Origin of the sequence: Agrobacterium sp. O3.4 (assembly GCF_041414895.1) — a bacterium.
Lineage (GTDB): Bacteria > Pseudomonadota > Alphaproteobacteria > Rhizobiales > Rhizobiaceae > Agrobacterium > Agrobacterium cucumeris.
Genome location: NZ_JALPZP010000005.1, coordinates 57,672 through 173,014 on the forward strand (window position 1 = coordinate 57,672; position 115,343 = coordinate 173,014).

Sequence of the window (115,343 nt, forward strand, 5' to 3'; positions counted from 1 at the left end):
ATCAAGGGCGTATTGCACGGCATCGCGGCCGTGCTGCCGGAAATGACGTCGCGCGGTTCCGGCCACATCATCAATATCGCTTCCATCGGGGCGCTGTCGGTGGTGCCAACCGCGGCCGTCTACTGCGCCACGAAATTTGCCGTCCGGGCGATTTCGGACGGGTTGCGGCAGGAACGGCCGGATCTGCGCGTCACCTGCATTCATCCCGGTGTGGTGGAAAGCGAACTGGCGGAAACGATCACCGATCCGGCAGCAGCCGAGGCCATGAAAACCTACCGCGCCATTGCGCTGAAGCCCGATGCCATCGGCCGCGCGGTGCGTTTCGCCATCGAACAGCCTGATGACGTCGATCTGAACGAGATCGTTGTTCGCCCAACGGCTGCCGCCTGAGGAGGAAAACAGATGAAAAACATGACAATACCCGTTGCCGCTGCCATCGCCATGCTGACGGGGAGCGAAACCAGCGCCGGCTCCACGCCCCCGCAAGCTCACCCCTATATCGGCATGTGGGTGACAGGTGACGGCCATATCCGTCAGGAGCTTTTGGCCAATGGGCGTTATGATGAAGCCCGCGGCAACCGCAAAAGCGCCTATCAGGGCCGTTACGTCGTGACCGGCAATCACATCGATTACCGGGACGATACCGGCTTTACAGCAGATGGAACGTTCATTGATGATGTCCTCCACCATGGCGGCATGATCTTTTACCGGGAGCGGTGAAACAGGATTGCAATGATGGATCGCGCCCGCCCGCGATCCATCACCGGCAGAGACCTGCGACATCACAGTATCTTTTGACAGCTGTTCGCGGTGTTTGAGATCGTTCTCGATACACATGGGAAAAACGATTTCGCTGGCCACTTTCCGTAGACATTGCATGCGACGGAGCATCGACATACCGTCGGCCGGCCTGCGCAGTCGGTAAGGAGGATGCGGTGAAAACAGATTGGAACGTGGTCAGGGACCTGATGAATGCCGCAATCAATGCCTGCGAGCGCATAGAGGCGTCAGGATATGGTGAGGCCGACCGCGATGCGGTGATCGATATCGCAGGCCAAGAGGTCAGCGTCCAGGATTTGCTTGTGAGTGCATGGACTTACCCTGAGAAGCTACGTTATCAGATTATACGCGAACGCCACGATGCGGGTGACGATCTGCCCTATGTGCCAGAAACCGCGCGCATTCTGCTGGCCATGTCTCAAGCTGCGGCTGAACTCGTGAACGCAGGTGACGTCACGCCCGCCGAAGAAAATATTCGCAAAATGATCGCCTGGTTCGATAGACATTTGGCGTCGGGTATCGAAGCGGCAACGGCCAATCGCAAAAAGGCATGACCACGGCCTTTTAACAGGACTGGATTTTCCTTCATCCCAGCGTTCAGCGCGTGCTCGCGGGCGGGCCATTTCGCCGCATCCCTGCCCGGTCCTGTTCAATCCGCCGGGGTGGCCAGAACCTCTCCTTGCCTGTTCTGCACGAGGCTTGCGGGCGGTGCCGGCTGAGGATCAGCATCGGGCAGAGGTGGGGTGAGCAGCCATGCGGCTGGGTAATCTTTCCGAAGGTGCCGGGAATTATAGCGAACATGGGTTCCGGCCGCATGGCGGCGCGTGCCGAGCATCGCCTCCTTTGACAGGACCGCGCTTTTGATTTCGTAGAGTTTTCGTTCGTCATCAAGGGCAATCGTCGCATCGGAGAGATCGAAATTATCGACGTGAATGGCCTGACCCTGCGGCGTGCCGAGAACCCATCTGTCGGAATCGACGAAGCCGTCGATATAGACATTGCCGGTAGAGGCGTACAGGGAGGTGCCCATCGGCAGCGTGATGCCATCAACGACATTGCCATCGGCAAGAATGCATCTGCTGAAGGCGGATATGCCGCCATCGGGCCGCAGATCAAACTCCACCGGCCGGGTCGCGTCGCAACGCCAGCCGCTCTGGGTGGTTACGCCATTGCCGGTTATCCGCATGTTGTCGGGGGTGAAGCCAATGGTTTCGTAGTTGTCGTTGGTTTTTATCGCGATATAGCGGGCGATTTCGACGGCATCGATATCTGCAACGCGCACGGGATGCGGAAACACCGCGCGGCTGAAGGCATCCCTGTTATTGGCAATGGCCAGTTCGAGTTTCGTGCCTTCGGGCATATCGATCTGGCCAAGCCGGGTTGGTTCAAGCAGTTGCGGCCGGTAGTTTGCCGTCCTATCCCGGTCATAGGCCCGCATCTCGAGACAAAAACCAGCGATCTGCAACAGGGTGAAAACCGCGATGGCGGTCACCAGCCCGTAGGGCAAGATCACCGGGCGCTTCCGCCGGCCGCTCGCATATCGAATGAGCAGCCCCAGCGTCCAGACGGCCCAGACAAAGGTCGTGGCAAGAAGGAAGGCGACAAGAAGCACCGCTTCGACGGACGGGAGTGCGACAGGGATCATGCGAATAATGGCCTTGGGCGGATCGTTTCCGATCCCGGGATATCCCGGAGCTTTAGCGCATAAGAGGTGTTTTCTTCAACTCGCAGATTGCGATCTCTGCCAGCCGCCGGCGCTCATGCGTTATCCCTGCGAGACCAGGCCGCGCCATATGACGGCCGCATGGTCAGCGCCACGTACCGGACATCAGCCGCCGAGGACGAAACGGGAAAATGCCAGGGAGTTGCGGGCGTCCTCGTCCATTCTGGCGACATCAGCGCCGTTGCTCAGATCACGCCACACCTTGATATCAGAACCGATGGTGCCACCGGTCTTGACGAAGGGCTCCATGACGACGGCACCGGTGTAATTGATATCGCGAAGAGCGAGACCGATTTCCTGCCAGGGCATCCTGCCTTTGCCTGGAACACGGCGATTGCTCTCGCCGGTGTGGAAGTGACCCAGCAGCGGGCCGGCCGTGCGGATGGCTTCGCCGAAACTGTCTTCCTCGATGTTCATGTGGAAGGTATCCAGCATGACCTTCACATTGTTCTTCCCGACATCCTTGACGAAGGCGACGCCTTCGGCCGCCGTGTTGAGCACGTGGTTTTCAAAGCGGTTGAGGACTTCGATACACAGGTTGATGCCGAGATCATTGGCGAAATCGGCAATGCCGTGAATACCCTCGACTCCACGCGCGTAATCACCCGGCTTGTCGACCGGCTGCGAATAATCGATCGGCCAGTAGGAATGCAATGCGCCGCCGATGGTGCGGATGTCGAGCTTGGCGACATTGGTGAGCGTCCTCTCAAAAAAAGCCTTGCCCGCTGCGCGCACGGCCGCATTTTCCGACGACAGGTTCTTTGATTTCGACGGGCCGATGCCGGCAGTGAGGATGATGCCGTTATCCTTCGCGCTCTGCTTGATCGCGGCGAGTTCGGCGTCGCTGTATTCGTTGATATGGTGGGCGGCGACTTCGATGATATCGAAACCGAGTTTGGCGACCTTTTCGATATAGGGGCCGAACTTGGCGCTCCACTCATGTTCCCAGTAAGAATAATAGATGCCGTGTTTCATGGGGATTTCTTTCGCTTCTGTTTCACTTGGTTGGGATGTGGCGCACGCGGTCGTTCAGGGCGTCTCAGGAGGCGGCCCCGCTTCCCGGATTGCCGATGCGAAGATCGGGTTCGGTGCTCGTCGAGATGATGAAACGGCCGTTCGGAAGATCGTTCTCCTCGACCTTCCGGTTGATCTCGTCCTCGGCAAGGCCGAAGCCCAGCCAGCGGTTTCTCAGCCGCGCGCGCAGATCGTCCTCGCCGACATCGACGAAAACCGTCAGATCGAAGATCGGCTTGAGGCGGTTCCACGGCGACTGGCCGGCGAGGAGATAATTGCCTTCACAGACGATGATATCGACGGATTGCGGGATCAGCCGGCCGCCGGCGCGGGCAATTTCAATTGACCGGTCAAAGACTGGAACGGCGATGACATCATCCTCATTGGCCTTGAGGCGCTCGAGCATGTGCCGCAACCCGTGGGCATCGAACGTATCGATGGCGCCCTTGAACGGTCGCCGGTTCATCTCTTCGAGCACGGCATCGTCATAGTGATAACCATCCATCGGGAAAAGCGCGGCGGGCTCGCCTCCGCCGGCGTTCAACACATCCACCACACCTTCGGCAATGGTCGATTTTCCCGATCCCGGGGCACCGGCAATCGCGATCATCACACGCCGGCCTTTTGCCCTTTCCAGACGCTGGAGGGCCAAGCCCGCAATCTCACGGGCATTATCGTCAATTGTGCTCAAGGTGTTCCTCGCCCCGATAATGATTGCGGTCAGAAAATCCGGTACTGGCTTGCCTTGTCGCGCAGGAAGGCCAGCCCCTTGTCGAGGACCTCGTCTGCGCCTGACGCGACCGGCCGCCAGGTGGAAATCGCACCCGCCATCTCCTGCGGCATCGCGGCGAAACTCTCGAGCGTCAGCACGCCCTTGAAGCCAATGGCCGCGAGTGCGGCGTACACCGCGTCCCAGGCAACGTTGCCGAAGCCCGGAGTGCCGCGGTCGCTTTCCGACATATGCATGTATTTCAGATGGTTACGGGCAGCGATGATGCCACTGGCGATGCCCTTCTCTTCCATGTTCATGTGGAAGGTATCGAGATGGACAAAGATATTGTCGGCACCGATACGCTCAACCAGCGCCACGGCCTGCTCGGCTGAGTTGACCAGATGGTTTTCGTAGCGGTTGACAGCCTCGATACCGAATTGCAGGCCAAGCGTCTTCGCGTGGCCGGCAGCCTGAGATAGTGCGCGTGTCAGATTGTCGTATTCAGCCTGTGTCGGCGGGAAACCCGTACGCTCGCTGGTGCCGCCATAGGTGACGCCCGTCAGCGCTTCCGCGCCCATTTCGGATGCCTTGTCCAGCGCGGCCTTCAGATACGCGATGGCTGCGTCCGGGCGGACGGACGCCCAGGCAGGTTCCGGCAGAACCAGCGAGCAGACAGCCCGCAGACCGTATTTCTCCAGCAGGGCGCGGGTATGCGCCGTATCGACGGATGGGAGATCGACAAGCGGAATCTCGATGAAATCCTGCCCATAATCCGCAGCACCGGCAATGGCCCGCCTGGCGCTTTCATGATCCCAGTTGAGGGACCACATCATTGCGTGAACACCAAAGCCTTGCACGTCATACCTTCTTTCTGAGAGATGCGAAGTAACCTGAAAACAGGCCGCGCGCCGCCATGACGACAATCATCAGCACACCCCACAGCGCCGTTGCCAGATGCTGGTTGGCGCCGAGAAGGTTGAGCCCGGATGAAAGGAGCTGCAGCACGATCAGCGCGACGAAGACGGGCAGCACACGGCCGAAGCCGCCGAATGGATTGATGCCGCCGAGAAACGCCGCCAGTACCGTGATCAGCAGGTAGGATTCACCGTGTCCCACACGCACCGAGTTGAAGCGGGCAAGCATGATGATGCCGGCGACGGCACACATGAGACCCGAGAGCGTGTAGACGAGTACCTGGATCTTGCGGGTGTTGAGACCGGAATAACGCGCCGCCTCGATATTGGAGCCGATCATCAGCAGACCGAAACCGAGCTTCGTGCGGGTGAGGAGCACGTGCCACAGCCCGACGCAGGCGATAAAGATCAGCAGCGGGATGGGCAGCCCGAAAAGCGTGCCGTGACCAAGCGGCGCCATATAGGCCGGAAAACCGGAAACATCGCCGCCACGCGTCAGGAACTCCCCGAGCCCGCGCAGGAAAATCATCATCGACAGGGTGACGAGGATCGGGTGCGCGCGGGTATAGGCAATCGCCGCGCCGGTCATGGCGCCGGCAGCACCACCGGTGGCGAGGGCGGCAAGGCAGGCGAGCAGGAAGGCGCTCGGCGGTGCGTCCACGCCGCCATGGGCCTGCAGCACCCAGGCTGCCGCCAGCCCCGACAGATTGGCGGCGAAGGTGACGGAAAGATTGATCCCGCCGGTCAGCAGCGGCAGCAGCATCGCCAGTGTCAAAAGACCGAGTTCGGGCAGCTGGAAGGCGACCGAACCGAATGTGGCGAGCGACAGGAAATTATCCGCCAGCGTCCCGAAGATGAGCATGACCGCGACAAAGGCAATCACCGGTCCGGCCATGTCGGCACCGAAAATCGCGTTGAATTTCCGAACGAAGCTGCTCATCGCTGCGCACTCCCCTTTTTAGCGGAGGTCCGCAAGGCTGCCGGCAGCAGCTTGTCGAACCGGGTGGAGGACAGCGTGATTGCAATGAGAATGATGGCGCCGACGATCATCTTGAATGCAAAGGGAGAGACGCCCATCAGGTTGAGGCCGTTCTGGGTGATGGACACCATCAACACACCAAGCACGCAGCCGATGACCGAACCCTTGCCGCCGCCAAGCCGCGCGCCGCCAAGCACGGTGGCAGCAAGAACATCCAGCTCGCGGCCATAAAGCGCGTTGGGCACGACCTCCTGCGCGTAATGCGCCTGCATGAGCCCGGCAATGCCCGCCATCAGGCCGAGCCAGCCGAAGGAAATATAATGCATGGCGCCGATATTGATGCCGAAGCGGCGTGCGCCTTCCGGATTGTCACCGAAAGCATAAAGTTTGCGGCCGACCGTGGTGCGGGAAATCATGAACCAGGTGGCGAAGCAGCAGAGGATCATGACCACGACCGGCAATGTCAGCTCGACCCAGGAACCATCCGGCATCTCGCGCTCATAAAACACCACGCGGGTCGAAAGCCATTCCGGCAGATCGTAGATCGACACGCCCTTGGTGAAGAACATCAACAGCCCGAAGAAGATGTTGAAAGTGGAAATGGTCGCGACGATGGAAATGATGTTGAGCCGCCAGACGAGGAAGGCGTTGACGAAACCGAGACCAAGGCCGACGGCGCCGGCAATGATGAAACCCTCCGCCCAGTTGCCGCCGCCGAGCGCATTGAGCGCCAGCACCGTGACATATTGCACGACGGAAGCGGCAACCGCGAAGGAGATGTCGATACCGCCCGAAATCAGCACGACAAGCAGGCCGACCGCAAAGATGATGTTGACCGCCGAGACATTCAGCACATCGAAGGCATTGGAGATGGTGAGGAAACGGTCGGTTGCAAAGGACAGGCCCGTGCAGAGCAGCACCATGACCACAAGCAGCGTGAATTCGGTCGTATGTCCGAGGATGAGCCTACGCATAGATGGCGGACTCCAGTTCGGTAAGCGACACATGTCGCGGATCATGGGTGGCGTGGAACCGGCCTTCGACCATGTGAATGACCCTGTCGGTGTTGAAATAGACTTCTGGGGCTTCGTCGGAGATCACGATGATCGAGAGACCCTCTGCGGCGAGCTTGCGGACAATTTCGAAGATGCCGGCGCGGGCGCCGACATCGACCCCCACGGTCGGCGCGTCGAGGATGAGGATTTTCGGGCCGATGGCCAGCCACTTGGCAATCGCCACGCGCTGCTGGTTGCCGCCCGAAAGCGTACGGATCGGGTCTTCCGGCAGGCCGATCTTGACGCCGAGCGCTGAAATCCAGCGGGAAACCACATCCGCCTTTTTCGATGGCGAGATAAGGCCGCCCGTCAGCAACCGGTCAAGCGAGGCCATGACGAGATTGTCGGCAATCGACTGGGGCTGATTGAGACCAAGCGCCAGCCGGTCTTCGGAAAGATAGGCAACGCCGGCCCGGATCGCATCCCGGTTGGAATGGAAATTCACCTTCTTCCCGTCGATCAGGATTTCACCCGATTGCGGCCGATGCATGCCGAAAAGGGTCAAGGCCAGTTCGGTGCGTCCGGCTCCCAGCAGGCCAGTAATCCCCAGCGTTTCGCCCTGCCGCAGATCGAAAGACACATCTTCAAACTCACCGGCGCGCGTCAGCCCGCGCACGGAGAGAACAACGGGCTTGTCATTGTGATCAGCGGCAATGACGGCGCTGTCGAAGTTGCGGCCGGTCATCAGTTCGGTCACGCGTGACTGGGTCATGCCTTCAACCGGGAAGACCCCGACAAGCGACCCATCGCGCAAAACGGTTATGCGATCTGAAATCTCAAGCACTTCCGCAAGGCGGTGCGAGACGAACACAACCGCAACGCCGGAGGCTGAGAGGTTGCGGACGATGTCGATCAGGTAGTCCGTTTCCGATTGCGTCAGCGACGCGGTGGGCTCGTCCATGAAAACGAGGCGGGCTTCCCCGACCAGTGCACGGGCAATCGCCACGATCTGGCGCTGGGCAATGGGCAGTTCCTTGAGCGGCTTGTCGAGATCGATCTCGACACCGAGCCGGGCCAAAGCCTTCTCGGCCGCTTTTGCGATCGCGCCTTTGTCGACCAGCCCGTATCTGCCGTTCACCGCGTACTGAAAGCCGATATTTTCCGCCACCGACATTTCATCAAACAGCGCCAGATCCTGCCAGATCACCTGAATGCCAAGCGCTTGCGCAAGCGTCGGGGTCATCGCGGCTATCGGCTTGCCGTCGAAATACAGTTCAGCATCATTTTCGGGCGTATAAACGCCTGTTATGACCTTGATCAGCGTGCTTTTGCCACAGCCGTTTTCGCCGGCCAGGCAATGCACTTCACCGGGATTGACCTCGAAAGAAACGCCTTTCAGGGCGCGCACGCCGCCAAAGGTGACTTTGACATTCTTGAGGGACAGGAGCGGTTCTGCGCTCATGATAGCGTATCTCTCCTTTCGCCGCGAAAGCATCGCAGACGTGGCGCTCGGCATGTTTCTTGGGATGGGCGTCGCGCGAGCATTCCATCTCGCGCGACGCCTGCGGCTCCGGGGAGGATCAGAGGCCCATGGAAACGAGCTTGTCGATGCTTTCCTTGTCGATCTTCAAAAGCTGATCGACGACGATGGTGTTACCCTCGGGATTGATGGTGCCGAGACCTTCGATATTGTCGCCGGCCTTGGGCGTTTCGCCCTTGGCGATACGGTCGGCGAGCGTGATGAAGACCTCACCGGCCTGTTTCGGGTTCCACATGAAGCCGCCTGTCAGCGCGCCCGATTTGATCAGCTTGGCGCCCTGCCCCGGCGAAAACGGGCCGATGACGAAGACCTTGCCATCCTTGCGCCGCTCTTCGACGGCACGCCCGGCACCGATCGGTCCCTGCGAACCGAAGGCAAGGAAACCGCTCAGATCGGCATTGGCGGACATCAGATCGAGCGCCGTCGACCGGCTCTTGTCGAGATCTTCGGCGACGCCGTAGCGATCGCCGACGAGCTTCATGTCCGGATAATTGGCCTTGATATAGGCGATGGCGGCATCGGCCCAGGCATTGTGAAGCGGCACGGTGAGCGAACCGACGAAGACGGCATAAGAACCCTTGCCGCCCATCTTTTCCGCCAGAAGCTTGCCATGCGCTTCACCAAAACCCTTGGCGGAAGCCAGTTCAAAATCCCAGTCGGCGCCGAGCTGCTTGGGCGATTCATGGGTGATGACCTTGATGCCGGCGGCCTGGGCCTTCTTCAGCACCGGCTCAAGCACCTTCGCATCATTCGGCACGACCCCGATAAAATCGACCTTCTGGGCGATCAGGTCTTCGATGGCACGAACCTGCAGCGCCGGGTCGGCGCTGGTCGGGCCAACCATGAAACCATCAACGCCGAGCTTCTTGCTCTGTTCCTTGATGCCGGCCTCCATGGCGTTGAACCACGGAATACCGCCGATCTTGACGACGACGCCAACCTTCGGCCCTTCGGCGAAGGCCGCGGATGAGAGCAGCGCAAGCGACAGGCCGAGCGCCGCAGCAATAATTTTCTTCATGATGTTCCTCCTCAAAAAATCGGCAAACGAAATCCGCCGCAGCCAGTTTTTCCCTGCCGCGCTTCAAATCTCTCATCTCGCTTATTCGAGACTCTCCCTTGCCACTCCCATAGCAACCATACTGCACAATCGATATTGCTAAACTGCACAATCGATGGTGCAATAACCATATCATGAAGCTCCCTTCCGTCAAGGGGATGCGTGCTCTAATAATCGGAATCAGCTGGGGAGATCGAAGTGACAGGCATAAGTTCCAAGAAAGCCACCATTTATGACTTGTCGCTCTTGTCTGGCGCGTCAGCCTCGACAGTGAGCGCAGTGTTGAATGGATCGTGGCGCAAACGGCGGATTTCGGAGGAAACCGCAGACAAGATTCTCTCGCTCGCCAAGGCACAGCGCTACACCACCAATCTGCAGGCCCGTGGCCTCAGGAGCTCAAAATCCGGTCTCGTCGGGCTCCTGGTGCCGGTTTATGACAACCGGTTCTTTTCATCGATGGCGCAGACCTTCGAGGGGCAGGCACGCAAACGCGGCCTGTCGCCGATGGTGGTCTCCGGGCGGCGCGACCCCGAGGAGGAACGTCGCACCGTCGAGACGCTGATCGCCTATTCGATTGATGCCCTGTTCATCGCCGGCGTCACCGATCCTGATGGCGTACACCAGGTCTGCGCCCGCGCAGCCCTTCCGCACGTCAATATCGACCTGCCCGGCAAATTTGCGTCGTCCGTCATTTCCAACAACCGGCACGGCGCGGAAATCCTGACATCGGCAATCCTTGCCCATGCGGCAAAGGGTGGGTCGCTCGGCCCTGACGACGTCATCCTGTTCGGTGGTCATGACGACCACGCCAGCCGCGAGCGAATTGACGGCTTTCATGCCGCTAAAGCCGATTATTTCGGCGTGCAGAGTGGTGACGATATCGAGATCACCGGCTATTCGCCGCGTATGACGGAACTGGCATTCGAACGCTTCTTCGAGCGCAGAGGCCGTCTTCCCCGCTGTTTCTTCGTCAATTCATCGATCAACTTCGAAGGGTTGCTTCGTTTCATGGGGCGTCATGACGGGGAAGCATTCGGCGACATCGTCGTCGGCTGTTTTGACTACGACCCCTTCGCGTCATTTCTTCCCTTTCCCGTTTACATGATCAAACCCGATATTGCGCAAATGCTCGAAAAAGGGTTCGAACTGCTGGAAGAGAACCGCGCAGAGCCCGAAGTCACCATTATCGAACCGCAGCTCATTCCCCCGCGCACCGCCCTTGAAGGGCCGCTTGATGATATCTGGGATCCGGTCGCGGTACGCCGCATAGCAAGGTGAAACACTCCGCTCCATCGGCGGAGGTTTACTCCGGGGAAGCGCCAATCTTCGCTTGACCTCAACCGCGCTTGACATCGTATCGATTTGCATGAGGCCCACCATTGCAATGGAATGACAATGATCGAGAAACTCCTGAAGATGCTGGAAGACGGTAAAGATGCTCCTCTCCTGCGCTTTTCACTGGCGAAGGCCCAGATGGCCGCGCGGCAATTCGACGATGCGGCGCAACATCTGCGCGAGGCGGTTCACCAGGACCCCGATTACTCGGCCGCCTGGGCTGCACTTGGCGAATGCCTTATGCATCTCGCAGACGACGACGGTGCCGTTGCCGTGTGGACTGAAGGCAGCGCGGTCGCCATGAAAAAAGGAGACATCCAGGCGAAACGGCAGATGGATGTCCGGCTTCGGCGTGCGCAATCACGGCGCCTCACGGCCGCCCAAGGGTAAGCCGCCGGTCGATGCCAATCTCGCCGAGAAACGCTTCATCATGGCTGACAACCAGGAGCGCGCCGTCATAGGCCCGCAGGCCGGCCTCCACGGCCGCGATGGAATCGATATCCAGATGGTTTGTCGGTTCATCGAGGATCAGCAGTTGCGGCGGCTGCGGGCCACAAAGAACGCAGGCGAGACCCGCGCGCAGCATCTGGCCACCCGAAAGCGTCCCTACGATCTGCAAGGCGGCATCGGCACGAAACATGAAGCGGGCAAGCGCTGCCCTGCAGGCGTTCTCCCCGGCCTGCGGGTTGAGGTGAAGGAAATTGTCGCGGATCGACAGCTTCGGATCCAGCAGGCTGACCTGCTGGTCCAGAAAGACGGACGTCACACCGAGGTGGACCGTTCCTGACAATGGCTGCAGTTCCTTCCTGATCACGGAAAGCAGCGTCGTTTTTCCCGATCCGTTCGGGCCTGTCACGGCCACGCGCTGCGGGCCGGTGATTTCGAAGGACAGATCGGCAAATACGGGCTGTTTTCCCGAATAGCCCGCGGTCAGGTTTTGCAGGCTCAGCACGGTCCTGGTCTTGTGTAACCCACTGGGTGGCAGGGTGACAGTAAGGTCCTGAAGGACTTCGATCCGCTGGCGCGCCGTCTGCAAATCCTCGGTCGCTTCGGCTTTCAGGCGACTGGCGAGATTGGCATTGTCGCCGCTGGTCTTTTCGGCTCGTCTTTTCATGCCGCCGGCGGCAATGCGGGGCATATCCCCCTTTGCCGCTTTGGCGGCGCCCTTTGCGTCACGCCTTGCCTTGCGTTCCAGTGCTTCCTGCGACCGACGTTTTACCTCGGCAAGGCGCTTCCCGGCGCTGGCGAGATCCTGTTCGGCGGCGGCCAGTTCCAGTGCCTTTTGCGCGCGGTAATGGCTCCAGTTGCCGCCATAACGGGTTGCGCCCAACGTCGTCATTTCGACGATCGCATCAAATGTATCGAGAAGTTCCCGATCATGGCTGACGACAATCGCTCCGCCACGCCAACCCGCCAGAAAATCGGCGACGAACAGACGACCGTCACGGTCGAGATTGTTGGTCGGTTCGTCGAGGATCAGGAAGTCCGGGGCGGCATGGATTTGGGCTGCAAGTGCCGCCCGTGTGCGCTGCCCGCCGGACAGTGCCGAAAGCAGCGTTGAAGGCGAAGCGTCCAACCCGACCGCAGCCAGCGCATCGGCAATTTTTTCCTCCAGCATCCAGTCAACGTCGCCAAGCTCTTCGAGTGTGGCCAGCCCCGCCTGGGCGCTGGAAAGAACCTTGAGCGCCTCACGCGCATTGAAGAGATCCGCGACGGTCTCCCCGGGCATGACCTGCACGATTTGCCTGAGAACGCCGATCCTGCCGGAGACGGAGACCGTGCCGGCGGACGGCGACAATTCACCGGCAATCAGCTTCAGAAGCGTGGTCTTGCCGACGCCGTTGCGCCCGACCAGCCCGGCCCGTTCGGGACCGAAGCGAAGATTGATGTTGGAAAAGAGCGGATGACCGTCAGGCGTGGACCATGAGAGGTCTGAAAGGGTGATGGAACAAGGCATGGATATGGTTTCCCCTGATGACAAGGCGTTGCGGCTTTGTGATCGGGTTGAAATCCATGGTTCACCATCCTGTTGGTATTGCGGAGAGAACGCCATTAATGGAAAAAAGCGGCGCGTTCGTGGCACTGGTTAGAAGTTGCGGATGAAACGCCGGAGGATGAACTCCGGCGTCTCGTTGTTTCAGGCTACCAGGCCCTTGGTCAGTTCCAGCGCCTGCCGCTCGAACAGCCGGCGGTAGATGCCGTCATTGAGGCGGATAAGCGCCTGATGGTCGCCTTCTTCGACAATCTTGCCCCTGTCGAACACCAGCAGCCGGTCCAGCGCCCTGACGGTGGAGAGCCGGTGCGCGATGACCAGCGTCGTGCGGCCAACCATCAGCCGTTCCATGGCCTGCTGGATCTGCACTTCGCTTTCGCTGTCGAGGCTCGAGGTCGCCTCGTCAAGGATCAGCACTGGCGCATCAGCAAGGAATGCACGGGCAATGGCGACGCGCTGGCGTTCCCCACCCGAGAGCTTGACGCCACGTTCGCCGACCATGGTTTCATATCCTTTTGGAAGGGACATGATGAACTCATGGGCACTGGCCTGTTTTGCCGCCTGCTCGATTTCACGCCGCGAGGCACCCGGACGGCCATAGGCGATGTTTTCCGCCAGCGTGCGGTGGAACAGGATGGGTTCCTGCTGCACGATGGCGATCTGGCCGCGCAGGCTCGATTGCGTCACACCGGCGATATTCTGCCCGTCGATACGAATTGCACCCGACCTGATGTCGTAAAGGCGCTGGATGAGCTTGACGAAGGTTGTCTTGCCCGAACCGGAATGGCCGACCAGCCCCACACGTTCGCCCGGCTTGATGGTGACCGAGAAGTCATCATAAAGCGGGGTGGGATGCGCGCCATATTGGAACGTGACGTGATCGAAGACGATCTCGCCCTTGCCGATATCAAGCCGCGCGGCATCCGGCCTGTCTTCGACGCCAAGCGGCATCTTGTCCAGCAGCACCAACTCTTCCATGTCGTTGACGGCGCGTTGCAGGTTGCGGATATCCTGCCCCACATCACGCAGGTAACCCTGCAGCACGAAGAACATGGCGAGCACGAAGGTTATATCACCAGGCGTCGCCAGCCCCTGTCGCCACATGATGAGGCCGGTGCCGAGAATGCCGGCCTGCATGGACACCATCATGAAGCTCTGAATGGTACCATTCAGCGTGCCGCGCCGCCATGTTCTGCGCGTGCGGTTATCCCATTTCACCAGCACTTGACCCAGCCGCGTTTCCTCACGCGTCTCGGCACCAAAGGCCTTGACGACCGAGTTGCAGCTGATGGCATCCGCCAGCGCGCCGCCAAGCCTTGTATCCCAGGCATTGGCAAGCCGCGCCGCAGGCGACACATAACCCATGGAAAGAGCCACGGTGACACCGACATAGATCAGTGAGCCGAGGCCGACGATGAGGCCCATGACCGGCCAGTAGCTGCCGAGCACGATGGTGGCGCCGACCAGCATCACCAGCGACGGCAGAAGGGCTATGAGCAGCAGGTCGTTCAGCGAATCCAGCGCCCACATGCCGCGCGTGATCTTGCGCACCGTAGAGCCGGCAAAGCTGTTGGCATGCCAGTCCGTGGAGAAACGCTGCACCTTGTGGAAGCCGTTATTGGTGACGTCAGCCATGGTTTTCAGCGTGAGCCTGATGATGCCGTTAAAGATGAACCAGCGCAGGACCACGCTGGTGAGACCAAGCGACACCACGACGACGAAGGCGTGCAGCGCCTTGTCCGCCCCGTTGCCGCCGGCAATGGCATCAACGATCTGACCGGAAAAAACCGGCACCATGACTTCAGCCAGCGTGCTGGCAATGACCAGCACGATGATGAAACCCACCAGTGCCGGCCGGTGGCTCCAGTGGTGAAAAACAAAGCCGAGCACATGACGATAGGCATCGGCGCGGAAATCGAGCTTCTTGCGAGACATTTTAACCAGCACGGCGCCAGAAAATCGGCAACCGGTCCTCAAAACGGAAGTTGGATGGCACAGCCCGGACGGGAGACGAAATGATCCCGTCAGATCAATCGGGCCATGAAGGAAAATAAACCGCATGTCGGGCGCGCGCAGGGCGGGCCGCGAATGGATATGACCTAGTGTCGGGTCATTCCCTGCGGGAGGATTTCGGTGAATGCTGGTGTCATGCAACGCCTCCCTTTGTTTGATCTGACGCGGTGATACGTTTTGTAGCTGAGTGATTTGAGCTTGCCAAGCCGATTTTTGCAACCTTGTGGCAAGTGATGCGGAAACGACACATTGGCCAATGCGACAGGCTCGTCTCAGGCCGAGCCATGATGGCAGCCTCGGCTATGGGTATTCAGCAGCAGGTGATACTGCGCGCCCCAGAACGGCGCGCGCAGCACGGTATCAACGGACCGGGGTTATCGTTCCCGATCAGTCCATCTGGACATTTGCATCCTTGACCACCGGTTCCCACTTGGCGATTTCGGCGGCAACGTGGCTTTTCAGCTCATCGGGTGACGACGCGACGATCTTGGCGCTGAACTCCGCCATGCGCGCGGCCACGTTCGGATCGGCAAGCGCTTTCTTGGCGGCGGCATTCAGCTTGTCGATCGCTTCGGCCGGCGTGCCTGCCGGCGCAAAGAGCGCATTCCAGGTATAGGTTTCATAACCCGGCACGGTCTCGGCAATGGTCGGCAGGTCCGGGAAGGATGAGGCGCGCTCGGCCGTGGTTACGCCAAGTGCCCGCAACGTGCCGGACTTGATGTGGCCTGATGACGACGGCAGATTGTCGAACATGATCGAAATCTGGTTGCCAAGCAGATCGTTGAGCGCAGGACCAGCCCCCTTATAGGGAACATGCTGCATGCTGACACCAGCCATGCTCTTGAACAACTCGCCCGAGAGATGCAGCGGCGTGCCATTGCCGGAAGAGGCATAGGCATATTTGTCCGGCTCTGCCTTGAGAAGCGCAATCAGTTCCGCAACGCTGTTGACGTTGAGCTTCGGATTGACGACCAGCACATTCGGCACCACCACCAGCAAGGACACCGGGGCGAAATCCTTTTCCGGATCGTAAGGCTTTGTTTTGAGGATAAGCGGGTTGAGCGCATGGGTCGCAACCGTGCCCATCAGGATCGTATAGCCGTCTGGCTCGGCCCGCGCGACACGGTCGGCACCGAGATTGCCACCGGCACCGGCAACATTTTCAACGACGATCTGATGGCCAAGCTCATCGCCCATCTTCTGCGCGATGACGCGCGCCACCACATCGGTGGAGCCCCCCGCCGCGAAAGGCACGACCAGCGTAATGGTCCGATCGGGAAAACCCTCGGCACTCGCCGTCATTCCCAGCATGCAAAAAGAAGCTGCCGTAGCGGCAAGCTTCAACACCATACGCCGTTTCGAAAACCCGTAATTCATGAACCCTCCTTTAACATGGCCTCCCCGCCATGTCGGCATAGTAGCTCAAAAGCCCTCGAGAGCAAGCCATGGCCGCTGCTGCAGCAAAAGTGGTTCGGGGGGGATCGCCGTGCACCGTTTTTGCGGGCGGATCACAACTAAAAAGGCCCTCCCGGTTAAGGAAGGGCCTTATCTTGTTACCAGCGATAATAATCGCGACGGTCACGCCATTCACGGTGTTCCCGCCAGTCGCGACGGTCGCGCCGTTCCCGCCATTCTCTGCGGGCCTGACGTTCGCGCCATTCGCGGCGACCTTCCCAGCGGTCGCGCCTGTCCCAGCCACGCTCGTAACGCGGTGGACCATTCGGACGGCAATATCCGCGCGGCGACAGATGAAAGCCGCGTCCGCAGGCATAGTCGACGGTCTGAACATTGGATGTCGCGGGTACCGATGGCTGACCCACGGGCATGGCGTTCGCGCCGGTGCCGAACAGGGCGCTGAGAATCATTCCTGCGCCAAAAATCATCTTACGCATGTCATCTCCCTCCTTATGGGATGGAGGGATTTAGCGCTCCGGCGGGTGAACTGCGGCTGAATGAATCTGGGTGTTTTCGTGGCAGGAAATCGCACTTCATGGCGAGGATGAGGCCACGCAGCCTGATGCATGGTTGCAGCCGCGTGGTTTTGGCCCTAGGTCTCAAGGCGACGGGGAGACAGCGATTGGACATCGATCAGGACGAAAAGCACGATCCGAAGCCAGCGGGCAGACGCCCGATCTGGCCATGGCTGCTGCTGGGGCTTTTCACGCTGCTCGGCATTCACCTCTATATGGAGGTGAATGCCGCGATCGACGATCTCGCCCGCACCTGGAGCGACCTCGTGCAGCTATTCTGGTGGATCGTGCCCGATCCGCAGGACTGACGCCCGTCAGGACTGGATCAGCGCAATGCCGCGGTTCTTAAATCCGAGGGTGACATCGCTTTGCGGCGGCAGGCTGGTCTCGACCGCATGGTCGACGATGAAGAGCGTGCCGATATCGGTCTCGACTTCATATTCGACATGACCACCGAGATAGGCGCTGTGCAGCACCCGGCCGGCAACCCCTTGCCCGCCCGGCTGGCCGATGGCAATCGAACCCGGACGCACGGCAAGCTTGGCCGGACCGGGCCGGGCATTGCGCGCCGAAACGCGATGATCGATACCGCCGACGCGAATCAGTGCATCTGGCCCCTCAATGCTGATCACCTCGCAGCCGACGACATTCGCCTCGCCCATGAAATCGGCGATGAAGGCGGAGGCCGGGGCCTCGTAAAGATCGCGCGGTGCACCCGACTGGGCGATCTCGCCATCCTTCATCACGATGATCCGGTCGGAAACCGCCAGCGCCTCATCCTGATCATGCGTCACATAAACGGCGGTAAAACCGAGCCGCTGCTGCAATTCGCGAATTTCGGTACGCACCCGGCGGCGAAGGCGAGCATCGAGATTGGAGAGCGGCTCGTCCAGCAGCAGCACCTGCGGTTCCAGCACCAAAGCGCGGGCGACCGCCACGCGCTGCTGCTGGCCGCCGGAAAGTTCGGCGGGCAGGCGGTGGCCCATGCCGGCGAGGCCCACGAGCTTCAGCCCCTCTTCCGCCTTTTCCCGTGCTTCCGCCTTGCGCAATCCCGAGGATTGCAGGCCGTAGGCGACATTATCGAGCGCCGTCATGTGGGGGAAAAGCGCATAGGACTGGAAGACCATCGAGACATCGCGCTCATTGGCAGGCAGCATGGTCACATCCTTGTCACCGATGAGGATGCGGCCGGAGGTCGGATGTTCGAGACCCGCCAGCATGCGCAGCGTCGTCGTCTTGCCGCAACCGGAGGGGCCAAGCAGGGTTACCAGCGTACCGGGCTCGATGGTGAGCGACAGGTCGGGAATGGCGGTGAAGGCGCCGAAGGTCTTGCGGACATTCTGAAAGGTGACGGAGCCGGGTTTTACGGAAATCATGCGGTTTTCTCCTGGGCAAGAGGAACGGAGGAAGCGGATGGCAGGCCGGCGACGCGGTTTTCGCGCCGCAAGCGTCGCTCACCAACGATGAGCTGGAAGCCGGTAATGACGGTGATCATCACCACGATCAGCATCGAGGAATAGGCGATCGCCACACCATATTCGCCGTTTTCGACAAGGCCGACGATATAGGACGTCGCCATGTTGTACTGGGCGCTGACAAGGAAGATGACGGCGCTGATGGAGGTGATGGCGCGCACGAAGGAATAGACCAGTGCGGCCGTGATCGCGGGTCTCAAGAGCGGCAGGATGACCTTGCGGATGGTGCGGAAACTATTGGCCCGCAGCGTCAGCGAGGCCTCGTCAAGGCTCTTGTCGAGCTGGCTCATCGCCGCGATGCCGCCGCGCACGCCGACCGGCATGTTGCGGAAGACGAAGCAGGCGATGAGGATGAGTGCCGAACCGGTCATTTCCACCGGCGGCAGGTTGAAGGCCATGATGTAGCTGACGCCAATAACCGTGCCGGGAATGGCAAAGCTCATCATCAGCGCAAATTCGAAGAGGTTCCGCCCGGCAAATTTCTGCCGCACGATGATGTAGGCGGTCAGCAGGCCAACGGCAGCGGTGAGCGGCGCCGAAACCAGCGCGATCTCCATCGTCGTCCAGAACGAATTCCAGGCAACGCCCGTCCAGGCAATCGAGCCGTTCGAGAAGCTGACGGAAAAGGCGCGGATGTAGTGATCGAAGGTCAGGGAATTATCGAGACCCCAGGTCTTCACGAAACCGCCTACAAGGATCATGCCATAAACGACGATGGTGAAGACCATCCACGGCACGACAATGGCGTGAACACCGATGGACAGGCCGCGCGGCAGGGCAATATGCGCGCCGCTGTCGCCCTTGCCGGTCACCGTGGCGAAATTCTTGCCTGCCAGCCAGAAGCGCTGGGCAAGGAAGGCCGAAAGCGTGAAGCACAGGAGGATGATCGCCAGAACCGCGGCGCGGGAGGGATCATTTTGGGAGCCGACGACGGCAAAGAAGATTTCCGTCGACAGCACGCCATGGGTGCCGCCAAGCACCAGCGGATTGCCGAAATCCGCCATGCTTTCAATGAAGCCGATCAGGAAGGCATTGGCGAGACCGGGCTTCATCAGCGGCAACGACACTCGCCAGAAGGTGCGCCAGCGGTCGGCACGCAAAGTCTGCGAGGCTTCTTCCATCGACGGGCTGACACCTTCAACCACGCCGATCAGCACCAGAAACGAGATGGGCGTGAAGGAAAGAACCTGCGCGATCCAGATACCGGTCATGCCATAAAGCCAGCGACCCGGCTCGATGCCGAAGAGATAGGAAAGCCATTCGGTAACGACACCGGCGCGGCCGAACAGCAGCGTCAGCGCAAGGCCGATGACAAAAGGCGGCGTGATGATCGGCAGAACGGTGAGAAGCCGCAGGCCTTTCTTGAAAGGAAAGCGGGTGCGGGTGGCGATCAGCGCGAAGCCAAGACCGAGCACGGTGGAGCCGAAGGCGGTCATCAGGGCGAGAAACAATGTGCGCCAGGCAACGCCGCAACGCTCTTCACCCGTGACGCAGCCAAGGCTCCAGATACCGGGATCCTTGATATTGCGGATAAAGCCATCGGCATTGAAGGAGCCGTCGAAATCCTGAACGGAGGCGATCAACATGCTGCCGATCGGATAAAAGACAAAAACCGCAACGAGGAAGACCAGAACGGAAATGGCGCCGACGACAAAGGCGTCGCCTTTCATAACGCCACGTTCGGCAAGTCCGAAGGCAAAAAGAAGCACGAAGACGAACGACATGACGACGGCACCCGCCCCCATCGACGCCTGACCATCAGCAAGCATGCCGAAGAGGTTTTCACTCACCGTCCAGGTCCAGCCGGTAAAGCCGATCGCCAGCCCCTGCAAGGCAAGGAAAACCAGACCGGCAGCACCGATAAAGGCAAGCAACCCGCCCCGGCGCATCGGATCGCGCATCGGCCGGACAAGGCATGCGGCGAGGAAGAAAAGAACGATGCCGACAAGCCATGGTTTTCCATAGGACAGTATCTGCAGCACGCCTGGCGCATTGCTGGCGGTGGAGAAAAATCCGGACAGCCAGCGGAAGCTGAAAAAGCCGCCTTCGATGCGATACCAGGGGAGAAGAATGAGGGCAAAAGCCCCGAGCGCCAGGACGATGTCCAGCCTGCGATTGCCACGTGTCATGGCCGACCTCGCTTATTTCATGCCGATGAAAGAGTGGCGGACATCCCGGCTTTAAAAGCCGGGATGCCTGTCGCCGGAGTTAAGATCAGTTGGCGACCGCACCAACCTCACGGTCCCAGCGCTCCAGAAGCGCCTTGCGCTTGGCCGGGTCGCCATAGGTCTTGAAGTCGTAGTCGATGAGCTTGATGTCCTCGAACTTCGGTGCTTCCTTCGGCACTTCCGCCGTCTTGTTGGAGGGAAGCTGGAAGGACTTGGCGTCCTTCATGCGCGACTGCACTTCCGGCTTCAGCGCCCAGTCGTACCAGGTCTTGGCATTGTCGAGGTTGCGTGCGCCCTTGATGATCGACATGGAGCCGATCTCGTAACCCGTGCCTTCGCAGGGCGCGATCGACTTGACGGGGAAGCCTTCCGCCGTCTGAGCCACCGCATCATGCATGAAGACGATGCCGAGCGCCGTCTCGCCACGCGCCGCCGCCTTGACCGGTGCGGAACCCGACTTGGTATATTGCGAGATGTTGACGTTGAGCTTCTTCAGATAGTCGATCGCCTGATCTTCGCCCATGATCTGTGCGAGCGAGGCAAGCGCGGTATAGGCGGTGCCGGAAGAGTTCGGATTGGCGATCTGGATTTCGCCCTTCAGTTCCGGCGCCAGCAGGTCGGCCCAGCACTTCGGCTCCTTGTAACCCTTCGACTTGAAGATTTCCGTATTGTAGCCCCAGCCCAGCGCACCGGCATAAACGCCGACAGTCCTGTAACCGGTGCTTTCAGCCTGTTTCACGGCCCAGTCCTGCAACTGGTCGAGCATCGGCGACTTGTATTCCAGCGTCAGGTTTTCCGAGGCCGCCTGCATATGCGGATCGCCGGTGCCGGCCCACCAGATATCGGTCTTCGGATTACGGGCTTCCGCGCGCACCTTGGCATAGGTTTCGCCAGAAGACAGGCGCACCATATTGACCTTGATGTCGTGCGACTTTTCAAAATCGCCCTTCATCTGTTCGCAGATCACGACATCGGCCGAGCAGATGAGGTTCAGTTCGCCCGCCGCCTGCGCGGAAACGGCGCTCAGTGCCGTGCCGGCAAAAAGCAGGGTGGAAAGTATCGTCAGTCGCATGGTTATCCTCCTGTAGCTTGCGTCTGAATTCCTGGGCACGCGCGGACATGGCGCTGCCGGTCGCGGCGCCCTGCGGCGCGCACGCTGTCTTTTGGGATGTCGGTTTTCTGGCCCTTACTGGGTCTGGCTCGGGTGGATTTCACTGTCGAAGCGGCTCAATAACCGACTTCGCTCTTCAGGTTGGCCAAAAGTGGCAAAATCGTAATCCACCATCTTGATCATCGATATATCGGGTGCGGTCAGCGGCAATGTCGCCCGGGCATTGGAAGGCACCTGGTTCTGGCCGGCTGCGGCCCCGGTCGCCTGCCCTTCCGGGCTCAACGCAAATTCAACGAAATCCTGCGCAAGGGCCGTATTGCGGTTGCCCTTGACGATGCTGACCGCGCCGATCTCGTAACCGGTGCCTTCACAGGGGGCGACGATAACAAGCGGAAATCCTTCGATCTTCTGGGTCACCGCGTCATGCATGAAGGAAATCCCGATCAGCACCTCGCCCCGCGCCGCCGCCTTGACGGGCGCTGCACCCACCTTGGTATAACCCACGACATTCTGGTTCAGTTTCGTCATGAAACCGAAGGCCTCCTCCTCGCCAAACAGCTGGACCAGCGTGGCGAGCATGGTGAAGGCGGTGCCGGAATAGTTCGGATTGCCGGTCAGGATATGGCCGCGATAAATATCCTTGGCCAGATCCTTCCAGCAGGTGGGAGCCGGCAGATTGTTTCTGGCGAGCAGTTCAGAATTATAGGCAAAGCCCAGCGCCCCGGCATAAATGCCGGCGGACCTTGATCCAGACATCGCATAAAAATTCTGCGCCCAGGGCAAGAGATCCTGCGGATGCAGCGGCTGATATTCGTCCAGCAGCCCTTCCGAGCCGGCCTGCAGATGGGTATCACCGGTGCCGCCCCACCAGACGTCGACTGTCGGGTGGGAGCGTTCGGCACGAATCTGGTCGAGAATTTCGCCTGTGCTCCTGCGAACCATCGAAATCTCAAGGCCGCTTTTTGCCTCGAAAGCCCGCTGCATGGCCACGCACCAGGCCTCGTCGACGCCGCACAGGACGTTCAACTTCGGCTCGGCCATGCCATGCCCTGCGCCGCACAGCCATAAAGCCATGCTCGCCGCAAGTGCGGTCAATCGTTTCACTTAAAGCCTCCCTGCCTGGAACCTCCCCGTTCCAGTCTCCACCAACAGCATGTCACATTCGGCCCGTACCGCAATCGAAGAATGGTTACCAATCTTTCACCGCACCGCCGAACAAGATTACAGATATTACAATTATGACAGGCGAGATAACCAGCGAGCCTTTGAAGATCGCCGCAGCCGCGCCTATGATGACGGCGGGAGGAAGATGCAGTGCTTAATCAGAAGGTTCGCATTCTGATCGTCGAGGACGATCCTGATATGGCCGAGCTTATCTCGGACCTCGTCGAGGCCGAGGGCTGGCTGCCCACCTGCGCCCGCTCCGCCGAGGAAGCGGACGAGATACTGGCGCGGGACCGGATGCAGCTGGTGCTCGTTGACCATAACCTGCCCGGCACATCCGGCCGCACCTTCGCCCAGCGGCTGCGCGGCAAGGTCGATAGTGATATCGGCATCGTCATGGTCACGGCCGCCGGCAGCGCCGCCGACCGGGTTCTCGGTCTGGAAACCGCCGCCGACGATTATGTCGTCAAACCCTTCGAACCCATCGAACTGACGGCGCGGATCAAGGCCGTGTTGCGCCGGACGATCCCCTCGCTGAAACAGGAGAAGGACAGCGAGCGTGATCATGGCCGCACGGCGCTTCGCCTCGGTGACTGGGCGATCGATCTCGATGCCCGCCGGGCCGTCTGCCTCGCGGATCGCAGCCGCACGCTGACCAGCGCCGAATTCGCGCTGCTGGAAATTCTCGCCGAAACGCCCAACCAGCCCGTCAGCCGCTCGCAGATCCTCGACCGGCTGGGTTCGGAAAGCGACCGCTATATCGACCGCAATGTCGATGTGCTGGTGCTGCGGCTCAGGCGCAAGATCGAGATAAACCCCGATCTGCCGCGCCATATCAAGACCCGGCGCGGCAAGGGATATGTGCTCCACACCGATGAGGGCGAGCTTTCCCCGTGATCAGCCGTTCCTTCCTTTCCTCGATTGCCTTTCGGCTACCCTTTGCGATCGTCTTTACCTGCGTCCTCGTCTTCAGCCTGTCGGCCATCGCCATCTATGGCCTGCAGCGCGCCCGCGATGAGATGGCGGCCTATGGCTTGCAGGCCTTTTCCAGTCTCGCCAAGGCATCGCTGGTCTCGCGGCAGGTCTCCGATCTCGTCTCCAGTGCACCTTTCCTGATGAATGCCGCCTCGCCCTATCGCGTTTCCAGCGAAAGCCGCTCCGTCGTCCAGCAGGTCGACATGCTGCTGGAAATGACCGGGCCGGACAGCGGTGAGCGGATCACCCGCGGCTTTGCCAGCGAACGCATCGTCGAACTGCTCCAGATCATCCGGGAACAGACGCTCGATCTTGCGAAGGATGCCGATGCCGCGCAGGCGCACAAGGCGGAAGCGGCGGCGGCACTGGGCGAAATCGCCACCGGTCAGGGCATCCTCGACCCGGAGCTGCGCCGGCGCATGAACGGCATCGTGCAGGCCGCATCCGCATCCGACAGTCTTTTCCAGCTGGGCGAACTGCGCCGCCGTTATGTCGCAGAAACCACGGCCCGCCAGCAGGGTTACCCCGGCGAGCGGCTGCCTTTGGCCGAAATGCAGCCCTATGAACGGGTCTTTGCAGCCCAGAGCCGTTATCTCCTCGAAATGTTCGCCATCCGCGCCTCGGTATCGCGGCTTCACACCGTGTCGCGCGATCTTTCCCATGTCACGGAAACCCAGGGCGATGCGGTTGCCCGCAGCCTGAACGAAGACCTGATCTCCACCTCCGATGCGCTCAGTCGCCTGCTGGTCATCGTGGCCGTCGCCTCCCTTCTGGTTCTGGTGGTGGCGATCCTCTCCATCCGCTCGGTGATGCGGGTGTCACGCGGGATCGCGGCGCTCTCCAACGGCATGAATGCGCTTGCCAAAGGCGAAAAGGATGTCGGCCCGCCCTCCTATAGCGGCTCGGAAACGGAGCTGATCCGCCTGCTCGATGCATTCCGCGCCTTTCATGACAGCGTCGACCGCGTCTCGCGCCTCAGGCGCACGGCGGAAGCGGCGGCCCGCACAATCCGCTCCACCTTCCGCAACATGAATGAGGGCATAGCGCTGTTTGATGCAACCGGCCGGCCGATCACCATGAACCGCCGCATCATCGAACTGGTTGGGCGCTCCGGCTCGTCGCGAAAACTGCCGATCCGTCGGTTTGTCGAGCCGGTCCCGGAAATCGATCCCATGCTGCTGCCCTTCGAGAGCGAAAAGGGCGAATTGATGGAGCGCGCCGTCGTGCGCCACCGCACCACGGATGAGCGGGTGATCGAAGTATCGATGTCGCGCCAGCCGGATGGCGGCATCGTGTTGCTTGCCCGCGATGTCACAGCACTCGACCGGCAGGAGGCGGAAGCCGTAAAGGCCCAGCGTCTGGACGGCATCATGCGCATGACCCATCAGTTGAGCCATGAGGTGGGCAACATGATCGGCATCATCACCGGCAGCCTTGGCCTGCTGGAGCGCGAGGCGGGTTTCAACGACCGCCAGAACCGCCACATCGCCCGCATCCGCAAGGCAGCGGATCGCGGCCGGTCTCTCGCCAGCAGCATGTTGACCATCGGCAGCCAGCAGCCGATCCATCCAAGCTCAATCAATGTCGCCAACCTGCTGCGCGGCATGGCCGATATTCTCGAGATCGCGGTCGGCCCCAAATGCCGGATCGCGCTTGATCTCGATGACGGTCTTCCCACAATCCCGCTCGACCCGGCACTCTTCGAGCAATCCATCCTCAATCTCTGCCTCAATGCGGCGGCTGCCATGCCTGATGGCGGTCTGATCTCGATCGAGGCGGCCTGCGAAAAGGATGCACTGGTGATATCAGTCACCGACGAAGGCATCGGCATGACGCCAGAGGCGGTGGACAAGGCGTTCGAGCCCTATTTCACCACCCGCGGGGACCATGGCGGCGCGGGCCTTGGCCTTGCCATGGTCTATGGCTTCGTGCGCCAGAGCGGCGGCGAGGCTCATATCAGTTCCAAGCCGGGTGAAGGGGCGAAGGTGCAGCTGACATTTCCGGCAGGCACCGGGCTGGCGCAAAGGTCGGCCTGAAGCGGCTTCCGCGCCCGGCCAGGCGGCCGGTCAATCCTTCGCGCCGGCGGCCTCCAGCAGTGCAACGATTTCCGTCAGCCCTCTTTCGCGGGCATGGGCAAGCGCCGTCCTTCCATCAAAATCCTTCACCGCAACGTCAGCGCCACCGGCAAGAAGCGACCGGACGATCCGCTGCGATACCGCGCCGCCATCTCTCAGGATTGTGACTTCAAGCAGGGCCGTCCAGCCGAGCCGGTTGACGTGATCGACATCCACACCCGCTGCCAGCAGCATATCTACGGCTTCCGGATGTCCCTTTTCGGCAGCCGGGATGAGCGCCGTACCGCCAAAGCGGTTGGTACTTTTAAGATCAGCACCGTTTTTGAGGATCATTTGCAGGATTTCTATCCTGCCCTGCGCCCCCGCCACCAGAAACGGGCTGTCCTCGATATTGTCGCGGGCATCGACATCGGCACCGGCCTCGAGAAGCAGGCGTGCCGCCGGCACGTCGTTCTGCCAAACCGCCACCAGCAGCGGCGTCTGGCCCTGCGCGTTCCGCTCTTCGGTGGCGCCACTGTTTTTCAGCAGTTGTTCAAGCCGCGCGTGATCCTTCGCCGTTACCGCTTCCAGAACGGCAGCCTGAGCATTTGCGCCAAGGGTCATCATCAGCACTCCACATAAAACCAGTCGTCGCATCACCACCTCGAAAGAATGCCGGCACCGGTAGTGCGGGCAGCACCATTATTCCAGACGACCCGCATTCGCTTCAAGACCCGCTTTTTGCCGCCTCAGGCCACCTGCACGAAATGGCCGGGTGAAACGGTCCTGTAAGTCCGCTCCGGCGTTTCATAACCCATTGCCCGTATCGGGCTTTTCAACTCGTCATTGGAAACGCTGCGTCTTATACCGCGCCGCGCCGGATCGGGCACCGGCACCGCCGCCATCAGCTTTTTCGTATAGGCATGTTGCGGATTGTCGAAAACGGCGGCACGCGGACCGATTTCGACGATCTCGCCGAGATACATCACCGCCACGCGGTGACTGACGCGTTCCACCACCGCCATGTCATGGCTGATGAACAGGAAGGCGAGGTTGAGGCTCTGCTGCAGGTCGAGCAACAGGTTGCAGACCTGCGCCTTGATCGAGACATCGAGCGCCGAGACGCTTTCATCCGCAACAATGACCTTGGGATCAAGCGCAAGCGCCCGGGCAATGGCGATGCGCTGGCGCTGGCCGCCGGAAAATTCATGCGGGTAGCGGCCGGCCATATCGGCCGACAGGCCAACCTTTTCCAGGAGATCGGCGGTTTTTTCCTTCGCCTGTTTCGTGGTTCCTAGCCTGTGCTTGATGAACGGTTCGGAAATCGCCGTGCCCACCGTCATGCGCGGGTTGAGCGAGGAAAATGGATCCTGAAAGATCATCTGGACGGATTTGCGCATGTTGCGCAGGCCGGTGGTATCAAGCCGCATCACATCGTAGCCATCGAGCGATACATCGCCGGACGACGGCTCCACGAGGCGCATGATCGAGCGGCCGGTGGTGGACTTTCCGCAGCCGGATTCACCGACCAGCGCCAGCGTCTCGCCTTGGAACAGATCGAAGGAGACGTTTTCGACGGCATGAACCGCACCCGTCTGCCGCGCCAGCAGGCCGGAGCGGATGGGGAAACGCGTTACAAGGTTCTTGACCGACAGGACCGGCGTCTGCCCACTCGCCACGGTCTCGGCCACCTCCTGAGGCTCGGTTGAAAGACCGGTTTTCATGTCGAGCACCGGAAAACGCGTCGGCCATTGCCGGTCGCGCATCGAGCCGAGCTTCGGCACCGCCGAAAGCAGCGCCCGCGTATAGGGGTGCTTGCCGCGTTTGAATATCTCCTCGGTCGGGCCGGTCTCGACCTCGTCGCCACGATACATGACGATCGTCCGGTCGGCGATTTCGGCCACCACACCCATGTCGTGGGTAATGAAGAGAACCGACATGCCCTCCTCTTCCTGCAGCAGCTTGATGAGATCGAGGATCTGGCCCTGAATGGTGACGTCGAGCGCCGTCGTCGGCTCATCGGCGATCAGCAGCTTCGGCCGCGAGGCGAGCGCCATGGCAATCATCACCCGCTGGCGCATGCCACCGGAAAACTGGTGCGGATATTCGTCAAAACGGCTGGCCGCATTGGGAATACGCACCTTTTCCAGAAGCCGCACCGTCTCCGCCCGCGCCTCCTGTTTCGAAAGCCCCTTGTGCCTGATGAGGACTTCGGAAATCTGGCGGCCGATGGTGAAGATCGGATTAAGCGAGGTCATCGGCTCCTGAAAGATCATCGAAATATCGTTGCCGCGCACGCCGCGCATCTCCTTTTCGGAAAGCGCCAGCAGATTGCGCCCATTGAGCAGCACTTCGCCTTCGATCCGGCTGGAGGAAGTCGCAAGCAGACGCATGAGCGACAGGGAAGTGACGGACTTGCCGGAACCGGATTCGCCGACAATCGCAACGGTTTCACCGGGCGCAACATCGAAGGAGACGTTGCGCACGACGCTTTTCCATTCGTCATCAACGAGAAAGGACGTGGTCAGGTTACGGACGGAGAGGACGGGTTTTGTTTCCATGGTCTCACCGCCCCACCGCATAGGCCTGCATCAGCCGCGGTGTCGCGGCGGCGCGCAGCAGGCCGTCCACATCCCGCCTTGCTGCTGTCAATCGCCCGACCGACCAGGCATCGGCAACCGTGACCCGGTGGCCGCGACGGCGAAGCTCATCGAGCGTCGCCTCACCCGCTGTGCTTTCCACCATGATTTCACCCGGCGAGCTGGTACGCGGATAAAACGAGCCCGGAAAATGCGAGGTGTGGAACAAAGGCATGTCGATGGCCGCCTGCAGGTTCTTGCCGTGATGCGCGTAACGCAGGAAGAAAGGCAACTGCCACTGGTCCTGCTGATCGCCCCCCGGTGTGCCGAAGACCATCGAGGGCCGCCCCTGATGCAACGCAAGCGACGGCGTCAGCGTGGTGCGCGGGCGTTTGCCCGGCGCAAGCGAGGTCGGCAGGCCTTCCTTCAGCCAGAACATCTGGGCGCGGGAATTGAGTGCGAAACCGAGGCCCGGCACGACCGGCGACGATTGCAGCCAGCCGCCCGATGGCGTGGTGGACACCATGTTGCCCCAGCGGTCGATGACGTCGATATGCACAGTGTCACCGCGCTTCTCCGTCAAATGCGACATGGTCGGCTCGTAGACGGTGCCCTTGCCGCTCATCTCGGCCAGCATGGCCATGGTGGCGTCCACCTGATTTTCGTATCCGGGCACGATGCCGGGGCGCAGCGCCAGCGAGGCCTCGCGGCCGATCAGCGCCCGGCGTCCGGCATTATACCCGTCAGAGAGAAGATATTCCGTTGGTATCTGACCGAATTCCGGGTCGCCGTAATAGACCTCACGGTCGGCAAAGGCGAGCTTCATGGCCTCAACGATGGTGTGGATGAAATCAGGCCCGGACGGGTCCATGGCCGCAATGTCAAAGCCCTTCAGAAGCGCAAGTGATTGCAGCAGAACCGGACCCTGTCCCCAGGCGGGCGTCTTGGCAATCGTCCAGTCGTGATAATCAAGCGTCTGCGGCGCTTCGACGGTCGCGCTCCACCCGGCCATATCCTGCGCCGTCAGCACACCCTTGTGCCGTGCGCCGCTGGCATCCATGACTTCCGCCGTCTTTACGTAACTGTTGATAGCTTCCGCAACGAAACCCCGGTAGAAGGCATCGCGCGCCGCCTCGATCTGGTTTTCGCGGCCGGTACGCGCTTCGGCTTCGGTGATAATCCGCTGATAGGTCGCAGCCAGAACCGGATTACGGAAATTGGCGTGAGGCTCGGGTGCGGCACCACCCGGCAGCCATGTCTCATGGGATGTCGGCCATTCCTTCTCGAAGAAATCGGCCAGCCCCTTGATGGTGGCGGAGACACGCGGCAGCGTTGGATGCCCCTGCTCGGCATAATAGATGGCGGGTTCCAGCACGTCGCGCACGCTCATCGTGCCATAATCGCGCAGCATCAGCATCCAGCCGTCGAAGGCACCGGGGATGACGGTGGCCAGCAGCCCGTCGCCGGGGATCAGTTTCAGCCCTTCCGAAGTGTAATGTTCGATCGTCGCACCGCTCGGGGCCGGACCCTGTGCGCAGATGACTTCAACCTTGTCCTTCTGCTTTGAATAAAACACGGCCGGCATATCCCCGCCCGGACCGCAGAGATGCGGCTCGACGATCTGCAGCACAAAGCCGGTGGCGACGGCGGCGTCGAAAGCATTGCCGCCCTTTTCGAGAATGGCCATGCCAACGGCCGAGGCGATCCAGTGCGTTGAGGTGACGACGCCGAAGGTGCCAAGGATTTCAGGGCGTGTTGTGAATTCAGTCATTCCGATATTCCTTGTAAAAATCATGCTTCGCGCGGATCGAGCGCATCACGCAGGCCATCACCCAGAAGATTGAAACCGATAACGACGAGGAAGATGGCGATGCCGGGCCACATCGTCATCCACGGCGCCTGGCTGAGGAAATTCTTCGCGGTGTTCAGCATCGAACCCCAGGACGGCGCCGGCGCCTGCTGGCCGAGACCGAGGAAGGAAAGGCTCGCCTCCGCGATGATGGCGGTCGCCACCGTCAGTGTCGCCTGCACGATGATGGGGGCAAAGACATTCGGCAGGATGTAGCGGGTCATGATGTCGATGTGGTTGAGGCCGATGGACCTCGCGCCTTCGACATAATCCTCCATCTTGACCGCCAACACCTGCCCGCGCGTCAGCCGCACGAAAATCGGCATGGCGGAAAGGCCGATGGCGATCATCGCATTGGTGAGGCTCGGGCCGAGGAAGGCGGCAAGCGCGATTGCCATGATCAGGAACGGCATGGCGAGCAGCGCTTCGGTGATGCGCGAGATGACCATATCCACCCAGCCGCCGAAATAGCCCGAAATCAGGCCGAAGGGCACGCCGATGACCACTGCGATCATCACCGAGACGACACCTGCCATCAGCGAGGCGCGGGCGCCATAGATCATGCGCGAGAGAATGTCGCGGCCGAGATCGTCGGTGCCGAGCCAGTGGGCTGCCGATGGCGCCTTTCGAATGGCCGACCAGCTCGTCGCAACCGGGTCGGCAATCGGCAGGATCGGCGCGGCAATGGCAAGCACGGCGAAGAACAGCACAATGATCATGCCAACAAGCGCTGACTTGTTGCGCTTCATTTTTTTCCAGGCGCGGCTTTCCTGCCGTGTCGCCGGTACGGATAGGTTTTGATCGAGAACGGTCATGATATCAGCCTCAGATGGTCGCCCTGAGGCGGGGGTTGAGCAGGACATAGGCAATGTCGGCCAGAAGGTTCATGAGAATGAAGCCGACGGCGGTGCAGAGCACGATGCCCTGTACGACGGCATAATCGCGGGTGAACACCGCATCGACCGTCATCTTGCCGAAGCCGGGAATGGTGAAAATCTGCTCCGTCAGGACCGCGCCGGCCAGCAACTCGCCGAAGAGCAGCGCCAGCAGCGTGATGACCGGCAGCAGCGCGTTGCGGAAACTGTGCGACAGGATGATCTCGCGCGGCGAAAGCCCCTTGGCCCGGGCGGTGCGGATATAATCGGAACTCAAGACCGCCACCATCGCCGAACGGGTATGACGCATCAGCGTTGCCGCAAGCGCGTTGCCCAGCACGAAGGCCGGCATGATCATGGTTTCGATGGAACGAACAGGGTCGACGAAGATCGATTCATAACCGGATGCCGGCAGCCAGCCGAGCTTCACCGACACCAGCAGGATCAGCATGATGCCGAGCCAGAAATTCGGGATGGACAGGCCGGAAAGCGCCACGATATTGGCCGTGTAGTCGATCCACGTATTCTTCTTGACGGCAGCGAGAATGCCGATGGGAATGCCGATGACCATGGCAAAGAACATCGCCATGACAGCCAGCTGAATGGTGACCGGCAGCTTCTGGCCGATCAGTTCCAGCACCGGCTGGTTGGTGCGTAGCGAAATGCCGAAATCACCCGTCACCACGCCGCCCAGCCAGTTGAGATATTGCAGTGGAACGGGGTCATTGAGGCGATATTTTTCCCGCAGGAATTCAATCGTCGCGGGATCGCGTTCCTCACCCGCCATGGCAAGAACCGGATCGCCCGGCAGGAGTTTCTGCAGCGAGAAAACGAAGATGGAAATGATCAGAAGCGTCGGGATCGCGACCAGCAGTCGCTTGCCGATGTAAACAGGCATGGCATTGCCCCCGTTTGAGTCCGGTGCTGGGGGCCGCACGGCAAGCCGTGCGACCTGTTCAAAGCTGTCAGTCCTTGGAAACGCCGAGAAGGCGGATCATGCCATCGGGCGACGGCGCCCAGCCCTTGACCTTGTTGGAAATGGCATAGGCATAGGGCTGGTGGCCGAGATAGATGATCGGCATGTCATCGTTGAGGATGACGCTTGCGGCATCGTATTTTTCCTTGCGCACCGCATCTTCGGTCGAGGCGCGGGCCTCGTTCAGCAGCTTGTCGACTTCAGGATTGCAGTATTTCACATCGTTGATGCCGCCCTTGCAGGTGACGAACTGGTGCAGGTTGCCATCCGGATCGATACGCCCCGACCAGTCGGAACGGCTGAGCTGGTAATTGCCGGCGGTCTGTTCGGACAGCAGCGTCGCAAATTCCGTCGCCTTCAGAGTGACGTTGAAACCGGCCTCGGCCACCATGGACTGGATGACCTGCATCATCTGTGTCTGCGTGGTGTTGTTGGCGTGCTGCAGCTCGACGTCGAGCTTCTCGTAACCCGCCTCCTTCATCAGCTGCTTGGCCTTGTCGATATCGCGCGGCGGCACTGGCAGGCTCTGGTTAAACCAGGGGCTTGTGGGCGGGAAGGCCTGATTGCCACCCTTGGAGGTGCCTTCAAAGACGATCTGGCCGATCGCCTCGCGGTCGATGGCATAGGAGAACGCCTGCCGCAGTCGCTTGTCCTTGCCGAGTGGATTATCCGCACGCGCGCCATTGTTCATGTTGACATACATGGCCATGTAACCCGGCCCGATTATATCGGCATAGGTCAGCTTGGAATCGTTCCTGACGGATTCCGCATCGGATGCCGAAATACGTTCGGCAATATCGAGGTCGCCGGCGCGAAGGTTTGCAAGCTTCACGGTTGTATCGGGGATCGGCAGATAGACGACCTTGTCGACGAGGACCTTGTCCTTGTCCCAATAGTCAGCGAATTTCTCGAGCACGATACGGTCCTGCTGGATACGCTCGACAAATTTGAACGGCCCGGCACAAACCGGTTTCGAACCAAAATTCGCGCCCAGTTCCTTGGCCGCCTTGGGTTCAACGATCATGCCGGCGCGGTCGGAAAGCTGTGCCAGCAGGGTAACGTCGGGCGTCTTCAGCGTGAATTTCACCTCCAGCGGTCCCGTCGCCTCAACCTTTTCGACCGAGGAGAGCTCGCTTTTGCGGCGCGATTCCGGCAGCGTCATATTGCGCTCGATGGTCGCGACCACGGCAGCCGCATCAAGCGTCTCGCCATTGTGGAACTTGACGCCATCGCGGATTTTCATGGTCAGCACCTTGCCGCCTTCGGACCAGGCCCATTCGGTGGCAAGCTGGGGCACGATCTTCATGTCCTGCGAGATATCCACCAGCTTGTCGCACATGGCGGTGTAGACGATGCGGCCAACGAAGGTGCGCGATTGCGCAGGGTCGAGCACATCGGCATCGTCATTGAGGCCGATGCGCAATTCGGACGATAGCGCCGGTGCGGCGAGCAATGCGCTGGCGAGCAGCGCCGCAGTCAAAGTCTGGGTCTTTTTCATGTTCGTTCCTCTGGTCTGGTTATTTTGACTTTTTGTCATTGGCCGCCCTTGCGGGACGACAGTTTTCATCCGTGGCCTCAGGAGGCCTCGGTCAGCGAATTATCGGCCTCGGCCGCATTGCCCTCCCCGGTGTTTTCCTCCAGAAAGCCGAGCGAGGTGGCGCGGATCAGCCTTTCCTGATGCATGAGAAGATGCTGGCGCATGGCTTCACCGGCGCGCGCTGGATCACGGTCGGCAATGGCTTCGACAATGGCCATATGCTGTTCGAAAGACGCCCTGCCATTAGTGCCGCTGCGCCGGGCAAGCTCGCGGATCGACTGCCATGCATCGTCCTGGCGAATGCGGTTGACGACATCGAAGATCGACAGGAAAAGCTTGTTGCCGGCGCTCTGGGCGATCTGGCGATGGAGCGAGCCATCCCATAATTCCTTGGCGTCGGCATCCGTGCTCTGGCCGGTCTTTTGAACAAGCGCGCGCATGCGCTCCACCTCGGCCGGTTTGGCGCGCATGGCCGCAAGCTGCGCCAGCTGTGGTTCTATGCGCAGGCGCACTTCCATGATTTCCATGAAATCCGTTCCGGCGACCAGTTCCGTGACCTGGGCGGACCAATCATCCGGTTTTTCACCCACAAAGGTTCCGGCCCCCTGCCGCCGCCAGATCAGGCCCTCGGCTTCCAGAACCTCCAGCGCCCGGCGGATCGAACGGCGGCCGACGTTAAAAGTCTCCGCAAAGGCCCGTTCCGTCGGCAGACGCCCATCCCTCGCGAGATGATTCGCCTGAATATAGTCACGCAACCGCGCCAAGGCGTAGTTGGAATTGTCGTTAGGGCCTGCTGCCACGCCGCACCATTTGTCTGAACCAATCCGATATTGGTTCATTTGGTGAGAAATTTTTGCCGACGTCAAGCGCATTTTTGAGCGACGATTTTTCACGCTCAAAATATGGGCATGTGGCGTTTTTTTGAGAGTGAAGTGCGACGCAGGCGCATGACGTTCTCACCTGCCCTGTGTTCCTTAAGGCCCGATGGAAAGCCGGATGCGTCCCGACAGGCGCTCTCCGGGCGGGATGATCCTGACACCAAACACTTCCCGCTGCGTCTCCGGCACGCCAAGCGCTCCGGCGGCCATGGAAACGGGCTCGAGGCAAAGATAGCGGTCCATGCGGTGAACGGCGAGATGGCCAAAAACCGGATCGGCCTCGATCCGCAGCGAAAACCTGTCAAATTGCACATGTGCATTTGACCAGTCGGTATAATGCAACGTGTATCCCGTTGCGGCGGGAATGGCGGTGTTGTGGCGAGGGACTGCCGGCTGGCCGGTCGGCACGTTCTGCGGGTCCAGCGGATATTGCAGTCTGGCATCCGTGCGCGCGTCGCAACCAAGTCCGGCGGCCAGATAGGGATGCCATCCGAGCGCCATCGGCGCGGGCACGTCCGCGAGATTGGTGATCGACAGATCCACGGTGAGGCCGGTGTTTTCAAGCAGAAAGGACTGTTCGGCGCGGAAAGAAAAGGGCCATTCCCCGTCAGCCTCATAGTCGAGTACCAGCCCGGCCCGATCGAAATCCAGATCGGAAATCTCCCATGCGCGCCGGTGCGCAGGCCCATGCATGGCATCCGGCGCGAGCGCAGGATGTGGCAGGAGGTTATGGCGGATGCCGGCATGAACGAATGAGCCGCCATAAAGCCGGTTGTGATAAGGGAACAGCGGGTATGCGCCGGCGCGCGGCCAGTTGAGCGGCTCGAAACCGTCCTCGCCCGTAGGCACCAGAATATCGCCGTGGTCGGCATGGTGCAGATGGGTAATCCTGCCGCCCCATGCGGGGCGCAGGCGGGCCGAAAACGGCCCGCAGCTTATCGCAACCGTTTCAGGCGAAGGCATAGGATCCGTCAGGACGTTTTGGTACCCGCCTCTGCCAGTGAACATAACCATCTTCCTGCATGGCTTTTTCATCCATCTCGACACCCCAGCCGGGGCGATCCGGCCTCAGTTCCAGATATCCGTCCTTCGGCAGATAGGGGTCGACGACATAACGGGTTTCATCCTCGCGTTTTTCCAGATCGGTGCCGCCATAGACGTAGCATTGCCCTTTCGGCAGTCGGTATTCGAGAATACGGAAATTCTGCTGGGCCGCGGAAAAATGCACATTGACGGCAGTGGCGAGCGGCCCCATCGGGTTATGCGGCGCGATGCTGACAAAATGGGCTTCCGCAAGCGTAGCGATGCGGCGCATCTCAGAAATGCCGCCGACGACGCAGATATCGGGCTGGATGATATCCGCACCCTTTACCTGAAGAAGACGCAGGAACTCATTGCGATGATACAGACTTTCCCCTGTTGCCAGCGTGCAGTTCAGCCCCTGCTTCAGGTCTCCCCACATCTCGATGTTTTCCGGACGCAAAGGCTCCTCGAAGAACAGCGGATCGTAAGGGGCAAGCGCGTTGCCGAGCTGGCGGGCGGCCGCAGGTTCGAAAATCTTGGCATGGGCATCAAAGGCGATATCGTAATCGGGCCGTACGGTCTCGCGAAGCGAGCGGAAATATTCGGCAGAACTGCGCACCACCTCACCCCAGCGATGCGCGTGGATATCGAGGCGCCACGGGCTGAGCTTGAAGGCCGTGAAGCCCCAGTCCTCATTCAGACGATCGAACTCTTCCTTTGCAGCCGGCGCGTCCGGAGCCGTGTAGACCCCGGCATAGACCTTGATACGGTCGCGCACTTCGCCGCCCAGCAGTTTGTAGACCGGCACCCCCGCCGCCTTGGCGGCAAGGTCCCAGAGGCAATGGTCCAGCGCCGAGATGGCCGAAAGGCCGAGTGCGCCGGGCGGAAAACGGTTTTGCTGCAGAAGGAGATTGTAGAGATATTCAACCCGCGTCGGGTCCTGCCCGGCAAGGAAGCCGTAGAGGTAATCCAGCAACGGCGGCAGGGCGAGATCGGGGCCGTGATTGTAACACTCACCCCAGCCGGTCAGACCGTCATCGGCATCGAGAGCGACGACAACGCGGGGACGGTCCTTGTCGCGGGTGACGAATACCCGCATGCGATCGATTTTCATGCTTTAGTCTTCCTCGTGAATTGCAGGATGCAACGGCCGCGACGTTATCGGGCCGCAACCCCGTTCTTGATCTCGGATGGCTCGACATAGCGGAACCTCCGGGTGCGATCCCGGTCGCGCGGGTCGGGGCGCGGAATGGCGGAAAGAAGCGCCTGCGTATAAGGGTGATCCGGCGCGTTGCAGACCTTTTCCGCCTCTCCCACTTCCACCAGCTTGCCGCGATACATCACCCCGACGCGGTCGCACATGTATCTGATGACGCCGATATCGTGGCTGATGAAGATGTAAGCGAGCCCCAGCTCGTCCTGCAGCCGCATGAGCAGATCCAGCACCTGGAACCGCACCGAAACATCCAGCGCCGAGGTCGCTTCGTCCGCCACGATGATGCGCGGCTTCAGCGTGATGGCGCGGGCGATGCCGATGCGCTGGCGCTGGCCGCCCGAAAAGGCGTGCGGGTAACGCTCACGCCCGGTAGGATCCAGCCCCACCTGCTCCATCAGGGCGCAGACGCGTTCATCCAGTTCCCTGCCCCTGGCAATGCCGTTGACCAGCAACGGCTCGCCGATCACCTGCGCCACCGTCATGCGCGGATTGAGTGAGCCGAACGGGTCCTGGAAGACCATGCGCAATTCGCGCCGTGCAGCTTTCAGCTCGGCACCTTCGATTTTGGCCAAATCGACCACCGTGCCATCCGCCCGGCGATAGCGCATTTCGCCGCCGGTCGGATCGTAAAGGCGCATGATGGAGCGGCCCATCGTGGTCTTGCCGGAACCGCTTTCGCCGACGATGCCGAGCGTCTCGCCGGGCAACAGCTTGATCGAGACGCCATCCAGCGCCTTCATCTCGCCGAAATGCATGGAGAGGTCGTTGACCTCCAGGATGGGCGCTGCGGCAAGATCGAGCGGCGGGCGGGCAAGCCGGATTTCCGCTTTCTGCTCCAGTTTCAGCACCGAGCCGATCAACATGCGGGTATAGGGATCCTGCGGGCTGTGGAATATCTGCTCGACAGTGCCATATTCCTTGGCGACACCGTGATGCATGACCAGCACGTCATCGGCAATCTGCGCCACCACACCCATGTCATGGGTGATGAACAGCACCGCCATGCCATGCGCCTTTTGCAGCCGCGATATCAGGTCGAGGATTTCGGCCTGTGTCGTCACATCAAGTGCCGTTGTCGGTTCGTCGGCGATCAGCAATTGCGGTTTGCAGGCCAGCGCCATGGCGATCATGGCGCGCTGGCGCATGCCGCCGGAATACTGGAAGGCATAACGATCCAGCGCCTTTTCAGGATTGGGGATTTCCACCTGCCGCAGCAGCTCGATAGCCTCGGCCCGCGCCTGCGCCTTGCTCATCTTCAGATGCAGCCGCAGCACCTCGGTGATCTGGTCACCCACGGTGTGCACGGGTGAAAGCGACGACATCGGCTCCTGAAAGATCATCGCGATGTCTGCGCCGCGTACCGAGCGGATCGCCCGGCTGCGCGGATCGAGCTTTGCGAGATCGAGAGACGTGCCATCGGCGCGGTTGAGGATGATCGACCCGGATGCGATGGAGCCGGGGCTGTCGATGATCTGCAGGATCGAGCGGGCGGTGACGGACTTGCCCGAACCGCTTTCGCCGACGACACACAGCGTCTTGCCGCGGTCGATGGAAAAAGACAGATCGTTGACCGCCCGGAATACCCCGTTTCTGACCGGAAACTCGGTGACCAGATTACGGACTTCAAGCAGCGGCTTTGCTGGCTTCATGGAGAGAATATCGCTCATCCGGGGCCTCACTTGTTATAGGGGTCGGCTGCGTCGCGCAGACCGTCACCGAGCAGATTGAGCGCCATGACGGCAACGACAACAGCGACGCCGGGCAGGAACAGCCAGGGTGCGGTTGCGATCGAGCGGATATTCTGCGCCTCGCGAAGCAAAACGCCCCAGGAAATCGTCGGCGGCTGAAGGCCGAGGCCAAGGAAGGACAGCGAGGTTTCCGCAAGGATCATCGCCGGAACCGCAAGCGTGACCGAGGCGATGATATGGCTCGAAAAACTCGGCAGCATGTGGCGGAAGATGATGCGCCCTTCCGGCACGCCATCCAGCCGGGCCGCAGCCACGAACTCTTCGGTTCTGAGTGACAGGAACCGGCCGCGCACGACGCGAGCGAGCTGCGCCCAACCGGTCAAGGACAGGATGATGGTGATCATCATGTATTGCAGCGTCGCCGGCCAGCCCTGCGGCAGCGCGGCGGCCATTGCCAGCCAGATGGGAATGGTGGGCAGCGAGAGCACGAAGTCGATCACGCGCTGCATGACGAAATCGATGCGTCCGCCATAATAACCGGAGATGCCGCCGAGAACGACACCAAGCAATAGCGAGAAGAACACACCGACAAGACCGATCGACAGCGAAATCTGCGACCCCTGCACGACGCGGCTGAAGACATCACGGCCGAGACGATCCGCACCGAAAAGAAACAGCGGCCGCGTCTTGTCGGTGGAAGCAAACAGATGGATATCCGTGGTGAACAGGCCGAACACGGAATATTCGTAACCACGACCGAAAAGCTGGACCGGGATTTTCGTCGCCGTATCTTCGACGAACACCGCCGCCAGTGTCTCGGGATTGCGGGTCAGCTTCAGCGGATAATAATGCAGCCCGAGCGAGAAACCGTCGGTCGTATCGATGAAGTGGACGCGCTGCGGCGGATGGAAGGTGGCGCGGGCATTCTGCAGCACCGGATCGTTGATGGCGAAGAAGCCCGGCACCAGCGCGACGATATACATGGCGATGGTGATGAACAGGGCGGCCATGGCCAGCTTGTGGCGTTTGAAGGCCCACCAGATGAGCTGCCACTGCGAAGCGACGGCGGCGCGGTCCTGCCGGGCATTGGTGGTCATGGTGATATCGCTCATGGCGCCCTCCTATTCGAGACGGATGCGCGGATCGACCAGCGCAAGCAGGATGTCGCTGATAAGCGAACCGATCAGCGTCAGCGCGCAGATCAACAGCACGAAAGCGCCGGCGAGATACATGTCCTGCGCCATCAACGACTGCAGAAGCAGCGGTGCGGCCGTCGGCAGATTGAGCACGATGGCGACCACCACGGAGCCCGAAATGAGATTGGGCAGCAGCCATGCGATGGTGGAAATGAACGGGTTGAGCGCAATTCTGAGCGGATATTTCGTCAGCAGCTTGAACTCGGACAACCCCTTCGCACGCGCCGTGGTCACATAGGGCTTGGGCAATTCGTCCAGCATGTTGGCGCGCATGACGCGGATGAGGCTTGCGGTGGATGACACGGCAAGGATGGCGACCGGCAGCCAGATATGGGCCATCAGGTCGATCATCTTGGCGATGCTCCAGGACGCCGTTTCATATTCTGCCGAAAACAGCCCGCCGACATCGGCCCCGAACTCCACCGCCGCCACATACATCAGCACCAGCGCCAGCAGGAACGACGGTATGGACAGGCCGAAAAAGGAAAAGGCGGTGAAGAGATAATCGCCGATCGAATATTTGCGCACGGCGGAGAAGACGCCGATCGGAAGGGCGATGGCCCAGGTGGCGAGAAGGCTGGCGACGGCCAGAACCAGCGTCAGCGCCATGCGTTCCCAGATGAGGCCGGAAACCGGCTGCTGCCATTCGAACGAAATGCCGAAATCACCGCGGCTGATGATGCCCCATATCCATTTCAGATATTGCACGATCATCGGGTCATCGAGACCGAAGCGTTCACGCAGCTGCGCCGCCGTATTGTGGTCGATGACCTCGTTGGAGGCGGCCAGGGTGGCGATATAGGTCGTCACATAATCGCCGGGTGGCAGCTGGATCAGGACAAAGGCAAGGAAACTGACGGCAAACAGGGACGGTATCATCCACAGCAGGCGTTTTACGATAAAAAGCAGCATGTCGTTCTCGCAATCACATTGGACCGCACCCGCCGCCTTCCAACCAGGGAGACGGATTGTGGGCGGTGGAAACAACCTGAGAGGCGTCGCCGCGTTGAGGCAGCGACGCCCATATGGTGGTGTCAGCTTGTGAAGGTGAACTGTTGCGGCAGCGCCGGGCCGGGATTGGGCCACGACCAGCTGTCGGGTTCGGTCTCGGGCACGTTGCGCAGATTGTTGCGAATGATGCCGAAACCACCGACAGCAAGGCAGAGGCCGATCGTCTCGAACTCTTCCGCCGCGATGTCGAAGATTTCCTTCATCTTCTCACCGCGCTTGGCAAGGTCGGCCGTGGAGCGCGCCTCATCGAACAGTTTGAAGCGTTTTTTCTGGCTTTCCGGCGGCTCCTCGCCCTTCTGGCCGTTGGACGTATACCAGAGCGCCCACGGAATGGCGTAACGCGATCCCTGCGGATGGAAGGCGAAGAAATCGCGCGGGTCGAGCATCGGATCGAGGCCACCGGGGCCAGGCCAGACCGCCGCATCATGGGCGTTATCATCGCCGCGCGTGTAATAGAGCGCGCGTTCGATGGTATTGACCTTGATATCGACGCCGATCTGCGCCCACTGCGCCTTCACCAGTTCGAGCGCATCGACCAGATCGGGATAAAGCGTCGGGATGACATCGATGGAGAAGAAGATCGGCTGGCCGTCGGGACGAAGCCGCATGCCATTGCCGTTCTTCTTGTCGTAACCGGCCTTGTCGAGAAGTTCATTCGCCTTGGCAGCATCATATTCGGTGTACTGGCGCCCCAGCTTTTCATTATACCAGGGGTGCGTCGGGCGTGGCCCGGCCTGATATCCCTCGCTCTGGCCGAAATAGACGATGTCGATGATTTCCTGCCGGTTGAGCGCAATGGACAGCGCCTGGCGGAAGGACTTGTCGGCAAACATCTTGCGCATTGCCGGGTCTTTATGGGTGATGTTCAGGTAGATCTGGCACTGCTGTGAAGCAGACGGCACCAGCGTCAACAGGCGATAATCGCCTTTTTTCATGTTCTGCGACAGCGTCGGCTTGTTGGCGAGAACGCTGATATGGCGTTCCTGAATGTCGATCTTGCCGGAAATGACGTTCAGCATCAGCGATTCGACATCCTGCGAGATGCCGAAATTGACTTCGTCGATGTAAGGAAGCTGGTTGCCTTCGGTATCGACCTGCCAGAAGTAAGGGTTACGGGTCATGACCACGCGGGTCGCGCCGCCGGAATAGGGTTCCTTCACCACCCATGGATCAAGTGTCGGCTTGTCGACATTCGACCAGCGCGACGGGATTTCGATATCGCCGCACTTGGCGCGGAACAGTTCCGTCCAGCTGGATACGCCGGCTGCCTTCACATCGGCATCGAGCGAGGTGTTGTATTTCGGCAGGAACTTGCTGCAATAGTGCTTGGCAAACAGCGTCGGATGCTGACCGAGCGGTGTGGCAAGGTTCTCGAGATAGAGCGCATTCGGCGCCGCGAACTTGAACCTTACCGTGAAATCATCGACCTTTTCGACGTCGACGGCCTCACCCGCAACGGAAAGCTGGGCCGGGGTGGCGCTGTAAAGCTCCTTGTTCTTGATGCAGTCCTCGATGGCGAACACCACGTCATCTGCGGTAAAAGGGTGGCCGTCCGACCATTTCGCGCCCTGCAACAGATGGAAGGTGAACTGCGAGGCGTCGTCATTGACCTCCCATTTCTCGGCAAGGTTCGGCAGAACTTCGGTGAAGTCCATGTTCCAGCGCACCAGCCCCTGGTTGCCGACCATGCGCAGAATGCCGTTATGGTCCGACGAACCGCGCAGGCCGCGGCGCAATGTGCCGCCATAGGTGCCGATCTTTTCATGCGGCGTCACCACCATCGGATTTTTCGGCAGGCGCTCGGCCAAGGGCGGCAGTTTGCCGTCTTTTACCAAGGCAGCCAGTTCCGGCGCTTCCTTGCCGGTGGCGGCCCGCGCCGAAGTCCCGATGACGGAAAGGGCGGCGACGCCGCCAAGCCCCGCCATAAAGGTCCGGCGCGTCACGCCAAGCGAAAATTTATCCCCATCGCGCATCGATTATCCTCCCAAAAAATCACCGGCAGCAAAACAGCCTTCACTGTGTCGCAGCGGCCCTCCCGGCCAGCCAGCACGCCGATCCTCCACCGGCAGGGGCAGACCATATGGGCGTTTTCAGATGATTACAAGTATTGACAGCTTTTTACATATTTTTTATTCGTAGAGCGATTTTCGAAGACAGGTTTGACGATAAAGATCGGAACGGCAGCGCTCCACGCTGATAAAACCCCGGTATTTCTGTTGCGGATGACATACAGGAAACCGTTCAACTTCAGCGATTTGCAACGAAAGGTGTGCTGATGGACAATACGACCACATCGTCGGCCGCACGCGGCGAGACCCGGCTCAGCGACATCGTCTACGAAAAGATCGTCGGCATGATTTCGGACGGGCGATTTCCCATAAACGAGCGTCTACCGTCCGAACAAAGCCTGGCGTCGCTGTTCGGGGCTTCCCGGCCGGTGGTGCGCGCAGCGCTGGAGCGGCTGCGCAATGACGAGCTTATCGTTTCGCAGAAAGGCTCCGGCTCCTATGTGCGCCAGCAACCCGACTCTTCGGTGTTGCAGCAGGTGCCGGTCGGTTCGCTTGCCGACGTGCAGCGCTTCTTCGAGTTCCGGGCCGGCCTTGAGTCCTCGGGGGCCGAACTCGCGGCGCGCAACTGGCAGGCGGCCGACAAGACGCGGATCGAGCAGGCCATCGCAGCGCTGGAACAATGTCTCGAGCGCAACGATCTTGGCGCAGAGGAAGATTTCGCCCTGCACGAAGCCATTGCCAGGGCAAGCCATAACCAGTTCCACATCACCGTACGCATCTGGTTCAAACCGCATTTCGCCATCGGCCAGTCGGTGACACGCAGTCTCAGCCTCAAACGTACACCGCAGCATGTGCGTGAAGTGCAGAACGAGCACACCGCCATCGTCGAAGCAATTTTTGCGCGCCACGAGCAGGCGGCCCATGACGCTATGAAAGACCACATCCTCAAAGCCCGCGCCCGCATGTTTCAGGGCGTCGGCGGCTAGAACCAATCCCGCAATCCTAAGAAAACGAGGCCTGAAGGGGCGATGGAGAATAATCAGTGAGCCAGCCGCGCATCATAGAACCAAAACTCCGTCCCCTCGTCGATACGCCTTTGAAAGTTGGCGAATCGCCCGCATGGGACGAGCGGACGGGCAATCTGTGGTTCGTCGATATTCTTGCCCCGGCGATTTTCCGCCTGCATCCGGACGGAAAGCTGGACAGGTTCGACATGCCCGCCCAGGTGGGCTGTCTTGGTCTGTGTGACAATGGCCTTGTTGTGGCGGGCCTCAAGACGGGCGTGCATCTGCTCGACCCCGCAAGCGGCAGGCTCGACTTTCTATGCGACCCCGACGAAGGACGACCCGACAGCCGCCTCAATGACGGCAAGGTTGGCCCGGACGGGCATTTCTGGGTGGGAACCCGCGACGAGGCCGCCGTGCCCACAGGCAATGCGCGCCTCTATCGGGTGGCACCTGACGGTGGCATCGAGCGTATCATCGACGGCAATATGTTCACATCAAACGGCCTTGCCTGGAGCCCGGATGGAAAGCGGATGTATCATTCCGACAGCAGCGGGCTCATGTATCAGGCATTCGATTTCGATGTCGCAACCGGCAGGCTCGGCCCGGCCGAACGCCTTCACGATTTTGCGCCCGAGGAAGGCAGGCCGGATGGCGCGGCGACCGATAGCGACGGCTGCTACTGGAGCGCCGGCGTTCAGGGCGGACGGCTCAACCGCTTTACGCCTGAAGGCGAATTGTTCGAGATATACAAGCTGCCCTTCAAGGGGCCGACCATGCCGTGTTTCGGCGGTCCGGGCCTTAAGACGATCTATCTCACCAGTCTGGTGACCGAAACCGACGGTGTCTCCACGGCCGGCACCGTCGTTGCGTTCGATGCGCCTGTCGCCGGCACGCCCGTTCACACATTCTCCATCTGAGACGCCCTTTTACCTTGAGGAACAAATTGATGACGACATTCGATTTTCGCCAGGCCCTGCAGGGTATCTCCGGCGTTCCCGTGACGGCTTATGATGCAGGCGGCGAAGTGGACGCCGGTGTCACCGCCGAGGTTTACGCCCGCGTGGCAAAGGCAGGCATCCACAACATCGTCGCGGCGGGCAATACCGGCGAGTTCTACGCCCTGACGCCGGCTGAAATTCTACGGGTTTTTGAGGCCGCGATAAAAGGCGTAAACGGGAAGGCCCCGGTGACGGCGGCGATCGGACGCTCGCAGCGCGAAGCGCTGTCCATGGCGCGGCAGGCAAAGGACATGGGGGCTTCCGCCGTCATGTCGCATCAGCCGGTCGACCCGTTTGCAGCCCCGCAATCGCAGATCGACTACTTTCTCGGCCTCGCAGAGGGCAGCGAATTGCCGCTGGTGGCCTATGTCAGGGCCGACGGTTTTTCGGTCGATGACATGGTAAGGCTTTCCAGCCACCAGAATGTCGCCGGCATCAAATTCGCAACGACGGATATCATGCTTCTGTCGCGCGCGATCGCCGCCTCCGATCCGAACGGCGCACTATATGTCTGCGGATTGGCTGAAAGCTGGGCACCCGCCTTTTGCGCCGCCGGTGCACGCGGCTTCACATCCGGTCTGGTGAACGTTGCGCCGCAATTCTCACTGCAGGTCCTCGACGCACTGACATCAGGGGATTTTGACGCGGCGCGCAAGATCGTCGAAAAGATCGAGTTGTTCGAACGGTTGCGGACACGTTATCGCAATGGCGCAAATGTGACGGTGGTGAAAGAGGCGATGGAAATCCTCGGCCTCGCTGTCGGTCCCGTTCGCGCACCCGGACTTGCGCGCCTCGATAAGGAGGATCGCGCAACGCTGGAAGGATTGCTTGCCAGCTGGCGCTGACGGACGGACTGCCGGCGGGCCGCATTTTTCCGGGTTCGAATCTGACCTGATAGGCAAGCTTGTGACCGGCAACTCGCCGGTTGCCGGTTACGTTTCCATCAAACGAGTGGCAGTCGGATCTCACCCCTCGACTGTCGCCAGCGATGGCAATTGAAGGAGCGCGGCCAAAAGCATGTTGCAGCCGGCAATACTATGCTCGGGTTCAACATGTTCCGCCTCGTTGTGACTGAGACCATCGCGGCACGGAACGAAAATCATCGCCGATGGCGCGACCTGGTTCATGAACAGCGCATCGTGAAAAGCACCCGACAACATCCGTCGCGTCGCAAAACCGCGCTCGAGCGCAGCACGGTCGAGGGCCGATAGAATGCCCTCCTCAAAATTTGCGGGCGGCATGTCGAATATCTGACGGATTGTCGCTTCACAGCCCTGCGCCAATGCAGCATCCCCCACAACCGCACGGATTTTCTCCTCCATGTCGTCAAGCCTTTCGGAAGACGGGTGTCGGAGATCCACGGTGAAGGTGGCGGTTTGCGGAATGGCGTTGACGGCGCCGGGCTGCAACGCAATTCGACCGACCGTGAAGCGGGCGTCAGGGTCTGACGGCATGATAGCGGGAAAAAGGGATCCAAGCGCATTCACCGCGGCATGAAACGGATCGCGTCGGTACATGAGTGCCGTCGTCCCGGCGTGAGCGGTCTGTCCGGTCAACGTCACTTCCAGCCAGCGCGTACCCTGTATCCCCGTGACGATGCCGATTGGCAGCCCCTCTTTTTCGAGAGACGGTCCCTGCTCGATATGGACTTCAAGAAAAGCAAAGACCGGAAACCCGAGGCCACGCATGGTTGCTTCGGGCAGGCTTTGCAGGGTTGCGGCAAGCTCACCTGCAAATTCGGCGCCATCATCCGTTGCCGGCAGGCTTGACCAGTTCGTTGGTATTGTCCCGCTCGCAAAGGCCGTCGACCCCATGCAGCCGGGCGCAAAGCGGCAGCCTTCTTCATTGGTAAAAGCTACGACCTCAACGGGACGCTCCGTCTCAACGCCGAAATCTTCAAGGGTCTCAAGAACCTCAAAAGCTGAAAGCGTTCCAAGCGCGCCATCAAATCGGCCACCCGACGGTTGACTGTCGAGATGGCTGCCGATCAAGAGCGGTGAAAGATTGTTATCCCGCCCATTTCTGCGAATGAAGAGATTGGCGATGGGATCCTGAAACACGGAAAATCCGCGCTCCAGGGCAAGTTGCGTCAACAGCCGTCGTGCCTCGCGATCAAGCCGTGTAAGGGCCTGCCGATTCACGCCTCCCCTGTCGGTGGCACCGATTGCTGCGAAACGATCCAGGTTTACCAGAAGTCTTTCACCGTTGATCGCAAACTGTCCCATCTTCATCTCCTCATCGGGCATCAAGGGCGGGCCGCGCAGCCGCCACGAAAGAACGCACGCGCGACAGCTCCACGGGGTTCCACCACACCCCGCCTTCCTTGAGCGATGAGGCGACAATCACGCCATTGGTACGTTTGAGGATTTCGACGATATTGCCCTCATTGACACCCGATCCGACCAGCAGCGGCAGATGCGTCGCCGCACCGATTTCCTCTATTTCCTCAAGGGAGGCGCTGTTGCCGGTGCGCTGGCCCGTCGCAATGACCCCATCGGCGTCGAAGAAGGCGAGATCGCGCGTCAACTCATCAATGCTGCGATCCGCCGTGATGGCATGGGCGCCGTGCTTGACATGGCTGTCTGCAAAAACCTTGATATGCTCCGCCCGCAGCAGCGAACGGTAGCGCATCGCCTCGGCTGCTCGCCCCTCCATGAAACCTTCATTGGCCACATAGGCATTTGCCCATTGGTTGACGCGGATGAACTTTGCCCCGCCCGCCATCGCGATCGCGAAGGCCGGGATGGGAGCATTGGCCAGCACGTTGATGCCAACCGGCACGCCGGCGGCGCGAACGATGCGGTCCGTCACCACGCTCATGAAGGCTGACGTTTCCGGTCCGATATCGTCCGGCTTGGAAAATGGCACGTCTCCGTGGTTTTCGATGACCAGACCATGCATGCCGCCCTCGACAAGGCGTTCCGCATCGCGCATGCACGTATCGTAGATGGCATCCATGCTCGCGTTCCGATAACGCGGCGCTCCCGGAAAGGCCGGGCAGTGGACCATGCCGATCAATGCCTTGCTTCGGCCGAAAATTTCTTGAATGGCATTGGCTGTGTTGTCGGATATGGTCTGCATTTAAATCCCTTTCGAAAGTTCTTCATGCGCGCCTTTGTTATCGGCAATATCGCACTCGATGAAACCTATTCCATTTCAGCGCTGCCCGAGGCAGGCGCTTCGATATTTGGCGAGCAGGCCTCGCGCAGTCTCGGTGGAAAAGGCTGCAATCAGGCCATTGTTCTTTCACGATGCGGCGTCGAAACCACGCTGGTTGCTGCCGTCGGCATGGACGATCGCGCCATTGCGATCGGAAGAGCGCTCACCCGCGAGCGCCTGACACCGAATCTCATTCCCGTCGACAGCCCCACCAGCGATATTTCCATCATTCTGACAACTCCGGACGGCGAAAACTCGATCATCACCACCCGTGCAGCAGCAGCAGCGCTTGATGAAAACGCAGCCTTGGACGCGCTTGGCGACGCCGCATCCGGCGACCTCCTCGTCCTGCAGGGCAATCTCTCGGAAGAAACAACCCTCGCCATTCTCAATGCGGCAAGATCGAAGGGGTTAAATACGGCCTTCAATCCTTCACCCCTGCAACCCTGGTTCGCAAGCGTCCTGCCGCTTATCGATATCGCCGTTCTCAATCGTATCGAGGCTGAGGCGCTGACCGGCGAGAACGGTGCCGAGGCTGGCGCTTTTCTGCTGCGTGCCGGTGTCGGCCTCGTCATCGTCACGCTTGGTGGACAGGGCTGCGTGCTCGTGTCCAACGATGGTGCTACCGAAGTGCCGGCCGCACCCGCCGCAATCGTCGACACAACGGGTGCCGGCGATTGCTTCACGGGCGTGGCGCTTGCTTCCGCCATGCTTCGCGGTGTCGCCGTGGATGTGCGCGCCCTTGAAGATGCCTCAAGGGCCGCCGCCATCACGGTCGGTCGCCGCGGTACGCAGGATGCCTTTCCCAGCCATGAAGAGCTGATGGCCATTCTGCGGACTTAGCCCCTCCGATCACGGCTTTTCCGTCAGCCAGCCGAGAATGTTCTTCCATAGGCGACCATATCCGTCCCATTCGCAGAAGGCAGGAGAGAGCCAGTGCGGACCAATGTCGGAGGTCCATGCCGCCGTGCGGCCCTTGCCGAAACGTCCGGTCACGAGCAGGGGATGGGAACCCTGATCCTTTGGCAGCCGGGCAACCACCTCGACATCGGCGCGATCGCGAACCTCGACCTCGTTCACCCCGAGCAGAAGCGGCCACTCGCCAGAAAGGCCGGCGACCGTCGGATGGTCGGGTTTCAGAATATCTGCGGTCGAGCCTTCCGGAATTTCCACCCGGTCATCCCAGGGAAGGCAGGTCACGGGCAAAGTATCTTCGACCGGCGTACGACGCCAGCGGGCCTTGCCGTCGATCCCCTGGAACGAAAAATAACCGCCGACCATCAGCAGGCCGCCGCCCTTTTCGACCCAGGCCTTCAGCAGTTTCAAACGGTTCGGCACTGTTTTGGAGTGCAGCCAGACGGCTGGCGGCAATAGAAGCGAATTTGCGCCGATGTCTGAAAGAATGATCGCGTCATAGACGTCCAGTCCGGCCATCTCGAACGGGAATTTCTCCACCGCATCATGGGCTGTCATATAGGTCAGCTCATAGTCGCTGCCCTCCAGCGCCTTGACCAGAGGCTCGGCTCCGAGGTGGAAGGTGACGCTGCCGAACTGATCGAAACCTTTGTAGTGAGTAGCCGAGCTGACCCAGCTTTCACCGACGAGAAGCACTTTTTTTGTCATGATCTTTCCATTTCCATAAGTTCATCAGGCCTTTGCCTGAAAGACCGAGAGCGGATTATCCCGCATAAGGGTTTGAAGAGCGGTGTCGCCAAGACCGTGCCGTTTCAGGCGCGGCAGGAAATGCTTGAGAATATAGGCGTAGCCATTGCCGCCATATCGCGTCAGCATCATTTTCAGGAAGACGTCATGGGAGAGGAGAATACGATCCAGGTAACCGCGTTCCGCCAGCGCGACGATGGAGCGGGCTGCATCCTCGTCGCTCGGGCATTGCACCTGCTGGTCGGCATAGAAAAAATCCATGCCGATCATGTCGTATTCGATGAAGGCGCCGCGCGCGGCAAGCTCCCCCTGATAGGCAAGATCGTCATGCGAAGGGTTCATGTGGCAAAGAACGGTATGCCTTAAATCCGCCCCCTCCCCGGCGACGATATCGAGAACCCTGTGCCCCAGCCGCAGCCATCCCGGCAGATGTACCATTAGCGGCAGGCCGATACGGACCTGTGCCTGTGCCGCACCGCGCAGGGATTTCTCCTCTTCCGGTGTGAAATCGGCGGAGACGCCGATTTCACCGATCAGGCCAATCTTGATGCCTGTGCCATCCACACCATGAAGCGCCTCGCCGACGATTTCGTCCGCAATCGCCTCGACACTGAGGTTCGCCACCTTGCCGGGATGGGATGAGGCGAGGTAATAGCCCGCCCCCATGACGATGTTGAGCCCCGTGGCCTCGGATATCCTTTTCAGCGCCGCCGGGTTTCGGCCGATCCCCTGGCAGGTGGGCTCGACGACCGTTTGACCGCCGGCACTGACAAAATCCATCAATTCCGCAATCGCCAGCGGCTCGTCATCCAGCGTAATATTATGCCTGTTGACGAAAGGGTCCTGGCGTAACTCGCCGAGGATTTCCATACAGACGAAACCATCGGCCAGATATTGCCGCTCCGGCGTCTTCGGCGCATGCCACCAGCACCGGCAATCATTGAGAATATGCTCGTGCATCAACGTCACACCGAGCTGTTCTGCCGGAACGGGCCCGCGCACGGTCATGACCTTGCCGGAACGGACATGTCCTTCGGACAATTCTGAGGTCATGGCATCAACCCTTTCTTTTCACGCCGAAACGGAAATTGGTGGTGAAGATGCGCGTGTTGAGCCAGATAGCGGCAAGGATGATCGCACCAGTGACGATCTGGGTGAAAAACGGCGAGATATGCATGAGGATGAGGCCATTACCGATCACCGCGATCGTCATGGTACCGAGCACGGTGCCAAGAATGGTACCGCGGCCGCCCATCAGTGATGTGCCGCCGAGAACCACCGCCGCCACGACCTGCAATTCAAAGCCGACCGCCGCATTGGAGGAACCCGAACCCAGCCGGGCCGCAATCAGGAGACCGGCAATGGCGGACGCCACCCCGGCGCCGAGATAGACGGAAGCGAGAATCCACTTCGCCGGCATGCCGACGCGCCGCGCCGCCTCAAGGTTGGAGCCGACGGCCACGACGCGGCGTCCATATCGTGTGCTCGAGAGAATGACATAGGCGATCGCCGTCATGAATATTCCGATCAATGCCGGAACGGGCATACCCAGCAGATCGCCGCGACCGAGATAGAAAAAGCCCGGCGCGTCAGGTATCGGTATGGAATAACCCTGGGTAATGTACAATGCCACACCACGCAGGATGGACAGGCCGGCCAGTGTGACGATGAATGCCGGAATGCCCTGATAGGCGATGAACCAGCCCTGCAGCAGGCCAAGCACCCCACCCAGCATCAGCATGGCCACCAGAACCAGCGGCCAGGCGTAACCCGCCGCCAGCAGAATGGCGCCAACGGCATTGATAAGCGCCACCATGGAACCGACCGACAGGTCGATACCGCCGGTTATGATAACCAGTGTCATGGCAATCGAGACGATCAGGATCGGCGCGGCCTGACGAATGACATTCAACAGATTGCCGGCCGTCAGAAACGTGTCCGTCGTGGCGGAGAAAAACACCAGGCAAAGGGCGAAAAATACCGCGATCGACAGGACTTGCGCATTTTCCGCGATGAAATCCGACAGCGGTGAGCCCTTGGCGCGTTCAGTATAGACGTTCAATGGCGTTGTCCTCCCACGATCAGCCGGACGAGGTCTTCAAGGCCGGTTTCATTGATCTGGCGCTCCGCCACCTTGGTGCCCTCATACATGACAGCAATGCGGTCGCAGACGCGGAAGAGATCCTGAAGGCGATGGGTGATGAGAATGACCGATACGCCCTTCGCCTTGACGCGATTGATGAGCGAAAGCACGGCTTCCACCTCCGCAACGGCAAGCGCCGAGGTGGGCTCATCCATGATCAGGACCTTTGGATTGAAAGAGGCCGCCCGGGCAATGGCAATCGCCTGGCGCTGGCCGCCGGAGAGCTTTTCCACCTTGGCGGTGAGACGCGGTATGCGGATTTCCAGCGCATCCAGCATCTTGCGGGCTTCCGTAAGCATGGTTTGCCGGTCGAGGAAAGGTCCCTTGGTGATTTCACGTCCAAGGAAGAGGTTCCCCACCACATCGATATGGTCGCAGAGGCTCAGGTCCTGAAAGACCATTTCAATGTTGCGGTTGCGGGCGTCGGCCGGGCCCGAAAGGCGAATGGTCTCGCCTTCCATTGTGATCGTGCCCTCGTCCGGAATGTAAGTTCCCGAGATCACCTTGGTCAGGGTCGATTTGCCCGCGGCATTGTCGCCGACGAGGCCGAGGCATTCACCGGGAAAAATGTCGAGATCGACACCCCGAAGTGCTTGATGCGACCCGAATGTCTTGCGGATGTTACGCAACGAGATACGCGCTTCACGATCGGTTTGCCGGGAGAGAATATCTCCCCCGGCGCCGTCGACAGCGCCTGTGTGCTGTCCGGCGGCAATCATTTGAAAACCGCGCGGTAGGGTTCGACATTGGCCTTGGTGACGATGGTTATCGGCACGGCGATGGTCTTTTCGACGGTGCCGCCATCGGCAACCGTCTTGAGCGCCTTGACAGCGGCCGCACCCATTGCGGCAGGATCCTGCTGGATGACACCTGCGACATAACCCGCATCGATACCGGCGATCGCCTGCTTGGTCAGGTCCCAACCGAAGACCTTGATGTCCTTCTGCTTGCTCTGGCTTTCAACGGCAGCGACCGCGCCCAGAAGGGCCGGCTCACCCGTGGCATAAATTGCGGTCATGTCCGGATTGCCGGTGATCAGGTTTTCCGCTGCGGAAAGTGCGGTGTCCTGAACATTCTGGCCATCGACGACGCCGGCGGCCGTAATGCCGGACTTGTCCTTGATGGTTTCTTCAAAGCCCTTCTGGCGAATGTTCTGAATAAAGGAATTCAGAGCGCCGACGACGCCGATCTTGGCCTTGCCGCCCATGTCTGATTTCACGTAGTCGAGGAAGAATGTCCCCATGTCGGCACCGGCTTTGCCGTTATCCACGCCGATCTGCGCCTTCTGCGGGCCTTCCGGCAGAATGGCGTCAATCGCAACGACGGGAATATTGGCGGCAGCCGCCTGCTTTACAGCCGGCATGATGCCGTTGACGTCAATGGCGACGACGGCGATGCCGTCCACTTTCTGCTGGATGTAGGTTTCGATCGCGCTGTTCTGGGCCGCGGGATCGTTATTGGCATTAAAGATTACCAGCTTGACGCCGGCTTCTTTCGCCGCTTTTTCCGCACCTTCGTTCATCTGGTTAAAAAACAGCGCCTGCTGATTGATCTGCACCAGGGCAATGGTCTTTTCAGCGGCATGGACCAGACCAGCAGACAAGGTCGCGCCGGAAAGGACGGTCGCAGCGAGAGCCGCAGAAAAATATCGACGTTTCAAATTTGGCATTATCGTTCTTCCTCTGTTGGTTCGTTGCTTTTTATTAGATCGCGGGCGGCGCAACGGATTCACGCACGACGATTTCGACGGGCAGCAACTCCTCCGATGGAAACGGAGGGTCCTGATCCCAATTGGTTTCAAGCAGGAGCGACAGGGCGCGCTGGCCAATGGCGCTGACAGGCTGGCGAATGGCGGTGAGCGGCGGTGCAAAAAGATGCAGTGGCCCGACATCATCGAAGCCGATCATCGAGACATCCTGCGGAATGCGCACGCCTTCAGCACGCAGGACCTCGATAAACCCGATGGCGATTTCGTCCGAACTTGCGAATATCGCCGTCGCCGGACGCCCCTCCTCCAGAAAGCGTCGGGCAGCCGCCCGGCCGAATTCGACTGTATATGCGCCGCAATATCTGGAAATCGAAAGCTCCGCCTGCGCCACCCTTTCGGAGAGTGCGGATTTGAAGCCGCTGAAACGACGTTCTGTACTGATCATGTCCTCGGGACCGCCGACGTAAAGCACCCGGCGATGTCCGTGCTCCGCCAGATGCGCTCCCGCGAGGCGCCCCCCTTGCTCGTTATCGCAAAAGAGCTTGGGAACGATTGCGCCCGGCACATCTTCATCCACCACCACGACCTTGCCGGTTGTGTTGATCAGTTCTGCCAGTTCATCGGTATTGGGATGGTTGGTGATGAAGACGAGCCCATCGACATGGTTACGGGCAAGCAGTCGCAGATATGACAATTCGCGACCCGTGCGGTTCAGCGTGGCAAACAGCGATACGGCAAGACCGCGTCGATCTGCCTCTTCTTCCACGGCCGCGACGAGCATGCCGAAAAACGGATTGCCGATATCTGGAACCACAAGGCCGATCGTGTCCGAGCGTCCGCGGCTCAAACGCCGGGCATGGGGATTAGGGACATAATTGAGCTCGCGAATAGCGCTCTCGATGCGCGTTTTCGTCTCTGCCGGCAGCTCCAGCGTACCGTTCAGCAATCGCGATATCGTCGCAACGGAAACACCCGCGGCCCGGGCAACGTCCTTCAGACTGGTCGCATGATTTCGCGCCATCATATTCCCATTTCCTGTTCCACTCATCGGGTCTTTTTCGACCTCTCTTCGGTTTGTAAATCGCTTTACTAAACCGGTTTACAAAAAAATCCAAAATTCGAACGGAGTCAATATGATTTCGTCGCCGCCACGAAAATTGCTGCCGGGCAAGGGTGTCGCCCGCGTTTCGATCTCCCGATCGGATCGACAGGCATGACAAGGCTAGATTTTAGATGACCGATCAAAGGTTAAGTCGAAAACCCGCAATCGCCGGGAGAGCCGGCCTGCTGCCGACCGTGAGATAACTTGGGAAGAACAAGGTCTCCCGCACGCCTGACGGCGGGAAATTTCTAAAGGACGTCCAATCCAAACGGGTTTGTTGGAGGTGCTCTATCCTTTTGTTTTTCCAAATTTTCCGGACGTAAAACAGCTAAGCACTTTTACTGAAAAATGCTCCAAGACGTGGCTTGGCTGACAAATTCTCCAGGTTCAGATGATTGCGGAGCGGGATTTGAACCCGCCGTGAACCGGAGTTTTTCGCAAACGGGGGGAGGCTCATCGGACATGGGTCCGAGCCGCCCCCTGATATGGCCTGATCAAATGATATGCCGACCGTGGGCTGGCACGCACTTCTCCGGGTGGCACGTTGATTAGCGCCACCCGAATGTGATGAACGCTCAGCCGAACAGCGCCAGACTGCTCTTTACCGTGACCCACACGCCCCAGAGGAGCGGTATGCCGACAGCGAGCCAGGCGAAGACAGCCTTGGTGTCGAGACCGCCCCTGCCGATACCGAAGGAACCGGTCGGGCCGGCGCTGGCGGCAGCGGTTTTTGCCTGAAGTGCGGCAACCTCCGCATCCGACATGAACCATTTCTCCGGCAACGGCCTCACCAGCGCATTGGCGACAAGGCCAATCGCCAGCATGCCCGCCAGAATATACATGGTGCTGGTGTAAAGCGCCGGACCCGGCGCAACACCGGCGGCTATCTGCGCTTCACGGATGTAATTGACCACCACCGGTCCGGCAATACCGGCCGTTGCCCATGCCGTCAGCAGCCGGCCGTGGATGGCGCCGACGAACTGCGTGCCGAAGATATCGGCGAGATAGGCTGGAATGGTCGCAAAACCACCGCCATACATCGACAGGATGATGCCCAGAGCCAGAACGAAGAATGCCTTGGAACCCATCGTCGCCAGTGTCGGGGCCAGCGCATAAAGAATGATGCCGAGGATGAAGAAGCAGAAGTAGGTGTTCTTGCGGCCCAACTTGTCGGACATGGAGGCCCAGAAGAACCGCCCGCCGATGTTGAACAACGACAGCAGGCCGGTGAAACCTGCCGCGATGGCGGCAATCTGCGCCTTCTGCCCCGCATCCAGCTCGGCGAAGCCGACACCCGGCAGGCCGATCAGCGAGCCGGCGAAAATTTCCTGCAGCATCGGCGAGGCCATGCCGATAACACCGATGCCGGCCGAGACGTTCAGGCACAGAACCGCCCAGATCAGCCAGAACTGCGGTGTCTTGTGCGCGTCGCGCAGATGCACGTGACGATGGGTTATCATCGCGCTCTTGGCCGCGGGCGCCGTCCAGCCTTCCGGACGCCAGCCGGCCGGCGGAATGCGGTAACCGAAGGCGCCGGCCATCATGAAGGCGAAATAGATCAACGCCATGACGACGAAAGTCTGCCAGACGCCGACGGAAACATCCGTCTTGAAGGTGTTCATCAGGATATTGGCAAGCGGTGCGCCGATCATCGCCCCACCACCGAAGCCCATGATAGCCATGCCGGTCGCCATGCCGCGACGATCGGGGAACCATTTGATCAGGGTCGAGACCGGCGAGATATAACCAAGGCCAAGCCCGATACCGCCGATGACACCCGCGCCCACCCACATGAGCCATAATTGATGCGTCATGACGCCGAGTGCTGCGACCAGAATGCCGCCGCACCAGCAGCAGGCGGAAACGAATCCGGCCTTGCGTGGTCCCACCCGTTCCAGCCAGCCGCCCCAGATTGCCGCCGAGCAACCCAGGAGGACGAAAAACAGCGTGTAAATCCAGCCAAGATCGGCCACGCGCCAGTTGCACTGCGTGGTAAACAAAGCGCCGACAAGGGTAAGACTGGAGCAGCTGGGGTCCGTCGCCGGCAGGGCCTTCGACAATGGCAGCCAGAAAACACTGAAGCCATAGGCCATGCCGATGCACAGATGAATGGCCAATGCTGCCGGCGGCACCAGCCAGCGGTTAAATCCGGGTTTTGCTATGATCCGTTCGCGGTCCAGAATTCCGGCCTGCACCGGTTCTCCCGCAGATACGCCTGCTACTGCCATCGACATTACCTCCCTCGTGGATGTCTGGACAAATTTCATACGCCCCATATGGCAGGGCGAAACCGCCGAATGCTCTCCCATGCGGCAATAGGTAAAGGCGGCCCTCGCCGCGTTCAGTGTCTGGTTTCGGGAATACTCGGCTCGGACAGGGACTCACCCGCAGCCGGCCCTTTGCCTCCCGGCGCACCCTTTGCATCCTCCCCAAGCCCCACTGCATCGGCGGTGGGCGTTCCGGGTCTCTTGATCTCCGCTGAGGCTGCGATCACCAGCGGCAGAAAATCGCCGGCACCGGCATCCACGATCTCGAAAAACCGGCGGCGCATGCGCGGCTCCCAGAATTTGTTGATGTGGGTGGCGACACCGTCAATGCGGACATCCTCCGGCTGAGACAGGAAAAAAATCGCGATCTGGTTCGCCATTCTCACCAGTTTTTCGTCGGTGTGATTAAGCAACATACTGTTCCCCGCGCCGCCTGCCGGTCGGCGTCCATGTTTCAAGTGGCCGGGGCACCCCCCGGCCCCGATTATTCGGCTGCCTCCAGCTTGCCGGTGATCCGCCGCGACCGGCGGCCGAGCGCATCATACTCCTCCTGCCATTCCGTCGGCCCGTTGGAAGGTGATATCTGCACGGCGGTCACCTTGTATTCGGGACAGTTCGTTGCCCAGTCGGAGAAGTCGGTGGTGATGACATTCGCCTGCGTGCCGGGATGGTGGAAGGTCGTATAGACCACGCCCGGCGCCACGCGGTCGGTGATCAGCGCCCTCAGCGTCGTATCTCCGGAGCGGCTGGCAAGCTTCACCCAGTCGCCATCCTTGACGCCGCGCTGTTCGGCATCATGCGGGTGGATTTCCAGCCGATCCTCCTCATGCCACACGACGTTTTCCGTGCGCCGTGTCTGCGCGCCGACATTGTATTGCGACAGGATGCGGCCGGTGGTGAGCAGCAGCGGGAAGCGCGGGCCGGTGCGTTCATCCGTCGCCACATATTCGGTGCGGATGAACTTGCCCTTGCCACGTACGAAACCGTCGACATGCATGATTGGCGACCCCTGCGGGAACTTCTCGTTGCAGGGCCACTGCACCGAACCGTTCCGCTCGAGATAATCATAGGAAACGCTGGCGAAACTCGGTGTCGTCGCCGCAATTTCATCCATGATTTCCGACGGATGTTCATAGTTCCATGAAAGCCCCATGGCCTGCGCCAGCTTCTGTGTCACCTCCCAGTCGGCAAAACCGTTCTTCGGCGACATGACCCGGCGCACGCGGTTGATACGGCGCTCGGCATTGGTGAAGGTGCCGTCCTTTTCGAGGAAGGTGGAACCGGGCAAAAAGACGTGCGCATAATTCGCCGTCTCGTTCAGGAAGAGATCATGCACCACGACACATTCCATGGCGGCAAGACCGGCGGACACGTGCTTCGTGTCCGGATCGGACTGGAGAATATCCTCGCCCTGAATGTAGATGCCCTTGAAGCTGCCATCCACGGCAGCGTCGAGCATGTTGGGGATACGCAGTCCCGGCTCGTTGTTGAGCTTTACGCCCCAGAGTTTCTCGAAGATGTCGCGCGTGGCGTCATCGGAAATATGCCGGTAACCCGGAAGCTCATGCGGGAACGAGCCCATGTCGCAGGAGCCCTGAACGTTGTTCTGCCCGCGCAGCGGATTGACGCCCACGCCGGGGCGGCCAATATTGCCGGTGGCCATGGCCAGATTGGCAATCGCCATGACCGTGGTCGACCCCTGGCTGTGTTCGGTCACGCCAAGGCCGTAATAGATCGCACCATTGCCGCCCCGGGCATAAAGGCGGGCGGCCCCGCGCAGTTCTTCCGCCGGAACACCGGTGAAACTTTCGGTTTCTTCCGGGCTGTGCTGAGGCTCGGCAACGAAAGCAGCCCAATCCTCGAATTCAGACCAGTCGCAACGCTCGCGGATGAAGGCCTCGTTGAACAGGCCTTCGGTGACGATCACATGTGCAAGCGCCGTCAGCACGGCGACGTTGGTGCCGGGCTTCAGCGGCAGGTGGAAGGATGCCTCCACGTGCGGGCCGCGCACGAGATCGATACGGCGGGGATCGATGACGATCAGTTTTGCGCCCTGCCGCAGCCGCTTTTTCAGCCGGGAACCGAAGACCGGGTGCCCGTCCGTCGGATTGGCACCGATAACCACGACGACGTCGGAATGCTCCACGCTGTCGAAATTCTGAGTTCCCGCCGAGGTGCCGAAAGCCTGACCGAGACCATAGCCCGTGGGTGAGTGGCAGACGCGGGCACAGGTATCGACATTGTTGTTGCCGAAACCGGCACGGATGAGTTTCTGAACGAGGAAGGTTTCTTCATTCGTGCAGCGGGACGAGGTGATGCCGCCGATGGCTTCCCGGCCATATTGGCCCTGGATGCGCTGAAACTCCGACGCGACATGGGAGAAAGCCTCTTCCCACGTGACTTCCCGCCAGGGATCGCTGATCTTTTCGCGGATCATCGGGTTGAGGATACGGTCTCTGTGGGTTGCATAACCATAGGCGAAACGGCCCTTGACGCAGGAATGGCCGCGATTGGCCTGCCCGTCCTTCCACGGCACCATGCGCACCAGCTCTTCGCCGCGCATTTCCGCCTTGAAGGAACAGCCGACACCACAATAGGCGCAGGTCGTGACCAGCGAATGCTCCGGCTGGCCGATCTCGATCACCGATTTTTCCGTCAGTGTCGCGGTGGGACAGGCCTGCACGCAGGCGCCGCAGGAAACGCAGTCGGAATCAAGGAAGGCCTCATGCGCGCCGGGTGACACGCGGCTTTCAAAGCCACGCCCTTCGATCGTCAGTGCAAACGTGCCCTGCACTTCCTCGCAGGCGCGCACGCAACGCGAGCAGACAATACATTTGGAAGGATCATAGGTGAAATAGGGATTGCTTTCGTCCTTCGGCATCCAGCGGGCATTGAGATCGCCATCACCGGTGCGTGCCTTGACGTGGTTGTCACCTTCATAACCGTAGCGCACATCGCGCAGGCCCACGGCACCCGCCATGTCCTGCAGCTCGCAATCGCCATTGGCCGCGCAGGTCAGACAGTCGAGCGGGTGATCGGAAATATAAAGCTCCATCACACCCTTGCGGATCTGCTTCAGCCGCTCCGTCTGCGTATGCACGACAAGACCGGCGGCGACGGGCGTGGTGCAGGAGGCGGGAGTGCCGTTGCGGCCTTCCACCTCGATAAGACAGAGCCGACAGGAACCGAAAGCATCCACCATATCGGTGGCGCAGAGTTTCGGCACATCGATACCCGCTTCGCGTGAGGCCCGCATGATCGACGTTCCCGCCGGTACGGTGATCTGCCGGCCGTCGATGGTGAGCGTCACCATGTCCGTTGCGCGGGATTTCGGGGTTCCGTAGTCGAATTCAGAAACAAGGGCCATGGTCTTACTCCGCCGCTTCAACACGTGGGATGGGGACAAAATCATCAGGGAAATGCCGGAGCGCGCTCATGACGGGATAGGGCGTGAAGCCGCCAAGCGCACAAAGCGAACCGAATTTCATGGTCTCGCAGAGGTCAGCGAGGAGCGCGGTGTTCTTCTCCCGCTCGATGCCGAGCGCGATGCTGTCAACCGTCTCGACGCCGCGCGTCGAGCCGATGCGACAGGGCGTGCACTTGCCGCAGCTTTCGACGGCGCAGAATTCCAGCGCGAACCGGGCCTGATGCAGCATGTCGGCGCTGTCGTCAAACACCACGATGCCGGCATGTCCGATAAGGCCGCCAGCCGCCGTAAAGGCCTCATAGTCGAAGAGCGTGTCGAACAGCGAAACCGGGAAATAGGCGCCGAGCGGACCGCCCACCTGCACCGCCTTGACGGGACGTCCGGTGATCGTGCCGCCACCGATATCGTTGACCAGCTGGCCGAGCGGCAGGCCGAAGGCGGTCTCGTAAAGCCCGCCATGTCGTATGTTTCCGGCAAGCTGGATGGGGATCGTGCCGTGCGAACGGCCGACGCCGAAATCGCGATAGAAGGCGGCACCCAGATCCATGATGACCGGAATGGATGCCAGCGAAATCACATTGTTGACGACGGTGGGTTTTCCGAACAGGCCCTGCAGGGCGGGTAGCGGCGGCTTGGCGCGCACGGTGCCGCGCTTGCCTTCCAGACTGTTGAGAAGTGATGTTTCCTCGCCGCAGACATAGGCGCCGGCACCCATGCGCACTTCGAGATCAAAGGCCCGCCCGGAACCGAGGACAGATGCGCCGATGATGCCTTCACGCCGGGCGATCTCGATTGCCTGCTCCATGACCTTGATCGCGTGCGGATATTCCGAGCGCGTATAGATGAAACCCTTAGTCGCACCAACGGCAAGGCCGGCAATCACCATGCCTTCGATCAGCACGAAGGGATCGCCTTCCATGATCATGCGGTCGGCAAAGGTGCCGCTATCGCCCTCGTCCGCATTGCAGACGATATATTTCTGGTCGGCCACCGCATCGGCAACGGTCTTCCATTTGATGCCCGTGGGGAAACCCGCGCCGCCGCGTCCGCGCAGGCCGCTTTCGGTCACCTGGGCGACGATGTCGAGCGGCGCCATGGCGACGGCTTTTTCGAGGCCTTTCATGCCCTGATAGGCGCGATAATCCTCAAGCGACAATGGATCAGTGACGCCGCAGCGCGCAAATGTCAGACGCGTCTGGCTTTTCAGGAACGGGATGTCCTTTGTTGGCCCGAGACAGAGACGATGCTCGCCGCCGGTCAGAAAATCCGCATCGAACAGCGAGGCGACGTCGCCGGCGTTCACCGGCCCGTAGGCGATGCGGCCATGGTCGGTGCGCACTTCGACCAGCACTTCGAGCCAGAGCATGCCGCGCGAACCGTTGCGGACAACATGCACATCAAGATTGCGGCTGGCCGCCTCCCGGGCAATGGCGTCGGCAACACGGTTTGCACCAACGGCAAGCGCGGCGGAATCGCCGGGAACAAAAACGGTGACACTCATCGGCGCGCCTCCGTCAGAATGTCGCCAAGACAGTCCTCGTCAAGGCGGGCATGGACTTCGCCGTCCAGCATCAGGGCCGGCGCCTGCGCACAAAGCCCGAGACAGAAAACCGGTTCCAGCGTGACGGAGCCGTCAGCGGCGGTTTCGTGCCAGTCAAGGCCGAGCCGGGACTTGATGGTATCCGCCAGAGGCTCGCCACCCATCGACTGACAAGCCTCGGCGCGACAGAGCTTCAAGACATGTCGGCCGGAAGGATGATCACGAAAATCCGGATAGAAGGTTACGACCCCATGCACCTCCGCCCGCGACACATTCAGTGCAGAGGCGATGATCTGCTTGGCGCTTTCGGGAATGTAGCCGAATTCTTCCTGAACCGCGTGCAGGATGGGCAGCATCGGCCCTTCGAGGTGAATAAAGTCGTCAATAACCGCGGAAACACGGGCCGCCTCATCTGCGGCAACCGCCTGGATATTCATAAGCCAGTCCTCCCAAACCGACAGGGGCAAGGATGGCGAGAAGGACATTTTCAGCCCTTTCGCAGCCCCTGCATTGACAGCGAGAATGGCGAGAGCGGCAGGATCAGGTCAATACGGTGTTTCCGTCGCTCGATAGGGATTTCCTATCAAAAACCAGCTCCGAAGCGCGCTGCCGCGCCTCATGAAGAAGCGCCGAAACCAGCGGCGTATGCGGTTCGCGGTAAGTCGCAATCAACCCCACGAGATGCTCGGCATCGGGCTCGATGATTGGGATCATTTTTATCTGCTTTGGAAAACCAAATGATTCCGCTATGTTACGCGGCATTATTGAAGCCCATTGTCCGGTCCGAATATGGGAAAAAAGCACGATCATCGAATTGGATTCGAGCGTAGGTTTCACCTCCACACCCGCTTCCGCCATGTGCTTGTTGATGATACGGCGGTTCTGCATGTCCGAAGTCAATAGGCATAGCCTAAGACCGGCAACCTGCCTCCAGGTAACGCTTTCCTGATCGGCCAAAGGCGTTCCGGCCGCTGCGATCAGGTGATATCGCTCCGAATAAAGCGGCACCGTCGTCACCCGCCCCAGCGGCTCATTGTCGAGATAGCTGATTCCCGCATCGATCTCGAGATTCTCGATCTGGCTCAAGACCTGAAGCGAGGTACGTGACGTCACGGAAAAGGTAACATCCGGATGGCGCGCCTGAAACGGTTCCGTCAATCGCGGCACCATCGCAAGCGCGGTGGGAATGACCGCAAGGCGGATATGGCCGGCCAGGCCCTTGCGGGCGGCGCGCATTTCCTCGCGCATGGTGCGCGTATCGGCAACGATGCGGCGCGCCCATTCCAGCACACGCTGGCCCTCCGGCGTCAGCCCCTGATAACGGGCGGCGCGCACCACCAGAACGACACCCAGTTGATCCTCCAGTTGCCGGATCGCCGCCGAGAGGCTGGGCTGCGAAATACCGCATTCCTCCGCGGCCCGCCCGAAATGCTCCGCGCGCGCCAATGCGATGAAAAACTCCAGCTTGTCGATCATGCGTCCTCCCATGACAAGTGTCGCTGCGCGCGACAGCACGCAACCGGACACTAGTGCCTGACGCGCCTCGTCGCAAATCCGACAACAACAGGAGACTGCCGGATCGCGGAAACACAGGCAGGACCTCATTGCAACACTTGCCGCAACCATGCGTTATAATCGGGTCAAGGATCAGGATATCGGGGGAAGCATGGACGCGATCGCAGAGGTTCCAAAGATCAACCGGCTGGTATTGCAGAATCTGATCGCCGGGCTGAGCGACGGCTTGATCCTGCTCGAGAACGACGGAACGATTGCCTGGGCAAACAGGGCGGCACTTCGTATGCACCGGATCGAGGCACTTGCGGATCTGGGAGAGGATGCCGCGGCCTACAGGCGCAATTTCACGCTTCGTTATCGCAACAACCATCTGCTCGAAGAGGGACAATATCCGCTTGAGCGTCTTCTGGCCGGCGATGATTTTGACGACGTGACGGTTGAAGTGTCGCCGAGCGGCAATGAGGAGGAGTGCTGGGTCCATACGATACGTGGCCTCGTTCTTGAGGATGCGGGTGCCAGGCCCGATGTTCTCGTCGTCATCATCCGGGATGAGACACCCCGTTTCGAGGCCGAAGCCCGCTTTGAAAGCGCCTTTAATGCCAACCCTGCCCCGGGCTTGATCTGCCGGCTGGAAGACGAGCGTTTCATCCGCGTCAATCAGGGCTTTCTTGAAATGACCGGCTTCACGCGTGAGGAGATTATCGGCGTGAGCGTCGAGGAGCTTGGACTGTTTTCCGAATGCGACACCGGCGAGGACGCGCTGAAGCGGCTGCATGAGGGCAGGATCATCCGTCAGCGGGAGGCGCTCATCCCCATACCGGGAGGCGACAGGCTGGTGATCGTCGCCGGCGAAACCATCGCGGTTGCCGAAGAGCCCTGCATGCTCTTCACCTTCGCCGATCTTGACGGGCGTCGCAGGGCACAGAACGCGCTGCGCCAGAGCGAGGAACGGTTCTTCAAGTCTTTCCGCCTTTCGCCCGCACCCGCTGCCGTTTCGCGGCTGGAGGATTTCGTGCTGACTGAAGTCAACGACGCCTTCCTGCAGCTATGCGGCCGCAAGGAGCCGGAAGTGGTGGGAAAAACCGCCGGCGAATTGCGACTTTGGGAAGATGTGGCGGCGCGCCGGGATATTGAGAAGCGGCTGAAGGACAACATCCCCATCCGCAACGAAAATATGCGCATGAAGCTGCGCGATGGCGGCACGGCCGAATGCATCGTTTCTGCCGAACGCGCCGAGATCAACGACCAGCAATGTGTCATCTGGGCGATACAGGACGTGACCGAGCGCAGACGCTCGGAGAATGAACTGATCGAAGCGATCGAAAGCGTGATGACCGATACCTCATGGTTCAGCAGAACCGTCGTCGAAAGACTGGCGGGACTGCGGCAGAACGCGCGCAGCGCGACGCCGTCGGCATCGCTGAAGGACCTGACGGATCGCGAGGAGGAAATCCTGTCGCTGATCTGTGACGGGTGCAGCGACAGGGAAATGAGCGACAGACTTCATCTTTCCAAGCACACCATCCGCAATCACATCGCGTCGCTTTATGGCAAGATCGGCGTGAACCGCCGGACCGCCGCGGTTATCTGGGCACGCGAACGGGGCTTTTCCGGCCGCAGGGAAAAATAGCGGCCCGCTTTTGCGAAAATAGGTCACTTTATACCAGTTCAACTAGTAGAAAATGCTCTGCTTCACGCCATTGCGCCGCACTACCTTCCCATCATGCCGTTGTCAGCAGCGGCACGATCCAACGATGGAAGGAGTGCATCATGGACAAAAGCCGTATCGAAGGCATTGCCCGCCAGGCTAAGGGCACCATCAAGGAAGCGACCGGAAAAATCACCGGCAATGGGCGACTTGAGGCGGAAGGCAGGGCCGAAAAAGTGGCCGGCCACGCACAGGAGAAACTTGGCCGGGCGAAGGACGCCATCGCCAAAGCTCTGAAGTGATCCGTCAATGTTCAAGGCGGGAGGTTTCACGATGATGCTTTCATGGAACGCAGACACGGCACCGGGATGCAATCCCCAGGAGATCAGCCTGTGCGCTGCCTTGCAGGCACTGATCGCCTATGCGGACGGGCAGGAAAACAGCTGCATCTCCGTCAGTTCTTCTGATGGGTGCATCGTCCTTACAGGCGAAGTTGAAACACTCTCTGCCTTCGAACGGGCGGTTATCATAGCCGAATGTTTCGCATCGCGACCCATCATCGCCGATCTGGCGATCCGCCAGCGGCCGTCGATCAGGCTGGACGCGGCCTCCCCGCGCCTCCACCTCGTCAACAATAACAGGAGTGATAAACAATGAAGAAGTTCGTTCTCGCAACCGCCATCGCAACCCTGGCACTTGCCCCGCTCGCTTCAGCCGAAACCAAGCATAACTCGAAGCGCGCGACTGAAACCGTCCAGAAGGAACGTGTCGGTACCCTGTCCTGCGAAATCGCCGGCGGAGTCGGACTTGTGATCGGCTCCAGCAAAAATGTCGATTGCCAGTTTCGCCAGCGTTCCGGCAAGACCGAGCGCTACACCGGCACCATCGGCAAGCTCGGCCTCGATATCGGCGTGACGGGCAAGACCTATATGAGCTGGATCGTGTTCAACACGGCGGCAAGCCGCATCGGCGACGGTGCGCTTGGCGGCGAATATGTCGGCGCCTCCGCCGCAGCCTCTGTCGGCATCGGTATTGGCGCAAACGCCCTGATCGGCGGCAATGCCAAGAATTTCGCGCTTCAGCCGATCAGCGCGGAGGTTGGCACGGGTGTAAACATCGCAGCCGGCGTATCACGCTTGCAATTGAAGCACGCCCGCTAATTCAGGTCGAAAATGGCGCGGTTTCGGGCATCCACATTGCCCGAAACCGTATGCCGTCCTCCGGCTCAGGCAACCAGCATGGCTTCCTTGATGCGCGGATAATCATAGGCATTGACCTTCGAAGTGCTGTAACCTGCCCCCACCAGCGCCTCGGCCAGTTTCACCGCCGCCGTAACCCCATCGATAACAGGCACGCCGGTTGCCTCGCGCAGCCTGTCGCACAGAGCCGACATGCCGGCGCATCCAAGGATGATCGCTTCCGCCGTGTCCTCCTTCTTGGCCGCTTCGATCTCGCGGATCAGCATCATTTCAGCGGCGAGAGGGTCTTCTTCGAGACCAAGCACCGGCAGATTAATGGCACGAACCCTGCGGCAATGCCGCTCCGCCCCATAGTTGCCGACAAGGTCCTCGATGATGGGGATCGAACGCGGCAGGGTGGTGATGATGGAAAATCGGCGGCTGATCGTCATGGCCACCTGCACGGCGGCCTGGCAGATGCCGATGACCGGCCCGCGCGCCACTTCGCGGGCAGCATGCAGTCCCGGATCGTCAAAGCAGGCGATGACATAAGCGTTAACGCCCAGCTGTTCACCCTTGCGGATTTCCTGCAGCAGGCCCGGAACGGCCAGCGCCTCATCCGCTCCACCTTCGATACTGACGGGCGTATCGACAGGATTTGCAGCGGAAATTTTCGTATCCATGTGTTTGACGCGCAAGGCACTGTCGAGCGCCTGCGCCGTCATAGAGGCCGTAGAGTTCGGGTTGATCAGGCGAATATGCATCGGGGTAAGCCTTTCAGGACCTTCACGCGCCATCTGGCTTGATGAAGTCGGTAATCGCTGGCGCCTTGAGGACGAACTGGCGGTCCGAAGTAATGTAATTGTCGGCGTGAAGACGTGCGATCGGCTGGTAGCGGTCCGGATCGACATAACGCCCCTCTTGATCGAGGCAATCCTTGTGCACATGCATATGCACGACCTCACCCAGCACCAGCGTGCGGCGCGGATAATCGATCAGGCGCTCCACCCGGCACTCGAAGGCGCAGGGTGATTCCGCCGCAAAGCTTGCATCGATCTTGTTACAGGGGGTCGCGGTCAGCCGCGCCATGGAAAGTTCGTCCACCTCGCTGTCGAAGCCGAGGCCGCAGACGAGCATCTGTTCCGACAGGGCCATGTCCACCATGTTGATGACGAATTCGCCGGTGCGGCGAATATTGACCATCGTGTCCTTCTCCTCGCCCGTCACCCGCGGCTGGATACCGAGGACGACGATCGGCGGATCATGGGAGAAAACGTTGAAAAAGCTCATCGGCGCCGCATTGTTGTGGCCGGCAGCAGAACGCGTCGTGACGAGCGCAATCGGCCGGGGACCGATAAAATTCGTCAGCAGACGGTAACGGCTCTGCGGCTCGAGCGTGGTGAAGTCGAATTCCATGACAACTGCCCTGTTTATAGTACACAATATTATTTCAGATTGTTGACAATCTTGCAACCAAAACTGTGTTGAAACGGTTGACTTTTTCCACCGCATCACGCTTCTCTACCCACAATGGAGAGCGAAACCGATGACCGAACAGAACGGCCAGTCCACGCAGCAAATTGTCGAGAAAGTCTGGCTGTCGATCGCTGAACGACGGCTTCGCCCGGGCGTGCAGCTGAAGGAAGAACAGCTCGCCACGATTTTTGGCGTCAGCCGCGCGCGCATCCGCCAGGCGCTTTCCGTGCTGGAGCGAGACGGTCTCGTCACCATCGTTCCCAATCGCGGCGCCTTCGTTTCCAAACCCTCGGTCGAAGAGGCGAGAGACGTGTTCTTCGTTCGCCGCACCGTGGAACAATGTGTTGTTGAGCGGCTGTGCAAATCCACCACCAAGGCCGCTCTGAAGCGGCTTCGCGACCATGTCGAAAAGGAGCGCGTGGCCAACGCTCACAACATCACCACCGACATCATCAAGCTTTCCGGCGGCTTCCACCTGCTGCTTGCGGAAACGGTCGGTTCCGATTTCCTGTTCACCACCATGCGCGACCTCATTTCGCGTTCCTCCCTCATCACTGCCGTTTACCGCAACACGGACCGCTTTAACTGCGGGCCCGACGAACATGCGGAAATTGTCGACGCGATCGCCAATAACGACCCGGCGAGGGCCACGCATCTGATGACCCATCACCTCGAACATGTGGAAGCGGAACTCGACCTCAGCGAAATCCGCGACCTTTCCCATGATCTGCGGGCGGCACTCGCCTGACCTTGCGGCTCAGGCGCGCTCCCGTTCCTGCGTCAACACCTCTTCATCCTCCACCAGATGACATGCAACGCGTGTGCCGCCGGCAAGCGTGCGCACCTGCGGCACTTCCGCCGAACAGCGCGCCGTTGCAAGCGGGCAGCGCGGATGGAAGGTGCAGCCCGAGGGCGGCCTGAGCGGGCTTGGGACTTCGCCTGCCACCAGTTCCCGGTCGCGGCGCGGGGCCTCGATATTCGGAATGGTCTGCAGCAGAAGCTGCGTATAGGGGTGACGCGGGCGGGCGAACAGCTCCTCCGTATCGCCCTCCTCCACGATGCGGCCGAGATACATCACAGCGATACGGTCCGACATGTGGCGAACCACGCTCATATCGTGGCTGATGAACAGATAAGTCAGCCCCAACTCGTCCTGCAGCCGCCGCATCAGGTTCAGCACCTGCGCCTGCACCGATACATCAAGCGCGGATGTCGGTTCGTCACAGACCAGAAACTCCGGCTCGCTTGCCAGGGCACGGGCAATTGAAATGCGCTGGCGCTGGCCGCCGGAAAATTCATGCGGGAATTTCTCGCCGTCGGAGGCAGAGAGGCCGACCGTTCGCAGCAGTTCCTCCACCCGCTCCATTGTCTCTGCACGGGTGGCGCGCAGTTTCAGCTCGCGGATCGGCTCTGCGATGATGTTCTTCACCCGCCAGCGCGGATTGAGCGAGGCATAGGGATCCTGAAAGATCATCTGCGCCGAAAGCGGTGCATCCGTCCGCCCTTTGGCAAAACGAAAGTCACCGGCGCTTGGGCGGAACAGCCCTGTCACCAGCCGCGCGACGGTGGACTTGCCGCAGCCGCTTTCGCCGACAATGCTGAGACAGCCACCGGCTGGCACCGTAAAATCGATGTCGTTGACGGCCTGCACGAACTGACGGGGCTTGCGCTCGATGACGCGGTTGAGCCACGGGGCGGAAACATCGAAGGTCTTGGTCAGACCCTTCACCGTCAGTGCGGGTGTTTTTGTCACCGAGGTTTTCATGCTGTTCCTCCTGCATTCATCCAGCAGGCACTTGCGCTGTTGCCCTGCGTTTCCAGTTCCGGGCGCTCGCGAAGACAGCGGGGGCCGGCAAAGCCACAGCGCGGATTGAAGGCGCAGCCCGGCGGGATAGCATCAAGACGCGGCATCGCCCCGTCGATCTGGTTGAGCCTCTCCACCCGCGCGCCGAGCGATGGGATGGAGGCCATCAGGCCCTGCGTATAGGGATGTTTCGGCGCATGCAGAACCTGCTCGACCGGCCCGACCTCGATCAACCTGCCGGCATAAAGCACGGCAACGCGATCGGCGGCTTCGGCGATGACGCCCATATCATGCGTGACCAGCATGACGGCCGTCTGCTTCTCCTTGCACAGCCTGCGCAGCAGCGAGATGATCTGCGCCTGAATGGATACGTCAAGCGCCGTGGTCGGCTCGTCGGCAATGATGAGCTTTGGCGAGGCCGCCAGCGCCAGTGCGATGACGACACGCTGGCGCATGCCGCCGGAGAACTGATGCGGATAATGATCGACGCGATCTTCCGGAGACGGAATGCCGACATCTTTCAGGAGTTGAACCGCCCGCCCCCGCGCTTCTTTCCTGGAGAGCGGCAGATGCTGGCGGATCGTTTCGACCAGCTGCGCGCCAACCGTAAAGAGCGGGTTGAGCGAAGTGAGCGGATCCTGAAAGATCGCACCGATCTCGCGGCCGCGAATGCCCTCCATCGCCCTGTCGTCCAACTTGTCGATACGCCGCGATCCAAGCCAGATCTCACCCTCGGCGATGCGGCCGGGCTTTTCCAGCAAGCCCTGTATCGCAAGTCCGGTCATGGATTTTCCGGCACCGGATTCGCCGACAACACCGAGGATTTCGCCGGGGCGGATCGACAGGCTGACATCCGAAAGGGCGGTCACCGTGCCTCTGCGGCCCGGAAACTCGACTTTCAGATTGCGAACGTCGATAACCGACTGGTTCATGTTATCCATTGGCGTCAACCTCCACCGGGTAGCTCGGGGGGAAAATTTCCGAAACGGGCGGGTTGGCCCAGCTTCGTTCGGGATATTTCGCGATCAGCCCATCGAACTGCGCCTGCGCCTGAACGCGGGCTTGCTCCATGTCGATATTCGCGACCTGCCTTGAGCGCATCGACAGGCGGCCATCAACGAAGACCGCACGCGTGATCTTGCCCGAACCGCCGGTAACGATGGTCGTAATCGGATCGACGCTCGGCGCCATGACGGTATCATCGAGATCGAAGACCGCGATATCGGCGCGGGCACCCTTTGAGAGATGTCCGAGATCGGCACGGCCCAGTGCCCTTGCGCCACCGATCGTGGCGGCGTCGAACAGATCGGCCGAACGGACCCTGTCGGGCACGCCGTCGCTGATGCGGCAGGTGATAAGCCCGACCAGAAGGTTCATCAGCATGTCGGCCGGTGCCGTGTCCGTGCCCATCGCGATGTTGATGCCACGCTGCCGGCACGACGAAAACGACGACAGCTTGCTGCCGCCTCTGGCAGACACCAGCGGACAGTGGACGATGGAAACGCCATTCTCAGCGTAGAGCGCCAGATCTTCGTCCGTCGCATTGGTGGCGTGCGGCGCGACAAGGCGGTCGCTGAGGAGGCCGGCCTTGGCCAGCCACACGGGCGCAGTGGAGCCATGAAGGCTGCGGACGGTATCGACCTCCATCGTGCCCTGCGCCATGTGCAGACGGAACTTGCATCCAAGATCACGAGCGGCCGCATCTGTTCTTTGCAACAGGGCGAGCGTCGATGTCTCGACCCGATCCGGCGCGAGCATGCCGCGCACGAGATCACCATGCCGTCCGCTCTGTCTTTCGATGAACGACACCGCATCCTTTAGCCCCTGAAAGCCGCGCTCTTCGTCAAAGACAGGCACCATGCGCCCCGGCTCTTCCAGCACCATGCCACCGGAGCGGTATGCGGGGCTGAGATAGACGCGCAGACCGAGTTCGCCGGCAGCATCGGCCGCAGCCTCGAATTCGGCGACGGTTTCGCCCCATTGCCGGTAAAACAGGGAAGCGATGGGTGCTGCCGTGGTGATGCCGTTGAGAAGCAGCTGGCCGAAAGCGAAACGCTTCTGGAAAGCCAGTTCCTCCTCGGAATACATCTCGTAAGGACCGGCCTCGACATAAGATCGTGGCCAGACCCGGCCCTTGGCCCAGCCGGGATAGTGATCGATCCCCAGGATCGTCGTATCGAGATCGGAAAGCGCGTCGAGATCGATCAGGCCGGGGCTGATGAGGGCGTTGCCGAAATCGACGCGACGGGCGACCTCGCCTGGAAAACCGTGCCCGACGAAAAGAATCTCACCATTCTCAAAGACCACCTCGCCGTTTTTCAAGAGCCGGTGTGATCCGTCCTTGTGTCCGACAACCCAGCTTGCGGTAAGCAGCGTGCGACCCGACGGACGTTCGCCAAGCGCGAGAGATTGCAAAGCGGCGCTCATCACGGCGCCTCCACGATGGCTTTGCCGTTTCTGGCGGTGACGCGGCCGCCTTTGACGACGAGCGGCCGGGGCGCGATATCGACAACGGCATGGGCGAACGTTTCGCCCGTAAGCAGCGTGAAATCCGCGGCGCGGCCTTCCTTCAGGCCATAATCACCAAGCCCCATGACATCGGCTCCGCCCTGCGATACCACATGCAGCACATGGGCAAGCTCGATATCCGAGCGCAGGCCGTTCTTCATGCCGATGATCTTTGCCCGGTCGAGCATGTCCGGCTGACCCCATGGACCCCAGGTATCGCGAATGCCGTCGCAACCACCGCCGACACGCACACCCGCTTCCTTCAACCGCATGATCGACGGCACGTTTGCCGAAGGCGCACCGGTCGTCAGGATCGCCACGTCGAGCCTTGCAATCTCTTCGATCAGCTTGCCGACCCGCAGGTAATCATTCATTCCCAGTGCAAAGGCGTGGCTGATCGCAACCTTGCCTTCCATGCCATTGGCCCGGATACGCTCGAAGATCAGCTCCATGGTGAAGGCGCCGAGATCGGCAGCCTCATGCAGATGGATGTCGATCGGCACGCCGTGCTTGACCGCAAGCGCAAAGAGAATATCCAGCTGGCCTTTCGGATCGCGGTCGATGCCGCAGGGATCGATGCCGCCAAGCACTTCGCAGCCCTGTTTCAAGGCCTCGTCCAGAAGCTCCACGGTGCCGGGCATGACCATGACGCCGGATTGCGGGAAGGCAACGACTTCGATGTCGATGATGCCCTTCAGCTTCTCGCGGGTTTCCCAGATGCCCTCCACAAGCGCCAGGCCATGGGTCGGGTCAATATCCACGTGGCTGCGAATATGGGTGCCGCCGTTGGCCGCAAGGCCGATGGCGTGGCGCATGGACTGGCGGTGCGGATCGATGCCGATCTGTGTCCGGTTTTCGCGTTCAAAGTCGATCCGCTGGCGCAGGATCGCGGCGCGATTATTGACGTGCCAGGGCATGCCCCATGTCGTCTTGTCGAGATGGGTATGGGCATCGATAAGGCCGGGAACGGCAATCGCGCCATTCCCCTCCTCGACCGGCATGCCCGGCTCGGCCTCGAACTTTCCGAAACCGGCTATCTTTCCCTGCCTGATCAGAATGTCGCAGGTATCGCCCGCCATGGGCCTGATGTTGCGGAGCAGAAGATCGTGCATGGAACTCACCTCAGTTTCGGATTGAGCGCATCGCGCAGCCAGTCACCAAGAAGGTTGACGGTGACGACGAGCAGACAGAGCTGGAAAACGGGAAACAAGACGATCCACCACGAACCCGAGAACAGGAACTGGTTGCCGATACGGATCAGCGTTCCGAGCGAAGGCTGGCTGGGCGGCATGCCGATGCCGAGGAAGGACAGCGTCGCTTCGGTGAGGATCGCCATGCCGAAATTGAGCGTGGCGGCAACCATGATCGGTGTGAGCGTATTGGGCAGGATATGGTTGGCCATGATGCGACGGGCGGGAACGCCGATGAGTTTGGCCGCCTGCACATAATCCTTGCCGGTTTCGACGATGGCCTGGGCACGCACGGTGCGCGCATATTGCACCCAGGCGGAAAGGGCGATGGCGAAAATGAGCACGGCGGATGCCCCCACCTCGCGCAGACTGTCCGGCAACATCTGCCGCACCACCGTCGAGACGAGGATGGCCACCAGAATTGTCGGGATGGAGAGCGTGATATCGCCGATCCGCATCAGGAGATTATCGGCAAAGCCGCCGAAATAACCGGCGACCAGTCCGGCCGTCATGCCGATGACCAGCGACAGCGCCACGGAGGCGACACCTATGACGATCGATATGCGTGTGCCGTAAAGAATGGCGGAGAGCATGTCCCGCCCCTGCGTATCGGTGCCGAGCAGATAGGGCCATTCGCCGCCCTCCTGCCACACCGGCGGCAACTCGGCCTTCCACATGTCCAGCGAAGCGCCGTCATAGGGGTTTTGCGGCGCGATCAGCGGCGCGAATATGGCAGCGAGGATCAGGATCGAGAGGACCAGCGCACTGATCTTCGCCGATTTGCTGCGGCTGAAGGACCAGTAGAGATCGCTGTCGCGCATGCGGCTGAAAAGCGACCGGCGGGCGGGTTTTGCCATTTGTGGAAGGTCTGTCATGAAACCGGCTCCCTTCGGTTAACGCGCGGTGCGCAGACGCGGATCGATCACCGCATAGGCAATGTCGACGAACGTGTTGAGAACAACGAAGATGAAGGAAATGATGCAGAGATAGGCCGCCATGACGGGGATATCGAGAAACGTCACCGCCTGTATGAACAGCATGCCCATGCCCGGCCACTGGAACACCGTTTCCGTGATCAGCGCGAAGGCGATGAGCGAGCCGACATTCATCGTCGTCAGCGTCACGACAGGCATGAGACAGTTGCGAAGCGCATGGCGGAAGTAGATACGCCAGCGGGGAATGCCACGGGCCCGCGCAAACTTCACGAAATCGGAGCGCAACACTTCCAGCATCTCGGCGCGAACCAGACGCATGACAAGCGTGATCTGATAAAGCGAAAGCGCAATGGCCGGCAAAATGATGGCCGCACGCCCTGAGGAGGTCAGCAACCCGGTGGACCACCAGCCGATCTGCACCACATCTCCCCGACCGAAGGCCGGCGCCCAGCCGAGAGACACCGAAAAGACGAGAATGAGCAGAATGCCGACAACGAAACTCGGCAGGGAGACGCCGACGATCGACAGGAACTGCAGGCCCTCCGTATACCACTTGCCACGCCTGATTGCCGTCAGCACCCCAAGCGGCAGACCGACGACCAGCGAAAGGACGGTAGCGACAAGAACAAGCTCCAGCGTTGCCGGAAACCTCTCCGCTATCAGCGGCAACACCTGCTGGCCGTTGCGATAGGAAACGCCGAAATTGCCCTCTGCCGCATCTTTCACAAACCGAAAATATTGCGTCGGCAGGCTGTCATTGAGGCCGAGGCGCTCACGCAGGGCGGCCCGATCCTCCTGCGAGGTCTGTTCGCCGACCATCAGCTCAACGGGATCACCCGCGAGCCGGAAAATCAGAAATGCGATAAGCGCGACGGAAAGCATGACGAGCACGGCATTTCCCAAACGCTTGATGATGAAAACCAGCATGGTTACCTCTCGGATGCGAACCTGCGCCACAAGGCGTGCCAGGTTCGACCATTCTCTTCCAGAGACAGGGTAGAGCTTTCGCAACGATGCGACGATGCCTCGCGCCTGAGCCCGTCACATTGTCGACAATTGCACCGGCGAAGGATCGCGTTTCGGCCGTCCCTTCCGTGAGCATCAGGGTTTCAACGGCTGAGGCGAACTGCGCCGGAAAGGCTGGAAAGGCGTTCGGCGACAGGCCGACGCCCTTCCAGCGTCCTGCATTATTTGTCGAGCTGTGTCAGCCAGTGACGCGGCTTGTTATCGGCACGGAAATCGACGCTCTTGACCTTTCCGAGCATGGCCCATGCAATGGGCTGCTGATGCAGCGGAACAAGCATGGTTTCATCCTTGGCGATTTTCAACGCGGCTTCTTCAAGCGCCAGACGTTTGGTGTTGTCCTGTTCCTGCGCTGCCTGATCGACCAGCTTGTCGATCTCGGGGTTCGACCAGCCGCCATAATTGGAGACGCCCATCGCACCCTTGCGGGTCGACAGGATCTGCGACAGGAACGAGAAGGCATCGAGCGTCGGCTCGTTCGCCCAGCTGAGGTTGAAGACATCGGCCTTGCCGCCATTGCGCTTGGGCGACTGTACGGAGCGCGGTGCAATGTCGATCGTCGGCTGGAAACCGCCGCGCTTCAGCATGTTGGCAACGCCGGAGCAGATATCTTCCTCGTTGATGCTTTCATCATTCATGCAGGTATAGGTGAAAGCGAGGTTCTTCATGCCCGCATCGGCAAGCAGCTTCTGCGCTTTTGCCGGATCGGCGGGCTCATAGGTATCGAGCGACTTGGCATAACCGGCAATTTCAGGCGCGATGAGCGAGCCTGAAGGTCTTGCAAGGCCGCGCATGACCTTCTTGTTGATGAGATCGCGATCAAGCGACGCCTCGAATGCCTGACGCACACGCAGATCATTAAACGGGTTGGGCTTGCCGTCTTCCAGCTTTTCACGACGGTTGAAACCGATGAACAGCGTGCGCAGTTCGGTGCGCTTCTTCACCGTGATATTGGCTGAGGATTCAAGCCGCGGCAGATCCTGGATCGGCGCGGAATCGATCAGGTCGATTTCGCCAGAGAGCAGCGCTGCAACACGTGTCGCGGCAGAGGCGATCGGCACGAATTCGATGCGGTCGAGATTGTGCTTTTTCTGATCCCACCAGCCGTCATTGGCAACGAGAACAGTCTTGCTATCAGGCACGCGGCTTTCGAGCTTGAACGGCCCGGTGCCATTGGTGTGCATCGTCGTATAACCGTCGACCTTGGAGGCGAAGTCGGTCGGCTTCTCGCTATTGTTATCTTTCAACCACTTGGCGTTGAAAATGAAGATATTGGTGATGTCGTTCAGGAAAAGCGAGGTCGGTGCGGTGACGTCGAGATCAACAGTGTAATCATCGACCTTCTTCACGCCGGCAAAGACCGGAATATTGCCGCGCAATGGCGAGGTGGCATCTGAAGCGCGCGTGAAGGAAGCGACCACATCATCAGCGGTGAAATCCGAGCCGTCATGGAACTTCACACCCTTGCGCAAGGTGAAGCGCCAGGTCTTTCCATCAACGAGTTTCCACTCCGTCGCCAGCGCTGGCTCGATCTTGAAGTCCGGCCCGTAACGGACAAGCCCTTCATAGATGTGATTGAGGAAAGCAAGGTTGGAGGTGGAAGGCACCGAATATGGATCGAGCGAATAAAGATCGGCGCGGCTACCCCAACGCAGGGTCTCGGCACTTGCGGGAGCGGCAATGGCGGCGGCGGCCATGGCGGCCAGAACAAAACTTCTAATTCGGGACATTTGATCCCCCCTTTTTATAGGTCGTTGGAAAGCCGGCTGGCGGCTGAGCAAGCGGAGTATTGTTTTGCTGCGGCTTATTGTCAATAATATTGTTGACAATTATCGTATTCAAAATTGCGAAATTCTGGATACCGACTGTAAACATATGGGAGAAGGCGAATGGGAAATTATCTGCTGCTGCATGGTACGATCGTCACCGTGGATCGGGAAAGACGGATTATCGAGGATGGCGGCCTTGCCATTCAGGATGATCGTATCGTTGACATCGGCACGGCCGGGGAACTCGCCGCACGTCACCCCGACAAGCAGATCATCGAGTGCCGGGGCAAACTCATCATTCCCGGCCTGATCGATGCGCATGGCCATGCCGGGCATGCGCTTATCCGCAGCATTGCCGCCGATACCAATGCCATGTGGATGAAGGTGGTGACGCCGACCTATTATCATTATGTCACCCGCGATTACTGGTACGCCGACGGCCTGGTCTCCGGCATCGAGCGGTTGCGCGCCGGCGTGACGACCGGCGCCAGCATCATCACCTCGATGCCGCGCGCCGACGATCCCGTCTTCGCCATCAACCATGCACGCGCCTATGAGGAGATCGGCCTTCGCGAAATCATCTGTGTCGGCCCATCCGGCCTGCCATGGCCGCATCCGGTCACCCGTTGGGAGAGCGGTTCGCCGGAGCGCCGCCATATCAGCTTCGAAGAGATGATCGAAGGCAGCGAGGCAACCATCGATGCCCTGCACGGCACGGCGGATGGCCGCATCAGCGTCTTCCTCACACCTTTCACCATCGTTCCGTCAGTGGAGCCCTCCAATGCCTCAACACCCGATCAGGCGGTGAAACTGACGGAAAATGACCGGATGCAGGCGCGCCGGATCCGCGAAACGGCACGAAAAACCGGCGTCAGGCTGCATTCGGACGCCTTTGCCGGACAGATCCGCATGGCGTATCAGGACAAGGAAAATGCGCTGCTTGGCCCTGATATCCATCTCCAGCATTGCTGGGGCATCTCGCATGACGAGATCGACATTCTGGCCGAAACAAGAACTCGGGTTACCCACGCCCCGCCCGGCCGGGCGACGCCGATCATGGAAATGATGTCGAAAGGCATTCGTGTTGCCATCACCACCGACGGCGCGGCCCCCAGCCGGCATTTCGACATGTTGCAGACGGCGCGTCTGGCGCAATTCACTCAACATCTGCTGCACAACCATGATCGTTACCTGCTGCCGCCCGGCAAGATATTCGAAATGATCACCATCGACGCCGCCCATGCCATCGGTATGGAGGACGAGATCGGCTCGCTGGAAATCGGCAAAAAGGCCGACGTCGTCATCATCGACATGCGCAAACCGCATCTGATGCCGACGTGGATGCCGGTGCACCGGCTGGTGCATCAGGTGTTGGGCAGCGATGTCGATACCGTCTTCGTGGATGGCAGGATGTTGATGGAAAACGGCCGGGTTCTGACAACCGACGTTGATGCAGCGATTAACTTCGGCCAGGAAGAAGCACTGGCCCTCGCCGCCCGCGCCGGTCTTGAAGCGCATATGCACGATCCGGGTTGGGGCCGCCTGCTGCGGACCTTTGAAGAACCGGTCCACCCTCCCCGGCCACCGGAGCCGGCTGCCCACGGGCAACAGGGCGTTACTGACCAAGAAGAGGGTATTGGGCCGGAATTCTTGCGATAGCGGAAGTGAATTGCCGGAGACCTCGTACAGAAACAAAAACTCCCCGGCCTGGAGGGGTCCGGGGAGCAAACCTGACATCATGTCAGGAACTTTGACTGGAGCTAGTGACTCACCCGTTCGGAAACGGGGTGGATCTGAGTTGTCTAACCCGGTTTAGGCTTTTTGGTTATGCGAGTTATTAGAACGAACGCTGCAGACGAAGGAAGCCGGTCCAAGCCTCAGGCTGGTTGTCGACGTCGAGGTAGTTTGCAGTGAGCTTTGCGTTGAAACCATCGGTGATCTTGTAATCAACCGTCACACCGGCCTTCCAAGCATCGACGTCCTTGAATTCGTCCCAGGAAGCGAGGCCGTAACCACCGAAGAACTGGGCGCCGGGGGTGATCTTCAGCTTGTCGGTTGCCTTGATGGCGTATTCTGCGGCAACTGCCCATTCGGAGACATTGTAATAAGCATTTGCGCCGGATGCCCAAACACCGGCCAGACCAAGCGTGCCCGGGCCAACGTCGGCAGTCGCCATCAAGCGTACCGCACCGTTTTCACGATCGGTGTCATAGCTGCCGATGAGCTGCAGAGTTACGCTGTCGAGCTTTGCGCCTGCGCCGAGAGCAACACCAATATTGTTGTCACGCTCATTGAAGCTCGAAACAGTGATGCCTTCGAGTTCATCGACCGAAACGCCTGCCCAGAAGGAACCGGCATCGTAGACATAGCGGAGAGAGTTGAACAGGGCATTGGAAGACAATACGTCGGTTTCGCCGGAAAGGTCTTCGTCCCACCAGCTGTAAACCTTACCAACCGTCAAGCCGCCAAGCTGAATGAAGGCCTGGTCAACGAAAACGCCAGAACCCAGGTTACCGCTCGTACCGGCAGTCGCGCCGCCAACGCCGGAGTCAGCATTTCCACGAAGGCCGATGTAGCCACGCAGAGCGCCGAGATCAGTGTCAGTGCGGGTGTCGATGTTGAACTGGGCACGTGTTGTCGAATCCCAGTCAGACGGGCTGGCTGCATCGCGACCCACGTTGGTCTGGAAACGGATGTAACCCGAGAACTTCAGGCAGGTTTCGGTGCCGGGGATGTAGAAGAAGCCGGTGCCGAAAGCGTCGCAGACGCGAACATATTCCATGGGCTCGGGCTCGGCAGCGACGATAGCGTCAGCGGCCTGTGCGCCGGATACTGCTGCGAGAGCTGCAGCGGAGCCGATAAGAAGGCTCTTGATGTTCATTTGTAATCTCCAGTCAAAAATTTTTCAACAAATGCGCAAAACTGAGGGCTGGTCTTTCCCTGCCGCCCGCTTCCCTGCGCTGATTCAGCAAATGACAGAAATAGCAGGAGACTCGCAATTCAAATCGGCAGATTACAAATACAATAAAAGTACAGAACAATATTAAGTAGCAAAATTACAACAAATAAATACTTCAGAATATAATAATATCTTTTTATATTTTCAAATAACGGCATTCATTACTTAATAAAAATAATCGATTATAATAATTTCATTGATCATAAAATATAAATACACCGCGCCGCAAAGGACGGATGTACGTCATCTTGACCCGGTACGATCACAAGGAGGTTGGGGGTTATAGAAATAAAAGGCGCGGGAATACTGTCGGAGCCCTTCCGGCCTCGCCCACATCAGGCCCGTCAAAACAGGGCCTTCATAACCGGTTTATTGCAGATCGCCGGCAGGGCCTGTCGGGAATGTCGTCATCTTCGCCAGCATGTCCTCAATCACGTCCGCCTGAACCGGGCGGCTGAAATAATAACCCTGCCCGTAGGGACAGCCGGCCGCGCGCAGAAACGCCGCCTGCTCGCCGGTCTCCACACCCTCGGCAATGACGTCGATATCCAGAGACCCAGCAAGCTGGATCATGATCGAAACGATGGCGCTGTCCTTGGTTTTTTCCGGCAGGTGGGTAAGAAACGAGCGGTCTATCTTCATGCAGGACAGTGGAAAGGTCTTGAGCATGCCGAGACAGGAATAACCGATGCCGAAATCGTCCAATGCGAGACTGACGCCCATCTGCTTGATAGCGCGCATGATCCGCACCGATGTTTCGACGTCCTGGATGATAAGCGTCTCAGTGATTTCGATTTCGAGCAGCGAAGGCGAAAGACCGCTTTCCTTCAGCGCCGACTGGATCTGCTCCACAAGCCCGCCCTGAAACTGCCGGGGCGAAATATTGACCGCCATTTTAATGGGCGACAGGCCGGCCGCGATCCAAGCCTGCGCCTGCTGGCAGGCTTTTTTCAGAATGCTTTCCCCAAGCTCCACGATGAGGCCGGTTTCTTCAGCAAGACCGATGAATTCCAATGGCGCCAGCAGACCCTCCACCGGGTGCTGCCAGCGCACCAGCGCCTCCACCCCACTGATACGGCCGGTGAGAAGGTCAACCTGCGGCTGGAAATGCAGAACAAACTCATCCCGCTCCACCGCCTTGCGCAGCTCCTCGATGCGGGTGAACTTCTTTCTCAGATCGTCCGCCATGCGCGGCGTGAAGGTGGCAATGCCATCCCGGCCGTTATGTTTGGCCTCATACATGGCAAGATCGGCGGCTGCGACGATTTCCGCCGTGGTTTCCCCGTGTTCTGGAAAAAACGCCATACCGATGCTGCAGGTGACCTTGATATCGTAATTGCCGATGCGCAGCGGCTGCGAAACCGCCGCCTGAATGCGCTGCAGACGGTCTTCGAAACCGAGTTTCTGCTTTTCCAGAATGACGACGAATTCGTCGCCGCCCACCCGCAGCACGAGATCGTTTCGGCCAAGGCTGTGCGCGATACGCTCCGCCGTTCTCGAAAGCAGCGCGTCGCCAACGCTGTGACCAAGCGTATCATTGATCTGCTTGAAATTATCGAGATCAAGAAAACCGATGCCGACCTGCCGTTTCGCCTTTGCCGCCACCGCCAATATTTCCGGTAGCCGCGTATCGAGAAAACGGCGATTGGGTAGCCGGGTCAGCATGTCGTGGTCGGCGAGAAAAGCGATATGCGCGGCGGCACGTTTCCGGTCGATCGCCAGTCCCGCCATGCGGGCGGCAGCCCCGATAAATTCGACCAGCGCCGCATCCGCCTGGCGGCCCGCCAGCACGCACCAGACAAAGCCATGCGCCTTGCCCTCACTGGCGGGAATATCGAAACTGAAAGCAGTGCTGTCGGCCGGATGGGTAAGCTTGCCGGCATCGCTGACGGTGGAAATGAGCGCCGTCAGGCCCGTATGCGACACCAGCGCCGGAGAGACATAAACGGACGGTTCTCCCGCCGCCGCCTCGAACACCCTGACAGCACAGGCAAGCCCGGTGGCAAGGTTTTCAATGGCCTTGACGAATTCCTCGAGAAAATCTTCGATCCGCGCCGCCGCGAGGATCATTTCCAGGATACGCGCCTGCGCCTGAAGCAGTCTTTCCGAGGCCTTTTTCTGGGTGATATCCCTGGAAGCGCCAACCACACCGATGATCTTGCCGCTCTCATCCTTCAGCGGCACACGCGACATCATCAACCAACGGTCGATATCGCCGCGCATGGCAGGTTCCTCGTAGCCAAGATCAGGCTCTCCGGTGCGCATCACCCGCGCTTCGGTATCGGGAATACCGGCGCGCCGCGCCGCGTCACCGTGAATATCGTAATCGGTAAGGCCGATCAGTTCCTCGACGCTCTTAAAGCCGTTTTCCGTAACGATGGCGCGATTGGCGAAAAGAAAACGACCCTCCAGATCCTTGGCATAGATGAAATCCGGCACATGATTGATCATTGCTTCCAGAAGCACGTGCCGGTCGGAGGGATTGGCGTTTTCAGTCGTTGCAGGAGGGGCAGATGGCGTAGCGTCGCGCTTTTCTCGCGACATCCGGTTCTGCTCGGGTGTCTTCGGGCCTTTGGAACGCACCTCTCCGCCTCATCGCTTTATAAGGAAGCAGAATAGTAGGATTATACATATTATATAAATATGAACGACAGGCCGGGATTACGGGCAAATGGCTGCCTTTTGCAGGCTAAATGAGGAACAGCCAACAGCACGAATCGAAACGGCGCGGATAAAAGCCGCGCCGTCAGATTAAAGGCTTCGATAGAGGTATGTCAGACCACTGGAGTCGGCAGTTCCTTGCCAGCAAAATGTGCGTCGAGATTGGCAAGAACGAGGTCGGCCATGGCGCGTCGCGTCTGGTGCGTGCCGCTGCCGACATGCGGGGCAAGCGTGACATTGTCGAAAGCGAAAAGCGCTTCCGGCACACGCGGTTCATCCTCGAAGACATCAAGCGCCGCGCCGCCGATCGTGCCGTTTGAAAGCGCCTCGACCAGCGCCTTCTCATCCACCAGCGAACCGCGTGCCACGTTGACAAGCACACCCTGTGGCCCAAGCGCCTGCAACACACCGGCATTGACGATGTGGCGCGTTTCAGCGGTGGCAGCGGCGGCGATGATCAGCACGTCGCAATTGGCAGCTAGCGCCTCGATGCTGTCGTGATAATCATAAGCGACGTCGCGGCGGTTTCTGGCGGTATAGGAAATCCGCGCGTCAAAACCTTCGAGCCGCTTTGCGATTGCCTGACCGATGCGGCCAAGGCCGAAAATGCCGTAACGGCGGCCGGCAACCCGGGTGGAAAGCCCCATATCGCCCTTCAGCCACTGCCCGGTGCGCACATGCTGATCTGCCTGCGGCAGCTTGCGTGCCTGCGCCAGAACGAGACCGAGCGCGAGGTCAGCGACATCCGCCGTCAATACGTCAGGCGTGTTGGAAACGCGGAAACCGCGCCGTTTGGCATCAGTGAGATCGACCTTGTCGAAACCGACGCCGTTAATGGCGACGATTTCGAGGTTGGGGAGTGCAGCACCAATATCTGCCGGCAGGCCGATATGGCCGCCGGTGACGACGCCGCGGACTGCAGCGCCCTTTTCAGCAAGGAACGCCGCCTTGTCTGCCGCTTCGAACAGGCGGTGCACGGTGAAGCGCTGCGCGAGTTCCTGTTCCAGTGCCGGGATGAGCGGGCACAGTTGCACGATTTCAGTGGTCATGGACTTTCCTTTGTGCCGGTGAACTACTTCACATCGGCCTTGACGAATTGCCGGAGTTCCGGCGTTTGCGGATTGGCGAAGAGTTCGGACGAGCGGCCCTGCTCCCAGATCTTGCCCTTGTGCATGAAGATGGTTTCGGTCGCCACGCGGCGTGCAAAAGCCATTTCGTGGGTCACGAGGATCATGGTCATGCCGCCCTTGGCGAGGTTTTCCATGACGGTCAGCACTTCCTCGGTCAATTCAGGATCGAGCGCCGAGGTCACCTCGTCGAACAGCATCACCTTCGGCCGCATGGCAAGCGAGCGGGCAATCGCCACACGCTGCTGCTGGCCGCCGGACAGCTGGTCGGGATAGGAATCGAATTTCTCGGAAAGGCCGACGAGTTGCAGAACCTCGCGGGCGATATCCCTGGTTTCCGATTTCGCCACGTCCTTGACGATGCGCGGCGCAAGCATGATGTTTTCGCCGACCGTCAGATGCGGGAAAAGATTGTAGCTCTGGAACACGATGCCGACGTCGGTGCGCAGCTTGCGCAGCGCCTTGGCATCTTCGCCGATCGCATGGCCGGCGATTTCGATGCGGCCCGAATTGATCTTCTCCAACCCGTTCATGCAGCGCAGCAGGGTGCTCTTGCCCGAGCCCGAGCGGCCGATGAGGGCAAAGACTTCACCGCGACCAACCGTCAGCGACACGCCTTTGAGGACTTCCAGAGCGCCAAAGCTCTTGTGAACGTTTTCAACGATTACTTCCGGCATGAAGCCTCCTTTCCAGCCAACGCGACAGCTGGGACAACGGGTAGCAGACGATGAAATAAAGCACGGCCACCGCGACGAAGACGCGGAACGGCTGGAACGTGGCATTGTTGATGAGCTGCCCCGCTCTCGCCAGTTCGACGAAACCGATGATCGATGCGATGGACGTATTCTTGACGACCTGAACGGCAAAACCGACGGTCGGCGGCAGGGAAATGCGGATCGCCTGCGGCAGGATGACGTAACGATATTGCTGGGCGCGGGTGAGCGCCAGCGATTCCGATGCTTCCCATTGCTGCTTCGGCACCGCCTGGATGCAGCCGCGCCAGATTTCAGCGAGATAACCTGACGTATAGATGGTCATCGACGCGCCGGCGGCAATCAAAGGCGGTAGTTCCAGTCCGGCAAGGCTGAGGCCATAATAGGACAGGAACAGGATCATCAGCACCGGAATGCCCTGAATGACCTGGATATAGGTGCCGGCGGCAATGCGCAGCAGCTTGTTATCCGAGGTGCGGGCAAGAGCGATGAAAAAGCCGACGATACCACCGCCGATAAGCGCAATGATCGTCAGAAGCACGGTCCATTGCAGGGCGGTCAGCAGGAAGCCGAATTCGTTCCAGCCGAAAGTTCGAAGAGTCATGACTGCACCTCCGGCAAAGCGGTCATCGTCTTGCGGGCGACACGGCGGCCAAACAGCCACATGCCGATAAGGGCAAGGATAAGCCGCAGGCTGAGCGCCAGCGCCAGATAGATGAGCGTGACGACGATATAGACCTCGAAGGAGCGATAGGTCTGCGATTCCACGAAGGCTGCGGCAGCCGCAAGCTCATGGGTGGAAATAGCCGAACATATGCTCGATGCCAGCATCATCAGCACGAACTGGCTGCAGAGCGATGGATAGACCTTGGCGATGGCAGGCACGATGATGACGTGGCGATAGATCTGGTATCTGGTGAAACCAAGCGCTTCGCCCGCCTCGATCTGCGACTTGTGCACCGCCTCGATGCCGGCGCGGATGATTTCCGTTGAATAGGCCGCGAGATTGATCGTCATGCCGATCAGCGCCGCGGTATCCGCCCCGACGCGAAAGCCGAGACCCGGAAGGCCGAAATAGACGATGAAAAGCTGCACCAGGAACGGCGTGTTACGGATCACCTCCACATAGCCGTCCACGATGATGCGGACGATGCCGCCCTTGATGGAGCGCAGCGAGGCCAAAAGAATGCCGAAAGCGCAGCCGAGCACGATGGAGAGGACCGACAGCTTGATCGTCAGCCATATGCCGTTCAGAATTTCATTCTGATACTGGGCGAGCGCGCCGAATTGAAAAGTATAGGACATGCGTCACTCCGTTGACATTTCCCGGTCCGCCGGAAATTTTTCTCCGGCGGACGCGTTGAAAGGCTCAATCAGAAGCTTGGCAATTGCGGCAGCGGACGACCGGTCCACTTCACCGAGATACGGTCGAGATCGCCCGACATCTTCATGAGGTAGATGGACGTGTTCAGCCACTGGCGCAGCTCGAAATCCTCAAGCTTCGTCGCCATGGAATTGCCCTGCTGGAAGAAGGTGAAACCAACCTGCAGACCGGCTTCCGGGCGCTGTTTGATGATCGCTTCGCCAACCGTGGACGGCAGGGCGACAGCATCGACCTGGCCGGCAAGCAGTGCCTGGGCGCTGGTGGAATCGTCTTCGTAAACGACGATTTCGAGGCCTTCGACATTGGCCTTGCGCAGCGCGGTTTCCTGCGAGGAGCCGCGATTGACCGAAACGCGCTTGCCCTTGAGGCTGTCGAGATTTTCGAACTTCTGGTCCTTGCCCGAGATGATGTCCATGTTGAAGGCGCTGTAAGGCTGCGTGAACATCACGGTCTTGGCGCGCTCGCCGGTCGGTGCAAGCGTTGCGACAAGGAAGTCGACCTTGCCGGTCTGAAGGGCCGGAATGCGCGCAGGCGGCGTCAGCGGCACAAGCTCAACCGGCAGCGACAGATAGGTGCCGATGAGGTTGGCGACATCCACGTCATAACCGGAAGGATTGCCCTTCTCATCCACCATGCCCATCGGCGGAGCGCCGGTCAGAACACCGATCTTGACCTTGCCGCGCGCCGTGATCTCGCTGAGCGAGACAGCATGGGCGGATGTGCTGGCGGCGAGCGTTGCTGCGGCAACACCGACGGCAACGGTCACGTTCTTCAGAAATCTTGAAATGCTCATGGTTTCTCCTCCAACCTTTTAAGTGGCTGCCCAAAGCGGAACAGCTATCTTGCACAAAGCGAAAAATGTTCTCGATAACATTTCACCGCGATTGACAAAAAACTCCTCCCAAGAAACCCCGAAAGCTCAAAACCATGTGAATTCTCCTTAAAATTCAACAATTTCGACTGGTTATCGATTTTCCTCTTGTCGACACCGTTTCACGTTCTTGGCAGGATCAATAATGCATGTTATCGGTATCATTGCAAGTCCGATCTACAGAACTGTTGCATCGGACATTCATTCGGGAGGAAACCATGTATACACGCTCGGCAATTTTCGAAGGCAGGATCCACCCCGGCCGGGAGGAGGAGTTTTTCCGCATCGTCGAGGAAAAACTCCTGCCGGTCTGGAAACGCATGCCGAATGCGCAGGCCGTGCGGGTGATGCGCACCGAGCGCACCGACCCGGACGCAGCCTCAATCATCATGGTACAGGAAATCGACTATCCTTCGATGGAAGCCGTGGAGGAAGCGCTGGTCTCGCCGGTCCGGCTGGAAGGCCGGGTACTGACGGATGAGATGATGAGCATGTGCGACGGACGTTTTTACCATCTGGTCTATAGCCGCGTCGCATAAATCCGGTGCACGCCGTATTGATCCACAATCATACGGCGTGCTTTCCCTTGATATCTTCGTGTATGTCTTGTCCTGAAACGGTTCGAATTTAGGGAGACATGCTTTGGTGGAGCGCACGCCCTTGGCCGCAGCGTTAGTCACGTCAAAAAAAGCAACCATGAGCGACGTCTCGAAACTCGCGGGCGTCTCCAAGATGACCGTTTCGCGGGTGCTGGCCGATCCTGCCCTGGTGTCGGAAGAGACACGCCAGAAGGTAATGAAGGCCATCGAGAAGCTTGGCTATGTGCCGGATCGAATCGCCGGTTCGCTTTCTTCCCGGCGCACCAATTTCATCACCGCCATCCTGCCGACGCTCACCAACTCCAACTTCGCCGACAGCGCGCAGGGGCTGGCCAAGGCGCTGCGCGCGGCCGATTACCAGTTGCTGATCGGTTATACGATGTATGACTTGCAGGAAGAGGAGCGCGTCATCCGCACCATGATGGAGCGCCGCCCCGATGCCATCGTCGTCGCCGGCACGGTGCATACCAAGATGGCGAGCGAAGTTCTGATGCGCGCCGGCATTCCGATCGTGGAAATCTGGGACGTTCCGGATCACCCGATCGACCATGCGGTTGGCTTTTCCAACTACGAGGTGGGAAGAAACGCCGCCAAATATCTGATATCGCTTGGTTTAAAGCGTATTGGCGCACTCGGCTCCCGGGCTGACGGCGCCGTGAACGACTGGCGCGGCGAAAGCCGCCTTGTCGGGTTTGCGGCAGCGTTGCGCGAAGCCGGCATTTCCGACGATCTCATCATCCGCGAAGGCAGCGCGCCGGTCTCCTACGATCACGGGGCAAAGACGCTCAGCTCCCTGCTCGCGAAGGCGCCCGATGTCGAAGGCATTTTCGCCGTCTCCGATATTTCCGCCGTCGGCGCGCTGATGGAATGTCACCGCCGCGGCATTGCCGTGCCCGATCAGGTGTCCATCCTCGGTTTCGGCGATTTCGATATCAGCCGCCAATGTTACCCGGCGATTTCAACGATCCGGGTCGACGCCCAGATGATCGGCCGCAGGGCCGGCGAATTGCTGCTTTCGATATTGGAGCCGGAAAAGGATGCCGCTGTTCCCGAAGGCGCGCGGGTGGATGTCGGGTTCGAGCTGATCGTGCGGGAGACGACAAGGCGGTTGAGCGTCTAGCCCTATTGGGACGAGCGGATGCCGCTTGTTTCTTCTCCCCGAGGGGGAGAAGTCCGCGGCAGCGGGATGAGGGGGCAAGCTCCACGAAATCCGGCAAGGTAGCCCCCTCATCCGACCCTTCGGGCCACCTTCTCCCCGGCGGGGAGAAGAAAAATGCCGCACCGCCGCGGCATATCTCAAAATGCCACCTGAGTGACCTTTGACGCCCTTACTGAGCACCCCAGGTATCCGTCAGCCGATACCCTTCCGGCCATGGATCGGACGGATCAAGCATATGCTGGTGGATACCGGTAACCCAGCCGCGACCGGAGATTTCCGGCAGGATGGCCGGGCGGTCGCCAACCGTTGTCGTTCCGAGAATGCGGCCGGTGAAGGTCGAGCCGATCAGCGACACCGCCGTCAGCGTTTCGCCTTCCCTCATTTCGCCGCGTGCATGCAGCACGGCCATACGGGCTGAAAGCGCCGTGCCGGTGGGGGAGCGATCCACCTTGCCCGGCTGGATGGCGACGGCGGCCCCTGCCCGCAGGCCTTCGGCCGTGCGGTCCACCTTGCCGGCGAAGAGGCAGAAGGAAAAATGCCGCCAATCCGGGTTTTCGGGATGATCGAAGCCTAAAGCCTTGTTGGCGGCATTGGTGATGCGCACGCCAAGGCGGGCGATTTCATGCGCCTCTTCCGGCTTCAGGCTGAAACCCATCGCTTCGGCATCCACGATGACGAAGCTGTCGCCGCCATAGGCGGTGTCCACCTTCAGCGTGCCGAGACCTTCAACCTCAAGCTCGACATCGAGCTTTGCAGCAAAGCTCGGCAGGTTCTGCACGAAAATGCGCTCGGCCTTGCCGTTACGGCATTCGGCGCGCACCTTCACCAGTCCGCCGGGCGCTTCCAGCAGCATATGGGTTTCCGGCTCCTGCATCGGTACGATGCCGCCATCCAGAAGTACTGTGGAAACGCAGATGGAATTGGAGCCGGACATGGGCGGCGTATCTTCCGGCTCCATGATGATGAAGGCGGCATCCGCGTCAGGATGTTTCGGCGGCACCAGCAGATTGACGTGGCGGAACACGCCGCCGCGCGGCTCGTTGAGCACGAAGTTGCGAAGCGTCTCATCACGGGCGATGAAGCGGCTCTGTTCCCAGATCGTTTCGCCCGGCGGCGGCTTTACTCCGCCGACGATCACATCCCCCACTTCACCTTCCGCATGGGCGGAAATCACATGAACTGTCTTGATACTGCGCATTCAGTTCTCCTCACGAAAGCCAGACAGGAAGGCGGGATACGGCACGGCCGGTCAGCGCACTGTCAACGCAATCGGCAAGGCTGCCGAAGCGCACCGCGCGGCCGCTGAGACCGGGGCCGTAGTGGGCGTATTTGCCGGAATTGGTCATCAGTGCGCGGGTCTTCGTCGGAAAAACCGGCTCGGAAATCGAACACCAGCAGAGATCCGGCAGCACCTGCACGCCGCTGTCCTTCAGGCTCTGCAGCGTGCCGTCCTGCACGGCCGCATCGATGACCTGCTGACCGGCGGTGACGATGACGGCGACATCCGCATGGCGTTTGCGGCCATTAAACACGGCTGCCAGCGCCCGACATTCCTCCAGTGAGGCATGCGGACTGCCGATGGCGACAAGCTGCACCTCTTCCGGTCCCTCGTTCAGAAGCGACCAGCCGGCGGCCATATCGGCGAGCGAAATGGTCACTGTCCCGGCGGTTTCGAGCGGCGCAAGCCCCGCTTCCGGCGTCACGCCCTCGATATGCAGCATGGGCGAGGCGGAGGTGGTGCCGAAGGCGGCGCAAAGCGCTTTCAGATCATCCCGCGACGGTTTTGCAGCTCCAAGACCACGCAGCAGCGGAATGCAATCCGGCGCGGCCTTGCCGGCGAGATAACCGACGAGCGGCCAGAAGGCGTCATCGATGCCAGCTGGCAGGGCCACATCGACGATGCGCTGCGGCCGGCGGTTTTCTTCGAGATACACCCCCGAAAGCGGCGCCCTGCCCGTCATCGCAATGCAGAGATCGAGAAAATCCGGGTGCTTTGCGGTGCGGGCACCGAGCACCGTATTGGCGAAGATCACCGCATTCGACTCGGCCCAGCCGATCGATTCGCCGGCACTTGGCGCACTGTCCAGCAGGTAAGGCGAACAGGTGAAGGTGGGGCGACACCCCATGCGAACATAGGCATCCGCCAGCCTTGCGGCCGGATCGCCGAAATCCTCCGGCACGCCCTGCGCCCGCCAGTGCGCCTTGTCCACCGAAATGGCGTTCATGGTGGTTGGCACCCGCACCCTGCCGCCCATGTCAGCCATTTTTTCGGCAAAGGTGAGGTTGGCGGGGCTGGCATAGATACAGCCATCGATATGGCCCTGCGTCACATCGACAAGCGTCGACGCGCCCTGCTGGGCGGCCATGGCGACGATGATGCGCATGGCCTGCCGCGCGGCAATGCCGTCGCGCCCTTCCAGCATTGCGCCATCCTCGTCCTTCAGGTCGAGATGGGCCGTCGCCGGCGGTGCGATGGCAAGAGAGATACCGTCGGCCTCAATGGCGTTCTCGTTGATGCTGACATGCGCAGCATGCGAGAAGCGGGCAAAATTATCCGCATCGAGACGGACGACCGGCAGAGCCCTGTCGAACATTTCCGCCGTAACGAGGGCACCAAGCGTCAGAACGTCTTCAGCTTCGCAGAAAACCAGCGCCGAGGGCGCACGGCCGGTGAGGATGAGATCGAGCAGCACGCCGGAACCGGTGCAGGAGCCTCGACTGGTCGGCATGAACAGCACGCCGCCGGTGAGACAGATGCCATGCAGCGGGTGATGCACATCGATCACCTTGCCGGTGGCGGGATCGACCCCGCCCCAGAAGCTCAGCGCCTCGGTGGTGGCGATGACCTTGCCTTCGGCGGCGCCGGTCAGGATGCTGCGCGCCTGAGGAGCAGCTGTTGTCGAAACGGAAGAAGACATTGAAAAATCCCCGTCAGAAACGTTGCGGCGAAAATGCCCTTGTATCGATGGCGGGCTTTTGCCCCGTCAGAAGATCGGCGACGATGCGGGCCGTGCCCGCCGATTGCGTCAGCCCCAGATGCCCGTGGCCGAAAGCATAAACCACCCGCGCCGTGTGCTGCGCTTGCCCAATGGCCGGCAGGCTGTCCGGCAGCGAGGGGCGAAAGCCCATCCACTGCTTGCCGCCTTCAGTTTTCAGGCCCGGCAGAAAAGCCTTTGCCTTGGTCAAAAGCGCCTCAGAACGGGCGAAATTGGCCGGAAGCTCCAGCCCGCCCAGCTCCACGGCACCGCCAACGCGGATACCGGAGGAAAGGCGGGTAACGACGAAACCATGGCCGCCGAAGGTGACCTGCGTGCGCAGATCGAAAGCACCTGGAGGCAGGGTGGTATTATAACCCCGTTCCGTTTCCAGCGGAATTTTTTCACCAAGCGAGCGGGCGATACGGTGCGAGAAAGCCCCCGCCGCCAGCACCACCTTGCCGGCCTTGCGGGTGCGGCCATCATGGCTCACCACCTCGACGCCATCGTCCAGCGGTCGGAGCGAGGCGACATCGAGGCATTCGATGCGGCCGCCAATGCTGCGGAAATGCTCGGCCAGTGTCAGGGTGTAAAGCTTGGGATCGGCAATGGAAAACCACCCGGGCGTAAAGGTGCCGCAGGTAAAACGCGGTGCGATGCCGGGCTGTATCTCGGCCATCTGTTCGGCGTTCAGATGCCGGAACTCGATGCCGTGACGTTCGCGTGCCTTCCAGCCGGAAAGCGAGCCTTCGAACTCCGCCTCGCTTTCATAGACCTGAAGGTTGCCCTCCTTGCGCAGCATCGCAATCGTGTCCGTCTTTTTGAGAAACGGCTCCAGCTCTGCTTTGGAAAGGTCCATCAGCGCCGTCTGCGCGGCGGTGGAATGCTCGACTTTCGATGCCGCGCAGGCCCGCCAGAAACGGAACATCCATGGTGCGATCTTCAGCGCATAGGCCGGCGGCACGCTGAGCGGCCCCAGCGGATCGATGAGCCATTTCGGCGCTTTCCAGAGAATGCCCGGCGATGCGAGCGGCAGGATATCGGTGAAGGCGAAGGCGCCGGCATTGCCGGCCGAAGCGCCCGCCGCCGGTCCCTCGCGATCGATGACCGTGACCGAAAGACCGCGGCCCTGCGCGGCGATTGCCGCCGAGAGGCCGACAACGCCGGCCCCTATGACGATGACATCATTTGCAGGCATTACCGCACGCTCGCCAGGAACTTTTGCGTTTCGGCATGCTGCGGCGCGCCGAACAGCTGGTCCGGCGTGCCGATTTCCGCCATCACGCCTTGATGAAAGAAGGCGACGCGGTTGGAGACATCACGAGCAAACGCCATTTCATGGGTGACGCAGATCATCGTCATGCCTTCATCCGCCAGCATCTTCAGCGTATCGAGCACTTCGCCCACCAGCATCGGGTCCAGCGCCGAGGTGACTTCGTCGAACAGCATATATTCCGGCGACATGGCAAGCGCGCGGGCAATCGCCATACGCTGCTGCTGGCCGCCCGACATGCGGTTCGGATAGACCTTCAGCTTTTCGGCAAGGCCCACATGGGTCAATTGCTTGACCGCGATCTCCTCCGCCTGCTCCTTCGAGATGCCAAGAACCTTGCGCGGCGCCAGCATGACGTTTTCAAGCACCGTCAGATGCGGAAAGGCGTTCCATTGCTGGAAAACGATGCCGACCTTGCGGCGCAGCTTGTTGAGGTCGGTCGATTTGGCATGCACTTCCGTGCCGTCGATGACGATCTTGCCGCTGTCGATCGGCTCGAGGCCGTTGATGCAGGTGAGCAGCGTCGATTTGCCGGAACCGGAACCGCCGATGATGGTGACGACCTCGCCCTTGTTGACGGTGAGGTTGATCCCTTTCAGAACCTCCAGCGGGCCGAAGGATTTGCGGACGTTTTCGATCTCAATCATTGGGGGACCACCGTCTTTCGAGATACCCGCCGAAACGGGCGATGGGGAAGCTGATAAGGAAGTAGATGGCGCCGCAGATCATCAGGATGGTCAGCGGTTCCTGCAGGCGGGTAACGAGGATTTGCGAGGCGCGCAAAAGCTCGATGAGGCCAAGCCAAAGCACCAGGGCCGAATCCTTCATGACACCGAGCGTCAGTCCGATCCAGGACGGCAACGAGACGCGGGTGGCGAGCGGCAGGACGATGTAGCGCATGTCCTGCGACCATGTCATGCCGAGTGAGCGGCAGGCACGGCGCGTATTGGACGGCACGGCGTCGATACCGCCGCGCACGATCTCGGTGCAATAGGCTGCCGTATAAAGCGACAGCACCACGCAGGAGGTGGTGAATGGCGGCCAGCCGAGCTTGGCGATCGACTGGAAGGCATTGCCGAGAACCAGCTGGATGAGCAGCGGTACGGAGCGGAAAATATCCAGCACGAAGGTCAGCGGCAGCGACCAATAGGGACCGAACTGGAAACGAATGATACCGAAGATGATCCCCATCAGGGTGCCTGCCGTGACGGCGACGGCGGTGACGGCAAGCGTCATGCCGGCACCCTTGGCCAGGAAGGCGAGATCACTCCAGGTGAGAGCGGTTTCAAACATGGCGCACCTCTCTCAGTAACGGAACAGACGCCAGGCCAGCAATCTGGCGGCGAGCGTGACGATCTTGGCGATCACGTAATAGATGACCGCGGCGAGCGCGAAGAATTCAAAGGTGCGGAACGAGCGCGCATTGAGCGCCTGTGTGACGCCGGCGAGATCCGTGTTCATGCCGACCGTGACACCGAGCGAGGTCATGAGGATCGCCCAGACCATCTGGTTGGTTGCGGGCAGGAAAGCCACGCGCAGCATCTGCGGCAGGATGATCAGCCGGAAAGTCTGCATCGAGGTCATGCCAAGCGAACGGCCCGACCGTGTCTGCGTATCCGGTATGGCTTTCAGCGCACCGCGGAAATTCTCTGCCAGATAACCGGCATTGTTAAACGCGATACCGACCAGAAGCGCGGTATAGGGGCTGAGGTGGATGCCGAAATTGCCAAGCCCGAAATGGGCCATGTAAATCTGGAACAGTGCCGGCGTGTTGCGGGCAACCTCCACCCAGACGGAGGCCAAAGCGCCGAGAACGCGGTTGCCGGACAGCCGGAACAGCGTCAGCAGGATGGCGAAGGTAAGACCGATCACCATCGACAGAAGGGCGATCTGCAGCGTTACCACCGCACCGTCCAGAAGCTGCGGCAAAGCCTTCAGCGCCTGATTCCAGTGGAATGTATAGTTGAACATTAAGCGTCCCGCCTTTTCAGAAACGTTCAACGGCGCGATCATTTTGACCGCGCCGTTTACGAAAAGTCCTGATTAGCGATAAACGCCGTTGACGGTGAGCGAGGGAACTTCGCCGCCAACCCATTTTTCATAGAGTTCGGCGTAACGGCCGGTGCGAACCTGCTGGTTGATGAAGAGGTTCAGGTAGTTGATGAGCCCATATTCATCACGGTTGGTGAAGAGCGCGACGTAATCGATATCATAGGGCGCCTTGCCGACAACCGAGATACCGGCGAACTTGCCGCCCTTGACGTTGGACTGCGCGACCGTGGAGGTGGAAACGGTGGCGTCGATCTGGCCCTGACTCAGCGCGAGGAAAACGTCGGCCTGCGTCTGGTAAGGACGGAACTCGCCGGTTCCCCACTCCTTGACCGACTTTTCAAGCGCGATGGCTTCGAACGTGCCGGCGGTTGCGCCGACCGTCTTGCCCTTCATGTCCTCGAAGGACTTGATGCCCGACTTGTCGTTGGCGGTGACAGCCATTTCGAAAGCGAAATAAGGCACGGTCATGCCGACCGTCTTGGCGCGCTCCAGCGTATCGGAGGTCGAGGCAACACCGACATCGACGCGGCCCGACATTAGTGCCGGAATACGTTCGGGAAACGGCGTTTCGACGATTTCAGCCGTGACGCCGAGCGCCTTGGCGAGATCGTTGCAATAATCGACGTCGAAGCCAACAGGGTTGTTTGCGTCGTCACGCGAACCCATGGGCGGGAAATCGAGCACGACGGCGCAACGCAGCGTACCGGCGGAAATGATGTCGTCAAGCTTGTCGGCCTTGGCCGGCGTGATAACGGAAGTAGCGGCCAGAAGGCTGGCGATGATGACCGATTTTTTCATTCTTGATTGCTCCCACAATTGGTCTGCCGTTGAAGGCGCGGTCACTATTTCCCTATGGGGCCGATAAATCAACATAAAAATACAACTAGTATACAAAAAGAATTTTGCAGCTGCGAACAATCGGGATTTGCCGCATGGGTGGCTGCGCGGGATCCTGAAGAAAAGTCTCTTTTCAGCCCAAGGACTTGCGCCAAAGCGAGTGCTGCGGCCCGCCCGCGAATGAGAGGGAAGAGGAAACCGTCACAAAAACTGAAAACTCTGTATCTTCGGTACCGATTTACGCTTTCGCGGCACTTCACCGAAAAGACGAGTTGCAATAGACATGCCTTTGTATACTTTATGTATTCAAGATGTGCGAGCCGATATCGGAGGATCATGATGAGCGACGCCACCACCCTGACCATTGATGCGCTTTCAAAGCGGATTGAAGAAATTTTCCGCAAGGCGGGGCTGAATGAGGTGCAGTCGGGGGCGCTTGCCCGCGTCATCACCGCCGGTGAACGCGACGCCTGCAAATCGCACGGCATCTACCGCATCGAAGGCGCGTTGCGCACCGTCAAGGCCGGCAAGGTGAAGCCCGACGCGATCCCTGATGTGGCTGAGGACGACGGCACGGCGATTGTCAAAGTCAACGCCAATGGCGGCTTTGCCAATCCCGCCTTCGAACTGGGCCTGCCGGTTCTTGTAGAGCGGGCGAAACGTTCGGGCATTGCCGCACTCGTCATCAATGACTGCACGCATTTCTCGGCGCTCTGGCCGGAGGTTGAGGGGCTGACATCGAATGGCCTCGCTGGACTGGTGATGTGCCCCAGCTACTCCACCGTTGCCCCCACCGGCGGCAGCAAACCACTGCTTGGCACCAACCCCTTCGCTTTCGGCTGGCCGCGCAAGGACACCTCACCTTATGTCTTCGATTTTGCCACGTCGGTTGCGGCGCGCGGCGAAATCGAACTGCACCGGCGCGCCGGCAAATCCCTGCCGGAAGGATGGGCGCTGGACGCCGAAGGTAAGCCGACGACCGACCCGGAAGCCGCGCTTGCCGGCTCCATGCTGCCTTTTGGTGGTCACAAGGGATCGGCGATCGGCACCATGATCGAACTTCTTGCCGGCATCATGATCGGTGACCTGACCAGCCCCGAAGCCCTCGATTTCCTCGGCACGACAACACTTGCGCCGACCCATGGCGAATTGATCGTCGCATTTTCTCCGGAAGCCTTCGCCAAGGGCCGCCCGGGCGACCCCTTCCAGCGCGCGGAAGTGCTGTTTGACGCCATCATCGGCCAGGGCGCCCGCCTGCCCTCCGGCCGCCGCTTTGCGGCGCGCGCCAAATCCGAGAGCGAAGGCATTACGCTCACCGCCGCTGAAATGGCCGGGCTCGACCGTTTGCTGGAGAAGGGTCTGGACGCAGTCTCCTGACCATTTGGATGTGGAAATGAAAAAAGGCCCGCAATTGCGGGCCTCATGGCAACAACGTCACTCAGCGTTTTTTGCGACTGCATAGCATACCCGCTCCGTCACCCCGGACTTGATCCGGGGTCCAGCGCGCGATCAAGTCCTTGATCGCGGAAGACTCTTTCACGGCGCAGACGCGCCGTGGCTGGATGCCGGATCTAGTCCGGCATGACGGAGGAAAGGCATCAAACCTCATCACATGCAAAAAAGGCCCGCAGTTGCGGGCCTTTTTTTCGCAGCAGCAATATCTCAGGCAGCCTTGCAGGTCTGAACGGCACCCGGAAGCTTGCTCCAGTCGGCATACCAGCTGTTGAACAGCTTGAACTGCGCCTCGACATAACCGCGCTGGCTGTCCGTCAGGGCATCGGTTTCGTTGAAATGCAGCGTGTATTCCCTGTCGCCCTTCAGCACCATCATGTGCTTGAAATAAAGAACCAGATCCGGACCTTCATCAAAGGAGGAGAGTATGGCCAGCGCCTGCTCCAGTTCCAGCGCGCGGCTGCGGGCATCCGCATCACCCTTGGCAGCGGCCTGCGACAGCTTGCAGAGATGAATGACTTCCTTCGGCAGCACGTTGCCGATGCCGGTGATGGCGCCGGTTGCACCGCAGTTGACGAAACCGTGGAAAACGGCGGTATCGACACCGATCATCAGGGTCACTTCATCATCGCGGCTGGTGATGTTTTCAGCTGCATAACGCATATCAGCCGGGCCGCCGAATTCCTTGAAACCAATCAGGTTCTTGTGTTCGGCGCGTAACGCGAAGAAGAGATCGGCGCGGGTGGCGAAACCGTAATAGGGGCTGTTGTAGATAACGGCCGGAATTTCAGGAGCGGCCGAGAGAATGGCCTTGAAGTGCGCCTTCTGCGCCGCGATGACCGAACCGCGAGACAGGACGCGGGGGATAACCATCAGGCCCTTGGCGCCAACCTTCTGGGCATGCGCGGCATGCGCCACGGCAGACGCCGTGTTCACCGCGCCGGTGCCGACGATAACAGGGATGCCAGCCTTGACCAGACGCTCCACGCCTTCCATGCGCTGCTCATCGGTGAGAAGCGGCCAGTCGCCCATGGAACCGCAATAAACGACGGCCGACATGCCATCGGCGATCAGTTCCTTGCCCTTGCGCACAAGCGCATCAAAATCAGGAGTGCGATCATCCTTGCAGGGGGTCATCAAGGCGGGAATCACGCCGGAAAAAATGCTGGCCGTCATTATTAGCTCCTAAGGCACATGGTTCTCAGGAATGGACGCAGCTATGCGCCACCCTTTCAACAAGGACATTACTATCTTGTATTTTATTTGTCGACAAGAAATCGACAAGCTACAGATTTATTTCCAGCCGCTCATTCCGCACCAGCAATTTCTGCACCTGCTGCACGATCTGTTCGGCATGTTCACGCGCCAGTTTTTCGGAAAGGGCGATATCGCGGGCGGCGATGGCGGCGATCATTGCATCGTGATCATGGACGAAACGCTTCGGCAGACGATCCTCATAAGACTGATAATAAAGCCTCAGAATGCGCCGTCCCTCATCCAGCAGGCGCTTGAACAGGCTGGTGAAATAGGGGTTTCGGCCTGCCTCGGCGATGGAAAGGTGAAGGGCTGCATTGGTGGAAATCATCGCCAGCGCATTCTGCTCTTCCACCGCAATGGCGAATTCCGCATTGTGGGCGCGGATTCCGGCCAGATCCTCGGGGCGATGATATTGTGCCGCAAGCTGGGTGGTGACCCGGTACATCAGCACCAGCGCATCGAAATAGGTGTGCATGTTGAGGAAGTCGATATTCGACACCATGGTCGACCGGTTCGGCAGCGTATCGATCAGCCCCTCGCCCGAAAGCCGCACCAGCGCCTCACGGATCGGCGTGCGCGACATCTTGAATCGTTCGGCAAGCTGCACCTCGTCAATGGGGCTTCCCGGCGGCAGGACCAGATCGAGAATCTCGTCGCGCAGCAGATCATAGACCATCTTTACGCCGGAGCCGCGCTTGCGCTCGGCAGAAGCAATTATATCCGTCATAACCAAATCCTTCTTGTCGACATAAAGAGTACTATTATCTTTTTTCGTTATCAACGACGCGTTGCAACCCCGCCTCCCCGAATGGCGGAATAATTGTTCAAAAACAACAAAAAGCCGTCACGAAAATTACCCGCGACGGCTTTTAATTGTTCGGTTTGTGGCGTGTACGCTGTTTATAAAATGTCGCCGCTTAGTTTATCGTGGAACGGGGAGCGCGCCGCCTGTTTCTTCTCCCCGTCCGGGGAGAAGGTCGCGGCAGCGGGATGAGGGGGCAAGGGTAGAGATATTCGGCAACGCTGCCCCCTCATCCGACCCTTCGGGCCACCTTCTCCCCGGCGGGGAGAAGAAACGAGCCGCACCGTCGTACTCCCCCATAACTCCCTGTCGCTGTAGCTGCGCCTCAGTTGCGCAGACCGGTGGCCACGACGGAGATCTTGAAAGCACCGTCCAGCGTCGGGTCGAAGGAAGCGCCCATCACCACATCCGTCTCTTCGCTCACCGCCTCGCGCACCAGCGTCATCGCCTCGTCGATCTCATAGAGTGTCAGATCGTTGCCGCCGGAGATGGCCACCAGCGCACCGCGCGCTTCTTTCAGCGACGGTTCGCCGAGCAGCGGGTTGGCGATGGCGGCTGCCGCCGCTTCCGAGGCGCGCTTTTCGCCCTTGGCCTGCGCCGTGCCCATCAGCGCCCGGCCGCCATTTTTCATGACGTAACGCACATCGGCGAAATCGAGATTGACGAGACCCTCGCGCAGGATGAGATCGGTGACGCAACGCACGCCGAGCGACAGGACCTTATCGGCCGTCTTCAGTGCATTCTCGAAGGTGGTACCGGCGTCAGCGATGCGCAGCAGATTCTGGTTGGGAATGACGATAACGGTATCGGCGGTATTCAGCAGGTTGGCAAAGCCGTATTCGGCAGCCCGCATGCGGCGCGCACCTTCAAAGCTGAAAGGAAGCGTAACGACGCCAACAGTCAGGATGTTCTTTGCCCGGCAGGCTTCCGCAATCACCGGGGCAGCACCCGTGCCGGTGCCACCGCCCATGCCGGCGGTGATGAAACACATATCGTAACCGCTCAAGTGATCCATGATCTCATCGAGTGAATCGATCGCCGCCTGCCGGCCGACCTCAGGATCGGCCCCTGCACCAAGTCCGCCGGTCAGCTCGGAACTGAGCTGGACCATCCGCGGCGCGTTGGTTTTCTTCAGCGCCTGCGCATCCGTATTGGCGGCGATGAAATCGACCCCGCTAATGCCTTCGGAGATCATGTTGTTGATCGCATTTCCGCCACCGCCACCAACGCCAACGACAGCGATATTGGGAGTGTTGCGGGCAATCGAAGCGCGCGGAGACTGGGTCATCGTGTTATTCTCTTTCTAAACTCATAGGGTCCCGCGCCGTTTTGGCCGCGGCACGCGAATGATCGGCGGCGTTCCCGCACTTCCTTCCTGGCGCACGAAGGAGGCTTTAACGCGTTGAATTGCATATAAGCTATCGGCCGATTGCGGCCAAAAGACTTGTGCTCCAGCGGCGAAAGATGCGCTACGGCAACGTTCTCCCACCCTTCCCCGGGATGAAAACCAAACCGAATCAACTGCTTCGCTATTGAATGGTGATAGCCGAAAAGGCACGCCGTTTACACTCCATTCACTATGTTTATCTCAGTTTGGAACGAGTTGTGCCGACAGGTGTTTGCTTGCCGACAGCGCTTGGGCGCACAGAATGGAGGCAGGCATATGTTGGCAGACGTCTTGCAAAGCGAACCGGGTTTCCGCTTGGAACAACCGCGGGTGCTGATCGTCGAAGATGAGTTCCTCATCGCCATGGATATAGAGGATTCCATTCTCCAGGCGGATGAAGAGGCAGATGTGATCGGCATCGCCAACCGGCTAGATGAGGCTGTTGCACTCGGCAGCCGCGCCGACATCGCCTTTGTCGACGTCAACCTTGCCGACGGCCAGACCGGCCCCGAGATCGGCAGACGTCTTTCGCAGGATCATGGCGTCGTGGTGATTTTCATGACCGCAAACCCGGAAGTGGTCGTCAATCTCGGCATCGGTGCCGGAGTGATTGCCAAGCCCGTGCCACAGGACGCGGTGGAACAATGCCTGTCCTACGCGCTTGCCAAACGCGCCGGTACACATGCGGTGACCCCGATCGGCATGATGCCGTTCGACTGAGGCAATTCCTGAAAATAAGGCTGACCGGAAGATGGGGCTGAAAACAGAAAAGCCTGCCGCGGGAGGAGGTGCGGCAGGCTTCTGAAAAGATGAACAGCGATATGGGAGGAGGAAAACCGCTGTCCCCGGGGCAATCCTTGGGAGGAGGAGTAGGATCGCCCGCATTATCAAAAGGATGTGGGAGGAGGTACATCCGTTTCGATGATTGGAAGATAGCATTTTCCTGCGCATTTCACAGGCATAAGCTTGCAGTACAGATATGCATTTTGCGCATGGCGAATTTTACGCTGCGGGATATCGATGCAACAGCTTCCCGTCCTTACCACATCGTCTGCGAAAAACGCGGCATCCGTATTTCACGCAATCGGGCAAAACCTCGTTACAGGCGCCCCAAGGCGACGACGAGATTAAATGAGCCCAAAAAACAAAAACGCCCGCGAAGCGGGCGTTTGGGCATTAAGACACGGCAATATCGTCTTGATTATTTGCCGATTGCGGCGCGGGCAACGCTGGTGATCTGGCTGCGGTCGAGACCGAGATCGTGCAGTTCACGGGTGCTCATGCGGCCCAGTTCGTTGATGGTCTGACGATATTTGCGCCAATTGTTAAAGCTGCGTGCTACGTTCATGACATGACCCTTTCTTGAGGTTTAGGTGACGTCAGCAACGTTTTCGTTCCGGCGTCCTTTGATGCCCTCTATATGCGCTTTCCCATGCCCAATGAACAGGCAGAATAAGGCAATCCACCCATGCACCAGACGCAAGGGTTCGTCATGACGATTTGCAGCAAAAAAGGAACGTGACTGAAATTCAGCCGGTTCGCGAGGCTTTGCCCGGCGCTTCCGTCTCAAAACTTGTAGCGGACACCGAATACATTGGCGTTTGTGGCGCCCTTCATATTGCCCAAAGTTTTGCCACCGCCGGAACGGTGGTGAAGACGCCAGAAGAATTCCGTCGAGGAATCCTCGCTGAAGGAGACGTTGATTTCCGGCCCGAGATAAAACAGGACATTGGCATTGCCGTCGTCCTTGATTTCCTGCTCACGCTCGCGGCCCGGCTGCGCATCCGTGACAAGGCTGAGACCGGCAGTAAAGCTTGGCGTGATGAACAGCCGCTCCCCAAGCCTGATCTGCTCATACCGGGCGACCGGGCCCGCCCAGACTTCGCCGGTGAAGCCTTTGCCAAATCTGGCGGCAATACCGATCTCGCCGCCCAGTTTTACATTGCCGATGCGGTAGGGATAAAACTGGTAGCCGCCGCCGATAGTGGCGTTTCTTTCATATTCCACGGGAATGAGCGCCGCACTTTTCAGCATGTCTTCTTTCGTCATGGCGCCAGCGAAACCAAATATCGCCTCGCTCGTCTCCGAAGTCATATCTTCAGACGCGAAAGATGATGTCGCGGCCAGTGCGATCATGGCCGTCAAAGACAGACGTGCTGCAATATTCATTATGCTACTCCTGAACAAAGCCCGCTTTTACCCAGCCGTCCTCATAGGCATATTCCCGGAAGGCGAACATACCGTTACCGAACACAATTAATTCAACTTGTCCGGAAATGGCGTAAAAATGGCGGGTTCCCCTCACTTTAGCGCAGAAAACGTCGGAAGCGGCGAAGCGCAAAGATAAAGAGCGCCGAACCGATGGCGAGCAGCGCCAGCAGTTGCGGCCACACCACATCCAGCCCCGCGCCCCTGAAAAGCACCGATTGCGCCAGGATGACGAAATGGGTGTTGGGAGCGAGAAGCATGAGATACTGGATGATATCAGGCATGCTCTCCCGCGGCGTCATGGCGCCCGAAAGCACCTGCAGCGGCAAAAGGAACAGGATCAGCAACATGCCGAATTGCGGCATGGACCCGGCAACCGTCGCAAGGAATATGCCCATCGACGTCATGGCGAAGAGCTGCAGGGCAGTTCCAAGCAGAAAGAGCAAGAGCGAGCCTTCGATGGGAATGGCAAGCAGACCCCTGACAACAACAAACAGCGAAAATGCCGAGGCGACCAGCACAACAAGGCCCATGGACCAGACCTTGCTGAGCATGATTTCCAGCGGCGTGACCGGCATGACCAGCAGATGCTCGACCGTGCCATGCTCACGCTCGCGAATGAGCGCCGCTCCCGTCAGTACGATCGACAGCATGGTGATGGCGGTGATGATGTTGTTGATCGAGCCGAACCACGACTTGTCCAGTTCCGGGTTGAAGCGGGAGCGCAGCGTCAGATCCACCGGCACCGAAGTCACACCGCGATATCGGTTCATATATTCCTGAACTTCGCTCGTCACGATGGTCTGAACATAACCGCCGCCACTGAAAGCCTGGCTCATGCGGGTGGCGTCGATATTGAGCTGGATCGCGGGTTGCTGCCCGGCCATCAGCCGGCGCTGGAAATCCGGTGGGATGTTGAGCGCGAAGGTATCGAGCCCGGCATCCATGCGCTTGTCCATTTCCGCAATCGAAATCTGCTTCGGCGGCGCGAAATAGGGCGGATAAAACGCCGTGCTGATGCGGCCGGAAAGCGGCGACTGATCCTCGTCGACAATGGCGATGGCGGCATTGTTCAGCGTTTCCGGCAGCGCGCTGGAGCCGGTGTAGATTTGCAGTGTGAAAGCGTAGACGATGAGGAGCAGCAACATGCCGTCACGCGCCAGACCGCGCAGTTCCTTGATACCGAGCTGGAAGATGTTGGACGAAAACAACCTCATGACGCCTGTTTCCTCAAGAGGGCGGCGCCGGCGATGAGCAGCAGCGGAATGGCGATGATGAGCGGCAGGAACGAGCCGGAAAGGCCGGCGAAATCCAGCCCCTTTGAGAAGGTGCCACGCGAAATGGTCATGAAATAGGTGGCGGGATAGATGTTGCCGATAAAGGCCCCCGCCCCCTGCAGCGACGAAACCGGATCGATCATGCCCGAATATTGCGTCGCCGGAATAAGCGTCAGCAAGGCGGTGCCGAAGATCGCCGCGATCTGGCTTTTCATGAAGGACGACATGACGAGACCGATGGATGTGGCGATGATGACAAAAAGCAAGGCGCCCGTCGCGTAAGCAAGATAACTGCCGGTAAACGGCACCCGGAAGATGAAGATCGCAAATGCCGTCAAAAGCAGGAAGTTGAGCATGCCAAGCGCAACGTAGGGAAGCTGCTTGCCGATCAGGAATTCCAGCCGCGTCGTCGGCGTCACGTAAAGATTGACGATGGAGCCGAGCTCCTTTTCCCGGACGACGCTGAGTGCCGAAAGCATGGCCGGTATGAGCATCAGCAGCAGCGGAATGACCGCCGGCACCATGGCGACAAGGCTTTTGACATCGGGATTGTAACGATAGCGCGTCTCGATGCTGAATGTGCTTTGCGTCGCCGCGCTGCCGTAGATTTCACTCGCCTTGCGCGCCAGCCATGTCTGATGCATGCCCTGCACGTAACCGCGCACGGTCTCCGCCCGCTGCGGCATGGCGCCATCGATCCACGCACCAACCTCCACCGTCTTGCCGCGCAGGACATCACGGCCGAAACCGGGCGGGATTTCGATGGCAAGGCTGAGTTCCCCGTCGCGCATGCGCCTGTCCATATCGGCATAGTCGCGGATCGGCTCTTTCTCGATGAAGTAACGCGAGCCGGCTATGTCGAGCACGTAATCACGGCTGATAGTGGAATCGCCACGGTCCAGCACCGCGAAGGTCAGATCCTCGACATCGAGATTGATGCCGTAGCCGATCACGAACATCAGGATGACACTGCCGAGCACCGCCAGCGTGCCGCGAATGGGGTCGCGCTGCAGTTCCAGCGCCTCACGGCGCGTATAGCTGAACATGCGTCTGACATCGAAGAAACGTTTGCGAGCAGGTGTTGCATGTTGCGTCACGGGTACGTCTGTTACCGCGGCAGGCGCTGTCGCGGGCTCCGCCTTTTTGACACCGGAGGCATCCTCGAGATAGGCGACAAAAGCCTCTTCCAGCGTCGCGGCATCGCGGCTTTTGGTAATCGCGTCAGGCGTATCGCTGATCAGCACCTTGCCGGCATGCATCAGCGAAATCCGGTCGCAGCGCTCCGCCTCATTCATGAAATGGGTGGAGATGAAGATGGTGACATTGTCGTTACGCGACAGATCCGCGAGGATTTGCCAGAAGCCGTCCCGCGCCACCGGGTCAACACCCGAGGTCGGCTCATCGAGGATGAGAATGTCAGGTGAATGGATCATCGCCACGGCCAGCGACAGCCTTTGGCGGATGCCAAGCGGCAGGTCGTCAGGCATGGTTTCCATGACCGCACCCAGATCGAAACGCTCCGCCATCTCGGCGATACGCGGCTGAATGGTTTCTTCCGGTAGCTTGAACAGCCGCGCGTGCAGATCGAGGTTCTGGCGCACGGTCAGTTCGGAATAGAGCGAGAACGCCTGGCTCATGTAACCGACGCGGTGGCGGATCGCCATGTCGCTGGCATCCACCTTATGCCCGAACAGCTTCGCTTCGCCTTCGCTGGCGGCCAGAAGCCCGGTCAGCATTTTCATGGTGGTGGATTTTCCGCAACCATTCGAGCCGAGAAAGCCGAAAATCTCGCCGCGCGGAATTTTGAAGCTGACATTGTCGACGGCGGTGAAATCACCGAAGCGCATGCTGAGATGCGACGCCTCGATGGCATAGTCGCCATCATCCGTCACCTTGCGTGGCGCGATATGCACCTCGTGATAATCCTTGCGCTTTTCTTCCGGCAGGAGAGCGATGAAGGCGGTATCGAGATTGGCGGTCGAGGTGCGTTCGAGAAGTTCGTCGGGGGAGCCGGTGGCGAGGATTTTGCCGCCATCCATGGCGACCAGCCAGTCGAAGCCGGCTGCCTCTTCCATATAGGCCGTCGCGACGATCACACTCATGCCCGGACGTCCGGCACGGATCGTATCGATCAGCTCCCAGAACTGCCGGCGCGACAGCGGGTCGACACCGGTGGTCGGCTCATCGAGAATGAGCAGGTCAGGATCGTGGATCAGCGCGCAGCAGAGCCCGAGCTTCTGCTTCATGCCGCCGGAAAGCTTCATGGCCGGGCGGTCCGTAAAAGGCTCCAGACCGGTACTCTTGAGCAATTCGGCAATACGCGCCTGTCGCTCCCTGCTGCCCTGCCCGAACAGCCTGCCGAAGAAATCGATATTCTCGAAGACGGAAAGGGTCGGGTAAAGGTTCTTGCCGAGGCCCTGCGGCATATAGGCAATGCGCGGGCAGGTGTCCTCACGGTGGCGCGGATCGGACATATCGCCGCCCAGAACCTCCACTTTTCCCTTTTGTATGGCGCGTGCGCCGGAGACAAGCGACAGCAGACTGGATTTGCCGACACCATCCGGCCCGATCAGCCCGATCATCCGGCCAGCGGGAATCTCGACCGATATGTCGGCCAGCGCTACCGTGCTGCCAAAGGTCAGCCGCACATCCGCCAGTCGCGCGACGGGCGCATTCGGATCGTTTTTCGTGCTCGTGGAGGGTGCGACCATGGCGGCCACCATCACTTGACGAGATTGCGTTCGAGGTTTTCCGGCCAGGCGGCCTGCGGATCAAGCCGGACATAGGCCATGCCGGGCAGACCGGTTTTGACATATTGAATATATTTCTGCAGCAGCTCCTGCGGAATTTGCGCCCGCACCCGGAACGTCAGCTTCTGGCGCTCCTCTTCTGTCTCCACCGTTTTGGGTGTGAATTGCGCGACATCGGCGACGAAGGAAACCTTGGCCGGAATGGTATATTGCGGTGCGGCGTCGAGGATCAGGCGAACATCGGAGCCCATGGACGTGCGGCCGGCCTCGGCCGTCGGCAGGAAAAACGTCATATAGACATCGCCGAGATCGACGAGGTTGAGAACCCGCCCACCGGCGGAGAGCACTTCTCCCGGCTGGGCGATACGATATTGCACACGACCGTCGCGGGGCGATTTCAGCGTCGCATCGTCTATATCCGTCTCAATGCTTTCGATATCGGCCTGCGCCGCATCCACAGCCGCTTCGGCATCAACGATCTGCGCCTTGGCGGCATTGATTGCCGCATCGGATGCGGCAAGCGAAGCCTGCGCCGAAGCAAGCGTGGCACGGGCGGATTGCTCGGCCGCCTCGCTGTCGTCAACGATCTGCTGCGACACGGCGTTGCCCGTCAGCAGCTGTTTGGAGCGTGTATTGGTCTTCGACGCGGAATCGAGTTGCGCCTTGCGCTGTTCGACCACCGCCTGAGCGGAGGTTTTTTCCGCTTCCCGCTGGGCAACGAGGCTGTTGGCGGTATCGATGGCAATTTTCGCGCGGCGAAGCTGCGCTTCCGCCTGACGTTTCCTGGCCTCCAGCTGGGCGGTGTCCATCTGCGCAAGCACTTGCCCGGCTTTCACGAAATCGCCTTCGCGCACCATGATATCCTGAAGGCGGCCGGCGGTTTTTGTGGAAATGTCGATCTCGACTGCCTCGATCCGGCCGTTACTGGCCACAAAGCCGGCGGGAAGTCCCTCTCCCTTCAGCTTTGACCAGGAGAAATAGGCGACACCGGCAACAACCAGAACCACCAGACCAATGAGCAAGCCTTTTTTAGACATCCGTCTTCCCCATGAACCCTTCGGTTTTCAACCGTAATACGATGAAACCGAAGAAGCCAGCCACCTTTGCGTTTAGAATTTGTATCCGACATTTCTCCTGTTTGGGGAGTAGGCCGGGTCACGGGGTGTTTAGGTATCGTGGAGCTTAGCGGCCTTGATACAAGTCAAGTCCCCCCCAGGGATGTTATGGAAAGGTAGCCGGAACAGGGCAAGTTCCGCACGCCGATTGTTTTGTGGCTTGTCATAACGACCGCCAAAGGCTGCCGCCAAGTCTTTCACAACACTCGGCGTCATCCTCGGGCTTGACCCGAGGATCCATCGTCGTGCCGGGTTGTGAATCCTCGGGACAAGCCCGAGGATGACGGAAGAGAGGTTACAAAACCTTTGCCAGAGGTCCGAAGGCCACGCGCTTCCACAGCAGCCTCCGGTCCGCCGTTGACGGTGGGCAGTTTACACCGCCCGCGCCCGCTTCACCTCCACCTGCGTCCACTCCGGCAGCCAGTCGCGATGGGCGACAAGAAGATCGTCCACCAGCGACCATATCTGGTCGAGATCCAGTTCCGCCGCCGTATGCGGGTCCATCATCGCCGCATGGAAGATGTGCTCGCGGTTTTCGCTCATCAGCGCCCGCACCGTCAGCTCCTGCACGTTGATGTTGGTGCGCATCAACGCGGTGAGCTGCGGCGGCAATTCGCCGATGAACGTCGGCTGCACGCCGTTATGGTCGACGAGGCAAGGCACTTCCGCCGCGCAATTGGCCGGCAGCGAGGTGATGCAGCCATTGTTGCGCTGGTTGCCGTAGATGACGGAGGGTTCGCCGGTCCAGACGGAATTGATGATGGAAGAGGCATATTCCTTTGATGGCTTCACCTCGATCTTGTCGGCAGAACGATAAGCGGCCGCCTGGCCCTTCCAGCGCTCGATCTGCTCGATGCAGCGCTTCGGATATTCATCAAGCGGGATGCCAAATTTCTCGATCAGGTCTTCGCGGCCTTCCTTGATGAAATAGGGCGTATATTCGGCGAAATGCTCGGAGCTTTCCGTGACGAAATAACCGAGCCTTGTCAGCATCTCGTAACGCACCTTGTTGGGGCAGCGCGGGTTCCAGCCGGGTTTTGGTGCACGGCCTTCGCGGTAGCCGCGCACGAGATCGGGATAAAGGTTTCTGTAGCTGCCATCGGGCTGGCGGTGCTCGAATTCCAGGAAAAACGCCATGTGGTTGATGCCGGCAGAACGGTAGCGGATTTCCTCATAGGGAATGTCGAGATCATGGGCGAGTTCCATGGCGGTGCCCTGCACGGAATGGCAAAGACCCACCTGCCGGATCGTCGGGTATTTCTCGGCAATCGCCCAGGTGTTGATCGCCATCGGGTTCACATATTGCAGCATGATGGCGTTGGGGCAGACGGCCAGCATGTCCTCGCAGATCTTCCACAGATGCGGTACGGTGCGAAGGCCGCGCATGATGCCGCCGACACCCAGCGTATCGGCAATGGTCTGGCGCAGGCCATATTTGCGCGGCACCTCGAAGTCGGTAACCGTGCAGGGCTCATAACCGCCGATCTGGAAAGCGACGACGACGAAATCAGCGCCGGCAAGCGCCTTTTTCTGGTCGGTATGGGTCTCGGCCTTCGCCTTTGCCCCGAGCGTCGAAATCAGCTTGTTGACGACGATGGCGCTTTCTTCCAGCCTTTCACGATTGATATCCATCAGCGCAATGGTGGCGCCGGAAAGCGCCGGACGCTGCAGCACATCACCGATGATGTTCTTCATGAAAACAGTGGAACCTGCGCCGATAAATGTGATCTTGGGATCTCTTGCCATTTCTACCTCCGGCATTTGGCATTCAAGCGATTTCGAAGGCGGCTCGTACAAGCCGCTGAGTATATTCGGTTTTTGGGTGAGTAAGAACGTCCTCGACAGGGCCTTCCTCGACGATGCGCCCGCTTTGCATGACGATGACGCGGTGACAGAGTGCGCGCACCACCTTCAGGTCATGCGAGATGAACAGGTAGCTCAGGCCTCGCTCATCCTGCAGCTTGCGCAGCAGATCGATGATCTGCGCCTGCACGGAAAGATCGAGCGCCGAGGTTGGCTCGTCGAGCAAGATGAATTCCGGCTCCAGCGCCACCGCACGGGCAATGGCGATGCGCTGGCGTTGGCCGCCGGAGAATTCGTGCGGGAAACGTGAGAGGATGTTGCCGGGCATGCCCGCCGCCTCCAGCGCATCGCGCACCCGCTCCAGTCTTTCGGCCTTGGTTTTGCCAAGACCGTTGATGATGAGGCCTTCCTCGATGATCTGGCCAATGGTCATGCGCGGATTGAGCGAGGCGAAAGGGTCCTGAAAGACGATCTGCATACGCGAACGCAGGGGCCGCATTTGAGCGCGGGAGCGGCCATCGACCCTCTCGCCATCGAAGACCACCTCGCCGCCCACCGGCTCGTTCAGCCGCAGCAGCGATTGTCCGAAAGTGGTCTTGCCGGAACCGGATTCACCAACGAGCCCCAGCGTCTCGTGCCGCCTGAGGGTCAGGCCGAGACTGTCGACGGCGATCAGTTCTTTCAGTTCCGGTTTGAACAACCCGCCGTAACGCATCATGAAGGAAACGCGTACACCGCTTGCCGTCAGCAGCACGCCGGAATTTTCCGGCAGCGGTTTCGCCGTGCCATGCGGTTCGGAGCCGAGCAGCTTCTTTGTGTAGGGGTGCTGCGGCGCTTCAAAGAGCTTTTCCGTGGTGTTGTGCTCACGCATCTCGCCGTGCTGCATGACGTAGACGTAATCGGAGAACTGCTTCACGATGGTCAGGTCATGGGTGATGAGGACCACGGCCATGCCGCGCTGTTTCTGCAGGTCGCGGATGAGGTTGAGGATCTGCGCCTGCACCGTCACATCGAGCGCAGTGGTCGGCTCATCGGCAATCAGCACGTCCGGATCGTTGGAGAGCGCCATGGCGATCATCACACGCTGCCGCTGGCCGCCGGAAAGCTGGTGCGGATATTGCTTAAGCCGCGCTTCAGGCTCCGGTATCTGCACCTGCCGCAGAAGATCGAGCGCCCTCGCCTCGGCCTGCTTCTTGCTCAGTTTCGAGTGGACGCGGATCGCCTCGACGATCTGGCTACCGATCGTATAGATCGGGTTCAGCGAACTCATCGGCTCCTGAAAGATCATCGAGATGCGGTTGCCACGCAGTGCCCGGCGCTGGCGGCTCGAAAACTTCAATATGTCGTCGCCGTTGAACCGCACGGTGGCGGATTTCGAAACGGAAGCCCGCTTTGTCAGAAGGCCCATGACAGTGCGCGCCGTTACCGATTTCCCCGAACCGGATTCGCCGACGATGGCGATCGTCTCGCCGCGATAGAGCTGGAAGGAGATGTCCTTCACCGCTTCGACCGTGCCGTGCTCCACCTTGAAGCTCACGGCGATATTGCGGGCGTCGATGATGGCGTCGTCGTTGCGATTATCAGCATCGAAGCGGATCGCGGGGGCGTATGTGTTGTTCTGGCTAGCTACCATTTTACGCTCCTCTCAATAGGGATCGACGGCATCGCGCAGGCCATCGCCGAGCGCGTTGAAGGCAAAGACTGTGACCAGTACAAAACCGACCGGTGCGAGAATCCAGGGATAGGAACCGATGACGGAATAGGTCGCGGTATCCTGCAGCATCAGCCCCCAGGAGATGAGTGGCGGCTTCACCGCAAAGCCGAGGAAACCGAGGAAGGATTCGAGCAGCACGACGCTCGGAATATGCAGCGTCACGGCGACGATCACATGGCTCATCACATTCGGCAGGATATGCTGGAAAATGATGCGCCGGTCGGTGGCACCGACGGCAATGGCCGCCCGCACATAATCGATACGCGCCAGCGCCAGCGTTTTGCCACGCACCTCCCGCGACATCTGCGCCCAACCGAGCGCGGACATGACACCGACCACGAAGACGAGGAACACGGTGGTTGGCGCGGTGACCGGGATGAGAGACGTCAGCGCGAGATAAAGCGGCAATTGCGGGAAAGCGAGAACCACTTCCACGAAACGCTGCACCCAGGCATCCAGCGGGCCGCCGAAATAGCCTGATATCAGCCCGACACTGGTGCCGATGACGGTGACGATGGCCACAACGCTGAGCGCGATGGCAAGCGAGATACGCGAACCGTAGATGGCGCGCGACAGCACGTCGCGTCCGAATTTATCGGTTCCGAGAAAATGCACCGGCTTGCCGTCCGTCGAGCCGAAGAAATGCCGGCTCATCGGAATGAGACCCAAAAGCCTGTATTCCGCACCTTTGACGAAGAAACCGAGATAAACGGGATTGTCGTAATCCGGCCCGACGATGGGCTGGAAGGTGACTGGATCGAGCTCTTCCGTTTCGGCAGTCGCGTAAACGCGGGGGAACGGACTGAAATTGCCGTCCTTGTCAGAAAATCGCACCACCTGCGGCGGCGAGAAGCTGGCATTGGTTTCAAGCGGGTTCATCGGCGCGAAGAAATCCGCAAAGACGGCAATCAGGATCAGCAGCACCACCAGCACCAGCCCGACCATGCCCGTGAATGAGCGCCTGAGACGCCGCCATACCAGCGCGAGATAGGACTCATTACCCTGCGTGCCGCGTTCAGGCTTGGGGGTGATGGCGGTTTCGTTTTTCACTTCGTCAAACGCCATCATCTCAGGCCCTCCCGAATTCGCGAACGCGTGGGTCAAGCATGGCAAGCAGCATGTCGGCGATGATGTTGCCGACGATCAGCGTCGCGGCCAGCACCATCATGAAGGTCGCGGTGACATAGACATCGCCCACCGCCATGGAGCCGACGATGGCCGGACCGACTGTCGGCAGCGCGAAGATGATGGCGGTCTCGATTTCGCCGCTCAGCATATAGGGCAGCACGACGCCCTGATACATGACCAGCGGGTGCACGGCATTCGGCACGGCATGGCGCATGATGACCGCACCTTCCGAAAGCCCCTTGGCGCGGGCCGTCTCGACATATTGCGCATTCAGCGTATCCAGCAGATTGCCGCGCATCACCCGCATATTATAGGCGAGCCCACCGAAGACGGCGATGGCGACCACCGGCCAGACATGGCTGACGAGATCGACGAATTTGCCCCATGACCACGGCGCACCGCCATATTGCGGCGAGAAGAAGCTGCCGATCTCCGACACGTCGAAATGAAACACCATGAGATAGACGAGGATCAGCGCCATCAGGAAGCGCGGGATCGTCATGCCGAGGAAGGCGACGGTGGAGAGCAGGTTGTCGACCCAGGAATATTGCCGTGTGGCCGCCCAGATGCCGAAAGCGATGCCGAGAATGGATGCGAAGATGTGGCAGACCAGCGCCAGCGCAATTGTGCGCGGCAGGCGTTCGCCAACCACATCGGCAACCGGCTTGTTGTAATAGAAGCTGTAACCGAAATCGCCGCGGGTGACGATGCCGCCGATCCAGTTGAAATATTGCACGGCAAGCGGCTGATCGAGGCCGTGTTCGACACGATAGGCCTGCGCCTGCGCTTCCGCCTGTTCGAAGGACGCGCCGCCCTGGTTCATCAGCTGCGAGCGGATATAGTCGGCATAATCGCCGGGCGGCGCCTGAATGATGGCGAAGGTCACCACGCTCAGGATCAACAGCACCGGAATGGCGGATGCTACGCGTATCGTCAGAAATCTCAGCATCGAACGGTCTTCCTCGGTTTGGATGGGCCGTGTGTCTCCGGCCGCGCTTCACGCGCGACCGGTACCGGGTGTTCTCCGGGAGGAGTTCTTCAAGTTTCGCATTTTCCGGACGTAAAACCGCTACGCACTTTTACTGGAAATGCTTTAGTTGATCGGGCCGCCCTCACCCGGCTTGCCGGGAAGCTGTTCAGGGAAAAGTTCGTATTTGCCCTGCTTGTCGGCCGCGACCCACAGGCGTTCGCGGATGATGGCGTCTTCAGCCCAGTTGAACATGAAGATCGGCGTGCCCTGCGGCACATTCGAGAAGCGCTTGTTGACGATCAGCGCGCCGGGATATTCGGTGAGACCAATCGTATAGAGGTTCTGCGTGTAGACCTTCTGATATTGCTTCATCAGCTCGGCCCGTTCGGCATTGTCCTGCGAGGAGATGAATTTCCGCACCAGATCGGCCATCTCCTTCTCGAACGGCATCAGATCCAGCTCCTTGCCTTCGGGCGAGCGGTGGTTCCAGCTGGTGCGCGGGCCGACAGGGGCAAGCTGCTCGGTATTCTGCACCACGGATGAAAGCTCGGTGGAGTTGCGCCGCACCAGCCAGTCGAACTGTCCGCCATAATGGGCGGCATCGCGCTGGTTGGAATCGAGGCTGTTGATGACAACGCGCAGGCCGAGTTTCGCCATCTGGCCGACGAGACCTTCCGCGAGGCTCTTGTCCGTCGCATAGCCGTTATTAACGAGAAGGGTAATTTCGACGTTGCGGCCCCCAAGCGTTTCCTTGGGGAAATTCAGGAAGCCATCGCCATCGGTGTCCTTCAGGCCGATCGAGGCAAGTGCTGCCTTGGCGGCCTCGAGGTTGAAGGGATAATAGACCGTGGAGGCGCGATCATAAAAGCTGGTGCCCGACGAAATGCCGCCCGGATAGATCGCCGTGAACGGCCCCTTCACCAGCGAGTCGCCGATCGCCTTGCGGTCGAGGGCCGATGTCACGGCCTGACGGAATACCTCGTTGCGGTTCAGCTCGCGGATCGCCTGTCCGCGCTCATCCGGATTGCCCCAGCCATTGGCGGAGAAATTCATCTGCAGATTATAGCCGATAAGCCTCGGCCCGAAGGCAAGGCGGGCCGGCGCATTGGGGTCTGCGGCGCGTTTCAGCGAGGCGACGAAGTTTTCCGGCTGTTCGAGATTGGAGAAATCGCCCGATCCGGCGACTGCCTGCACATCGCGGTCTGCCCAGGTGGAAAGCTTGTAATGGACCTCGTTGAGGTAGGGCAGCTGCTGGCCCTTTTCATCGACCTTCCAGTAATAGGGATTGCGCCTGAGCACGATGATATCATCGGGCCGATAGGCGACCGGCACCCATGCGCCCATCACCGGCATGTTCATATATTCCGGCGGGAAAGCGTTCTTGAACTGGTTATAGGTGTTCTTGGAATATTTCGGATGCTGGGGTTTGAGAATATGCGACGGTCCGGGGCAGAAGCTCGGATAGGCCATGGTATAGAGATACTGCTTGGGGAAGGCCGCCTTGAAGGTCCATTCGACGGTGTAGTCATCGATCTTTTTGAGCGTCGTTCCCTCACCGAAAGCCTCGGGCGACGCACCGCCGCCGAGCGGGGAGACATTGGGATCGACGACGGCATCTTCCCAATAGAACATCACGTCATCGGCGTTGAAGGCTTCGCCATCCGACCACTTGGCGCCTTTAACCAGATGCATCGTCAGCTTGTGGCCGTCCTCGGACCATTCCCAGCTTTTGGCCAGATTGGGCAGCGGTTCGGTGTCCTTGGCATCCACCTGGAAAAGCGGCGCGGTGCGCGTCAGGCATTCGGAAAGGGCGATATCGATGCCGCCCCAACCCTGGCTCTGGCCGGCAATGTAATTCCAGCCCTCCGGCCGGCCACCAACCACATGGCGCATCGTGTCACCATAAACGCCGGCGCCATCAGGCATGTTGGCCGCCTTGTAGACCAGCGGCTCTTCCGGCAGGCGCTCCTTCAGCGGCGGCAGCTTGCCGGTCTTTTCGAAT

At 59.9% G+C, this 115,343-nt stretch carries 101 protein-coding genes (2 of these 101 cut by a window edge); 22 read left to right on the forward strand and 79 right to left on the reverse strand.

Going from position 1 to position 115,343, the window contains the following annotated elements; translation table 11 throughout:
- From M0412_RS20515 to M0412_RS20525, 3 genes are all read left to right on the forward strand, one after another.
- A protein-coding gene (locus M0412_RS20515) for an SDR family oxidoreductase (RefSeq protein WP_269700069.1) crosses the window boundary here: on the forward strand, positions 1–390 show its 3' portion. It extends 333 nt beyond the left edge of the window; only the last 390 of its 723 coding nucleotides appear in the window; its start codon lies off the left edge, out of view; its stop codon occupies positions 388–390.
- A gap of 51 nt (positions 391–441) precedes the next feature.
- Positions 442–720 carry an Atu4866 domain-containing protein gene (locus M0412_RS20520; protein ID WP_371338331.1) on the forward strand — a complete coding sequence of 93 codons (279 nt, stop codon included), beginning with the start codon at positions 442–444 and terminating at the stop codon, positions 718–720.
- Positions 721–935: 215 nt separating this feature from the next.
- Positions 936–1,334 carry a hypothetical protein gene (locus tag M0412_RS20525; RefSeq protein ID WP_269700013.1) on the forward strand — a complete coding sequence of 133 codons (399 nt, stop codon included), beginning with the start codon at positions 936–938 and terminating at the stop codon, positions 1,332–1,334.
- A gap of 95 nt (positions 1,335–1,429) precedes the next feature.
- Here M0412_RS20525 and M0412_RS20530 read toward each other — a convergent pair whose 3' ends face one another.
- The 8 genes from M0412_RS20530 to M0412_RS20565 form a co-directional block, all read right to left on the reverse strand.
- Positions 1,430–2,425 (reverse strand): hypothetical protein, encoded by a 996-nt coding sequence (locus M0412_RS20530; protein ID WP_269700012.1) that lies wholly within the window; start codon positions 2,423–2,425, stop codon positions 1,430–1,432.
- 183 nt (positions 2,426–2,608) lie between these two features.
- A complete protein-coding gene (locus M0412_RS20535) occupies positions 2,609–3,478 on the reverse strand; it encodes a sugar phosphate isomerase/epimerase family protein (protein WP_269700011.1) in 870 nt (289 codons plus the stop codon).
- A gap of 64 nt (positions 3,479–3,542) precedes the next feature.
- On the reverse strand, positions 3,543–4,208 hold the full coding sequence (locus tag M0412_RS20540) for a nucleoside triphosphate hydrolase (RefSeq protein ID WP_269700010.1): 666 nt from the start codon (positions 4,206–4,208) through the stop codon (positions 3,543–3,545).
- Positions 4,209–4,237: 29 nt separating this feature from the next.
- Positions 4,238–5,086, reverse strand: a complete 849-nt coding sequence (locus tag M0412_RS20545; RefSeq protein WP_269700009.1) for a sugar phosphate isomerase/epimerase — start codon at positions 5,084–5,086, stop codon at positions 4,238–4,240.
- A 1-nt stretch (position 5,087) separates the two neighbouring features.
- Positions 5,088–6,083, reverse strand: a complete 996-nt coding sequence (locus M0412_RS20550; RefSeq protein ID WP_046801277.1) for an ABC transporter permease — start codon at positions 6,081–6,083, stop codon at positions 5,088–5,090.
- The gene (locus M0412_RS20555; RefSeq protein WP_142842016.1) at positions 6,080–7,096 is read right to left on the reverse strand and encodes an ABC transporter permease; all 1,017 of its coding nucleotides are present in this window, start codon (positions 7,094–7,096) and stop codon (positions 6,080–6,082) included. The genes M0412_RS20550 and M0412_RS20555 overlap by 4 nt, the downstream gene beginning before the upstream one ends.
- Positions 7,089–8,579 carry a sugar ABC transporter ATP-binding protein gene (locus tag M0412_RS20560; protein WP_269700007.1) on the reverse strand — a complete coding sequence of 497 codons (1,491 nt, stop codon included), beginning with the start codon at positions 8,577–8,579 and terminating at the stop codon, positions 7,089–7,091. Before M0412_RS20560 ends, M0412_RS20555 begins: the two co-directional genes overlap by 8 nt.
- A 118-nt stretch (positions 8,580–8,697) precedes the next feature.
- Positions 8,698–9,675 (reverse strand): substrate-binding domain-containing protein, encoded by a 978-nt coding sequence (locus tag M0412_RS20565; RefSeq protein ID WP_046801275.1) that lies wholly within the window; start codon positions 9,673–9,675, stop codon positions 8,698–8,700.
- A gap of 237 nt (positions 9,676–9,912) precedes the next feature.
- On the opposite strand from M0412_RS20565, the gene M0412_RS20570 reads away from it, so the two are divergent.
- Both M0412_RS20570 and M0412_RS20575 read left to right on the forward strand, forming a co-directional pair.
- Positions 9,913–10,992, forward strand: a complete 1,080-nt coding sequence (locus M0412_RS20570) for a LacI family DNA-binding transcriptional regulator (protein ID WP_206913860.1) — start codon at positions 9,913–9,915, stop codon at positions 10,990–10,992.
- Between the two features lie 117 nt (positions 10,993–11,109).
- Positions 11,110–11,439: a tetratricopeptide repeat protein gene (locus M0412_RS20575; protein WP_269700006.1), complete on the forward strand. Its 330-nt coding sequence runs from the start codon at positions 11,110–11,112 to the stop codon at positions 11,437–11,439.
- Here M0412_RS20575 and M0412_RS20580 read toward each other — a convergent pair.
- The 4 genes from M0412_RS20580 to M0412_RS20595 all read right to left on the reverse strand — a co-directional run bounded on the left by M0412_RS20580 (position 11,420) and on the right by M0412_RS20595 (position 16,947).
- Positions 11,420–13,006, reverse strand: coding sequence for an ABC-F family ATP-binding cassette domain-containing protein (locus tag M0412_RS20580; protein WP_269700005.1), 1,587 nt, complete (start codon positions 13,004–13,006; stop codon positions 11,420–11,422). The genes M0412_RS20575 and M0412_RS20580 overlap by 20 nt on opposite strands.
- A 180-nt stretch (positions 13,007–13,186) precedes the next feature.
- Positions 13,187–14,977: an ABC transporter ATP-binding protein gene (locus M0412_RS20585; RefSeq protein WP_269700004.1), complete on the reverse strand. Its 1,791-nt coding sequence runs from the start codon at positions 14,975–14,977 to the stop codon at positions 13,187–13,189.
- 465 nt (positions 14,978–15,442) lie between these two features.
- The gene (locus M0412_RS20590) at positions 15,443–16,432 is read right to left on the reverse strand and encodes a Bug family tripartite tricarboxylate transporter substrate binding protein (protein ID WP_371338330.1); all 990 of its coding nucleotides are present in this window, start codon (positions 16,430–16,432) and stop codon (positions 15,443–15,445) included.
- Between the two features lie 176 nt (positions 16,433–16,608).
- A complete protein-coding gene (locus M0412_RS20595; protein ID WP_269700003.1) occupies positions 16,609–16,947 on the reverse strand; it encodes a GCG_CRPN prefix-to-repeats domain-containing protein in 339 nt (112 codons plus the stop codon).
- A gap of 185 nt (positions 16,948–17,132) precedes the next feature.
- Between M0412_RS20595 and M0412_RS20600 the strand changes: the two genes are divergently transcribed.
- The gene (locus M0412_RS20600) at positions 17,133–17,333 is read left to right on the forward strand and encodes a hypothetical protein (RefSeq protein ID WP_269700002.1); all 201 of its coding nucleotides are present in this window, start codon (positions 17,133–17,135) and stop codon (positions 17,331–17,333) included.
- A gap of 6 nt (positions 17,334–17,339) precedes the next feature.
- On the opposite strand, the gene M0412_RS20605 is transcribed toward M0412_RS20600, so the two are convergent.
- From M0412_RS20605 to M0412_RS20620, 4 genes are all read right to left on the reverse strand, one after another.
- Complete coding sequence (locus M0412_RS20605; RefSeq protein ID WP_065116804.1) at positions 17,340–18,401, reverse strand: ABC transporter ATP-binding protein; 1,062 nt, start codon at positions 18,399–18,401, stop codon at positions 17,340–17,342.
- Positions 18,398–20,629, reverse strand: coding sequence for an iron ABC transporter permease (locus M0412_RS20610; RefSeq protein WP_174033661.1), 2,232 nt, complete (start codon positions 20,627–20,629; stop codon positions 18,398–18,400). Before M0412_RS20610 ends, M0412_RS20605 begins: the two co-directional genes overlap by 4 nt.
- A gap of 85 nt (positions 20,630–20,714) precedes the next feature.
- Positions 20,715–21,740, reverse strand: a complete 1,026-nt coding sequence (locus tag M0412_RS20615; protein WP_046801267.1) for an ABC transporter substrate-binding protein — start codon at positions 21,738–21,740, stop codon at positions 20,715–20,717.
- A gap of 114 nt (positions 21,741–21,854) precedes the next feature.
- A complete protein-coding gene (locus M0412_RS20620) occupies positions 21,855–22,853 on the reverse strand; it encodes an ABC transporter substrate-binding protein (RefSeq protein WP_142858067.1) in 999 nt (332 codons plus the stop codon).
- 240 nt (positions 22,854–23,093) lie between these two features.
- On the opposite strand from M0412_RS20620, the gene M0412_RS20625 reads away from it, so the two are divergent.
- Positions 23,094–23,840, forward strand: a complete 747-nt coding sequence (locus M0412_RS20625) for a response regulator transcription factor (protein WP_046801265.1) — start codon at positions 23,094–23,096, stop codon at positions 23,838–23,840.
- On the forward strand, positions 23,837–25,954 hold the full coding sequence (locus M0412_RS20630) for a PAS domain-containing sensor histidine kinase (RefSeq protein WP_269700000.1): 2,118 nt from the start codon (positions 23,837–23,839) through the stop codon (positions 25,952–25,954). The genes M0412_RS20625 and M0412_RS20630 overlap by 4 nt, the downstream gene beginning before the upstream one ends.
- Positions 25,955–25,984: 30 nt before the next feature.
- Here the strand turns inward: M0412_RS20630 and M0412_RS20635 are convergent, their stop codons facing one another.
- From M0412_RS20635 to M0412_RS20695, 13 genes are all read right to left on the reverse strand, one after another.
- Positions 25,985–26,629 (reverse strand): ankyrin repeat domain-containing protein, encoded by a 645-nt coding sequence (locus tag M0412_RS20635; RefSeq protein ID WP_346348735.1) that lies wholly within the window; start codon positions 26,627–26,629, stop codon positions 25,985–25,987.
- Between the two features lie 92 nt (positions 26,630–26,721).
- Positions 26,722–28,533 carry an ABC transporter ATP-binding protein gene (locus M0412_RS20640; protein WP_269699998.1) on the reverse strand — a complete coding sequence of 604 codons (1,812 nt, stop codon included), beginning with the start codon at positions 28,531–28,533 and terminating at the stop codon, positions 26,722–26,724.
- 4 nt (positions 28,534–28,537) lie between these two features.
- Entirely contained in the window at positions 28,538–30,322 is a 1,785-nt protein-coding gene (locus M0412_RS20645) for a gamma-glutamyltransferase family protein (protein ID WP_269699997.1), read from the reverse strand.
- 20 nt (positions 30,323–30,342) lie between these two features.
- Entirely contained in the window at positions 30,343–31,215 is an 873-nt protein-coding gene (locus tag M0412_RS20650) for an ABC transporter permease (RefSeq protein ID WP_003505690.1), read from the reverse strand.
- Positions 31,216–31,225: 10 nt separating this feature from the next.
- Positions 31,226–32,173: an ABC transporter permease gene (locus M0412_RS20655; protein ID WP_006311351.1), complete on the reverse strand. Its 948-nt coding sequence runs from the start codon at positions 32,171–32,173 to the stop codon at positions 31,226–31,228.
- 67 nt (positions 32,174–32,240) lie between these two features.
- The gene (locus tag M0412_RS20660) at positions 32,241–33,749 is read right to left on the reverse strand and encodes an ABC transporter substrate-binding protein (RefSeq protein WP_269699993.1); all 1,509 of its coding nucleotides are present in this window, start codon (positions 33,747–33,749) and stop codon (positions 32,241–32,243) included.
- A gap of 77 nt (positions 33,750–33,826) precedes the next feature.
- Positions 33,827–34,627, reverse strand: a complete 801-nt coding sequence (locus M0412_RS20665) for a FadR/GntR family transcriptional regulator (RefSeq protein ID WP_269699992.1) — start codon at positions 34,625–34,627, stop codon at positions 33,827–33,829.
- Between the two features lie 135 nt (positions 34,628–34,762).
- The gene (locus M0412_RS20670; protein ID WP_269699991.1) at positions 34,763–35,629 is read right to left on the reverse strand and encodes an aldose 1-epimerase; all 867 of its coding nucleotides are present in this window, start codon (positions 35,627–35,629) and stop codon (positions 34,763–34,765) included.
- Positions 35,616–36,803, reverse strand: a complete 1,188-nt coding sequence (locus M0412_RS20675; protein WP_269699990.1) for a galactarate dehydratase — start codon at positions 36,801–36,803, stop codon at positions 35,616–35,618. Before M0412_RS20675 ends, M0412_RS20670 begins: the two co-directional genes overlap by 14 nt.
- Before the next feature lie 44 nt (positions 36,804–36,847).
- Positions 36,848–38,572 carry an ABC transporter ATP-binding protein gene (locus tag M0412_RS20680; protein WP_269699989.1) on the reverse strand — a complete coding sequence of 575 codons (1,725 nt, stop codon included), beginning with the start codon at positions 38,570–38,572 and terminating at the stop codon, positions 36,848–36,850.
- An 8-nt stretch (positions 38,573–38,580) separates the two neighbouring features.
- The gene (locus M0412_RS20685; protein ID WP_269699988.1) at positions 38,581–39,705 is read right to left on the reverse strand and encodes an ABC transporter permease; all 1,125 of its coding nucleotides are present in this window, start codon (positions 39,703–39,705) and stop codon (positions 38,581–38,583) included.
- 9 nt (positions 39,706–39,714) lie between these two features.
- Positions 39,715–40,701 (reverse strand): ABC transporter permease, encoded by a 987-nt coding sequence (locus M0412_RS20690; protein WP_142841996.1) that lies wholly within the window; start codon positions 40,699–40,701, stop codon positions 39,715–39,717.
- Between the two features lie 122 nt (positions 40,702–40,823).
- Positions 40,824–42,773 carry an ABC transporter substrate-binding protein gene (locus tag M0412_RS20695; protein ID WP_142841995.1) on the reverse strand — a complete coding sequence of 650 codons (1,950 nt, stop codon included), beginning with the start codon at positions 42,771–42,773 and terminating at the stop codon, positions 40,824–40,826.
- A gap of 302 nt (positions 42,774–43,075) precedes the next feature.
- On the opposite strand from M0412_RS20695, the gene M0412_RS20700 reads away from it, so the two are divergent.
- Genes M0412_RS20700 through M0412_RS20710 form a run of 3 tightly spaced genes read left to right on the forward strand, consistent with a single transcriptional unit; the run spans position 43,076 to position 45,659 of the window.
- Positions 43,076–43,795, forward strand: coding sequence for a FadR/GntR family transcriptional regulator (locus M0412_RS20700; protein ID WP_269699987.1), 720 nt, complete (start codon positions 43,076–43,078; stop codon positions 43,793–43,795).
- A 56-nt stretch (positions 43,796–43,851) separates the two neighbouring features.
- Positions 43,852–44,733, forward strand: a complete 882-nt coding sequence (locus M0412_RS20705) for an SMP-30/gluconolactonase/LRE family protein (protein ID WP_269699986.1) — start codon at positions 43,852–43,854, stop codon at positions 44,731–44,733.
- Between the two features lie 29 nt (positions 44,734–44,762).
- Positions 44,763–45,659 carry a dihydrodipicolinate synthase family protein gene (locus M0412_RS20710; RefSeq protein WP_142841992.1) on the forward strand — a complete coding sequence of 299 codons (897 nt, stop codon included), beginning with the start codon at positions 44,763–44,765 and terminating at the stop codon, positions 45,657–45,659.
- Positions 45,660–45,779: 120 nt separating this feature from the next.
- Here the strand turns inward: M0412_RS20710 and M0412_RS20715 are convergent, their stop codons facing one another.
- Together M0412_RS20715 and M0412_RS20720 are read right to left on the reverse strand one after the other, a co-directional pair.
- Positions 45,780–47,039, reverse strand: coding sequence for a Zn-dependent hydrolase (locus M0412_RS20715; protein ID WP_142841991.1), 1,260 nt, complete (start codon positions 47,037–47,039; stop codon positions 45,780–45,782).
- A gap of 10 nt (positions 47,040–47,049) precedes the next feature.
- Positions 47,050–47,895: a BtpA/SgcQ family protein gene (locus M0412_RS20720; RefSeq protein ID WP_269699984.1), complete on the reverse strand. Its 846-nt coding sequence runs from the start codon at positions 47,893–47,895 to the stop codon at positions 47,050–47,052.
- A 24-nt stretch (positions 47,896–47,919) separates the two neighbouring features.
- On the opposite strand from M0412_RS20720, the gene M0412_RS20725 reads away from it, so the two are divergent.
- The gene (locus M0412_RS20725) at positions 47,920–48,816 is read left to right on the forward strand and encodes a ribokinase (protein ID WP_142841989.1); all 897 of its coding nucleotides are present in this window, start codon (positions 47,920–47,922) and stop codon (positions 48,814–48,816) included.
- Between the two features lie 9 nt (positions 48,817–48,825).
- On the opposite strand, the gene M0412_RS20730 is transcribed toward M0412_RS20725, so the two are convergent.
- The 12 genes from M0412_RS20730 to M0412_RS20785 form a co-directional block, all read right to left on the reverse strand.
- On the reverse strand, positions 48,826–49,596 hold the full coding sequence (locus tag M0412_RS20730) for a glutamine amidotransferase (RefSeq protein WP_142841988.1): 771 nt from the start codon (positions 49,594–49,596) through the stop codon (positions 48,826–48,828).
- Positions 49,597–49,620: 24 nt separating this feature from the next.
- Positions 49,621–50,688 carry a phosphotriesterase gene (locus M0412_RS20735; protein ID WP_269699982.1) on the reverse strand — a complete coding sequence of 356 codons (1,068 nt, stop codon included), beginning with the start codon at positions 50,686–50,688 and terminating at the stop codon, positions 49,621–49,623.
- A 4-nt stretch (positions 50,689–50,692) separates the two neighbouring features.
- A complete protein-coding gene (locus M0412_RS20740; protein WP_269699981.1) occupies positions 50,693–51,697 on the reverse strand; it encodes an ABC transporter permease in 1,005 nt (334 codons plus the stop codon).
- Positions 51,694–52,497, reverse strand: a complete 804-nt coding sequence (locus M0412_RS20745; protein WP_269699979.1) for an ATP-binding cassette domain-containing protein — start codon at positions 52,495–52,497, stop codon at positions 51,694–51,696. Before M0412_RS20745 ends, M0412_RS20740 begins: the two co-directional genes overlap by 4 nt.
- Positions 52,494–53,447 (reverse strand): substrate-binding domain-containing protein, encoded by a 954-nt coding sequence (locus tag M0412_RS20750; RefSeq protein WP_142841984.1) that lies wholly within the window; start codon positions 53,445–53,447, stop codon positions 52,494–52,496. Before M0412_RS20750 ends, M0412_RS20745 begins: the two co-directional genes overlap by 4 nt.
- Before the next feature lie 34 nt (positions 53,448–53,481).
- A complete protein-coding gene (locus M0412_RS20755; RefSeq protein WP_269700066.1) occupies positions 53,482–54,507 on the reverse strand; it encodes a LacI family DNA-binding transcriptional regulator in 1,026 nt (341 codons plus the stop codon).
- Between the two features lie 656 nt (positions 54,508–55,163).
- A complete protein-coding gene (locus M0412_RS20760) occupies positions 55,164–56,816 on the reverse strand; it encodes an OFA family MFS transporter (RefSeq protein ID WP_142841983.1) in 1,653 nt (550 codons plus the stop codon).
- Positions 56,817–56,929: 113 nt separating this feature from the next.
- Positions 56,930–57,271, reverse strand: a complete 342-nt coding sequence (locus M0412_RS20765) for a formate dehydrogenase subunit delta (RefSeq protein WP_269699977.1) — start codon at positions 57,269–57,271, stop codon at positions 56,930–56,932.
- A gap of 68 nt (positions 57,272–57,339) precedes the next feature.
- The gene (fdhF, locus tag M0412_RS20770) at positions 57,340–60,222 is read right to left on the reverse strand and encodes a formate dehydrogenase subunit alpha (RefSeq protein ID WP_269699976.1); all 2,883 of its coding nucleotides are present in this window, start codon (positions 60,220–60,222) and stop codon (positions 57,340–57,342) included.
- Positions 60,223–60,226: 4 nt separating this feature from the next.
- Entirely contained in the window at positions 60,227–61,783 is a 1,557-nt protein-coding gene (locus M0412_RS20775; protein ID WP_269699975.1) for an NADH-quinone oxidoreductase subunit NuoF, read from the reverse strand.
- A complete protein-coding gene (locus M0412_RS20780) occupies positions 61,780–62,259 on the reverse strand; it encodes a formate dehydrogenase subunit gamma (protein ID WP_065116827.1) in 480 nt (159 codons plus the stop codon). Before M0412_RS20780 ends, M0412_RS20775 begins: the two co-directional genes overlap by 4 nt.
- Positions 62,260–62,362: 103 nt before the next feature.
- On the reverse strand, positions 62,363–63,298 hold the full coding sequence (locus M0412_RS20785) for a LysR family transcriptional regulator (RefSeq protein ID WP_142841979.1): 936 nt from the start codon (positions 63,296–63,298) through the stop codon (positions 62,363–62,365).
- A gap of 190 nt (positions 63,299–63,488) precedes the next feature.
- Here M0412_RS20785 and M0412_RS20790 point away from each other — a divergent pair, with 190 nt between their 5' ends.
- From M0412_RS20790 to M0412_RS20805, 4 genes are all read left to right on the forward strand, one after another.
- A complete protein-coding gene (locus tag M0412_RS20790; protein WP_142841978.1) occupies positions 63,489–64,967 on the forward strand; it encodes a helix-turn-helix transcriptional regulator in 1,479 nt (492 codons plus the stop codon).
- A gap of 140 nt (positions 64,968–65,107) precedes the next feature.
- On the forward strand, positions 65,108–65,287 hold the full coding sequence (locus M0412_RS20795; RefSeq protein WP_142841977.1) for a CsbD family protein: 180 nt from the start codon (positions 65,108–65,110) through the stop codon (positions 65,285–65,287).
- Positions 65,288–65,294: 7 nt separating this feature from the next.
- Entirely contained in the window at positions 65,295–65,642 is a 348-nt protein-coding gene (locus M0412_RS20800; RefSeq protein WP_142841976.1) for a BON domain-containing protein, read from the forward strand.
- Positions 65,639–66,145, forward strand: a complete 507-nt coding sequence (locus M0412_RS20805; RefSeq protein WP_153516085.1) for a DUF992 domain-containing protein — start codon at positions 65,639–65,641, stop codon at positions 66,143–66,145. The genes M0412_RS20800 and M0412_RS20805 overlap by 4 nt, the downstream gene beginning before the upstream one ends.
- Before the next feature lie 65 nt (positions 66,146–66,210).
- Here M0412_RS20805 and M0412_RS20810 read toward each other — a convergent pair whose 3' ends face one another.
- Both M0412_RS20810 and M0412_RS20815 read right to left on the reverse strand, forming a co-directional pair.
- Entirely contained in the window at positions 66,211–66,927 is a 717-nt protein-coding gene (locus tag M0412_RS20810) for an aspartate/glutamate racemase family protein (protein ID WP_269699973.1), read from the reverse strand.
- Between the two features lie 22 nt (positions 66,928–66,949).
- On the reverse strand, positions 66,950–67,579 hold the full coding sequence (locus M0412_RS20815) for a flavin reductase family protein (RefSeq protein WP_269699971.1): 630 nt from the start codon (positions 67,577–67,579) through the stop codon (positions 66,950–66,952).
- A 130-nt stretch (positions 67,580–67,709) separates the two neighbouring features.
- On the opposite strand from M0412_RS20815, the gene M0412_RS20820 reads away from it, so the two are divergent.
- Positions 67,710–68,387, forward strand: coding sequence for a GntR family transcriptional regulator (locus tag M0412_RS20820; RefSeq protein WP_065116831.1), 678 nt, complete (start codon positions 67,710–67,712; stop codon positions 68,385–68,387).
- Positions 68,388–68,396: 9 nt separating this feature from the next.
- Here the strand turns inward: M0412_RS20820 and M0412_RS20825 are convergent, their stop codons facing one another.
- From M0412_RS20825 to M0412_RS20855, 7 genes are all read right to left on the reverse strand, one after another.
- Positions 68,397–69,404, reverse strand: coding sequence for an ABC transporter ATP-binding protein (locus M0412_RS20825; RefSeq protein ID WP_269699970.1), 1,008 nt, complete (start codon positions 69,402–69,404; stop codon positions 68,397–68,399).
- Positions 69,401–70,384 carry an ABC transporter ATP-binding protein gene (locus tag M0412_RS20830; protein WP_142841972.1) on the reverse strand — a complete coding sequence of 328 codons (984 nt, stop codon included), beginning with the start codon at positions 70,382–70,384 and terminating at the stop codon, positions 69,401–69,403. The genes M0412_RS20825 and M0412_RS20830 overlap by 4 nt, the downstream gene beginning before the upstream one ends.
- The gene (locus M0412_RS20835; protein WP_269699969.1) at positions 70,377–71,870 is read right to left on the reverse strand and encodes an amidohydrolase family protein; all 1,494 of its coding nucleotides are present in this window, start codon (positions 71,868–71,870) and stop codon (positions 70,377–70,379) included. Before M0412_RS20835 ends, M0412_RS20830 begins: the two co-directional genes overlap by 8 nt.
- Positions 71,870–73,063 carry an amidohydrolase family protein gene (locus M0412_RS20840; protein ID WP_269699968.1) on the reverse strand — a complete coding sequence of 398 codons (1,194 nt, stop codon included), beginning with the start codon at positions 73,061–73,063 and terminating at the stop codon, positions 71,870–71,872. Before M0412_RS20840 ends, M0412_RS20835 begins: the two co-directional genes overlap by 1 nt.
- 5 nt (positions 73,064–73,068) lie before the next feature.
- Entirely contained in the window at positions 73,069–74,016 is a 948-nt protein-coding gene (locus M0412_RS20845; RefSeq protein ID WP_110759555.1) for an ABC transporter permease, read from the reverse strand.
- Positions 74,017–74,034: 18 nt separating this feature from the next.
- Complete coding sequence (locus M0412_RS20850) at positions 74,035–75,003, reverse strand: ABC transporter permease (RefSeq protein WP_142841969.1); 969 nt, start codon at positions 75,001–75,003, stop codon at positions 74,035–74,037.
- A 260-nt stretch (positions 75,004–75,263) separates the two neighbouring features.
- Positions 75,264–76,829 (reverse strand): ABC transporter substrate-binding protein, encoded by a 1,566-nt coding sequence (locus M0412_RS20855; RefSeq protein ID WP_269699967.1) that lies wholly within the window; start codon positions 76,827–76,829, stop codon positions 75,264–75,266.
- Between the two features lie 159 nt (positions 76,830–76,988).
- Between M0412_RS20855 and M0412_RS20860 the strand changes: the two genes are divergently transcribed.
- Positions 76,989–78,527 carry an amidohydrolase family protein gene (locus tag M0412_RS20860; protein WP_269699966.1) on the forward strand — a complete coding sequence of 513 codons (1,539 nt, stop codon included), beginning with the start codon at positions 76,989–76,991 and terminating at the stop codon, positions 78,525–78,527.
- A gap of 178 nt (positions 78,528–78,705) precedes the next feature.
- Here M0412_RS20860 and M0412_RS20865 read toward each other — a convergent pair whose 3' ends face one another.
- The 7 genes from M0412_RS20865 to M0412_RS20895 all read right to left on the reverse strand — a co-directional run bounded on the left by M0412_RS20865 (position 78,706) and on the right by M0412_RS20895 (position 86,505).
- Complete coding sequence (locus tag M0412_RS20865) at positions 78,706–79,749, reverse strand: porin (RefSeq protein ID WP_142841966.1); 1,044 nt, start codon at positions 79,747–79,749, stop codon at positions 78,706–78,708.
- Positions 79,750–80,196: 447 nt separating this feature from the next.
- The gene (locus M0412_RS20870; RefSeq protein ID WP_269699965.1) at positions 80,197–82,371 is read right to left on the reverse strand and encodes a bifunctional diguanylate cyclase/phosphodiesterase; all 2,175 of its coding nucleotides are present in this window, start codon (positions 82,369–82,371) and stop codon (positions 80,197–80,199) included.
- Between the two features lie 230 nt (positions 82,372–82,601).
- Entirely contained in the window at positions 82,602–83,537 is a 936-nt protein-coding gene (locus tag M0412_RS20875) for a 2-hydroxyacid dehydrogenase (RefSeq protein WP_142841964.1), read from the reverse strand.
- Positions 83,538–83,560: 23 nt separating this feature from the next.
- Positions 83,561–84,292 carry an amino acid ABC transporter ATP-binding protein gene (locus tag M0412_RS20880; RefSeq protein ID WP_065116843.1) on the reverse strand — a complete coding sequence of 244 codons (732 nt, stop codon included), beginning with the start codon at positions 84,290–84,292 and terminating at the stop codon, positions 83,561–83,563.
- Complete coding sequence (locus M0412_RS20885; RefSeq protein ID WP_003499527.1) at positions 84,273–84,932, reverse strand: amino acid ABC transporter permease; 660 nt, start codon at positions 84,930–84,932, stop codon at positions 84,273–84,275. Before M0412_RS20885 ends, M0412_RS20880 begins: the two co-directional genes overlap by 20 nt.
- Entirely contained in the window at positions 84,929–85,633 is a 705-nt protein-coding gene (locus M0412_RS20890; RefSeq protein WP_142841963.1) for an amino acid ABC transporter permease, read from the reverse strand. The genes M0412_RS20885 and M0412_RS20890 overlap by 4 nt, the downstream gene beginning before the upstream one ends.
- A 68-nt stretch (positions 85,634–85,701) precedes the next feature.
- The gene (locus M0412_RS20895; protein WP_142841962.1) at positions 85,702–86,505 is read right to left on the reverse strand and encodes a transporter substrate-binding domain-containing protein; all 804 of its coding nucleotides are present in this window, start codon (positions 86,503–86,505) and stop codon (positions 85,702–85,704) included.
- 296 nt (positions 86,506–86,801) lie between these two features.
- On the opposite strand from M0412_RS20895, the gene M0412_RS20900 reads away from it, so the two are divergent.
- Both M0412_RS20900 and M0412_RS20905 read left to right on the forward strand, forming a co-directional pair.
- Positions 86,802–87,122, forward strand: coding sequence for a hypothetical protein (locus M0412_RS20900; RefSeq protein ID WP_003505663.1), 321 nt, complete (start codon positions 86,802–86,804; stop codon positions 87,120–87,122).
- Between the two features lie 157 nt (positions 87,123–87,279).
- Complete coding sequence (locus tag M0412_RS20905; RefSeq protein WP_269699961.1) at positions 87,280–88,302, forward strand: LacI family DNA-binding transcriptional regulator; 1,023 nt, start codon at positions 87,280–87,282, stop codon at positions 88,300–88,302.
- 208 nt (positions 88,303–88,510) lie between these two features.
- Here M0412_RS20905 and M0412_RS20910 read toward each other — a convergent pair whose 3' ends face one another.
- The 7 genes from M0412_RS20910 to M0412_RS20940 all read right to left on the reverse strand — a co-directional run bounded on the left by M0412_RS20910 (position 88,511) and on the right by M0412_RS20940 (position 95,439).
- Entirely contained in the window at positions 88,511–89,539 is a 1,029-nt protein-coding gene (locus M0412_RS20910) for a proline racemase family protein (protein WP_269699960.1), read from the reverse strand.
- Between the two features lie 10 nt (positions 89,540–89,549).
- Entirely contained in the window at positions 89,550–91,259 is a 1,710-nt protein-coding gene (locus M0412_RS20915) for an aconitase X (protein WP_269699959.1), read from the reverse strand.
- 13 nt (positions 91,260–91,272) lie between these two features.
- On the reverse strand, positions 91,273–92,514 hold the full coding sequence (locus M0412_RS20920; RefSeq protein ID WP_269699958.1) for an FAD-binding oxidoreductase: 1,242 nt from the start codon (positions 92,512–92,514) through the stop codon (positions 91,273–91,275).
- Positions 92,514–93,236 carry an amino acid ABC transporter ATP-binding protein gene (locus M0412_RS20925; protein WP_020811659.1) on the reverse strand — a complete coding sequence of 241 codons (723 nt, stop codon included), beginning with the start codon at positions 93,234–93,236 and terminating at the stop codon, positions 92,514–92,516. Before M0412_RS20925 ends, M0412_RS20920 begins: the two co-directional genes overlap by 1 nt.
- The gene (locus M0412_RS20930) at positions 93,229–93,882 is read right to left on the reverse strand and encodes an amino acid ABC transporter permease (protein WP_065116851.1); all 654 of its coding nucleotides are present in this window, start codon (positions 93,880–93,882) and stop codon (positions 93,229–93,231) included. Before M0412_RS20930 ends, M0412_RS20925 begins: the two co-directional genes overlap by 8 nt.
- Before the next feature lie 12 nt (positions 93,883–93,894).
- The gene (locus M0412_RS20935; protein WP_065116852.1) at positions 93,895–94,560 is read right to left on the reverse strand and encodes an amino acid ABC transporter permease; all 666 of its coding nucleotides are present in this window, start codon (positions 94,558–94,560) and stop codon (positions 93,895–93,897) included.
- A 72-nt stretch (positions 94,561–94,632) separates the two neighbouring features.
- The gene (locus M0412_RS20940) at positions 94,633–95,439 is read right to left on the reverse strand and encodes a transporter substrate-binding domain-containing protein (protein ID WP_142842085.1); all 807 of its coding nucleotides are present in this window, start codon (positions 95,437–95,439) and stop codon (positions 94,633–94,635) included.
- A gap of 378 nt (positions 95,440–95,817) precedes the next feature.
- Here M0412_RS20940 and M0412_RS20945 point away from each other — a divergent pair, with 378 nt between their 5' ends.
- Positions 95,818–96,855: an Ldh family oxidoreductase gene (locus M0412_RS20945; protein WP_269699955.1), complete on the forward strand. Its 1,038-nt coding sequence runs from the start codon at positions 95,818–95,820 to the stop codon at positions 96,853–96,855.
- 285 nt (positions 96,856–97,140) lie between these two features.
- Here the strand turns inward: M0412_RS20945 and M0412_RS20950 are convergent, their stop codons facing one another.
- The 3 genes from M0412_RS20950 to ftsZ form a co-directional block, all read right to left on the reverse strand.
- On the reverse strand, positions 97,141–98,106 hold the full coding sequence (locus tag M0412_RS20950; protein WP_142841955.1) for a dihydrodipicolinate synthase family protein: 966 nt from the start codon (positions 98,104–98,106) through the stop codon (positions 97,141–97,143).
- A 109-nt stretch (positions 98,107–98,215) separates the two neighbouring features.
- On the reverse strand, positions 98,216–98,914 hold the full coding sequence (locus tag M0412_RS20955) for a GntR family transcriptional regulator (RefSeq protein WP_080843068.1): 699 nt from the start codon (positions 98,912–98,914) through the stop codon (positions 98,216–98,218).
- 400 nt (positions 98,915–99,314) lie between these two features.
- Positions 99,315–100,277, reverse strand: a complete 963-nt coding sequence (gene ftsZ / locus M0412_RS20960) for a cell division protein FtsZ (RefSeq protein ID WP_046801213.1) — start codon at positions 100,275–100,277, stop codon at positions 99,315–99,317.
- A 375-nt stretch (positions 100,278–100,652) separates the two neighbouring features.
- On the opposite strand from ftsZ, the gene M0412_RS20965 reads away from it, so the two are divergent.
- Positions 100,653–101,096, forward strand: coding sequence for a response regulator (locus tag M0412_RS20965; RefSeq protein WP_142841954.1), 444 nt, complete (start codon positions 100,653–100,655; stop codon positions 101,094–101,096).
- A 481-nt stretch (positions 101,097–101,577) separates the two neighbouring features.
- Here the strand turns inward: M0412_RS20965 and M0412_RS20970 are convergent, their stop codons facing one another.
- From M0412_RS20970 to M0412_RS21015, 10 genes are all read right to left on the reverse strand, one after another.
- The gene (locus tag M0412_RS20970) at positions 101,578–101,724 is read right to left on the reverse strand and encodes a DUF1127 domain-containing protein (protein WP_080843067.1); all 147 of its coding nucleotides are present in this window, start codon (positions 101,722–101,724) and stop codon (positions 101,578–101,580) included.
- Positions 101,725–101,942: 218 nt separating this feature from the next.
- Positions 101,943–102,545 (reverse strand): hypothetical protein, encoded by a 603-nt coding sequence (locus tag M0412_RS20975; protein WP_052820447.1) that lies wholly within the window; start codon positions 102,543–102,545, stop codon positions 101,943–101,945.
- A gap of 137 nt (positions 102,546–102,682) precedes the next feature.
- Positions 102,683–103,801, reverse strand: a complete 1,119-nt coding sequence (locus M0412_RS20980) for an ABC transporter permease (RefSeq protein WP_269699953.1) — start codon at positions 103,799–103,801, stop codon at positions 102,683–102,685.
- Positions 103,798–106,572: a ribosome-associated ATPase/putative transporter RbbA gene (gene rbbA / locus M0412_RS20985; protein ID WP_269699952.1), complete on the reverse strand. Its 2,775-nt coding sequence runs from the start codon at positions 106,570–106,572 to the stop codon at positions 103,798–103,800. The genes M0412_RS20980 and rbbA overlap by 4 nt, the downstream gene beginning before the upstream one ends.
- 11 nt (positions 106,573–106,583) lie before the next feature.
- Positions 106,584–107,648 carry an HlyD family secretion protein gene (locus tag M0412_RS20990; RefSeq protein ID WP_269699951.1) on the reverse strand — a complete coding sequence of 355 codons (1,065 nt, stop codon included), beginning with the start codon at positions 107,646–107,648 and terminating at the stop codon, positions 106,584–106,586.
- A gap of 450 nt (positions 107,649–108,098) precedes the next feature.
- On the reverse strand, positions 108,099–109,472 hold the full coding sequence (locus M0412_RS20995) for an alpha-glucosidase/alpha-galactosidase (RefSeq protein WP_142841950.1): 1,374 nt from the start codon (positions 109,470–109,472) through the stop codon (positions 108,099–108,101).
- Between the two features lie 22 nt (positions 109,473–109,494).
- Entirely contained in the window at positions 109,495–111,162 is a 1,668-nt protein-coding gene (locus tag M0412_RS21000) for an ABC transporter ATP-binding protein (protein ID WP_269699950.1), read from the reverse strand.
- 12 nt (positions 111,163–111,174) lie between these two features.
- Complete coding sequence (locus M0412_RS21005; protein WP_142841948.1) at positions 111,175–112,311, reverse strand: ABC transporter permease; 1,137 nt, start codon at positions 112,309–112,311, stop codon at positions 111,175–111,177.
- Position 112,312: 1 nt separating this feature from the next.
- Positions 112,313–113,320, reverse strand: a complete 1,008-nt coding sequence (locus M0412_RS21010; RefSeq protein ID WP_269699948.1) for an ABC transporter permease — start codon at positions 113,318–113,320, stop codon at positions 112,313–112,315.
- A gap of 144 nt (positions 113,321–113,464) precedes the next feature.
- Positions 113,465–115,343, reverse strand: partial view of an ABC transporter substrate-binding protein gene (locus M0412_RS21015; protein WP_142857903.1) — the 3' portion only. 209 nt of this gene lie beyond the right edge of the window; 1,879 of the gene's 2,088 nt are visible here — the last part of the coding sequence; its start codon lies beyond the right edge, outside the window; the stop codon is at positions 113,465–113,467.

Excerpts from the sequence above, each read along its gene's own strand:
- M0412_RS20775 (WP_269699975.1), bottom strand. The coding sequence starts at position 61,783 with ATGAGTGTCACCGTTTTTGTTCCCGGCGATTCCGCCGCGCTTGCCGTT.
- M0412_RS20910 (WP_269699960.1), bottom strand. The coding sequence starts at position 89,539 with ATGCGCAGTATCAAGACAGTTCATGTGATTTCCGCCCATGCGGAAGGT.
- M0412_RS20605 (WP_065116804.1), bottom strand. The coding sequence starts at position 18,401 with ATGATTTCCGTAAAACCCGGCTCCGTCACCTTTCAGAATGTCCGCAAG.
- M0412_RS20820 (WP_065116831.1), top strand. The coding sequence starts at position 67,710 with ATGACCGAACAGAACGGCCAGTCCACGCAGCAAATTGTCGAGAAAGTC.
- M0412_RS20940 (WP_142842085.1), bottom strand. The coding sequence starts at position 95,439 with ATGAAAAAATCGGTCATCATCGCCAGCCTTCTGGCCGCTACTTCCGTT.
- M0412_RS20890 (WP_142841963.1), bottom strand. The coding sequence starts at position 85,633 with ATGTCCTATACTTTTCAATTCGGCGCGCTCGCCCAGTATCAGAATGAA.
- M0412_RS21010 (WP_269699948.1), bottom strand. The coding sequence starts at position 113,320 with ATGCTGAGATTTCTGACGATACGCGTAGCATCCGCCATTCCGGTGCTG.
- M0412_RS20925 (WP_020811659.1), bottom strand. The coding sequence starts at position 93,236 with ATGATTGAGATCGAAAACGTCCGCAAATCCTTCGGCCCGCTGGAGGTT.
- M0412_RS20715 (WP_142841991.1), bottom strand. The coding sequence starts at position 47,039 with ATGGGACAGTTTGCGATCAACGGTGAAAGACTTCTGGTAAACCTGGAT.
- M0412_RS20865 (WP_142841966.1), bottom strand. The coding sequence starts at position 79,749 with ATGAACATCAAGAGCCTTCTTATCGGCTCCGCTGCAGCTCTCGCAGCA.
- M0412_RS20900 (WP_003505663.1), top strand. The coding sequence starts at position 86,802 with ATGTATACACGCTCGGCAATTTTCGAAGGCAGGATCCACCCCGGCCGG.
- M0412_RS20575 (WP_269700006.1), top strand. The coding sequence starts at position 11,110 with ATGATCGAGAAACTCCTGAAGATGCTGGAAGACGGTAAAGATGCTCCT.
- M0412_RS20855 (WP_269699967.1), bottom strand. The coding sequence starts at position 76,829 with ATGTCCCGAATTAGAAGTTTTGTTCTGGCCGCCATGGCCGCCGCCGCC.
- M0412_RS20675 (WP_269699990.1), bottom strand. The coding sequence starts at position 36,803 with ATGAAAATCGATCGCATGCGGGTATTCGTCACCCGCGACAAGGACCGT.
- M0412_RS20830 (WP_142841972.1), bottom strand. The coding sequence starts at position 70,384 with ATGGATAACATGAACCAGTCGGTTATCGACGTTCGCAATCTGAAAGTC.
- M0412_RS20975 (WP_052820447.1), bottom strand. The coding sequence starts at position 102,545 with ATGAATATTGCAGCACGTCTGTCTTTGACGGCCATGATCGCACTGGCC.
- M0412_RS20950 (WP_142841955.1), bottom strand. The coding sequence starts at position 98,106 with ATGACGGCCAGCATTTTTTCCGGCGTGATTCCCGCCTTGATGACCCCC.
- M0412_RS20555 (WP_142842016.1), bottom strand. The coding sequence starts at position 7,096 with ATGCGTAGGCTCATCCTCGGACATACGACCGAATTCACGCTGCTTGTG.
- M0412_RS20725 (WP_142841989.1), top strand. The coding sequence starts at position 47,920 with ATGCGCGCCTTTGTTATCGGCAATATCGCACTCGATGAAACCTATTCC.
- M0412_RS20720 (WP_269699984.1), bottom strand. The coding sequence starts at position 47,895 with ATGCAGACCATATCCGACAACACAGCCAATGCCATTCAAGAAATTTTC.
- M0412_RS20685 (WP_269699988.1), bottom strand. The coding sequence starts at position 39,705 with ATGAGCGATATCACCATGACCACCAATGCCCGGCAGGACCGCGCCGCC.
- M0412_RS20825 (WP_269699970.1), bottom strand. The coding sequence starts at position 69,404 with ATGAAAACCTCGGTGACAAAAACACCCGCACTGACGGTGAAGGGTCTG.
- M0412_RS20835 (WP_269699969.1), bottom strand. The coding sequence starts at position 71,870 with ATGAGCGCCGCTTTGCAATCTCTCGCGCTTGGCGAACGTCCGTCGGGT.
- M0412_RS20885 (WP_003499527.1), bottom strand. The coding sequence starts at position 84,932 with ATGACTCTTCGAACTTTCGGCTGGAACGAATTCGGCTTCCTGCTGACC.
- M0412_RS20995 (WP_142841950.1), bottom strand. The coding sequence starts at position 109,472 with ATGGCAAGAGATCCCAAGATCACATTTATCGGCGCAGGTTCCACTGTT.
- M0412_RS20990 (WP_269699951.1), bottom strand. The coding sequence starts at position 107,648 with ATGTCTAAAAAAGGCTTGCTCATTGGTCTGGTGGTTCTGGTTGTTGCC.
- M0412_RS20845 (WP_110759555.1), bottom strand. The coding sequence starts at position 74,016 with ATGACAGACCTTCCACAAATGGCAAAACCCGCCCGCCGGTCGCTTTTC.
- M0412_RS20785 (WP_142841979.1), bottom strand. The coding sequence starts at position 63,298 with ATGATCGACAAGCTGGAGTTTTTCATCGCATTGGCGCGCGCGGAGCAT.
- M0412_RS20635 (WP_346348735.1), bottom strand. The coding sequence starts at position 26,629 with ATGCGACGACTGGTTTTATGTGGAGTGCTGATGATGACCCTTGGCGCA.
- M0412_RS20970 (WP_080843067.1), bottom strand. The coding sequence starts at position 101,724 with ATGAACGTAGCACGCAGCTTTAACAATTGGCGCAAATATCGTCAGACC.
- M0412_RS20735 (WP_269699982.1), bottom strand. The coding sequence starts at position 50,688 with ATGACCTCAGAATTGTCCGAAGGACATGTCCGTTCCGGCAAGGTCATG.
- M0412_RS20745 (WP_269699979.1), bottom strand. The coding sequence starts at position 52,497 with ATGATTGCCGCCGGACAGCACACAGGCGCTGTCGACGGCGCCGGGGGA.
- M0412_RS20640 (WP_269699998.1), bottom strand. The coding sequence starts at position 28,533 with ATGGAAACAAAACCCGTCCTCTCCGTCCGTAACCTGACCACGTCCTTT.
- M0412_RS21000 (WP_269699950.1), bottom strand. The coding sequence starts at position 111,162 with ATGGTAGCTAGCCAGAACAACACATACGCCCCCGCGATCCGCTTCGAT.
- M0412_RS20535 (WP_269700011.1), bottom strand. The coding sequence starts at position 3,478 with ATGAAACACGGCATCTATTATTCTTACTGGGAACATGAGTGGAGCGCC.
- M0412_RS20660 (WP_269699993.1), bottom strand. The coding sequence starts at position 33,749 with ATGAAAAAGACCCAGACTTTGACTGCGGCGCTGCTCGCCAGCGCATTG.
- M0412_RS20590 (WP_371338330.1), bottom strand. The coding sequence starts at position 16,432 with ATGAATTACGGGTTTTCGAAACGGCGTATGGTGTTGAAGCTTGCCGCT.
- M0412_RS20790 (WP_142841978.1), top strand. The coding sequence starts at position 63,489 with ATGGACGCGATCGCAGAGGTTCCAAAGATCAACCGGCTGGTATTGCAG.
- M0412_RS20800 (WP_142841976.1), top strand. The coding sequence starts at position 65,295 with ATGTTCAAGGCGGGAGGTTTCACGATGATGCTTTCATGGAACGCAGAC.
- M0412_RS20760 (WP_142841983.1), bottom strand. The coding sequence starts at position 56,816 with ATGGCAGTAGCAGGCGTATCTGCGGGAGAACCGGTGCAGGCCGGAATT.
- M0412_RS20650 (WP_003505690.1), bottom strand. The coding sequence starts at position 31,215 with ATGACCGTTCTCGATCAAAACCTATCCGTACCGGCGACACGGCAGGAA.
- M0412_RS20710 (WP_142841992.1), top strand. The coding sequence starts at position 44,763 with ATGACGACATTCGATTTTCGCCAGGCCCTGCAGGGTATCTCCGGCGTT.
- M0412_RS20560 (WP_269700007.1), bottom strand. The coding sequence starts at position 8,579 with ATGAGCGCAGAACCGCTCCTGTCCCTCAAGAATGTCAAAGTCACCTTT.
- M0412_RS20930 (WP_065116851.1), bottom strand. The coding sequence starts at position 93,882 with ATGTTTGAAACCGCTCTCACCTGGAGTGATCTCGCCTTCCTGGCCAAG.
- M0412_RS20610 (WP_174033661.1), bottom strand. The coding sequence starts at position 20,629 with ATGACACGTGGCAATCGCAGGCTGGACATCGTCCTGGCGCTCGGGGCT.
- fdhF (WP_269699976.1), bottom strand. The coding sequence starts at position 60,222 with ATGGCCCTTGTTTCTGAATTCGACTACGGAACCCCGAAATCCCGCGCA.
- M0412_RS20905 (WP_269699961.1), top strand. The coding sequence starts at position 87,280 with ATGAGCGACGTCTCGAAACTCGCGGGCGTCTCCAAGATGACCGTTTCG.
- M0412_RS20695 (WP_142841995.1), bottom strand. The coding sequence starts at position 42,773 with ATGCGCGATGGGGATAAATTTTCGCTTGGCGTGACGCGCCGGACCTTT.
- M0412_RS20765 (WP_269699977.1), bottom strand. The coding sequence starts at position 57,271 with ATGTTGCTTAATCACACCGACGAAAAACTGGTGAGAATGGCGAACCAG.
- M0412_RS20670 (WP_269699991.1), bottom strand. The coding sequence starts at position 35,629 with ATGCCTTCGCCTGAAACGGTTGCGATAAGCTGCGGGCCGTTTTCGGCC.
- M0412_RS20750 (WP_142841984.1), bottom strand. The coding sequence starts at position 53,447 with ATGCCAAATTTGAAACGTCGATATTTTTCTGCGGCTCTCGCTGCGACC.
- M0412_RS20645 (WP_269699997.1), bottom strand. The coding sequence starts at position 30,322 with ATGACTGAATTCACAACACGCCCTGAAATCCTTGGCACCTTCGGCGTC.
- M0412_RS20580 (WP_269700005.1), bottom strand. The coding sequence starts at position 13,006 with ATGCCTTGTTCCATCACCCTTTCAGACCTCTCATGGTCCACGCCTGAC.
- M0412_RS20665 (WP_269699992.1), bottom strand. The coding sequence starts at position 34,627 with ATGAACCAATATCGGATTGGTTCAGACAAATGGTGCGGCGTGGCAGCA.
- M0412_RS20730 (WP_142841988.1), bottom strand. The coding sequence starts at position 49,596 with ATGACAAAAAAAGTGCTTCTCGTCGGTGAAAGCTGGGTCAGCTCGGCT.
- M0412_RS20620 (WP_142858067.1), bottom strand. The coding sequence starts at position 22,853 with ATGGCTTTATGGCTGTGCGGCGCAGGGCATGGCATGGCCGAGCCGAAG.
- M0412_RS20935 (WP_065116852.1), bottom strand. The coding sequence starts at position 94,560 with ATGTTCAACTATACATTCCACTGGAATCAGGCGCTGAAGGCTTTGCCG.
- M0412_RS20850 (WP_142841969.1), bottom strand. The coding sequence starts at position 75,003 with ATGCTGGTTTTCATCATCAAGCGTTTGGGAAATGCCGTGCTCGTCATG.
- M0412_RS20690 (WP_142841996.1), bottom strand. The coding sequence starts at position 40,701 with ATGCTGCTTTTTATCGTAAAACGCCTGCTGTGGATGATACCGTCCCTG.
- ftsZ (WP_046801213.1), bottom strand. The coding sequence starts at position 100,277 with ATGACCCAGTCTCCGCGCGCTTCGATTGCCCGCAACACTCCCAATATC.
- M0412_RS20875 (WP_142841964.1), bottom strand. The coding sequence starts at position 83,537 with ATGACCACTGAAATCGTGCAACTGTGCCCGCTCATCCCGGCACTGGAA.
- M0412_RS20795 (WP_142841977.1), top strand. The coding sequence starts at position 65,108 with ATGGACAAAAGCCGTATCGAAGGCATTGCCCGCCAGGCTAAGGGCACC.
- M0412_RS20550 (WP_046801277.1), bottom strand. The coding sequence starts at position 6,083 with ATGAGCAGCTTCGTTCGGAAATTCAACGCGATTTTCGGTGCCGACATG.
- M0412_RS20870 (WP_269699965.1), bottom strand. The coding sequence starts at position 82,371 with ATGTCGCGAGAAAAGCGCGACGCTACGCCATCTGCCCCTCCTGCAACG.
- rbbA (WP_269699952.1), bottom strand. The coding sequence starts at position 106,572 with ATGGTCGCACCCTCCACGAGCACGAAAAACGATCCGAATGCGCCCGTC.
- M0412_RS20520 (WP_371338331.1), top strand. The coding sequence starts at position 442 with ATGCTGACGGGGAGCGAAACCAGCGCCGGCTCCACGCCCCCGCAAGCT.
- M0412_RS20595 (WP_269700003.1), bottom strand. The coding sequence starts at position 16,947 with ATGCGTAAGATGATTTTTGGCGCAGGAATGATTCTCAGCGCCCTGTTC.
- M0412_RS20980 (WP_269699953.1), bottom strand. The coding sequence starts at position 103,801 with ATGAGGTTGTTTTCGTCCAACATCTTCCAGCTCGGTATCAAGGAACTG.
- M0412_RS20860 (WP_269699966.1), top strand. The coding sequence starts at position 76,989 with ATGGGAAATTATCTGCTGCTGCATGGTACGATCGTCACCGTGGATCGG.
- M0412_RS20615 (WP_046801267.1), bottom strand. The coding sequence starts at position 21,740 with ATGCGACTGACGATACTTTCCACCCTGCTTTTTGCCGGCACGGCACTG.
- M0412_RS20530 (WP_269700012.1), bottom strand. The coding sequence starts at position 2,425 with ATGATCCCTGTCGCACTCCCGTCCGTCGAAGCGGTGCTTCTTGTCGCC.
- M0412_RS21005 (WP_142841948.1), bottom strand. The coding sequence starts at position 112,311 with ATGATGGCGTTTGACGAAGTGAAAAACGAAACCGCCATCACCCCCAAG.
- M0412_RS20895 (WP_142841962.1), bottom strand. The coding sequence starts at position 86,505 with ATGAGCATTTCAAGATTTCTGAAGAACGTGACCGTTGCCGTCGGTGTT.
- M0412_RS20810 (WP_269699973.1), bottom strand. The coding sequence starts at position 66,927 with ATGCATATTCGCCTGATCAACCCGAACTCTACGGCCTCTATGACGGCG.
- M0412_RS20945 (WP_269699955.1), top strand. The coding sequence starts at position 95,818 with ATGAGCGACGCCACCACCCTGACCATTGATGCGCTTTCAAAGCGGATT.
- M0412_RS20680 (WP_269699989.1), bottom strand. The coding sequence starts at position 38,572 with ATGAGCGATATTCTCTCCATGAAGCCAGCAAAGCCGCTGCTTGAAGTC.
- M0412_RS20585 (WP_269700004.1), bottom strand. The coding sequence starts at position 14,977 with ATGTCTCGCAAGAAGCTCGATTTCCGCGCCGATGCCTATCGTCATGTG.
- M0412_RS20700 (WP_269699987.1), top strand. The coding sequence starts at position 43,076 with ATGGACAATACGACCACATCGTCGGCCGCACGCGGCGAGACCCGGCTC.
- M0412_RS20965 (WP_142841954.1), top strand. The coding sequence starts at position 100,653 with ATGTTGGCAGACGTCTTGCAAAGCGAACCGGGTTTCCGCTTGGAACAA.
- M0412_RS20780 (WP_065116827.1), bottom strand. The coding sequence starts at position 62,259 with ATGAATATCCAGGCGGTTGCCGCAGATGAGGCGGCCCGTGTTTCCGCG.
- M0412_RS20920 (WP_269699958.1), bottom strand. The coding sequence starts at position 92,514 with ATGCCTGCAAATGATGTCATCGTCATAGGGGCCGGCGTTGTCGGCCTC.
- M0412_RS20655 (WP_006311351.1), bottom strand. The coding sequence starts at position 32,173 with ATGCCTGTTTACATCGGCAAGCGACTGCTGGTCGCGATCCCGACGCTT.
- M0412_RS20815 (WP_269699971.1), bottom strand. The coding sequence starts at position 67,579 with ATGGAATTCGACTTCACCACGCTCGAGCCGCAGAGCCGTTACCGTCTG.
- M0412_RS20755 (WP_269700066.1), bottom strand. The coding sequence starts at position 54,507 with ATGGCGCGAAATCATGCGACCAGTCTGAAGGACGTTGCCCGGGCCGCG.
- M0412_RS20805 (WP_153516085.1), top strand. The coding sequence starts at position 65,639 with ATGAAGAAGTTCGTTCTCGCAACCGCCATCGCAACCCTGGCACTTGCC.
- M0412_RS20915 (WP_269699959.1), bottom strand. The coding sequence starts at position 91,259 with ATGTCTTCTTCCGTTTCGACAACAGCTGCTCCTCAGGCGCGCAGCATC.
- M0412_RS20955 (WP_080843068.1), bottom strand. The coding sequence starts at position 98,914 with ATGACGGATATAATTGCTTCTGCCGAGCGCAAGCGCGGCTCCGGCGTA.
- M0412_RS20880 (WP_065116843.1), bottom strand. The coding sequence starts at position 84,292 with ATGCCGGAAGTAATCGTTGAAAACGTTCACAAGAGCTTTGGCGCTCTG.
- M0412_RS20840 (WP_269699968.1), bottom strand. The coding sequence starts at position 73,063 with ATGCACGATCTTCTGCTCCGCAACATCAGGCCCATGGCGGGCGATACC.
- M0412_RS20565 (WP_046801275.1), bottom strand. The coding sequence starts at position 9,675 with ATGAAGAAAATTATTGCTGCGGCGCTCGGCCTGTCGCTTGCGCTGCTC.